Annotated in this window: 118 protein-coding genes, 2 tRNA genes, 1 other RNA gene and 2 pseudogenes (2 of these 123 running past the window's edge); 54 read left to right on the forward strand and 69 right to left on the reverse strand. The window is 33.3% G+C overall.

The window, feature by feature from the left end; all coding sequences use genetic code 11:
- The 4 genes in view from CIGN_RS06035 to CIGN_RS06050 are tightly spaced (each overlapping or abutting the next) and all read right to left on the reverse strand, a layout consistent with a single transcriptional unit that may run on beyond the window.
- Positions 1–1,596, reverse strand: partial view of a primosomal protein N' gene (locus CIGN_RS06035; RefSeq protein WP_086302781.1) — the 5' portion only. The gene continues 237 nt to the left of window position 1, outside the view; the window shows 1,596 of its 1,833 coding nt (coding positions 1–1,596); its start codon is at positions 1,594–1,596; its stop codon lies off the left edge, out of view.
- Entirely contained in the window at positions 1,593–1,952 is a 360-nt protein-coding gene (locus tag CIGN_RS06040) for a type II secretion system protein (RefSeq protein WP_086224012.1), read from the reverse strand. Before CIGN_RS06040 ends, CIGN_RS06035 begins: the two co-directional genes overlap by 4 nt.
- The gene (locus CIGN_RS06045; protein WP_086224011.1) at positions 1,936–2,175 is read right to left on the reverse strand and encodes a hypothetical protein; all 240 of its coding nucleotides are present in this window, start codon (positions 2,173–2,175) and stop codon (positions 1,936–1,938) included. Before CIGN_RS06045 ends, CIGN_RS06040 begins: the two co-directional genes overlap by 17 nt.
- On the reverse strand, positions 2,172–2,405 hold the full coding sequence (locus tag CIGN_RS06050; protein ID WP_086224010.1) for a hypothetical protein: 234 nt from the start codon (positions 2,403–2,405) through the stop codon (positions 2,172–2,174). Before CIGN_RS06050 ends, CIGN_RS06045 begins: the two co-directional genes overlap by 4 nt.
- A gap of 159 nt (positions 2,406–2,564) precedes the next feature.
- Here CIGN_RS06050 and uvrB point away from each other — a divergent pair, with 159 nt between their 5' ends.
- A complete protein-coding gene (uvrB, locus tag CIGN_RS06055; protein ID WP_086228794.1) occupies positions 2,565–4,541 on the forward strand; it encodes an excinuclease ABC subunit UvrB in 1,977 nt (658 codons plus the stop codon).
- Between the two features lie 108 nt (positions 4,542–4,649).
- Here uvrB and CIGN_RS06060 read toward each other — a convergent pair whose 3' ends face one another.
- From CIGN_RS06060 to panB, 8 genes are all read right to left on the reverse strand, one after another.
- Positions 4,650–6,224: a flagellin B gene (locus CIGN_RS06060; protein ID WP_086302783.1), complete on the reverse strand. Its 1,575-nt coding sequence runs from the start codon at positions 6,222–6,224 to the stop codon at positions 4,650–4,652.
- A 406-nt stretch (positions 6,225–6,630) separates the two neighbouring features.
- Positions 6,631–7,227: a hypothetical protein gene (locus tag CIGN_RS06065; RefSeq protein ID WP_086302785.1), complete on the reverse strand. Its 597-nt coding sequence runs from the start codon at positions 7,225–7,227 to the stop codon at positions 6,631–6,633.
- Positions 7,199–8,068 (reverse strand): MlaD family protein, encoded by an 870-nt coding sequence (locus tag CIGN_RS06070; protein ID WP_086302788.1) that lies wholly within the window; start codon positions 8,066–8,068, stop codon positions 7,199–7,201. Before CIGN_RS06070 ends, CIGN_RS06065 begins: the two co-directional genes overlap by 29 nt.
- 3 nt (positions 8,069–8,071) lie before the next feature.
- The gene (locus tag CIGN_RS06075; RefSeq protein WP_086226642.1) at positions 8,072–8,797 is read right to left on the reverse strand and encodes an ABC transporter ATP-binding protein; all 726 of its coding nucleotides are present in this window, start codon (positions 8,795–8,797) and stop codon (positions 8,072–8,074) included.
- On the reverse strand, positions 8,794–9,861 hold the full coding sequence (locus tag CIGN_RS06080) for an MlaE family ABC transporter permease (RefSeq protein WP_086302790.1): 1,068 nt from the start codon (positions 9,859–9,861) through the stop codon (positions 8,794–8,796). The genes CIGN_RS06075 and CIGN_RS06080 overlap by 4 nt, the downstream gene beginning before the upstream one ends.
- A 28-nt stretch (positions 9,862–9,889) precedes the next feature.
- On the reverse strand, positions 9,890–10,918 hold the full coding sequence (ruvB, locus tag CIGN_RS06085; protein ID WP_086225164.1) for a Holliday junction branch migration DNA helicase RuvB: 1,029 nt from the start codon (positions 10,916–10,918) through the stop codon (positions 9,890–9,892).
- A 9-nt stretch (positions 10,919–10,927) separates the two neighbouring features.
- Positions 10,928–11,239: a rhodanese-like domain-containing protein gene (locus CIGN_RS06090; protein WP_086244238.1), complete on the reverse strand. Its 312-nt coding sequence runs from the start codon at positions 11,237–11,239 to the stop codon at positions 10,928–10,930.
- Positions 11,223–12,017 (reverse strand): 3-methyl-2-oxobutanoate hydroxymethyltransferase, encoded by a 795-nt coding sequence (gene panB / locus CIGN_RS06095; RefSeq protein ID WP_086302792.1) that lies wholly within the window; start codon positions 12,015–12,017, stop codon positions 11,223–11,225. Before panB ends, CIGN_RS06090 begins: the two co-directional genes overlap by 17 nt.
- Before the next feature lie 80 nt (positions 12,018–12,097).
- Between panB and CIGN_RS06100 the strand changes: the two genes are divergently transcribed.
- The 3 genes from CIGN_RS06100 to CIGN_RS06110 all read left to right on the forward strand — a co-directional run bounded on the left by CIGN_RS06100 (position 12,098) and on the right by CIGN_RS06110 (position 13,348).
- Complete coding sequence (locus CIGN_RS06100) at positions 12,098–12,517, forward strand: phosphorelay protein (RefSeq protein WP_236844746.1); 420 nt, start codon at positions 12,098–12,100, stop codon at positions 12,515–12,517.
- Between the two features lie 39 nt (positions 12,518–12,556).
- Positions 12,557–12,916, forward strand: a transfer-messenger RNA (tmRNA) gene (gene ssrA, locus CIGN_RS06105).
- Positions 12,917–13,015: 99 nt separating this feature from the next.
- On the forward strand, positions 13,016–13,348 hold the full coding sequence (locus CIGN_RS06110) for a type I restriction-modification system subunit M N-terminal domain-containing protein (RefSeq protein WP_202819620.1): 333 nt from the start codon (positions 13,016–13,018) through the stop codon (positions 13,346–13,348).
- Between the two features lie 553 nt (positions 13,349–13,901).
- Here the strand turns inward: CIGN_RS06110 and CIGN_RS06115 are convergent.
- The 16 genes from CIGN_RS06115 to CIGN_RS06190 all read right to left on the reverse strand — a co-directional run bounded on the left by CIGN_RS06115 (position 13,902) and on the right by CIGN_RS06190 (position 27,163).
- Positions 13,902–13,992: transfer RNA gene (locus tag CIGN_RS06115), tRNA-Ser, on the reverse strand.
- A gap of 43 nt (positions 13,993–14,035) precedes the next feature.
- Positions 14,036–14,716: an orotidine-5'-phosphate decarboxylase gene (gene pyrF, locus CIGN_RS06120; protein WP_086302794.1), complete on the reverse strand. Its 681-nt coding sequence runs from the start codon at positions 14,714–14,716 to the stop codon at positions 14,036–14,038.
- Entirely contained in the window at positions 14,713–15,111 is a 399-nt protein-coding gene (gene nusB, locus CIGN_RS06125) for a transcription antitermination factor NusB (protein WP_086226711.1), read from the reverse strand. The genes pyrF and nusB overlap by 4 nt, the downstream gene beginning before the upstream one ends.
- Before the next feature lies 1 nt (position 15,112).
- Positions 15,113–15,583 (reverse strand): 6,7-dimethyl-8-ribityllumazine synthase, encoded by a 471-nt coding sequence (gene ribH, locus CIGN_RS06130; RefSeq protein WP_086226712.1) that lies wholly within the window; start codon positions 15,581–15,583, stop codon positions 15,113–15,115.
- A gap of 9 nt (positions 15,584–15,592) precedes the next feature.
- On the reverse strand, positions 15,593–15,916 hold the full coding sequence (locus tag CIGN_RS06135) for a DMT family transporter (protein WP_179186960.1): 324 nt from the start codon (positions 15,914–15,916) through the stop codon (positions 15,593–15,595).
- Complete coding sequence (locus CIGN_RS06140; protein ID WP_086302796.1) at positions 15,913–16,239, reverse strand: DMT family transporter; 327 nt, start codon at positions 16,237–16,239, stop codon at positions 15,913–15,915. Before CIGN_RS06140 ends, CIGN_RS06135 begins: the two co-directional genes overlap by 4 nt.
- Positions 16,232–17,032, reverse strand: coding sequence for a 3-deoxy-8-phosphooctulonate synthase (kdsA, locus tag CIGN_RS06145; protein ID WP_086302798.1), 801 nt, complete (start codon positions 17,030–17,032; stop codon positions 16,232–16,234). The genes CIGN_RS06140 and kdsA overlap by 8 nt, the downstream gene beginning before the upstream one ends.
- Positions 17,033–17,084: 52 nt before the next feature.
- Positions 17,085–17,978, reverse strand: coding sequence for a DMT family transporter (locus tag CIGN_RS06150; protein WP_086290382.1), 894 nt, complete (start codon positions 17,976–17,978; stop codon positions 17,085–17,087).
- A 101-nt stretch (positions 17,979–18,079) separates the two neighbouring features.
- Positions 18,080–18,661: a UDP-N-acetylbacillosamine N-acetyltransferase gene (pglD, locus tag CIGN_RS06155; RefSeq protein ID WP_101244929.1), complete on the reverse strand. Its 582-nt coding sequence runs from the start codon at positions 18,659–18,661 to the stop codon at positions 18,080–18,082.
- A complete protein-coding gene (gene pglC, locus CIGN_RS06160) occupies positions 18,648–19,253 on the reverse strand; it encodes an undecaprenyl phosphate N,N'-diacetylbacillosamine 1-phosphate transferase (protein WP_086226716.1) in 606 nt (201 codons plus the stop codon). The genes pglD and pglC overlap by 14 nt, the downstream gene beginning before the upstream one ends.
- On the reverse strand, positions 19,246–20,361 hold the full coding sequence (pglA, locus tag CIGN_RS06165) for a N,N'-diacetylbacillosaminyl-diphospho-undecaprenol alpha-1,3-N-acetylgalactosaminyltransferase (protein ID WP_101244939.1): 1,116 nt from the start codon (positions 20,359–20,361) through the stop codon (positions 19,246–19,248). Before pglA ends, pglC begins: the two co-directional genes overlap by 8 nt.
- Positions 20,362–20,364: 3 nt before the next feature.
- Positions 20,365–22,455, reverse strand: coding sequence for an STT3 domain-containing protein (locus CIGN_RS06170; RefSeq protein ID WP_086302800.1), 2,091 nt, complete (start codon positions 22,453–22,455; stop codon positions 20,365–20,367).
- Positions 22,439–23,560, reverse strand: coding sequence for an N-acetylgalactosamine-N,N'-diacetylbacillosaminyl-diphospho-undecaprenol 4-alpha-N-acetylgalactosaminyltransferase (gene pglJ, locus CIGN_RS06175; protein ID WP_086240321.1), 1,122 nt, complete (start codon positions 23,558–23,560; stop codon positions 22,439–22,441). Before pglJ ends, CIGN_RS06170 begins: the two co-directional genes overlap by 17 nt.
- Positions 23,560–24,624, reverse strand: coding sequence for a glycosyltransferase (locus tag CIGN_RS06180; RefSeq protein WP_086302802.1), 1,065 nt, complete (start codon positions 24,622–24,624; stop codon positions 23,560–23,562). The genes pglJ and CIGN_RS06180 overlap by 1 nt, the downstream gene beginning before the upstream one ends.
- Complete coding sequence (locus CIGN_RS06185) at positions 24,621–25,664, reverse strand: glycosyltransferase (RefSeq protein WP_086302804.1); 1,044 nt, start codon at positions 25,662–25,664, stop codon at positions 24,621–24,623. Before CIGN_RS06185 ends, CIGN_RS06180 begins: the two co-directional genes overlap by 4 nt.
- Positions 25,661–27,163 carry an MATE family efflux transporter gene (locus CIGN_RS06190; RefSeq protein WP_086302806.1) on the reverse strand — a complete coding sequence of 501 codons (1,503 nt, stop codon included), beginning with the start codon at positions 27,161–27,163 and terminating at the stop codon, positions 25,661–25,663. The genes CIGN_RS06185 and CIGN_RS06190 overlap by 4 nt, the downstream gene beginning before the upstream one ends.
- A gap of 271 nt (positions 27,164–27,434) precedes the next feature.
- Between CIGN_RS06190 and lysA the strand changes: the two genes are divergently transcribed.
- The 13 genes from lysA (at position 27,435) to serC (ending at position 41,258) form a co-directional block, all read left to right on the forward strand.
- Positions 27,435–28,631 carry a diaminopimelate decarboxylase gene (gene lysA, locus CIGN_RS06195; RefSeq protein WP_086302808.1) on the forward strand — a complete coding sequence of 399 codons (1,197 nt, stop codon included), beginning with the start codon at positions 27,435–27,437 and terminating at the stop codon, positions 28,629–28,631.
- Positions 28,631–29,401 carry an HAD-IIA family hydrolase gene (locus CIGN_RS06200; RefSeq protein WP_086302810.1) on the forward strand — a complete coding sequence of 257 codons (771 nt, stop codon included), beginning with the start codon at positions 28,631–28,633 and terminating at the stop codon, positions 29,399–29,401. Before lysA ends, CIGN_RS06200 begins: the two co-directional genes overlap by 1 nt.
- Positions 29,398–30,477 (forward strand): prephenate dehydratase, encoded by a 1,080-nt coding sequence (gene pheA, locus CIGN_RS06205; protein WP_086302812.1) that lies wholly within the window; start codon positions 29,398–29,400, stop codon positions 30,475–30,477. Before CIGN_RS06200 ends, pheA begins: the two co-directional genes overlap by 4 nt.
- Positions 30,474–31,571, forward strand: a complete 1,098-nt coding sequence (gene hisC / locus CIGN_RS06210; RefSeq protein ID WP_086302814.1) for a histidinol-phosphate transaminase — start codon at positions 30,474–30,476, stop codon at positions 31,569–31,571. Before pheA ends, hisC begins: the two co-directional genes overlap by 4 nt.
- A gap of 6 nt (positions 31,572–31,577) precedes the next feature.
- On the forward strand, positions 31,578–33,287 hold the full coding sequence (gene fliF, locus CIGN_RS06215; RefSeq protein ID WP_086240328.1) for a flagellar basal-body MS-ring/collar protein FliF: 1,710 nt from the start codon (positions 31,578–31,580) through the stop codon (positions 33,285–33,287).
- Entirely contained in the window at positions 33,287–34,312 is a 1,026-nt protein-coding gene (fliG, locus tag CIGN_RS06220) for a flagellar motor switch protein FliG (RefSeq protein WP_086225143.1), read from the forward strand. Before fliF ends, fliG begins: the two co-directional genes overlap by 1 nt.
- The gene (gene fliH / locus CIGN_RS06225; protein WP_086302816.1) at positions 34,309–35,124 is read left to right on the forward strand and encodes a flagellar assembly protein FliH; all 816 of its coding nucleotides are present in this window, start codon (positions 34,309–34,311) and stop codon (positions 35,122–35,124) included. Before fliG ends, fliH begins: the two co-directional genes overlap by 4 nt.
- A gap of 1 nt (position 35,125) precedes the next feature.
- The gene (dxs, locus tag CIGN_RS06230; protein ID WP_086302818.1) at positions 35,126–36,934 is read left to right on the forward strand and encodes a 1-deoxy-D-xylulose-5-phosphate synthase; all 1,809 of its coding nucleotides are present in this window, start codon (positions 35,126–35,128) and stop codon (positions 36,932–36,934) included.
- A 93-nt stretch (positions 36,935–37,027) separates the two neighbouring features.
- Positions 37,028–37,438, forward strand: a complete 411-nt coding sequence (locus tag CIGN_RS06235; RefSeq protein ID WP_086226728.1) for a Fur family transcriptional regulator — start codon at positions 37,028–37,030, stop codon at positions 37,436–37,438.
- 84 nt (positions 37,439–37,522) lie between these two features.
- Positions 37,523–38,302, forward strand: coding sequence for a hypothetical protein (locus CIGN_RS06240; protein ID WP_086302820.1), 780 nt, complete (start codon positions 37,523–37,525; stop codon positions 38,300–38,302).
- A complete protein-coding gene (gene ubiE / locus CIGN_RS06245) occupies positions 38,302–39,015 on the forward strand; it encodes a bifunctional demethylmenaquinone methyltransferase/2-methoxy-6-polyprenyl-1,4-benzoquinol methylase UbiE (protein WP_086302822.1) in 714 nt (237 codons plus the stop codon). Before CIGN_RS06240 ends, ubiE begins: the two co-directional genes overlap by 1 nt.
- On the forward strand, positions 39,012–40,172 hold the full coding sequence (gene xseA / locus CIGN_RS06250; protein WP_086302824.1) for an exodeoxyribonuclease VII large subunit: 1,161 nt from the start codon (positions 39,012–39,014) through the stop codon (positions 40,170–40,172). The genes ubiE and xseA overlap by 4 nt, the downstream gene beginning before the upstream one ends.
- A gap of 9 nt (positions 40,173–40,181) precedes the next feature.
- On the forward strand, positions 40,182–41,258 hold the full coding sequence (gene serC, locus CIGN_RS06255) for a 3-phosphoserine/phosphohydroxythreonine transaminase (RefSeq protein WP_086226732.1): 1,077 nt from the start codon (positions 40,182–40,184) through the stop codon (positions 41,256–41,258).
- Between the two features lie 143 nt (positions 41,259–41,401).
- Here the strand turns inward: serC and CIGN_RS06260 are convergent, their stop codons facing one another.
- Positions 41,402–41,998 (reverse strand): peroxiredoxin, encoded by a 597-nt coding sequence (locus tag CIGN_RS06260; protein WP_086225135.1) that lies wholly within the window; start codon positions 41,996–41,998, stop codon positions 41,402–41,404.
- Between the two features lie 167 nt (positions 41,999–42,165).
- On the opposite strand from CIGN_RS06260, the gene accD reads away from it, so the two are divergent.
- From accD to CIGN_RS08325, 13 genes and pseudogenes are all read left to right on the forward strand, one after another.
- Positions 42,166–43,038, forward strand: a complete 873-nt coding sequence (gene accD, locus CIGN_RS06265; RefSeq protein WP_086225134.1) for an acetyl-CoA carboxylase, carboxyltransferase subunit beta — start codon at positions 42,166–42,168, stop codon at positions 43,036–43,038.
- The gene (locus CIGN_RS06270) at positions 43,038–43,484 is read left to right on the forward strand and encodes a 23S rRNA (pseudouridine(1915)-N(3))-methyltransferase RlmH (RefSeq protein WP_086229759.1); all 447 of its coding nucleotides are present in this window, start codon (positions 43,038–43,040) and stop codon (positions 43,482–43,484) included. The genes accD and CIGN_RS06270 overlap by 1 nt, the downstream gene beginning before the upstream one ends.
- Before the next feature lie 11 nt (positions 43,485–43,495).
- A complete protein-coding gene (gene dksA / locus CIGN_RS06275) occupies positions 43,496–43,852 on the forward strand; it encodes an RNA polymerase-binding protein DksA (protein ID WP_086235997.1) in 357 nt (118 codons plus the stop codon).
- A 9-nt stretch (positions 43,853–43,861) separates the two neighbouring features.
- Positions 43,862–44,854: a hypothetical protein gene (locus CIGN_RS06280; RefSeq protein WP_086240335.1), complete on the forward strand. Its 993-nt coding sequence runs from the start codon at positions 43,862–43,864 to the stop codon at positions 44,852–44,854.
- Complete coding sequence (locus tag CIGN_RS06285; protein WP_086226736.1) at positions 44,854–45,792, forward strand: tRNA dihydrouridine synthase; 939 nt, start codon at positions 44,854–44,856, stop codon at positions 45,790–45,792. Before CIGN_RS06280 ends, CIGN_RS06285 begins: the two co-directional genes overlap by 1 nt.
- Positions 45,774–46,388, forward strand: a complete 615-nt coding sequence (gene recO, locus CIGN_RS06290) for a recombination protein RecO (protein ID WP_086226737.1) — start codon at positions 45,774–45,776, stop codon at positions 46,386–46,388. The genes CIGN_RS06285 and recO overlap by 19 nt, the downstream gene beginning before the upstream one ends.
- Before the next feature lie 229 nt (positions 46,389–46,617).
- A complete protein-coding gene (locus tag CIGN_RS06295) occupies positions 46,618–47,136 on the forward strand; it encodes a PAS domain-containing protein (protein ID WP_086228497.1) in 519 nt (172 codons plus the stop codon).
- 573 nt (positions 47,137–47,709) lie between these two features.
- Positions 47,710–48,378 (forward strand): annotated as a pseudogene (locus tag CIGN_RS08520) (methyl-accepting chemotaxis protein); the annotation flags it as partial.
- A 14-nt stretch (positions 48,379–48,392) separates the two neighbouring features.
- A complete protein-coding gene (gene dnaE, locus CIGN_RS06305) occupies positions 48,393–52,379 on the forward strand; it encodes a DNA polymerase III subunit alpha (RefSeq protein WP_086302826.1) in 3,987 nt (1,328 codons plus the stop codon).
- Positions 52,380–52,421: 42 nt separating this feature from the next.
- Positions 52,422–53,324 carry a DNA adenine methylase gene (locus CIGN_RS06310; RefSeq protein ID WP_086302828.1) on the forward strand — a complete coding sequence of 301 codons (903 nt, stop codon included), beginning with the start codon at positions 52,422–52,424 and terminating at the stop codon, positions 53,322–53,324.
- Between the two features lies 1 nt (position 53,325).
- Entirely contained in the window at positions 53,326–53,808 is a 483-nt protein-coding gene (locus CIGN_RS06315; RefSeq protein WP_086244258.1) for a DUF7004 family protein, read from the forward strand.
- 80 nt (positions 53,809–53,888) lie between these two features.
- Positions 53,889–54,077, forward strand: coding sequence for a DpnII family type II restriction endonuclease (locus CIGN_RS08480; protein ID WP_258864364.1), 189 nt, complete (start codon positions 53,889–53,891; stop codon positions 54,075–54,077).
- A gap of 61 nt (positions 54,078–54,138) precedes the next feature.
- Positions 54,139–54,315 carry a DpnII family type II restriction endonuclease gene (locus tag CIGN_RS08325; protein ID WP_257789261.1) on the forward strand — a complete coding sequence of 59 codons (177 nt, stop codon included), beginning with the start codon at positions 54,139–54,141 and terminating at the stop codon, positions 54,313–54,315.
- Positions 54,316–54,397: 82 nt separating this feature from the next.
- On the opposite strand, the gene mshL is transcribed toward CIGN_RS08325, so the two are convergent.
- The 22 genes and pseudogenes from mshL to mraY form a co-directional block, all read right to left on the reverse strand.
- Positions 54,398–55,876, reverse strand: a complete 1,479-nt coding sequence (mshL, locus tag CIGN_RS06325; RefSeq protein ID WP_086225122.1) for a pilus (MSHA type) biogenesis protein MshL — start codon at positions 55,874–55,876, stop codon at positions 54,398–54,400.
- Entirely contained in the window at positions 55,857–56,228 is a 372-nt protein-coding gene (locus tag CIGN_RS06330; protein ID WP_086268665.1) for a hypothetical protein, read from the reverse strand. Before CIGN_RS06330 ends, mshL begins: the two co-directional genes overlap by 20 nt.
- The gene (locus CIGN_RS06335; RefSeq protein ID WP_086302830.1) at positions 56,225–56,797 is read right to left on the reverse strand and encodes a type II secretion system protein M; all 573 of its coding nucleotides are present in this window, start codon (positions 56,795–56,797) and stop codon (positions 56,225–56,227) included. The genes CIGN_RS06330 and CIGN_RS06335 overlap by 4 nt, the downstream gene beginning before the upstream one ends.
- The gene (locus CIGN_RS06340; RefSeq protein ID WP_086290368.1) at positions 56,787–58,172 is read right to left on the reverse strand and encodes a hypothetical protein; all 1,386 of its coding nucleotides are present in this window, start codon (positions 58,170–58,172) and stop codon (positions 56,787–56,789) included. The genes CIGN_RS06335 and CIGN_RS06340 overlap by 11 nt, the downstream gene beginning before the upstream one ends.
- A gap of 165 nt (positions 58,173–58,337) precedes the next feature.
- Entirely contained in the window at positions 58,338–58,736 is a 399-nt protein-coding gene (locus CIGN_RS06345) for a hypothetical protein (protein ID WP_141031701.1), read from the reverse strand.
- On the reverse strand, positions 58,714–59,307 hold the full coding sequence (locus tag CIGN_RS06350) for a hypothetical protein (protein WP_086234225.1): 594 nt from the start codon (positions 59,305–59,307) through the stop codon (positions 58,714–58,716). The genes CIGN_RS06345 and CIGN_RS06350 overlap by 23 nt, the downstream gene beginning before the upstream one ends.
- Before the next feature lie 124 nt (positions 59,308–59,431).
- Positions 59,432–60,949 carry a 2-isopropylmalate synthase gene (locus CIGN_RS06355; protein ID WP_086226748.1) on the reverse strand — a complete coding sequence of 506 codons (1,518 nt, stop codon included), beginning with the start codon at positions 60,947–60,949 and terminating at the stop codon, positions 59,432–59,434.
- A 125-nt stretch (positions 60,950–61,074) separates the two neighbouring features.
- Positions 61,075–61,806, reverse strand: coding sequence for a CDP-diacylglycerol--serine O-phosphatidyltransferase (pssA, locus tag CIGN_RS06360; RefSeq protein WP_086225115.1), 732 nt, complete (start codon positions 61,804–61,806; stop codon positions 61,075–61,077).
- The gene (locus CIGN_RS06365; RefSeq protein WP_086226749.1) at positions 61,799–62,410 is read right to left on the reverse strand and encodes a phosphatidylserine decarboxylase; all 612 of its coding nucleotides are present in this window, start codon (positions 62,408–62,410) and stop codon (positions 61,799–61,801) included. The genes pssA and CIGN_RS06365 overlap by 8 nt, the downstream gene beginning before the upstream one ends.
- The gene (gene ftsH, locus CIGN_RS06370) at positions 62,403–64,325 is read right to left on the reverse strand and encodes an ATP-dependent zinc metalloprotease FtsH (RefSeq protein ID WP_086244263.1); all 1,923 of its coding nucleotides are present in this window, start codon (positions 64,323–64,325) and stop codon (positions 62,403–62,405) included. Before ftsH ends, CIGN_RS06365 begins: the two co-directional genes overlap by 8 nt.
- The gene (locus CIGN_RS06375) at positions 64,325–65,137 is read right to left on the reverse strand and encodes a 50S ribosomal protein L11 methyltransferase (protein ID WP_086225112.1); all 813 of its coding nucleotides are present in this window, start codon (positions 65,135–65,137) and stop codon (positions 64,325–64,327) included. The genes ftsH and CIGN_RS06375 overlap by 1 nt, the downstream gene beginning before the upstream one ends.
- On the reverse strand, positions 65,137–65,502 hold the full coding sequence (locus tag CIGN_RS06380) for a chemotaxis response regulator CheY (RefSeq protein WP_086225111.1): 366 nt from the start codon (positions 65,500–65,502) through the stop codon (positions 65,137–65,139). Before CIGN_RS06380 ends, CIGN_RS06375 begins: the two co-directional genes overlap by 1 nt.
- 64 nt (positions 65,503–65,566) lie before the next feature.
- A complete protein-coding gene (gene hisA, locus CIGN_RS06385; protein WP_086302832.1) occupies positions 65,567–66,277 on the reverse strand; it encodes a 1-(5-phosphoribosyl)-5-[(5-phosphoribosylamino)methylideneamino]imidazole-4-carboxamide isomerase in 711 nt (236 codons plus the stop codon).
- Entirely contained in the window at positions 66,278–66,889 is a 612-nt protein-coding gene (gene hisH, locus CIGN_RS06390; protein WP_086302834.1) for an imidazole glycerol phosphate synthase subunit HisH, read from the reverse strand.
- The gene (locus CIGN_RS06395; RefSeq protein WP_086244264.1) at positions 66,873–67,778 is read right to left on the reverse strand and encodes a PDC sensor domain-containing protein; all 906 of its coding nucleotides are present in this window, start codon (positions 67,776–67,778) and stop codon (positions 66,873–66,875) included. Before CIGN_RS06395 ends, hisH begins: the two co-directional genes overlap by 17 nt.
- 1 nt (position 67,779) lies before the next feature.
- Complete coding sequence (gene pglF, locus CIGN_RS06400; RefSeq protein WP_086232522.1) at positions 67,780–69,561, reverse strand: UDP-N-acetylglucosamine 4,6-dehydratase (configuration-retaining); 1,782 nt, start codon at positions 69,559–69,561, stop codon at positions 67,780–67,782.
- Positions 69,558–70,652 carry a UDP-N-acetylbacillosamine transaminase gene (gene pglE / locus CIGN_RS06405; protein WP_086288744.1) on the reverse strand — a complete coding sequence of 365 codons (1,095 nt, stop codon included), beginning with the start codon at positions 70,650–70,652 and terminating at the stop codon, positions 69,558–69,560. The genes pglF and pglE overlap by 4 nt, the downstream gene beginning before the upstream one ends.
- 83 nt (positions 70,653–70,735) lie before the next feature.
- Positions 70,736–71,789: pseudogene (locus tag CIGN_RS08335) on the reverse strand (restriction endonuclease subunit S).
- A gap of 59 nt (positions 71,790–71,848) precedes the next feature.
- Entirely contained in the window at positions 71,849–73,903 is a 2,055-nt protein-coding gene (locus CIGN_RS06415; RefSeq protein ID WP_086302836.1) for an HsdM family class I SAM-dependent methyltransferase, read from the reverse strand.
- 357 nt (positions 73,904–74,260) lie between these two features.
- Positions 74,261–74,336, reverse strand: a tRNA-Phe gene (locus CIGN_RS06420).
- A gap of 74 nt (positions 74,337–74,410) precedes the next feature.
- Positions 74,411–75,610 carry a UDP-N-acetylmuramoyl-L-alanine--D-glutamate ligase gene (gene murD / locus CIGN_RS06425; protein WP_086302838.1) on the reverse strand — a complete coding sequence of 400 codons (1,200 nt, stop codon included), beginning with the start codon at positions 75,608–75,610 and terminating at the stop codon, positions 74,411–74,413.
- Positions 75,611–75,614: 4 nt separating this feature from the next.
- Positions 75,615–76,679, reverse strand: coding sequence for a phospho-N-acetylmuramoyl-pentapeptide-transferase (gene mraY / locus CIGN_RS06430; protein WP_086302840.1), 1,065 nt, complete (start codon positions 76,677–76,679; stop codon positions 75,615–75,617).
- Between the two features lie 160 nt (positions 76,680–76,839).
- Here mraY and gpmI point away from each other — a divergent pair, with 160 nt between their 5' ends.
- The 7 genes from gpmI to CIGN_RS08425 all read left to right on the forward strand — a co-directional run bounded on the left by gpmI (position 76,840) and on the right by CIGN_RS08425 (position 82,341).
- Positions 76,840–78,303: a 2,3-bisphosphoglycerate-independent phosphoglycerate mutase gene (gpmI, locus tag CIGN_RS06435; protein WP_086302842.1), complete on the forward strand. Its 1,464-nt coding sequence runs from the start codon at positions 76,840–76,842 to the stop codon at positions 78,301–78,303.
- 10 nt (positions 78,304–78,313) lie between these two features.
- Positions 78,314–79,057 carry a 3-oxoacyl-ACP reductase FabG gene (gene fabG / locus CIGN_RS06440; RefSeq protein ID WP_086302845.1) on the forward strand — a complete coding sequence of 248 codons (744 nt, stop codon included), beginning with the start codon at positions 78,314–78,316 and terminating at the stop codon, positions 79,055–79,057.
- 57 nt (positions 79,058–79,114) lie between these two features.
- Entirely contained in the window at positions 79,115–79,348 is a 234-nt protein-coding gene (gene acpP, locus CIGN_RS06445; protein ID WP_086225098.1) for an acyl carrier protein, read from the forward strand.
- Between the two features lie 44 nt (positions 79,349–79,392).
- A complete protein-coding gene (locus CIGN_RS06450) occupies positions 79,393–80,604 on the forward strand; it encodes a beta-ketoacyl-ACP synthase II (RefSeq protein WP_086302847.1) in 1,212 nt (403 codons plus the stop codon).
- Positions 80,604–81,536 carry an acetyl-CoA carboxylase carboxyl transferase subunit alpha gene (accA, locus tag CIGN_RS06455; RefSeq protein WP_086225096.1) on the forward strand — a complete coding sequence of 311 codons (933 nt, stop codon included), beginning with the start codon at positions 80,604–80,606 and terminating at the stop codon, positions 81,534–81,536. The genes CIGN_RS06450 and accA overlap by 1 nt, the downstream gene beginning before the upstream one ends.
- Positions 81,537–81,779: 243 nt before the next feature.
- Entirely contained in the window at positions 81,780–82,001 is a 222-nt protein-coding gene (locus CIGN_RS06460; protein ID WP_086302849.1) for a hypothetical protein, read from the forward strand.
- A 217-nt stretch (positions 82,002–82,218) separates the two neighbouring features.
- On the forward strand, positions 82,219–82,341 hold the full coding sequence (locus CIGN_RS08425; protein ID WP_257789249.1) for a hypothetical protein: 123 nt from the start codon (positions 82,219–82,221) through the stop codon (positions 82,339–82,341).
- Positions 82,342–82,397: 56 nt separating this feature from the next.
- Here the strand turns inward: CIGN_RS08425 and CIGN_RS06465 are convergent, their stop codons facing one another.
- From CIGN_RS06465 to prfB, 3 genes are read right to left on the reverse strand one after another with little or no spacing between them, the layout of a single operon-like run.
- On the reverse strand, positions 82,398–82,823 hold the full coding sequence (locus CIGN_RS06465) for an SEL1-like repeat protein (protein WP_086302851.1): 426 nt from the start codon (positions 82,821–82,823) through the stop codon (positions 82,398–82,400).
- Complete coding sequence (locus CIGN_RS06470; RefSeq protein ID WP_086228472.1) at positions 82,820–83,146, reverse strand: type II secretion system protein; 327 nt, start codon at positions 83,144–83,146, stop codon at positions 82,820–82,822. The genes CIGN_RS06465 and CIGN_RS06470 overlap by 4 nt, the downstream gene beginning before the upstream one ends.
- A 9-nt stretch (positions 83,147–83,155) precedes the next feature.
- A complete protein-coding gene (gene prfB / locus CIGN_RS06475) occupies positions 83,156–84,256 on the reverse strand; it encodes a peptide chain release factor 2 (RefSeq protein ID WP_086241671.1) in 1,101 nt (366 codons plus the stop codon).
- Positions 84,257–84,381: 125 nt separating this feature from the next.
- Here prfB and panC point away from each other — a divergent pair, with 125 nt between their 5' ends.
- From panC to tilS, 3 genes are read left to right on the forward strand one after another with little or no spacing between them, the layout of a single operon-like run.
- Positions 84,382–85,203 carry a pantoate--beta-alanine ligase gene (panC, locus tag CIGN_RS06480; RefSeq protein ID WP_086226766.1) on the forward strand — a complete coding sequence of 274 codons (822 nt, stop codon included), beginning with the start codon at positions 84,382–84,384 and terminating at the stop codon, positions 85,201–85,203.
- Between the two features lies 1 nt (position 85,204).
- Positions 85,205–86,512, forward strand: a complete 1,308-nt coding sequence (rimO, locus tag CIGN_RS06485; protein WP_086302853.1) for a 30S ribosomal protein S12 methylthiotransferase RimO — start codon at positions 85,205–85,207, stop codon at positions 86,510–86,512.
- Positions 86,503–87,501 carry a tRNA lysidine(34) synthetase TilS gene (gene tilS / locus CIGN_RS06490; RefSeq protein ID WP_086302855.1) on the forward strand — a complete coding sequence of 333 codons (999 nt, stop codon included), beginning with the start codon at positions 86,503–86,505 and terminating at the stop codon, positions 87,499–87,501. Before rimO ends, tilS begins: the two co-directional genes overlap by 10 nt.
- On the opposite strand, the gene CIGN_RS06495 is transcribed toward tilS, so the two are convergent.
- From CIGN_RS06495 to CIGN_RS06520, 6 genes are read right to left on the reverse strand one after another with little or no spacing between them, the layout of a single operon-like run.
- Positions 87,467–87,994, reverse strand: coding sequence for a hypothetical protein (locus tag CIGN_RS06495; protein ID WP_086290352.1), 528 nt, complete (start codon positions 87,992–87,994; stop codon positions 87,467–87,469). The two genes, tilS and CIGN_RS06495, sit on opposite strands and share 35 nt — an antisense overlap.
- The gene (locus CIGN_RS06500) at positions 87,991–88,512 is read right to left on the reverse strand and encodes a hypothetical protein (RefSeq protein ID WP_086225087.1); all 522 of its coding nucleotides are present in this window, start codon (positions 88,510–88,512) and stop codon (positions 87,991–87,993) included. Before CIGN_RS06500 ends, CIGN_RS06495 begins: the two co-directional genes overlap by 4 nt.
- A complete protein-coding gene (locus CIGN_RS06505) occupies positions 88,502–89,524 on the reverse strand; it encodes a DUF8341 domain-containing protein (protein WP_086225086.1) in 1,023 nt (340 codons plus the stop codon). The genes CIGN_RS06500 and CIGN_RS06505 overlap by 11 nt, the downstream gene beginning before the upstream one ends.
- Positions 89,525–89,569: 45 nt before the next feature.
- The gene (locus tag CIGN_RS06510; protein WP_086225085.1) at positions 89,570–90,196 is read right to left on the reverse strand and encodes a lysophospholipid acyltransferase family protein; all 627 of its coding nucleotides are present in this window, start codon (positions 90,194–90,196) and stop codon (positions 89,570–89,572) included.
- Positions 90,180–91,490, reverse strand: a complete 1,311-nt coding sequence (miaB, locus tag CIGN_RS06515) for a tRNA (N6-isopentenyl adenosine(37)-C2)-methylthiotransferase MiaB (RefSeq protein ID WP_086302857.1) — start codon at positions 91,488–91,490, stop codon at positions 90,180–90,182. The genes CIGN_RS06510 and miaB overlap by 17 nt, the downstream gene beginning before the upstream one ends.
- Entirely contained in the window at positions 91,487–91,729 is a 243-nt protein-coding gene (locus CIGN_RS06520; protein WP_086225084.1) for an HP0268 family nuclease, read from the reverse strand. The genes miaB and CIGN_RS06520 overlap by 4 nt, the downstream gene beginning before the upstream one ends.
- Positions 91,730–91,916: 187 nt before the next feature.
- On the opposite strand from CIGN_RS06520, the gene nusA reads away from it, so the two are divergent.
- Entirely contained in the window at positions 91,917–93,020 is a 1,104-nt protein-coding gene (gene nusA, locus CIGN_RS06525; RefSeq protein ID WP_086229728.1) for a transcription termination factor NusA, read from the forward strand.
- Between the two features lie 52 nt (positions 93,021–93,072).
- Here nusA and uvrA read toward each other — a convergent pair whose 3' ends face one another.
- From uvrA to CIGN_RS06545, 4 genes are all read right to left on the reverse strand, one after another.
- Entirely contained in the window at positions 93,073–95,892 is a 2,820-nt protein-coding gene (gene uvrA, locus CIGN_RS06530) for an excinuclease ABC subunit UvrA (protein WP_086302859.1), read from the reverse strand.
- Between the two features lie 63 nt (positions 95,893–95,955).
- The gene (locus CIGN_RS06535; protein WP_086251541.1) at positions 95,956–96,864 is read right to left on the reverse strand and encodes an ABC transporter ATP-binding protein; all 909 of its coding nucleotides are present in this window, start codon (positions 96,862–96,864) and stop codon (positions 95,956–95,958) included.
- Complete coding sequence (locus tag CIGN_RS06540; protein WP_086302861.1) at positions 96,851–98,467, reverse strand: ABC transporter permease; 1,617 nt, start codon at positions 98,465–98,467, stop codon at positions 96,851–96,853. The genes CIGN_RS06535 and CIGN_RS06540 overlap by 14 nt, the downstream gene beginning before the upstream one ends.
- A complete protein-coding gene (locus CIGN_RS06545; protein ID WP_086238936.1) occupies positions 98,464–99,468 on the reverse strand; it encodes a Fe(3+) ABC transporter substrate-binding protein in 1,005 nt (334 codons plus the stop codon). Before CIGN_RS06545 ends, CIGN_RS06540 begins: the two co-directional genes overlap by 4 nt.
- A gap of 282 nt (positions 99,469–99,750) precedes the next feature.
- Between CIGN_RS06545 and CIGN_RS06555 the strand changes: the two genes are divergently transcribed.
- From CIGN_RS06555 to CIGN_RS06615, 13 genes are all read left to right on the forward strand, one after another.
- Positions 99,751–101,406 carry a DASS family sodium-coupled anion symporter gene (locus tag CIGN_RS06555; protein WP_086228462.1) on the forward strand — a complete coding sequence of 552 codons (1,656 nt, stop codon included), beginning with the start codon at positions 99,751–99,753 and terminating at the stop codon, positions 101,404–101,406.
- A gap of 240 nt (positions 101,407–101,646) precedes the next feature.
- Entirely contained in the window at positions 101,647–102,510 is an 864-nt protein-coding gene (locus CIGN_RS06560; protein WP_086302863.1) for a hypothetical protein, read from the forward strand.
- 30 nt (positions 102,511–102,540) lie between these two features.
- Positions 102,541–105,135, forward strand: coding sequence for a Sec-dependent nitrous-oxide reductase (gene nosZ / locus CIGN_RS06565; protein WP_115633454.1), 2,595 nt, complete (start codon positions 102,541–102,543; stop codon positions 105,133–105,135).
- Between the two features lie 92 nt (positions 105,136–105,227).
- Positions 105,228–105,989, forward strand: coding sequence for a cytochrome C (locus CIGN_RS06570; RefSeq protein ID WP_086225076.1), 762 nt, complete (start codon positions 105,228–105,230; stop codon positions 105,987–105,989).
- Entirely contained in the window at positions 105,986–107,200 is a 1,215-nt protein-coding gene (locus CIGN_RS06575; protein ID WP_086241679.1) for a nitrous oxide reductase family maturation protein NosD, read from the forward strand. Before CIGN_RS06570 ends, CIGN_RS06575 begins: the two co-directional genes overlap by 4 nt.
- Complete coding sequence (locus CIGN_RS06580) at positions 107,193–107,876, forward strand: 4Fe-4S dicluster domain-containing protein (protein WP_086225074.1); 684 nt, start codon at positions 107,193–107,195, stop codon at positions 107,874–107,876. The genes CIGN_RS06575 and CIGN_RS06580 overlap by 8 nt, the downstream gene beginning before the upstream one ends.
- A complete protein-coding gene (locus CIGN_RS06585) occupies positions 107,873–108,418 on the forward strand; it encodes a c-type cytochrome (RefSeq protein WP_086302865.1) in 546 nt (181 codons plus the stop codon). Before CIGN_RS06580 ends, CIGN_RS06585 begins: the two co-directional genes overlap by 4 nt.
- Positions 108,415–108,864, forward strand: coding sequence for a c-type cytochrome (locus CIGN_RS06590; RefSeq protein WP_236844748.1), 450 nt, complete (start codon positions 108,415–108,417; stop codon positions 108,862–108,864). Before CIGN_RS06585 ends, CIGN_RS06590 begins: the two co-directional genes overlap by 4 nt.
- A 5-nt stretch (positions 108,865–108,869) precedes the next feature.
- Complete coding sequence (locus tag CIGN_RS06595; RefSeq protein ID WP_086229718.1) at positions 108,870–109,766, forward strand: NapH/MauN family ferredoxin-type protein; 897 nt, start codon at positions 108,870–108,872, stop codon at positions 109,764–109,766.
- Between the two features lie 9 nt (positions 109,767–109,775).
- A complete protein-coding gene (locus CIGN_RS06600; RefSeq protein WP_086233785.1) occupies positions 109,776–110,414 on the forward strand; it encodes an ATP-binding cassette domain-containing protein in 639 nt (212 codons plus the stop codon).
- Between the two features lie 2 nt (positions 110,415–110,416).
- On the forward strand, positions 110,417–111,244 hold the full coding sequence (locus CIGN_RS06605) for an ABC transporter permease (protein ID WP_086229716.1): 828 nt from the start codon (positions 110,417–110,419) through the stop codon (positions 111,242–111,244).
- The gene (locus CIGN_RS06610; protein ID WP_086232543.1) at positions 111,241–111,696 is read left to right on the forward strand and encodes a nitrous oxide reductase accessory protein NosL; all 456 of its coding nucleotides are present in this window, start codon (positions 111,241–111,243) and stop codon (positions 111,694–111,696) included. The genes CIGN_RS06605 and CIGN_RS06610 overlap by 4 nt, the downstream gene beginning before the upstream one ends.
- An 8-nt stretch (positions 111,697–111,704) precedes the next feature.
- Complete coding sequence (locus CIGN_RS06615) at positions 111,705–112,145, forward strand: hypothetical protein (protein WP_086302867.1); 441 nt, start codon at positions 111,705–111,707, stop codon at positions 112,143–112,145.
- 40 nt (positions 112,146–112,185) lie between these two features.
- Here CIGN_RS06615 and CIGN_RS06620 read toward each other — a convergent pair whose 3' ends face one another.
- The 5 genes in view from CIGN_RS06620 to CIGN_RS06640 are tightly spaced (at most 15 nt apart) and all read right to left on the reverse strand, a layout consistent with a single transcriptional unit that may run on beyond the window.
- On the reverse strand, positions 112,186–112,929 hold the full coding sequence (locus CIGN_RS06620) for a tRNA 2-thiocytidine biosynthesis TtcA family protein (RefSeq protein WP_086246866.1): 744 nt from the start codon (positions 112,927–112,929) through the stop codon (positions 112,186–112,188).
- Positions 112,926–113,612, reverse strand: a complete 687-nt coding sequence (locus CIGN_RS06625; protein ID WP_086232546.1) for a 5'-methylthioadenosine/adenosylhomocysteine nucleosidase — start codon at positions 113,610–113,612, stop codon at positions 112,926–112,928. The genes CIGN_RS06620 and CIGN_RS06625 overlap by 4 nt, the downstream gene beginning before the upstream one ends.
- A complete protein-coding gene (gene fabD / locus CIGN_RS06630; RefSeq protein ID WP_086302869.1) occupies positions 113,609–114,520 on the reverse strand; it encodes an ACP S-malonyltransferase in 912 nt (303 codons plus the stop codon). Before fabD ends, CIGN_RS06625 begins: the two co-directional genes overlap by 4 nt.
- A gap of 9 nt (positions 114,521–114,529) precedes the next feature.
- Complete coding sequence (locus CIGN_RS06635; protein WP_086236028.1) at positions 114,530–115,156, reverse strand: FKBP-type peptidyl-prolyl cis-trans isomerase; 627 nt, start codon at positions 115,154–115,156, stop codon at positions 114,530–114,532.
- A gap of 15 nt (positions 115,157–115,171) precedes the next feature.
- Positions 115,172–115,343, reverse strand: the final stretch of a protein-coding gene (locus CIGN_RS06640) for a tol-pal system YbgF family protein (RefSeq protein ID WP_086302871.1). 746 nt of this gene lie beyond the right edge of the window; the window shows 172 of its 918 coding nt (coding positions 747–918); its start codon lies beyond the right edge, outside the window — the gene reads right to left on this strand; the stop codon is at positions 115,172–115,174.

A 115,343-nucleotide genomic window follows, 5' to 3' on the forward strand; every position in this document is an offset into this window, starting at 1 on the left:
AATTTTAATACGCAAAAGCCTCATAAATGGTGGATATAGTCCCTCTCGCACAGCCATCTCATCAGCAATAAAACGATCAAATTCATCCATATATTCAGCAAAAAACTCACACTTTAATCCCTGAATAATCACCCTGCCATAGTTAGCACGCCCCGCACGCCCCGCTACTTGCATAGCTAGAGCCAGACTCTTGCTTCTAGCTTGATAATCACTATAATCTAAATGCTCATCAAGCCCCATAATGATAGCAAGGCTAACATTATGATAATCATGCCCTTTGCTTAACATCTGAGTACCGACAATTATATCAATTTTATATTCATTAAAATTTTTAAGAAGAGTTGTTAGTTTTTTTTGTGTAGTAATCTCATCACGGTCAAATTTCGCTATAGATGCAAATGGAAAATACTCTTTAATCTGAGCGACTAACTCACTAGTTCCAATTTTACGAGACTCTAGCATATCACTATTACACTGAGCGCAAACACTAGGAATCATACAAGCAAATCCGCAGTAATGACATCTCATTGCCCTATTTTTTTTATGTAAGCTCAGAGCAATAGAACAGTATGGGCACTGCATACTTTGGCCACACTTTTGACAAATTAGAAATTTAAAATTCGCTCTAGTTGGTAAAAATATTATTACCTGTTTTTTAGCCTGCAAGGCTTGTGAAATCTCACCTAAAATTAACTCATTTAATCCTGTTGGACTATGATCATAGATATACTCTTTTTGTGATGCGTAAAATCTTCCTTTTAGCCTAAAATTCGGAAATTTAGCATAGCTATTTAGACTTGGTGTAGCACTTCCTAAAATGCATTTTATCCCCATTTTATTTGCAATATAAATAGCTAAATCTTTAGCATTATAGTATGGGTCGCTGTTGCTTTTATAACTCTCATCATGTTCTTCATCAACTACAATTAACCCCAAATCACTAAAAGGCAAAAATAGTGCTGAGCGTGCGCCTGCAATTAGACGAATTTTGCCTTGACTAAACTCACTTAGCAAATTTTGCTTTTTTTTAGGTGTGATTTTAGAGTGCCACACACCTACGCTATCTCCAAAATATGCTTCTAAGCGCTCTTGCATCTGCGGTGTAAGAGAAATTTCAGGCATTAAAAATAATGCTTGCTTACCTAGGTTTAAATACTCACGAATTAAGCTAATATATATCTCACTTTTACCGCTTCCTGTATCGCCAAAAAGCAAACTAATAGGATTTTTTTTAATAAATTTAGCAGCTTCAAGTTGTAGAGGGCTTAAATTTGGCGCTTTGATAAAACTACACTTTGATTTGCGATAATGGCTAAAAGGTTCAAATAATCCTAATGAAACACCAATTTCGCAGGTATAGTAATAACTAATAAATTTAGCCAGTGTAATTTGTAGCTGTGTAAAGGTTAAATTTAACCGCTCAATAACTGGCAATGTTTTAAAATCTGGCTTTGGTACTGCTTTTATTATACAACCATTTTGAGTTTTATTTCTTAGCTTTATAGTAACTATTTCAAATTCATTTAGCACGCACTGACTCTCATATGTAAGCGGAGCTAAATTTGCACCTATTATGGCAATCTCATAGTAGTTCATAGTTTTAGTTTATCACAAATTTCTTGTGGGCTTAGGCAATTTATAGTAGCATTGCTATCATAGCTAAATCTCACGCTATTATCAAAAACTAAATTTTGATTATCAATACTCCACTTGTGTAAATTTAACTCAGTTAAAATTTGCGAATTTAAAACTGGTTCTTGCACTTTAGCACTAAGTAAAAGAGCGGTTTTTTGGTGGAGAATATTTGCTTGAATTGTAGCTATATCGGTTTTGATTTTGAGTAAATTTGCATCATCTTTACTAAAAAATAGCCTTGGCACTGCTATTGCTAACAAAACACCAAGGATAATAATAACAAATGTTAATTCAATTAAGCTAAATGCTTTTATCATGAGTTAGGGCTTTGTCTATATTGCCAAGAATCGAGCTTAGCTCATTTTTTTGCTCATAATTTTCATAGCACTTTTGAATAAAGGCAGTAAGCAAAGCCTTGATAGTAAGGAGATTTTTATCATCCAAATAGTGTCGTAACTCCTCCTCAAAATAGTCAGCAAATTCATCATCAAGAGTAATATTAAAATCTTTACTAGCTATATTTAAAGAGATTTGTCTCATCGACCAAGCACAGCCTCAACTTGCTTTAATAAATCATCGCTAGCTAGGTCTTGATTTTTTAGCTCCTCTTCAAGCCTCATTATTTGATTTGATTTAGCTTCGTTTTGTGCTTTAACGCTAATTAATTCATTTCTTAAAGCCTCATTAGCTTCGCATACTTCTTCATATTTTAGCATCAGCTCAGTTACTTTTGAAGCTAGATTATTTAAAACCTTTCCGTTTTCTAACATTACAAATCCTTATTTTATGGTGATTAAAGTGGATAATTTTATCATATTTTTTGTAAATATGGGCTAAATTTTAGCTATTTTTTAGCAATTTTAGTGTAAGAAATTTAAAATTTTGGTTAAATAAAAAATGGTAAAATCACCAAAAATTAAGGCAATAATATGGACAAATTCGATTTAAATAGCAAATTTTCACCTAGCAAAGACCAGCAAAACGCCATTAACAATATTGTAAACGCATTTAAAAATGGTGCAAAGTATAGCGTATTACTAGGCGTAACAGGTAGTGGCAAGACATTTACCATGGCAAATGTAATAAAGCAGTTAAATATCCCAACACTAATTATGACACACAATAAATCCCTAGCCGCTCAGCTATATAGTGAATTTAAAGGCTTTTTCCCACACAATCATGTGGAGTATTTTATAAGTTACTATGACTACTATCAGCCTGAGGCATATATCCCAAGACAAGATTTATTTATAGAAAAAGATAGCGCTATAAACGATGAACTAGAGCGCCTAAGACTATCAGCTACAGCAAATTTACTCGAACACGATGATACTATCGTGATAGCTAGCGTATCAGCAAATTATGGTCTAGGTAATCCAGCCGAATACAAAGGTATGGTTATTACTTTAGAGCGTGGTATGCAAATTAGCCAAAAAGAACTACTTTTAAAGCTAGTTGATATGGGTTATAAAAGAAATGATAGCTACTTTGATAGGGCTGATTTTCGTGTAAATGGTGATGTAGTAGATATCTATCCGGCATATTTTTGCGATGAAGCTATTAGACTAGAGTTTTTTGGTGATGAAATTGAAGAGATTTATCACTTTAACGCATTAGAGAATAAAAAAACTAAAAATTTAAATAAATTTATTCTATACGCAACAAGTCAATTTGTAGTCGGAGAAAATCGCTTAAAAGAAGCGATTAAGGGGATTGAGGCTGAACTAGATGAAAGACTTAAATTTTATGAAAATCAGGGGCGAATGGTTGAATATCAACGACTTAAGCAACGGGTTGAATTTGATCTAGAAATGCTAGCTACCACTGGAAGCACAAAGGGCGTAGAAAACTATGCTAGATATCTTACCGGTCAAAAAGCAGGAGAGACACCATACTCGATGTTTGATTATTTTGAAATGAATGGACAAGATTATCTAATTATAGTTGATGAAAGCCATGTTAGCCTGCCACAATTTCGTGGAATGTACGCAGGCGATAGAAGTAGAAAAGAGATCTTAGTGGAGTATGGATTTAGACTGCCTAGCGCACTAGATAATAGACCGCTGAAATTTGATGAGTTTATAGTCAAAAAAGGGAAATTTCTCTTTGTCTCTGCTACGCCAAATGAGTATGAAATTCAGCTAGCAAACAATCATATATATGAGCAAATTTTACGCCCAACTGGCCTGCTAGATCCTGAAATTGAGGTAATTAGTAGTGATAATCAAGTTGAAGTTCTTTATGATAGAGCAAAAGCTGTAATAGAACGAGGCGAAAGAGTGCTAATAACTACTTTAACAAAAAAGATGGCCGAAGAGTTAACAAGATACTATCTAGAGCTTGGATTAAAAATCAAATATATGCACTCAGATATTGATGCTGTGGAGCGAAATGAGCTAATACGCGGCCTAAGGCGTGGGGATTATGATATTTTAGTTGGGATAAATTTACTTCGTGAGGGATTAGATCTTCCTGAGGTGAGTCTAGTAGCAGTAATGGATGCAGATAAGGAAGGATTCTTGCGTTCTAAAACTAGCTTAATCCAGACAATGGGGCGAGCTGCTAGAAATGTAAATGGCAAGGTGATTTTATTTGCTAATAAAATTACTAGTTCAATGCGTGAAGCTATTGATATTACCTCTGCACGCCGCAAATACCAAGATGAATATAATAAAGCAAATGGTATCACACCAAAAAGTGCAAGTCGCAATATCGAAGATAGTTTAAAAGAGGATGATACTATAGAGCTTTACACTAAGGCTAAAAAGCTTGAAAAGATGCCAGCTAATGAGCGTGCTAAGATGATCAAGGAGCTAAGAACTATGATGATGGAAGCTGCTAAAAATCTTGAGTTTGAAAAGGCAGCCGCACTGCGTGATGAGATTGCTAAGTTACGACAAATTTAATCATTATAATGTTTATTATTACTAGAAAATAAATAATTTTTAATAATAAACCCTCGCAATGGCTAAGCATTGCGAGTAAATTTAAGCTATTAAAGATTTAAATTTAAGCTACTGTAGTAGTCTTAATATATTTTGCTGTACAGCATTTGCCTGACTCATAGCGTAGCTTCCGCTTTGGGCTAGTATGTTAAATTTAGAGAAGTTTGCACTCTCACTAGCAAAGTCTACATCTCTTATTTGAGATTCAGCTGATTTTACATTTACTTGGGTAACTGTAATATTATTTATAGTAGCTACTAATTGATTTTGTACTGAACCTAGGTCAGCTCTTAGCTTGTCTAGAGTTTTTCTAGCTGCTTCAGCTACATCAACCATAGCTTGAGCACCACCATAAGTATTTACGCCACCGGCTTGGTCTACTTCTTGACCGGCATTAGATGCGTTACCATTAAAAAATCCCATTGCTTTAGCCATTGTAGCACTAATTGTACCAGAGTTCATATATTTAAGATTTACCGATGTTTGATTATATGCCTTGCTAGCGTTAGCCGCATTAGATATTGCAGCATTGCCACTAAATACATGAGAAGCGATTAATGACATATTTTGTAGGCCTATTTTGATATCTCTAGCATCTTGGCGAATGAAAGTTAATTGACCTAAATATGTAATACCTTTTTCTGAAAAATTACCTTTCACGCCTCCAGCTATTGTAAAACTATTAACAGAATGTGTGTCTACATTGATAGCTCTACCATCTTTAGCAGCTAAAACTAAGCGACCATTTTCTAGACTTGCTTCTACTCCAGTCTCATCTTTTTTAGCGTTAATTGCAGCGATTAGAGCATTGTCAGAATCATTAGCTTTTACAGTAATATTTCCGATTGTTACGCCATTAATTGTTAAATCTTGTATTGTACCAGCACCAACAGCTTCTGACATAATCTGAGTATTATTAACTTTAACTTTTACACCAGTTTTATCTGAAACGCCATTCATCATATCAGCTACAGCTTTATAGCCATCTTTTGCTAATACTGTACCAGCAATTGCTTGAAATTCATAACCGTTAGGATATCCATCAACACCACTAAGTTTTACTGTTAGGGTTTGAGCTGATAAAGTAGAGACAGTAGATACAACAGTATTAAAAACAGTCTCAAACCTAGTATGTCCAATTGTATTTGAGTTTGTAGCACCTATGCTTACTTTAGCTGTTTCATTACTATAAGCACCAATTTGGAAGTTTTTGTTTGAAAAATTTCCATTTAGTAGCTGTTGGCCATTAAAGCTTGTAGTAGTAGCTATCATATCTAGTTCTTCAAGAAGTCTGCTAATATCATTTTGAAGTGCTCTTCTAGAATCAGCATTTTGACCATCTTGTGCTGCTTGAACAGCTTTGGTTTTAATAGTATCAAGTATTTTAATCTGTTCATCCATAGCTTTATCTGCAGTTTGAACAATACCAATTGCATCATTACCATTAGATATAGCTTGACCTAATGAGCTAGCTTGGCTTTTTAGTGAATCAGCAATAACAAGACCTGATGCATCATCAGCTGCTGTTTGAATTCTAAGACCTGAGCTTAGGCGACCAAGTGAGCTAGTAAGCTCTCTATCTGTGATTTGTGAGTTTGCGTGAGCATTCATCGCTGCGATGTTAGTATTTATTCTAAAGCTCATAACTTTTCCTTTGTGTTAATATTTCCCTATAAAACTTAAATCCATTTAGGGTGTGTTTTTATTATATCGAACCAAATATTAAAAAGTTTATATATGGGGGGGATTTTGATAAATTTGAAGAAAATATTGCAAATTTTTTAATAAATTTGAGAAATTTATAAAATTTAGATTAGATATTGTAGATTTAGGCTAAGTGATTTTATAATTTTTAGAGTGGAATTTAGATTGGATTGGATGAAATATTAAATATTATGGGGGTGTAATTAAATTTGTGGGTTTTGGGGTGGTTAATAAGTTGGCTATGGGATAAGAGTGAATTTGATAGTTTTTGGTTTATAGATAATGTTAGGTTTTAGCATTGGATTCACCCTAGCAAGATTGGGTTGTGCTAGGGTGATCACAGCATTTATCTATACCTTAATGCTGCTTGATGAATTTGCCATAAAGCATTTTCTAGTGCCAAATTCATAGCAGTCATTGCAATATTTTCACTACTCGTAGCATTATTTAAACCATCAAAGCTTTTTTTAGCGCTAATTATCTCATTTGATATTACTTTTCCATTTTGGCTTAGTTCTAGTGCAATCTGAATAAATGCATATCTTGGTTGAATACTCATTTCAGTAATATTTAATCCCATTTGCAAACTTGCATCACTACTTAATTTTAAATGGCAATTGCTATTTAAATATAATACCAGTGCTTTTTTTAACATATCTTTGGGACTAGCGATATATTTTGCATTATTCATTTTTGATACATTTATACCATCTTTTGTAATAATATCACGACTATTGTAACCATCTTGTACTTTGATATAGGCTAAATTTAGCATCAAATCAGCTCTTCTATCGCAAATTTGAGTTGCATTGCTATCGTTATTATATCCCAACTCATAATAGCTTAATTTTGGAGCATCCTTGGCTAAACAACCAGACATCAATACGCCAAAAATCACTGCTAAAATAGTGCTTTTAATCTCTACTTTTAAAGAAAAATTCATAAGGGTTATCCTCCAAATTATTTAAATTATTTTTTATTTGTTCTGCTAAATCATTTAGTTCATCTATGCTTTGCTGAACGGACTTAATAGTTGGCGCTAGCATAGTTTTAAAATCGATCTGGCCACTATTTATACGCTCATCGATATTGTTCCATGCAGTATTTATATCGCTAATACTCTTATCTAAATTAGCTGCGAGTCTATCTAAATTAGCACTCTTTAAATCTTGAGAAACAATATATAAATTATCGATAATTCCATCGATTTTATCCAAATTCTTATCGCTTGCGATAACATTCATTAGCGAATTTATTTTATTGATTGAATTTAGCAATTTATCTAAATTTTCTTGCCTTAAGGCTTCATCGATTTTGCTAGCAATTTTATCTAAATTTACGGTTAAATTTGCCGTTCTTGAGCCTATTTTATCCAATAAACCCTCACCTAAGCTAATTTGAGCTCTTTCATTTTTATTAAAAATTCTAGCCGTATCGCTACCTTTAGTAATATTTATATAAGCAATTCCACTAATACCTGAGCGTTCTACAATAGCTTGACTATCAGTTTTAATAGGCAAATTATCATCTATACTAAGCCAAATCTCAATCGTTGCTGAGTGTGGATCGCTAAAATATATATCTCTTATATGCCCTACTGGTACACCTATAAATCGTACCTCGCCATCTTTTTTAATCCCATTTGGCAGCTCTTTTGTAACTATATAATAATCCCTTGTTTCCTTGCTATTATATCCTTGCATAAATAATAAAAATATTCCAATAAACCCTACAACTAAGCAAAAAAATAGTCCAGCTATAAAATATGAATTTTTATTTTCCATCTCCTACCTCATCAAAAATAGATCTTTTAGGGGATTATCTTTAAATGCTAAAGCCTGTTTTAAATCCCCTTCAAAAGCGATTTTTTTATTATCCACTATCAAAAACCTATCCAAAATATTAAATATACTATCCACATCGTGAGTCACCATCACCACAGTAATACCTAAGCTATCACGCAGCTCACATACTAGTCTATCCATTGCTCTAGCACTGATAGGATCTAGACCAGAATTTGGCTCATCTAAAAATAAAACTTTAGGACTAAGTGCTAAAGCACGAGCTAAAGCTACTCTTTTTTTCATTCCACCGCTTAACTCGCTAGGATATAGACTCATTGCATTTGGCTTAAGACCAACTTTTATTAACCACATTTTAGCAATCTCATCAATGTCGCTTGAGTCAAATTTGCTATACTCTTTTAACATAATTGCAATATTATCTAATACGCTCATATTGCTAAAAAGTGCACCAAACTGGAACATAACACCCATTTGCAGCTTAATATTTTGTTGTTCTTCTTGTGTAGCTCTCCAGATATCAACGCCGCCAATTTTTACACTACCACTAGCTGGTTTTTTTAAAAATATCATAGTTTTAAGTAGTGTAGTTTTACCACTTCCAGATCCACCTAAAAGGCCGTAAATTTCACCGCTTTTTATATGAAAATTTGCTCCTTCATGTATTACTTTGCCACCATATGTAGTTACTATATCTTTACAAACTATCATATTTTAAGCTCTGTATAAATCACTGAAAATAACGCATCTAAAGCAATAATCCAAAAGATAGCATTTACCACGCTTTTAGTGGTTAGCTCACCTACGCTACTAGTACTCCCACTAACTTCAAATCCTCTCATACACCCAATCAGCCCTATCATTGCACCAAAAAATGGCGTCTTAAGCATTCCAACAAAAAAATGCCGTAATTCTACACTCTCTTTAAATCTTTGTAAATATTCATAAAAGCTAAAATCTAAATAAATTTTACATACAATCATCTGAGCAAAAATACTAATAGCATTAGCCAAAAATACTACTAATGGTACTGCAATTATCAGCGCCATAATCCTAGGCATAACAATAAATTTAAATGGATCAAAGCCCATTGTATTCATCGCTTCAATCTCCTCAGTTATTTTCATAACTCCAATTTGCGCTGTATAGCTAGATGCAGAGCGTCCAGCAATCACAATCGCAGCAATAAGCGGCCCAACCTCACGCAGCGTCATAATACCCATAATATCAACTACATAAATACTAGCTCCAAACTGGCTAAGCATACTTGCCCCTTGATAGGCCAATACTACTCCAATTAAAAAACTTGTAAGCCCTACAATTCCTATAGCCCCAAAACCAGCGCTAACTATATGATTAGATAATTCAGCAAACCGAATTTTAGTAGGTTTTTTAATCCCATCTAAAAGTGAAAATAAAAACTTACCCAAAAATATACAAAAATTAATAATATTTAGCCGTATATCAATAAATATTTTGCCAATTTTCTCAAGTGAATTTATACTGCTTGGTTTATAAATTTTTAGCCCTAAAATATCATTATCACGTACTAAAGCAAAGATTTTATCAAATTTATCATTTGAATTAATCAGCTTAAAATCTCCAAAATTTTTTGAGATAAAAATTGCCATCGCATAATCAATATGCTCTAAATTTTCTAAATCTAGCTTATCTATTTTTAGTTTTTTTAACTCTTTTAGTTGGGATTTTGGTGCTTTATAATCCCAAATTCCAATAAGCTTAATAGTGGTTTTATCTAATTTAAATTTCCCCATTTTAATTGCTTTAAACTCTTAAATCAACCTACTGATCAAAAAGCCCTTTTTCAGACTCACTCATTATATGTACTGGTGGTTTTTTGCCAAACATTTTATAGGTTTGATCGCTTAGAATTCTGCCTTTAGCTGTCCTTTGGATATATCCATTACTTAGTAGATACGGCTCTATAACATCCTCTATAGTCCCCTCATCTTCGCTTAGTGCTGCAGCTATAGTAGAAAGCCCAAGCGCACGAGTAGAATAAGCTAAAATATTTAGATATTTTAGATCCATCTCATCAAATCCAAGCTCATTTACCCCTAAGCTATCAAGCGCTATTTTAGCTCTTTCGTGGCTAATTTTGCTCTCATCAGCAACTTCAGCAAAATCACGAATTCGCCTAAGCAACCTAAGAGCGATTCTAGGCGTCCCACGACTACGCCTTGCTATCTCTAAACTAGCCTCTTTGCTAGCCAATTTACCTAGTTTATTAGCCGCTAAAGAGATGATTTGAGCTAACTCATCAGCGTTATAAAATTGTAATCTAAATTGCATCCCAAAGCGATCACGAAGTGGAGCTGAGATCATCCCTGCTCTAGTCGTAGCGCCTATTAGCGTAAATTTAGGTATATCGATCTTAATAGTTTGAGCCGCTGGCCCACTACCTATGATAATATCCAAGCGAAAATCCTCCATAGCCGAGTAAAGTACCTCTTCAATAGCTGGGCTTAGGCGGTGAATTTCATCTATAAATAGCACATCACCCTCTTCTAAATTTGTCAAAATAGCTGCTAAATCTCCACTTTTTTCTATCATTGGGGCTGATGTTATCTTGATATTTGCGTTCATCTTAGAAGCAATTATATGAGCTAAAGTTGTCTTGCCAAGTCCTGGTGGCCCATAAAACAAGGCGTGATCTAGGCACTCACCACGCTTTTTAGCCGCTGCGATAAAAACCTCTAAATTCGCCTTAATCTTATCTTGACCGATATACTCATCAAAATTTGAAGGCCTTAAGCTCACTTCATATTCAGCATCAAAGCTAACTCTCTCAATCTCTACAATCCTATCCAAATCCTAGTCCTACAAATCAAATTTATCAAATTTCGCACCCATTTTTTCATAATAATACGCCCCGCCCCTAATCTCTTTAACTGCCTTAAATCCATGCTTTTGCAAGAGCTTTAAAGCCTCTTTAGAGCGAGTTGCCGTAGCACACATTAGATAGAATTCATCATCTTTTTTAAAAATATTCTCTACAGAGCTTACAAATAGCGGATTTACCTTGCCACTTAAATTCGCATAAGTTATCAAATGCGACCCTTCTAAAATCCCAAATTCCAGCCACTCGCTAGGCAGCCTGATATCTACTATTTTGCTATTTGGTATATTCATATTGACTACTTGGGAATTTAATATTTCTTACTTCATCAGCGTAATTTTTCATCGCTTCACGGATCAAATTCGCCCCATCCATATATCTTTTGACAAATTTAGGCCTAAACTCATCATAAAACCCAAACGCATCACTCCACACAAGCACCTGCCCATCACAGCTAGCACCAGCTCCAATCCCGATAGTAGGCACTTTAAGAGCTTTTGTTATCTCTTTGGCTAGATCACTTGGGACGCCTTCTATTAAGACCATTTTCGCCCCAGCAGACTCTAAAGCCAAAGCATCTTCAAGGATGGATTTTGCCTCTTTGTCATCTTTGCCAACGACTCTATATCCGCCCTCTTGGCGTGAGAGTTGAGGCTTTAAACCTATGTGAGCGATCACAGCAATTCCATTTTGATTTAGTAAATTTATTGTAGGCGCTATCTCTTTTGAGCCTTCTATTTTTACAGCATCACAAAGGGTATTTTTGTAAATTTTCACAGCATTTTTCAAACTAATTTCTGGCGTGATAGTAGAGCCAAAAGGCATATCCACAACCAAAAAAGCCCTTTTAGCACCCCTTTGAACGGCTCTTGCGTGATATATCATCTCATCAACACTTATCCCCAAGGTCTCATTAGCACCGCCAAAACTCATATTTAAGCTATCACCTACTAAAATCATATCTGCGTAATCATCAAAAAGCCGAGCAAACAAAGCATCATAGGCTGTTATCATAACGATTTTTTCTCTATTTTTCTTAGCGATTAAATCAGTGATTTTTATTTTTTTCACGCTTTTCCTTTAATTTTTTGAAATATTTTACTAAATTTAACCTAAATTTTGTTACAATTTGGCAAAAAATCAAAGAGTAAATGATGGGTTTATTAAAAGAGCTAGAAGCAGATTACGATCTAGACATTATCGAGGACTATTTAACACACTTTGGCGTGATGAATGGATTGCTCGATAAGCTCATTGTAAATTTGGGTAGGAATGATAAATTTGATGCTAGTAGCTATGAGCTTAATAGAATTTTTCACAATATCAAAACTGCAAGCCAATACTTAGAACTAACCCCAGTAGTCAAACTAACTACGCTGGCTGAAGATATCACAGCAAAACTAAAATCTAAGCGTGGAACAGGAGTTACTGCTTCAAATGAGCTTATTGACTGGCTACTTTTAGTAGCTGATCAGATGCAAGGCTATTTAGATGATATAGAAAACGATGAGATATATTTAAGAATTCTAAATCCCAAAATCATCGCTATCCCTAATGAGATATTTAATTAAATTTTAAGACAAATTTGAGTATTATAATCGCCTTTTTATGGGGGTGACTTGGCTTCGACAGGAGTAGTGAGGTCACGGTGGCATGCAGCTTTTGGCATAGCTTAAAAAGCCTAAATAAAATTAAACGCAAACAACGTTAAATTCGCTCCTGCTTACGCTAAAGCTGCGTAAGTTCAGTTGAGCCTTGCTATTTGGCGATACTATCTAGCTAAATCAGCGAGTAATCTTAGATAGTGTAGCTTTGCTATTTGACGAGTAGTAAGGTGAAATTTAGTCTTAGCTTGGCTAGTTGTTTTGGGAAGTGAGCACGGCTGGGTGAAATTTTCACTTCTGCTAAGCATGTAGAGGCTGTGGGTTTGTTATTTTTGGACTGCGGTTCGATCCCGCACACCTCCACCATTTTTATTTTTTTAAGTTTTAATCAATCTTTTTTTTAATTCGTTTCAATTCCCTTATATTATTTATTTATGATACAATAACACAGAAAAGGTGGTCAATATGAGCTTAAATACAATATCAAATATAGGTGTTAATATACAAGAGAAAGCAACTGTTATCTGGAATGTAGCAGATATGCTAAGAGGTCCTTTTAAACCCCATGAGTATGGTTTGGTTATTCTACCTATGACTGTAGTTAAAAGATTTAATGATTGCTTAATACCTACTCACAATGCAGTACAAGAAGCTTATCATAAATTTAAACACCTAGCTGTTACAGATGGCTTCTTAATAGATGCTTCTGGTTATCGATTCTATAATATAAGCAAATTCACATTTGATTCATTTCAGCTGACCCACAAAATATTGAAGCTAACTTTAAAGACTATTTGACTGGATTTTCGTCTAACATTTAAGATATCCTAGCTAAAACTGAACCTAAAATATTTAATGATATATTCCCTAATATATTTAATAATGTCACTCAAGAAAGCTATAAGCAATCACAAGAAGCATACACTTCATTATTCCAAGATGTAACAAAATATAATACTATTATGCAAGTATTAGCAGATTATGTATATACTCAGATGAGAAAATAGCTATATTATTTAGCTATGATAGTTTAGGTAGCGATCTAGATGCGGTATATTCTTAACATACTGCATCTATTTTAAATTTGCATTACCAAAAGATAGCTTTAAGCTTAGTCAAATATATTTTAGCATAAATTCAACACAAAAAGGACATAATATTCATAGAGATGATGATGGAATATCAATATAATCTCAAAAGAGTTTAGATATTCAAATAGACCTTCAAGCCAAAATAATATAGATAATTAAAGATGAGATAAATATTAATCAAATTTGAACAATATAATTTTTATTAAAAATACTGCTAAAAACTTAAAAAAGGATTTGGATAAAGGTAAAATTTCTGTAAGTGGCGGACAGAGAGGGATTTGAACCCTCGAAGCCCGATTAAGACTTGCACCCTTAGCAGGGGTGTGGTTTCAGCCGCTCACCCATCTGTCCTAAAAAGAGCTGAAATTATACAAGCTTTTTACTTAAAAACCGCTTAAATATGCTCTAAAATCCTTTGAGTAATCTCTTTTGGACTATTTGCTTTATATATAGGCCTGCCAACTACTATAAAATCAGCTTGATTTTGCACCGCAGTAGCTATATCAGCTACTCTTTTTTGATCTGCATTATCCTCACCAAACGGCCTAATACCTGGCGTTAAGGTTAAAAACTCTCTACTAGTAGCCTCTTTAATAGCTAAACTTTCATATACTGAACAGACCATTCCATCTAGGCCGCTTGCGTATGCCATCTGCGACATATTTACTACGCTTTTTTTAATACTAGAGTTATACACGGCTTTAAATTCACTCTCATCAAAGCTAGTAAGAGCTGACACTGCCAATACTAGTGGCCTACTAGGCAAAGCATTTAATCTATCCATTACTGTTTTCATGGCTACTGCTCCAGCACTAGCGTGAATATTTATCATATCAGCACCAACTCTAGATACTACCTCGCAAGCATCTGCCATAGTGTTTGGTATATCATAAATTTTAAGGTCTAAAAAGATCTTAAAATCACTAATGCTTTTTAACTCTTCTATAAATTTTGCTCCATCACGCAAATAAGATCTAAGTCCAACCTTTAGCCATAAATCAAGCCCTTTAAGCTCTCTAGCTAGTGCTAGACACTCATCTTTTTGCGCCATATCTAATGCGATACAAAGCTTCACTTTTTATCCTTTGCGATAGCGTCTAAAACACCATTTATAAGCTTGATAGAAGATTCACTGGCTAATTCATTAGCTAGTATCACAGCCTCATTAATCGCAATAGCTGAGTCTATATCACTATATCTCATCTCGTAGGCTCCAAGTCGTAGAATTTGTCTTTCTACGCTACCTATCTCGCCTATTTTCCACTTGCCAAGATAGTTATCTAGCTGTTCATCAATGCTAGATAAATTTTCTAAAATACCATTATATAAGCTAATTGTAAAGCTCTTTTGGTCGTTTCTTATCTTTTTTTCTTCTAAGAACTCATCGCTAAAATGCTCCATCTCGCTACCCATCTCCTTAGCATATAGCAAACTAACGACGCACTGTCTTACTTGATGTCTAGTAGCCATTTTATCCCTTTAAATTTTCATACAAACTAAGCAACTCAATAACTCCAACCATTGCTTCAAAGCCTTTATTTCCAGCTTTTGAGCCGGCTCTTTCTATGGCTTGTTCTAGATTATCAACTGTTAATACGCCAAAGGTTACTGGCTTAGCGTATTTTAGCGTTATATTTGCTACGCCTTTAGTAGTTTCTGCGCTTACATAATCAAAATGCGGAGTAGAACCACGAATTACAGCTCCTACGCATACTACAGCGTCGAATTTGCCACTTTCTAGAGCTTTTTGGAGTGCCATTGGTATCTCAAATGCACCAGGAACTAAGATTAAAGATAGATTTTCTTCTTTACCGCCATGACGTAAAAACGCATCTTTTGCACCTTCTACAAGCCTATCAGTTATAATATGATTGAATCTAGCGTTGATTATAGCTATTTTTTCACTGCCTTTTAGGGCTAAATTGCCTTCTATTATATTCATTTTAACTCCTTATATTAATTTTAACATTATTACACTAAAAACTATCAAAAATAGATAAACTGCCTTTTTGATACCTATCTTTTCTTTATTAAATATTACTCCAACTCCAACAGCTCCAACAGCTCCAATCCCAGTCCAAACTGAGTAGGCTACTGACATTGGCAATATATTCATCGCAAAGCCAAGCAGACTTAAAGATATTCCAAAAGTTACTACTACAAGCATAAAAAGTGCAATCTTTTTGATATTTTGACTTTTTGCCATTTGATTTAAAAATACGACGCCTAAAACCTCACAAACTCCAGCACCAAAGAGCGCAGCTGTATATATCACGTTTCACTCCTTTTAAGCCCTAAAACGCCGATAATAATAAGCAAAATAAATAAAATTCTAAGGAAACTAATGCTTTGATTATTAAAATAGTTTGTAATTATCTCAGCGCCTACGATGAAAATTGTCCCAAATCCAATAAACATTGCATAAGCTATACTTGCACTAAGATATTTAAAGCTCATCATAAATGCCCAAAAACTACAACAAGCAAGCAAAGCAGTAATCATCCATTCAAATGGTGTATTAGCATACTTTAAGCCATAAGCCCAGCCAGCCTCAACACTAGCTCCGCTAATGACCCAAAAAAATCCTTTATTATTCACCTAAGGCGTCCTTAATTTTTTTGATCTGTTCTAAATTTGCTTTAAGGGCTTCAAGATTTAGCATATTTGGCCCATCGCACATAGCCTCACATGGATTAATATGCGTTTCATAGAAAAATCCATCCACACCCACAGCCGCTGCTGCTCTAGCTAGATATGGCACAAATCTGCTATCTCCGCCACTTGTAGAGCCATTAGCGCTTGGCATTTGAACGCTATGAGTAGCATCGAAAACAACAGGCGCAAACTCTCTCATAATAGGCAAACTTCTCATATCCACTACTAAATTTCCATAACCAAATGTAGAGCCTCTCTCGCATAAAAATACCCCATTATCCCTAGCAACGTCATAGCCAAATTCACTTACGCCACGAGTCTCTAAGACCTTTTTAACGCTATGTTTCATCGCATCAGGGCTTAAGAATTGACCCTTTTTGATATTTACCATAGCTTTGGTTTTGGCTGCTGCTACTAGCAAATCTGTCTGGCGGCATAAAAATGCTGGTATCTGCAGGGCATCTGCTACTTGCGCTACGGGGCTGGCTTGATAACTTTCGTGGATATCGGTTAAGATTTTAAAGCCAAATTCCCTTTTAACCTCATCTAAAATTTTTAAACCCTCATCAAGTCCTGGCCCTCTAAAGCTACTAATACTTGTGCGATTAGCTTTATCAAAACTAGATTTAAAATAAAAATCTATCCAATCTAAATTTGCAAACTCTCTAAGCTTACTAGCAACCTTAAATACCAAATCTCTACTTTCTATTACGCAAGGTCCTGCTATTAATATCATTTTTACACCTTAAATTTCATTTTAGCTATGATTATACCCAAATATTGCTAAATTACCGCTCACGAGCAACTAAAATTCCAGCACCAATAATCATTACAATACCTAAAAATGCCCAAGCATCAGGCAGGGCATCACCCAAAATTAACCCAAAAATCATACTAAAGATTACATCGCTATAGCCTACAGCTGCTACAACTCCTGCTTTTTTACTTGCTGCATAAGCTTTGGTTAGATAAATTTGAAATCCAGTAGCTAATAATCCCATTAATATCACCATTACCCAGCTAGTTAAACTAGGCATAATAAATGGACTGATTAAGAAGTCTAAATCTGGCCTATAATAAAAACTTCCTATAATCATAGATAATAAAGGCATAGCACTCCCACATAGCATAAATGATAATACAATAGCACGAGTATCATAGTGCTTTCTAAGTCCTCTAATACTAGTATAAGCAAGTGCCGCACCAATTCCACTAAGTAGGCCTATATATTCATCTTTGCTTACGCCAAGAGTTGGCTCAATAACAAATAAAATTCCAATAAATCCGATAAAAATCGCAAACCAGCCTAGATAGCTAAGTCTCTCTTTGAAAATAAAAGCAGCCAAAAGTGCTGTAAAAATTGGACTAGTCTTAGAAAATGTAAAGGCTGTTGCAAGGTCTATATGAGCAATATTGTAAAAAAATGCATACAGCCCAATTGTCCCAATAATTCCACGAAAAGCAAGTAGCCAAAACTTGCCACCAGCTTGATGAAGTGGCCTTTTATAAATCATCCAAATTATTAGCCCAAGTCCTATGATATTGCGAAAAAATACAATCTCAATAGAACTTAGCTCGCTGCTTAAAATTTTAGATAATGCTCCAGTCCCAGCAAAAAGCAAAGAGGCAATAAGCATATAATAAATACCCAAATGGCGAATTAAAAATCTGTTATATCTCATTTTTATTTTATATCCGGTTTTAATTTAAATTTTTAAAATAAAATATTAGTTAAATTTCATTGAATTTAAGATAAATATCACAATCAATCATTAAGCCCAATTTACTTTCGTACCTTACATGGATTACCATAAGCTATACTACCACTATCTATATCAGATACTACCACGCTACCAGCTCCAATAGTTATATCTGATTTGATTTTAATCCCTTGAATAATACTCGAACCAATCCCTATCCAAGTACGCTCACCAATATTTACACCGCCTGCTAAAGCCACACCAGGGCAAATATGCGCAAAATTGCCGATTATGCAATCGTGTTCTACTATAGCACCACTATTTATGATAACACCATCTCCAATTATACTATTAGCATTGATAATAGCCCTAGGCATTACCACGCTTCCGGTGCCAATTTTTACACTAGTGCTAATAATCGCACTTGGGTGGATGAGTGTAGCTAACTCAAATCCACTTTCAACTACAAGCCTTTGAAGTCGCTCCCTAGCTATAGTATTGCCAATAGCTATGATTATAGGATATTTTGGCAATTTAGGGCTAAATTTCACTCCGTTTACATCATCTAAAAATATTAAATCATTATAACCATTTATACGAGCTATATCAGCTACAACTTTAGCGTGACCACCATTTCCATAGATATACAAACTAGTTATTGCCACTAAATTTCTCCGTAGTTACCATACCATCTTTATTTATTCCATCTTTTTTTATCACCTTTTTAATAGTTAAAAAAGCAATTTTAATATCTAAATTTAGACTTAGATTATCAGCATAATATGTATCAAATTCAAATTTTTGCTTCCAGCTAATAGCATTTCTACCATTTACCTGCGCAAGGCCTGTAATTCCTGGACGGACATTATGGCGACGACTCTGTTCTTTAGAATATAGTGGCAAATACTCAACTAACAATGGTCGTGGTCCAATAAAACTCATATCGCCTTTTAAAACATTAAAAAGCTGCGGAAGCTCATCTATACTAAGCGCTCTAATCCTCTTTCCAAATTCTCCAAGTCGAACCTCATCGCTAAGCAAATTACCATTTTCATCACGAGCATCACTCATAGAGCGAAATTTATAAATTTTAAAAATTTTAGCATTTTTACCGGGTCGTGCTTGGGTAAATATTACAGGTGTCCCAAGATGTTTTTTAATCGCAAAATATGCCCACGCCATCACTGGTGCAGTTAAGATTATTAAAATTAACGCCCCTAAAATATCAAAAATCCGCTTAAAAAAATATCTATACACTCGCAATTTCCTTATAAAACTCAATATATTTTGCCGTAATTATCGGCTGGTTATAGTGTTTTAGTACAGTATTTCTAGCATTTTGCCCCATCTTTGTAGCTTCTTTTTCATCATCGAGCAACTTAGATATTTTTATAGCTAAATCATTAGCATCTCTAGCTTTACAAATCAAACCATGCAAACCATCAGTTATTGCTTCCTTACAGCCATCGCAGTCGCTTACAACTGATGGTTTTGCCATACTCATTGCCTCTAATACTGTTCGTGGAAAACCCTCTTTATAACTTGGTAAAGTAAAAAGATAGCACGATGAAAGCATATTGGCTACCTTATCACTCCAGCCTATATGACGCACATATGGTGAGCGTAAAAACTCCTCATCTAGACTAGATGTATTACCTAAATCACTTGAACCTACAAATACAAACTCACAATCTTTACGCCCGCTTAAGATCTTAGCTGCTTCATAAAATTCCATCACCCCTTTATCTTTTAACGCTCTAGCTATCATTAAAACGATTTTCTTATCACTTTTAAAATCATATGGAGTTACTTTTTGTGGGTCAAATTCACTTGCATCTACTCCTACACTTTTAATTCGTTTTATCTTGTTTTTTTGGATTAAGTGGCGGCTTAACATATAATTAGGATCTGAATCATTGACAAAAATCGTAGCCCTTGATAGTCTAAATGTGATAAAATATAGCCCTTCAATAGCTACTCTTATAAGCCTACTTTTTAGAGTATTGGATATATAAAAGCTACCTAAGCCCTCTACTAAATTTATCACGCATTTTACGCCTGCTTGCTTAGCTGCAAGTGTCCCAAATACATTTGATTTATGTGCTGATGTTTGGAGCATATCTAAATTTAATCCACCTAAAAGTCTAGCTAAATTTGCTGTATCTTTAAAAACTTTAAGAGGATTTAAACTAGCCTTATCAATATCATAATGCACTAGTCTAAACTCAGCACCAATAAGACTACTATACTCTCCCTTTGGCGCAATAGCAATCACTTCATGCCCAAGCGCCTTTAATGCTCTCATTATTGGCAAACGAAAGTGATAAATACTCATATCTGAGTGAGATAAAAACCCTATTACCACGCTCTACCTTTTAAGTTTATATACTTTAGCTGCTGGTTCTAAAATAACAGGCTCAAATGGTGTATCAGCGTAATTTTCTAGCACAAAAAGCTGAACATAGCTACTATTAAACATCTCCCTATCCATTATAACAAATCGCCCATAATCAACCATATAAATTAGATATATATCAGCTAAATTATCTATATTATGAATAGTTTTATTTAGCTTCATATTTTCATCATATTTAGTTTCAATATAACTATTTACCCTAAATTTCTGCCCACCTAGCTCAATATGCGTAGCATCATTTGAGATAATTATACCATTATCTAAAGCAATTCCATTTTGAGTTTGAGCAAAATTGGTCGCAATAACAAAAAATGGTTCAGCCCACTCTTTGCCATTTAGTAGATCAAGACGACTAAATTTAGCTACAACCGGGAAAATCCCCATCATTCTATCAGGTAAGAAATAATATATATCACGACTCTTTAGAGGCGGACTAAAAGTTTCTTTTTTAATATCACTTAAAAATTCTCCAAGCTCGATATAGTTATAATCTTTTAAAATTTGCTCTAAATTCTTACCGCCAAAGTTTTGCGTATAGCCTTTTTCAGTATATTCAACCTCTAATCGTGCCATATTAGCAGAATTTAATGGTGGCATAGTCAAAGCATAACTAACTGCATAGTTTTCTCTACCTAAATGTTTACCCCCATCAATTAATGTTTTTGTATCGCTATAATATCTAATCGCATAACCATAATCCCACCATGCCAAGGTATAATCATCTCTTTTTGCAATCTTGCCAAGCTTATCTAAAACATTCACTTCAGTTTTAAATAGTACGCTTGATGGTTTGTAATAATATATATGAACAATAGATGGAATCAATGCTACTACTGTAATAATAAAAGCTATTAAATTTATCTTTGCTATTTTGGCTCTTTTGAGTAAATAATATAATAAATATCCAAATCCCATCGCCACAATCGGTACAGCATAAATTGTAAATCTTAGCCCACCTTTAAGCGCTAAAAAACCAAGACCAATCATTGGAATAGCTACTAAAAATATTCTAAATTTAAAACATAGCAAAACATAGCCAATTACACCAGCAATAAACACACTCCAATGTCCGCTAATACGCTGAGTAAATAGATCTAAATCAATTCGCCCAGATTCCATAATTGTTTGATTAACATTATAAAAATAAAATGATACTGAACTACTATCACCAAGACTTCTAAATAGATAAAATTTAGCCTGAAACCATATCGGATTTAATCCACCAAATATAACAAATAGCGCCAAAACAGATACAAAAAGCCCAATCATAACCCTAACGCTAAGTAAATTTGCCCTAAAATAAATCAAGCCAAAAAGCGCTATAATTAGCCCCAATCTAACTGCATAAGGCGCAGCAGTAATAGCTAAAATCATAAATAAAATCGCTTGATAATTCTTTAAATTTCTACGTTCTAAAACTACAGTATAAATAGCATAAAATAGCGTTATAGCCACGCATAAAGTATAGCTAGATGGATACCACCAATTATATGCCAACATTGAAAGCGAAATAATTAAAAAAGATATCAAATCGCCTTTAAAATGTAGTCTAATTATTCCCCAAATAGCAAAAAGTGGTAAAACAATTACCAACATATCAGTATCATAATATCCAGCCATTGTGCGATTGTAGTAGCTATTTGCGATTGATGCAAGGAGACTAGCAACGAAAAATTCTTTAACATGGCCAAATTCTTTGCCTATTAAAATTATTGGCACAACAATAAGCGAGGCTAAAAATATGCTTAAATAGATCATAATAGTCTCTAAGCTAAATGGCAAAACCTTACAAAGCAAAAATGTCAATGTAGAAAGCGGAGTACCATAGTAGCTAAGATCGTTTGGCTGGTGAAATCCAGCTATCATATCTCTAGCGCCTTCAGCATAAGCATATCCATCATTTGTGCTAATCATCAGCTGATTATTCCAAATAAAATCGCTATAACCTCCAGCCCACAATACCCACTCCATACGGCATAACAAAGCAAAAAGGTAGGCAATAATTATAAATATTGAAATTTGATATCTATTTAGAAGCTGCATATATCTCCTCTAATTCATTTATAAGATTTTTAGCTATTATTTTTTTGTCAAATTCTTTAGCTCTTATGATAGCGTTTTTTTCATAATATTTTACAAAGTTTGGCTCATCAATAGCTCTTTGCATAGCTTTTTGTGTAGCATCTTGATCGCCTACAGGAACTAAATAACCCCACTCATTCTCCCCTATTAGCTCTTTTGCTCCACTTTTATGCTCACTTGTAATTACTAGCTTACCGCACGCCAAAGCCTCAATTAAAGCATTTGAAAATCCCTCAAAAAGACTCACAAATACAAATGCATAACATTTTGATATATATTTATATGGATTATTATCAAAGCCAGGTAAAAAAACTCTATCTTCTAAATTTAGCTCTTTTATTAGATTTTCAAGTCTAGAGCGCAAAATTCCATCACCTAAGATTATTAAAGATTTATCACAATTTTTAAGTCTAGCATAGGCTCTAATTAAAAGTTCATGATTTTTACCACTATCAAGCCGCCCAACACTTAAGAAAAATTCACCCTTAAATTCTATAGGTTCACTAGATTTACGAGCAATATCATCAAGATCAAGTGCGTTATATAGCACTCTCATTTTACGCTCATCAATGCCAAAATTATCCCGCAAATCGGCCAAATTACCAAGACTATTTGGATAGATAAAATCACCTTTTGGATATAGCCATTTAAGTAAAAATTTACTAATCCTAGACTTTAGCGTACCATTAGCATACAGCACCGATGGTGTTGAACACTCATTTAACACTAATGGGCGTTTATCTCCTAAAATCCTAGCTAAAGCTGCAACATAACAAGGGCGATTCATCCATACAAAATGCAAATCCACATCAAGTGCTAGGCAAAGTCGCTTATATTTTAATGCCAAAAATGGTAATTTTGCAAATTTAATCAGTCCATTTTCAAAAGGCTTAGAATTCTCCAAATAATATATTTTAACATCATGTGGGATTGGGTAGGCGATGCGATCATTCATTAAAATTAGATAAATCTCATAACGCCCTACTAGCTCACTAAGCAGATTTGACACCACACGCTCAGCTCCACCGCCAGCCATTGAATATATAAATACTGCTAATTTTTTCATTATTTTCCTTTTAATTTACCGATTAATTCACTCCATTGGGAAATAATATTTTGTGGAGTAAATTTAGTTAAATTTATATTTTTTACCAAATTTTCTTTTAAATTCGGATCGCTTAGAACTTCACTTATACATTCACTTAGCGCCTTAGGGCTAAAATCTTTAGCAATTAAAGCATCCTTTCTATGAGATAAAATCTCCATAGCTCCAGCTGTGGGTGTAGATATTCTAGCAACTTTATAAGCTGCAGCTTCATTTAACACATTACCAAAAGCTTCACTAAGGCTAGGCAAAACCAAAATCTCAGCCCTTTGATAGAGAGTCTCAACGCTCTTAATATGACCTAAAAATTCAATATTTAAATTTAAATTTTTAGCTAAATTTTCTAAATTTTGTCTTTGAGACCCCTCGCCTGCAATAGCGATTTTATAATCTTTTAACAAATTTTTATCTACAAGAGCTAAAGCGTTTAGATATAGCTCATAGCCTTTTACTGCTTCAAGCCTACCAACACTTAAAATAAGTTTATCTTTTTTAGCTAAATTAACACCTAAATTTGATGAAATTTTAGCTAAGTTTTCAACCATAAATAGCGGATTATATATTATTTCACAATGCTTAACAAAACTGTAATAATCTTTATCTCTTTTACTTAAAACCACTAATGCATCGCAAAATCTATAACTAAAATTTCTAATTTTTCGCCAAATTTGCGAACTTAGTAAATCATAGCTCACATGTTCAGTAGCTATAATTTTTTTTCCCATAAATGCTGTGGCAATTAGCACATTTATATTAGTTTGATCCATAAAAGTGATTATAATATCAGGTTTTGCACTCTTTATATAGGATCTAATTTTTAAAAATTTACTAAATTTGCTTAACCAGCCTTTTTGATTATAAATATCTAAATGAGTAAGCTTACCACTAATTTTATAGTGGTTTTGATTCTCTTCAAAGTAGATGGTCTCAATCTCATAATTTTTACTTAACTCATGGCTTAAAAGCTCTACTACACGCTCAGCTCCACCATTTCTAAGTGCAGAAATTACTAACATAATTTTCATTTTAATACTCTATTTATAAGATTTAACCACTCTTGAGTGATATTTTGAGGCATAAAACTAGCTCTATTTTTATAGCCATTTTGAGCAATTTTAGCTCTTAAATTCTCATCTTGTATAGCCAAGTTTAGCTTTTTAGCTAGACTTTGTGGGGTAAAATCGCTACTTATTAGCCCATTTTTACCATCTTCTATTAATTCGCATGCGCCAACTGTAGGGGTAGCAATTCTAGCAACCTTATAAAAGCACGCCTCAATTAATACATTTCCTAACCCTTCGCTTCTTGAGCTTGAAACTATAATTTTAGCTCGCTTATAATAGCTTGATATATCGCTTACGCTTCCTTTGAATTTAACTCTATCGCTTTTAAACTCGCTTTTAAATTTTTCAAACTCACTTCCATCTCCACAAATCTCCACACTAAAATCCCCAATATTGCAAAATTTAAGTGAATTTAAAAATATATCGCACCCTTTTACACTCTCAAGTCTACCAACAAAAATTATTAAATTTTCTTTTTTACTTTCATCAAAATCAGCACCAACCTCTCCAAAAAATGGATTATAAATCACCGCACGATTTTTGACATATTTATAATATTCATAATCGTTTTTGCTTAAAAGTGATAAAGCATCACAAAATGGATATAGTAATCTTTTAGCCACTCTCCACTTTAAAGATAAAAAGCTATGTTCGCTATGTTCTGATATTATTAGCCTCTGTTTTAAGCCTAAATTTGCTATTAAACATAATAAATTTGTACTATCCATAAAGCTAATGATAAGATCAAACTCACCACTTTTAAAAATCTTACGCAATACAAAAATCTTGCTAATTACTCTTTTGAGATTACCTAAAATACCGCTATTTTGTAAGCTTAAGCTTACTACACGCACTTGCTCATCAATCTCATAAAATGGCGCCTTGCTATCAAATTTAAAAATAGTTATTTCATGCTTAGAACTTAAATTATTTGCTAAAATACTTAGCACCCGTTCTGCTCCGCCAAATCCAAGCGTAGAAATCACAAATCCAATCTTCAAAAACGCCCCCTAATTTTAGCTATAAATATCGCCCTTTGTGCCAAATTAAATATCATAACAAACCCTACTAAATAACCAAGCCCGCTCATCAAAGTACAACAGAGTAAAAACTCCAGCCAATTAGTTACACTTAACATATTTGAAATAGGATAAATTATTCCAGTAATTAAAGCAAAAACAGCAAGACATTTTATATAGATTGGATAAAATGTACTTAGTTTTAACCCCAAATTTGCCCCAGCATTTGCAATATCAAACAGACTAATCTTAAGCGTAATTCCAATGGTTATTACAATTGCTATCTCTTTGAGTCCAAACTCAAAAAAACTAAGCCCAATAAGCTGTATACAAAATACGCAAACAGCCATAAATAGCGTTACAAGTGCTGGTTTTTTAAGTTTATCAGTGATCAAATTTATACTAATTAATGGACGTGAACTAGCAAAAATAATAGATGGTACAAGCGAAATTAAAACTAACTCATAAATAAATTCAATCTCCTCTTTGCTCTTAAATGGCAGCCAAAGTGTATAAAACTCATCAGCTAAAATCCCAAAAGTCGCAATCAATGGAAGCGAGACAAAGCTTACACTCTTAATAGCTAAAATAACCTCATCTTTAAGAGGCTTAGCGCCTGCATGCAAGGCAACCAGCCGTGGATTCCACGCTACTGCAGTAGTAACTACAAAACTCTCAATAATCATAGTAACTGAGCGAGAAAGCGCTAGTATCCCCATACTAAATGCACTAATAAAAATATTAACCAAAAGCAAGCTAGCACCACTAATAAGCACTTGACTAAGCATATTTAAGCTATTAAAAAGCCCACTTCTAGCTAAAACATAGACAAATTTTGTTCTAAAAAGCTTGGAATTAAAGTGTAAATTTAGCCCAAATTTATGATTTAAAAATAGAGCACTAAAAAATACAAAAATTGAGGATATTAAAGCTGCAATTGCTGTGTAGTAAATCATAGCCTCAAACGCCCAAAATAACCCTAACACGCACCCAGCATAAATAGCAGTGGATATAGCATTGCGAATAGAGATTAAATACATCTGGTTTTTAATAAATGCATGCACGCTAAAAAGTGCATTAAATAGCCCAATACTAAAGTTGATAAAATATATTGCCATTGTAGCTCTTACATCGCTTAAAAGAGCCTGTGATATATTTATTATTGATTGAATTTTAACCAAAAACACAAACGAAACTAGCGCAACGATAAGACTAAAAATCAGATTAGCTACAATCACTGAACTATAAAATTTGCTAGCCCTAGCAAAATTGCCTTTATGATAGCTAGAGGCAATAAATCTACTAGCTACAGAGTTAATCACAAGTGTTAAGATAAATCCATAATTTACCAGCGAATTAGCAAGTGCTAAAAATCCATAAGCTTCATCGCCTAAAACACGCAAAATATATGGAGTAAGAAAAAAATTAATAGCTGTTTGTAGAGCAAAAACAATAATAGTTGTAAGCAAATTTAGATACATAACGGGCTATTTTTCCTTGAATATTTGGATAGATTTAGGTTGAATTCTAACTAAATTTAAATAATTCTTTGCTTTAATCAAAAATTATTAAAGTTAATAAATCTAAATTTAATATAAAAAATGTTAAATTTAGCACAAAAAATTTAAAAAACAAGCCCATATTTTGCCTAACTTTAAAAATAAATTTTGCAAATTTTTACTAAAATTTAGTCTTAAATTTAAGCCAAATTTGGGTAGCATTACGAATTCTAAAATTATCAAGGACAGTCTTATGGATTATTTGGAACTAGCTCATAAGTATCAAACACCGCTTTATGTGTATGATTTTGATCATATTACTACTCAATATGAGAGATTAAAAAAGGAATTTAATGCTAGAAAGTCACTTATTTGCTACGCTGTAAAAGCCAATTCAAATTTAAGCCTTTTAAAGCATATTGCCGCTCTTGGCAGTGGATTTGATTGTGTGAGTATAGGCGAAGTAAAAAGAGCCCTACTAGCAGGCGCTAGTAACTATAAGATAATTTATAGCGGAGTTGGAAAGAGCGATGAAGAGATTAAAGAGGCTTTAAATTTAGATATTTTAATGATAAATTTAGAGAGCTTTGCTGAGATGCAAAGAGTTGAATTAATAGCCAAAGAGTTAGGTAAAAAGGCTAGAATCTCAGTTAGAGTTAATCCAAATGTAGATCCAAAAACTCATCCATATATCTCTACAGGATTACATGAAAATAAATTTGGTGTTAGTATAAATGAAGCTAGGAAAATTTATCTACATGCTCATAGAAGTGATAATCTAGATCCAGTTGGTATTCACTGCCATATTGGAAGTCAGCTAAGCGATATTAGCCCAGTTATTGAAGCAGCAAATATTACTAGCGATCTATTAAGAGAGTTAAGAGCAGCTGATATAAATATTAAATTCTTTGATATAGGTGGCGGTATTGGCATTAGATATAGTGATGAAAATGAGCCAAATTTATATGAATATGCTCAAGGAATTTTAGCAGCACTAAAGGGTCAAGATGTAACCATCGTATGCGAACCAGGTAGATTTATAGTAGGAAATAGCGGAGAATTACTCACTCAAGTATTATATGAAAAAACTAATGGTGATAAGCGTTTTGTAATTGTCGATGCGGCTATGAATGATCTTCTTCGACCAAGTTTATATGAGGCTTATCATGAGATAATAGCGTTAAAAGATGGAGATAAAACTAATTGTGATGTAGTAGGCCCAATTTGTGAAAGCGGTGATTTTTTAGGTAAAAATATAGAGTTGCCAAAGCTAGAACATGGTGATATGTTAATAATTAAATCAGCTGGGGCATATGGATATTCAATGTCTAGTAACTACAATACAAGAGGCAGAGCTGCACAAGTTGCTATTGAAGGCGGCAAAGATCGCTTAATAGGCAAAAGGGAGAGCTTTGAAGATATGATACAAAATGAGAGAGAGTTTATATAATGTATTTTATCGATGTTCAAGGAACCTTAATAAGCGATAGCGATAAAAGTCCAATTAATGGCGCTTGTGAACTACTTAAGAAATTAAATCAAAAACAAATTCCATATGTAGTTATAACAAATAATACAAAAATTAAAAGTGATGAGTTTTTACAAACGCTAAGAGATAAAGGATTGGCAATAAAAGATGGTGCTTATTTAGATCCATTTTGTGTATTAAATAAAACTATTTCACCTTGCCCTGTGGCGCTTTTTGGAGCTAATGAGTTTATTTCTACTATGCAAAATATAGGCTACACACAAGATTTTAGCAATCCAAAAGCAGTTTTAATAGCTAGCTGGGATAAATTTAGCTTTGATGACTTTGCTACTATCAACGAACTTGCCCTAAAAGGGATAAAAATTATAGCTATGCATGAGACTAGTATCTACAAAAAAAATGGTAGATTATATCCAGGAGTTGGCGCTATTGCTAATATGATTAGTTACGCTACTGGAGTGAAATTTAGCAGTATTGGCAAGCCAAGCTTAGGATTTTATACAGCTGCGCTTGAGCTTTTAAAATTGCAAAATCCTAAGGCTGAATTTAAAGATATAACAATAATTAGTGATGACGCAACTGGCGATCTTTATGGAGCTAAAGAGTTGAATATGAGTACGGCTTTGGTTTTAAGTGGTAAAATAGATAAAAGTAGTACCGCAAATTTAAATAGAGATAAAATTGATAATATATATGATGATGTGAGTAAAATTTGGGAGATTTTAAAATGAGCATTGATGAGTTAAGAGTTGGCATCGATAAGATTGATAATGAGATTTTAGGCCTACTTAATCAGCGTATGGAATTTGTCAAAAAAATTGGTGAATTAAAAGTTGGTTCAAATGCTCCAATTTACCGCCCAGAACGTGAAAGAGCAATACTAGAAAGATTAAAATCATTACCTAATAACACTCTAAGCAGCAAAGCTATCGAGGCGATATATTTAGAGATTTTTGCTGTTAGTCGTAATCTAGAACTACCACAAAAAGTAGCATTTTTAGGCCCAGTTGGGACCTATACACATCAAGCAGCTAAGAGTAGATTTGGGGCAACGAGCAGCTATACGCCAATCAGTTCTATAGAGGGTGTTTTTAGAGAACTTAACAATGGTGAGGCTAAATATGGAGTTGTACCAATTGAAAATAATACAGAAGGTGCTGTTGGGATTACCCTTGATTGCTTAAGAAAATATGAAAATGTAAAAATCGTAGCTGAAATTTATATGGATATTCACCATAGTTTTGTTAGTTTAAATGAGAATTTAAGCGATATAAAAAAGATATATTCTCATCCGCAAGGCTATAATCAGTGTCATAAATTTCTAGATGATCATAATTTAAATTCAATAGAGTTTATACCAACTAAATCAACTGCTCAAGCTGCCTATTTAGCCTCACAAGATCCTAGTTCAGCAGCAATCTGCTCTAAAATAGCCGCACATATAAACAAAGTGCCAATAATGTTTGAAAAAATCGAAGATAATATGGCAAATAGAACAAGATTTTTTGTATTAAGTGATTTTAAAAATATCAAAAGTAGCTGCAATAAAACCAGCATCCTAGCACTCACTGCTCACCGTCCAGGCGGCCTTGTAGAGCTGCTTAATATGTTTAAAGAGGGTGGAATAAATTTAACCAAGCTTGAGAGTAGACCAATCAAACAAAAAGATTTTAAAACGGTATTTTATATAGATTTTGAGGGGCACATCGATGATGAAAATGTCGAAGCAGTGCTAAAAAATGCTAGCCAAAACGGACATGAGATCACCTGGCTGGGTAGCTACTTAAACCAAGAAGGACAAGAATGAAATTTAATTCACAAATATCAAATTTACCAATATATGAAGCTGGCAAGCCAATCGAGCTTGTTATTAGAGAGTTTGGCATTGAGCCACAAAATGTAGTAAAACTAGCTAGTAATGAAAATCCACTAGGCTGTTCACCGCTTGCACTTGAAGCTATGAAAGAGTCAATCAAATGTGCAAATTTATATCCAGATGATAGCTATTATGAACTTAAAGAGTCTTTGGCAAATTTATATCATGTAAGTAGTAAAAATATTGTAATTGGTAGTGGTAGCGACCAAGTAATAGAGTTTATCATGCACGCAAAGCTTAATCCAAATACAGCAATGTTAAGTGCAGGTGTAACTTTTGCAATGTATGAAATTTATGCTAAACATATTGGGGCTAAAATTTATAAAACCTCAAGTGCTACACACAACCTAAATCAACTAAAAGAGCAATATCTAGCACACAAAGATGAGATAAAGGTTATATTTTTATGTCTACCAAATAACCCACTTGGTGAATGTTTAGATGCTAATGATGTATATGAGTTTATATCTAGTGTTGATAGTGATACTATTGTAGTAATTGATGGAGCATATATGGAGTTTGCTAAATTTAAAGATAGCAAAAAAGCTATAAATCCAAGTGATATAGTAAAACTAAATAACTCTATATATCTTGGTACATTTTCTAAAGCTTATGGATTAGGCGGAATGAGAGTTGGCTATGGTATTGCAAATGATCAAATAATTACTGCCATTAGCAAGCTTAGAGCGCCATTTAATATTACAACTCCTAGTCTAGCAGCAGCTATTGCAGCTATTAAAGATCAAGCCTTTATAACGCAAACTTTAGAAAATAACTTTAAAGAAATGAAAATTTTTGAAAAATTTGCTACTGAGAATGGGATTGAATTTATTCCAAGTTATACAAATTTTATTACTTTTAAATTTGATACTAGTAGAGACTCAACTCAAATTTGTGATAATCTACTAAGACAAGGTATAATTTTGCGTAATCTAAAAAGCTATGGATTAAATGCAATACGCATAACAATAGGTACCAGTAAACAAAATATAAAAGTTTTAGAAACTCTTAAAAAGGAAATTTAATAGATTATGGATTTTAAAGCTCTTTTTCAACAAATTAGTCAAGTCGTTCAAAATCTAACCAAAAAGCAAAAAATTGTAGTTATTAGCTCTGTTGTTTTGGTTATTGGATTTTTGGTGTTTTTGACTCTATTTAGCAGTAGTAATAAAAACCCAGAAGCTGAGTATGAAGGCTATAGCGTATTATTTCGCAATGTTGATCCTGCTATATCTTCTCAAATTATCAATGAATTAGAGGCTCAAGGCGTAAAATATAAACTAGCTGATGAAGGTACGATTTTAGTCCCTACAAGTGATGTTTATCGCCAAAGAATCGCAGTAGCTAGCCTTGGCATAATGGGTGATAATAAAAAGGGTTTTGAAATTTACGATACACAAGATTTTGGAGCAACCGAAAACGAACAAAGAGTTAAATTCCAACGTGCAATTCAAGGCGAGCTATCTAAAACCATCGAAAGTCTAGAGCCAATTGATAAGGCTAGTGTGTATATAGCTTTTCCTAAAGATAGCGTATTTACCGAGCGTCAAGTCCCACCAACAGCTTCAGTTGTAGTAAAAATTAAAGATGGCGCTAAGTTAAATCGTAGACAGATTGATGGAATTAAAAGAATCGTAGCTGGTTCAGTTCCAAATTTAAAACTAGAAGATGTAAAAATAGTAACACAAGATGGCGTAGCACTTGGCGATGATGAGATTGCATTAGAGAATGAATTAGTAGCTGCACAAATTAAATATAGAAGCCAATTTGAAGATTCATATGAGAGAAAAATCATTGATATGATTGGCAAATTTATTGGCGGAAAAGATAAAGTAACAGCTAAAGTTAGCATTGAATTTGATTTTTCAACCAAAGATAGTATAAATGAAATTTATGACCCAAATTCAGTTATTAGAAGTGAGCAAAATATAGAAGAAAAAAGGGAAGGAAAAGAGCCAAAAGATGTAGGCGGTGTGCCGGGTGCAGTTAGTAATATCGGCCCAGTCCAAGGTTTAGAAGATAATAAACCAACCGAGCTATACTCCAAAAATGTCGCCAATACCAACTATGAAATTTCAAAACAAACAATAAAAGTAAAAGATCAATACGCCACGATAAAAAGAGTAACCGCAGCCGTAGTCGTAGATGGAAAGTATGAATTCCAAACCCTTGAAGATGGCTCACAAGCTCAGACTCCAACCTATATTCCATTAAATCAAGATGAATTAAACTCAATAAAAAGTCTAGTCCAGCAAGCAATCGGATATAATGCTGATAGGGGCGATGAAGTTACAGTAAGTAATTTTGAATTTAGACAAACTGGCAAAATTACACAGGTAACAGGCTTCCAAAAAGTTGTAGATACATATTTTAAACCAATTGTACCGATATTAAAATATCTAATAGTTTTAATAATTTTATATGTATTTTATAAACAAGTTATTACTCCATTTCTTAATAAAATGCTTGAAGAGTCTAAAGACGAAGGTCTTGAGCCGCTCTCACATGAATCTACTATCCAAGAAGAAGCCGAGGATACATTGGAGAAATTCAAAGCTGCTAGAAAACGGGTTGAAGATGAACTTGGAATTGGTGAGAATTTTGATGAAAATGAGCTTAAATACGAAGTTATGCTAGAAAAACTCAAACTCATTGCCACTGAAAGAAGCGATGAGATCGCTACATTGTTGCAAAATATGCTTAAAAATGATACTGGATTTAACTCCAATAAGGAATTCTAATGAAGCTAAACGAAGAACAAAAGGCAGTATATGAAGATTTGAGCATGGCTGAAAAAATAGCCATCTTGCTCATTCAGCTAGGTGAAGATGTTACTACGATGCTTTTTGCGCATATGGATATAGATATTATCACTGAAATCTCAAAATATATTGCCACTGCCAAAACTATCGATAAATCAATAGCAGCTGCAGTGCTAGAAGAATTTTATGTAGTTAGTCAGTCTAACCAATATTTACAAAGTGGCGGTATCGAATATGCTAAAGAGATTTTATTTAGAACATTTGGTCCAGAAATCGCTCAAAAAATTATGGATAAACTCCAAAAATCACTCGAAACCACCAAATCTTTTGGCTATCTTGGCCAGGTGCGACCTCAGCAGTTAGCTGACTTTATCGTCAAAGAACACCCACAAACCATCGCTCTAATCGTAGCCCATATGGATTCATCAAGTGCTGCTGAAACCCTAGTTTATCTACCAGATGATATTAGAAGCGAAGTTGTAATGCGTATGGCAAACCTAGGCGATATTAGCCCATCTGTTGTCAAACGTGTTTCAACCGTACTTGAATCCAAGCTTGATAGCCTTACAAGCTATAAAGTTGAAGTTGGTGGACCAAGAGCTGTTGCAGAAGTTCTTAACCGTCTTGGTCAAAAAGCAAGCAAATCTACAATTGAAATTATTGAGAAAAATGATCCGGCTCTTGCTACAATCATTAAAGATCTTATGTTTACATTTGATGATATTAGCTCTCTTGATAACAATGCTATTAGAGAAATTCTCAAAGTTGTGGATAAAAAGGTACTTATGGTTGGTTTAAAAGGCAGCGGCGAAGAGTTAAAACGCAAATTCCTAGCCAATATGAGTCAAAGGGCAAGTGAAGCATTTATCGAAGAGATGCAATTTATTGGTGCTGTACGTGTAAAAGAGGTTGAAGAGGCGCAAAGAAAAGTTGTAGAACTAGTTCAAAAACTAGCTGAAGATGGAGTATTCCAAGTCGGCGTAAGCGAAGAGATGATAGAATGATAGCAAGTAGTGTAATACATAAAAACAACGAAGAGCATATAGTCGAACCATATAGATTTAAGGTTTTAGCGCTCCAATCAAATGAATCACCAAAAGAGCAACCAGTCAAGGAGCAAATCCAAGATACAAATAGCGATGCAAGAGATGATTTTGAGTCAAATACACAAAATGCTGAATCAAGCTCAACTCCAGCTCAAGAGTCGTCAAATTTAATAGAATCAACATTTATTGAAGAGCTTTTAAAGCGAACTGATGATCTAAGCGGTAATATTGTTAAGCTTCAAATGCAGATTGAACATCAAGAGAATGAATTTAAAATTCGCCTAGAAAATGAGACTCAAAGAGCCAAAGAAGAAGGGTTAAGAGAAGGACACGAACAGGCTAAAGCTGAGTATGATGCAGCTTTAAATGAAATTAGCAAAAAGTATTCAAGTTCCATTGATAAGCTCGATGAGCAAACTGCTAAACTTGAAGCTTTACTAGCAACTAGCCAAAGTGAAATCGCAGCAACTGCTATTGAGATTGCTAAAGAAGTAGTCTTAAAAGAGATAAAAGACAGCTCAGCTCAGATTGCCTTAAATATCGCTAAAAGCTTAATTGATGAACTAAACCAAGCTACAGCAATTGAGATAAAAGCCAACCCAAAAGATTATGAGTTTATAAAATCAAATTTAGCTCTAAAATCTAATATAAAACTTAGCAGTGATGAGGCTGTATCAGCTGGTGGTGTAATCGTTCTAAGCGATATAGGCAATATCGATGGCAGCGTAATGGCTAGATTTGAGAAAATTAAAAAAATATTAAGCGAATAAAATGAATATAAAATCTCTAAAGCTAGGCGAACTAGAATCTCTAGCCGGTGATATCAGGGAACGAATTTTAAGTGTAGTTAGCACCAATGGCGGACATTTAAGCTCAAATTTAGGAGTTGTAGAGCTTAGCATTGCGATGCACTATGTATTTAATCCCCCAAATGATCCATTTATATTTGATGTTAGCCACCAAAGCTACACTCATAAGCTCTTAAGCGGGCGTTGGAATGAGTTTGATAGTTTGCGTAAATTTGGTGGAATTAGTGGATATACTAAACCTAGCGAGAGTGAATATGATTATTTTATAGCTGGACATAGTTCTACATCTATTAGTCTTGCAGTAGGCGCTGCTAAGGCTATAAGACTTAAAAACGAAGATAGATTACCCGTAGCTCTAATTGGCGATGGGGCATTAAGCGCTGGGATGGCGTATGAAGCTTTAAATGAGCTAGGCGATCTTAAATATCCATGTGTTATTATCTTAAATGATAATGAGATGAGTATCTCAAAACCGATTGGCGCTATGAGTAAATACCTATCACAGATGATGGCGGGGCCATTTTATCAAAAATTTAAAAGCAAAATTAATCAACTTTTAGAGCTTATGCCAGACTCAGCGGCTTATATGGCTAAAAGATTAGAAGAAGGCATTAGACTCATTACTCCTGGGATGTTTTTTGAAGAGCTTGGGCTTGAGTATATAGGTCCAGTAGATGGGCATAATATCAAGGATTTAATCTCAGCTCTTAGCGTAGCAAAAAATATGAAAAAACCAGTTATAATTCATGCCCAAACGATAAAAGGCAAAGGTTATGAAATTGCCGAAGGCCCAAAAGAGAAGTGGCATGGCGTTAGTCCATTTAATCCACAAAATGGTATAGCACTACAAAAATCTAGTCAAAAAAATGCTACTGAAATTTTTAGCAGTTTACTTTTAGAACTTGCTAGTAAATATGATAATATAGTAGGCGTAACAGCTGCTATGCCTAGTGGAACTGGAATTGGGGCTTTGATTGAGAAATTTCCAGATAGATTTTGGGATACTGCAATTGCAGAACAGCATGCAGTTACATCTATGGCAGCAATGGCAAAAGAAGGCTTTAAACCATATATTGCAATATATTCAACATTTATGCAAAGAGCCTATGATCAAGTCATTCATGATTGTGCTATTTTAAATTTACCTGTAGTCTTGTGCATGGATAGAGCTGGCATAGTAGGAGAAGATGGTGAGACGCATCAAGGAGCTTTTGATATTAGCTTTTTAAACGCTATACCAAATTTTACTCTTGCAGCACCTAGAGATGAATTAATGTTTAAAGAGATTATGGAATTTTCTTATAGTTTTAATTCGCCACTTGCTATTAGATATCCTAGGGGAAATTTTGGGCTTAGTGATGAGTTTAAACCAGTTAAAGTAGAGCTTGGAAAATCCCAAATTTTATCGCAAAATAATGAAAATGTCGCATTTATTGGATACGGTAATGCGGTAGCTAAAGCATACAAGGTAGCTAAATTTTTAGATATTAATCCTACAATTATAGATCTTATCTTTATAAAACCACTTGATAAAGAGCTGCTTTTAAACCTTGCTAAAGAGTATAAAAAATGGTATATTTTTAGCGATAGTGCTAAGCGTGGTGGGGTTGGCGAGATTTTATCTGGATTTTTACAAGAGAATAATATTAAAGATGTAAGTATTACAAGCTTTGAGTATGAAGATAAGTTTATAACGCATGGATCTATAAATTTAGTAGAAAATAGCTTAAACATCAGTATTGAAGAGATTGCTAAAAAAATCATACTTTAAACAAGATAGGCTAATAGATAAAAAATATTAATTAAAGTTGAATTTAAATATTTTTTGGATAAAATATGCCCATTTAATTAAGAGGAAAAAAGTATGGATTACATGGAGCTTTTAAAACAAGCCAAACTTAAAGCCACTCCACAAAGACTGTGTGTGTTAAAAATACTAAGCAATCACACGCATCCAACTATAGATGAGCTTTATGAACAAATTAAAAGCGAATACCCATCTATATCACTTGCAACAGTATATAAAAATCTAAGCACCCTTATAAATGAAAATTTAGTAATTGAGGTTAATAGCCCAAACCAAAAAGCAAAATATGATATTTACGAGCAACCACACATTCATTTAGTATGTAGCAATTGTGGCAACATTACAGATATTAGCGCCAACGATGCGCAGATGATCTCATATCAAACCCATCTAGAACAAAAGATAGGTAACTTAATAAATAGATTAAATATCGTTGCAAATGTCTCAAATTGTTCAAAGTGTTGCTAAATTTAAAGCCCTAAATACGGGGTTTTAAAGCTATATTTTAGTAGTTTTAGTGTAAAATTCTTCACTTTTATTCAAGGAAAAATTTTGCAAAATATCAACTATTTAGAAATCACATCCAAACTCCCAAAAATAGGCAACAAAATGCTATATTTTGGTATCGATATTAGTGCTTATGATGGGGTTAGATTGCTAATTTTGCAAAAGCTCTTTTTAATTGATGGGCTTAGAAAACTCTACCAAAAAGATAAAAATAGTGCGATTTTAGCTATAATTGGAAAGCATTTAATAGAAATAAACTGCCTAATTAATAGCTTTGATTTTATATTTGATAAGCTTGTTGTTGTTAAATTTAGCAAACTTCTAGATCAAGTTTTACCGCTATTTGAGCATTTAGGCCAAATTTTAAAAGGACAAAATAATTCTGAATTAAAAGATATTTTAGCTCAAATTCAGATATATTTTGAGAATGGGTTTCAATCATTATGCTTTGAATTGGAGATTTTTTTATACGATACACACTCATTTTACTGCATTAAAGAGTGGAAAATTTCTTCATCATCAGCATATGCAATCCGCAAAAGTATAGTAAATTTACGCCAAGAAATTAAAGCCAAAACCGCCTTAAATTCAAACACTCTAAGCGAACTTTTTGTGCTTGTTAATGCATTTTATCAAATTTTTGGATTAACTAAATTTGAGCAAAAACTCTCAAAAATCACAAATTTAGTCTATAAATTCAAAAAATCCAACCAAAAAGATAGCAAATCAATAAATAAAGAGTTAAATAAAAAGCTAAAAAAATTCGATAAAAAGCTAGCTAAAATCTCAAAAAAACTAAAACCATACTATCAAAAGGAAATCTAGTGCAAAACCAAGAAAAAATCATAGATATGTTTAATAAAATTGCGCCCACTTATGATAAAGCTAATAAAATATTAAGCTTTGGAATCGACGCTTCTTGGAGAAGCTCAGCCTGTGATCAAGTTTTAAAAAATTTTAACTCCTCGCTAAATATTGCAGATGTCGCTTGCGGCACTGGAGATATGATTCAAGCATGGATTAATAGCGCCAAAAAAGCAAATTTAAAAATTGACAAAATTACCGGAATTGACCCAAGTAAGCAGATGTTAAAAGTAGCCAAAGAAAAGCTCCCAAATTGTGAATTCAAAGAGGCAAAAGCTGATAATACAGGATTAAACCCAAATACCCAAGATATAGTTAGTATAAGTTATGGTATTAGAAATGTTGTAGCTAGAACTCAGGCTTTACATGAGTTTAATAGGGTTTTAAAAATTGGCGGATATTTAGTTGTTTTAGAATTTACTAAAAGAGATAAAAGTGGCCCAATAGCAAAGATTAGGGATTTTTATCTACACAATATTTTGCCTGCAATCGGTGGATTTATAAGTAAAAATAAAGAGGCTTATGAGTATCTACCTAGAAGCATTGAAGGTTTTTTAGACTCAAATGAGTTTTGTCGTGAACTTGAAAGAAGTGGTTTTGAGATGGTGATAGTTAAAGGGTTTAGTATGAATATTAGCACTATGTTTATTGCTAAAAAGGTTAAAAATATATGACAGTAAGCGATCTAAATGAGTCGGCTAAGGCGTTATTAGAGTCGCACTTCAACTCCATTGAGGTTGAAGGCGAGATTAGTCGCCTTACTAAGCATAATAGCGGACATTGGTACTTTACGCTCAAAGATGAGAAATCTGCTATCAGCGTAGCTATGTATAAATTTACTAATCAAAATATAAAATTTGAAATAAAAGATGGAATGAAAGTTACGCTAATTGGTAAGCTTTCAATCTATAGCCCAAATGGTAGCTATCAGTTCATCGCTAGTCGCATTATTCCAATTGGTGTAGGTGAGCTTGAGCTTGCATTTAATCAGCTCAAAGAGCGTCTAGCTCTTGCTGGTTTATTTAATAGAGCAGATAAAAAACCACTACAAAAATATCCAAGCAAAGTAGGAATCATTACAAGTGCTAGCTCTGCAGCATTTGCTGATATGTGTAAGGTTATTAGTGATAGGTATGTTTTGCCTAAGTTTTATCTATTTAATTCCTTAGTTCAAGGAAATAGCGCTCCAGCAAATTTAATTAAGATGTTAAATCTTGCTGATTCTATGGAGTTAGATGTAATTGTCATTGCTAGAGGCGGCGGGTCTAAAGAGGATTTGTGGTGTTTTAATGATGAAGGCTTGGCTTATGCAATTTATGAAGCAAAAACGCCTATTATCTCAGCTATAGGGCATGAGATTGATTATAGTATTAGTGATTTTGTAGCTGATCACAGATCACTTACACCCACTGCTGCGATGGTTGATCTCTTGCCTGATAGTAATGAACTTCATCAAAAACTTGATATTTTTCAAAATACTCTTGAAGCGATTATATCATCTAAATTCAACAAATGTGAAAGCTATTTAAATTTAGCCAAAGCACAGATAAAATCTAAAGCAATAGAACAAAAAATCAACTTAGCTACTCTTACTTTAGATAGTTTTAAGTCAAATTTAGATAACTTTTTACATAAAAAATTTAATTTAGCTCAATCAAAAATTGATAAATTTGAGTTAGTTTTTAAAAGACAAGAGTATTTTTACAAGGTAACAAAAAATATGGCACATATTATAAAAGATTCGCAAATCATCTCATTATCTGAGCTAAAAAGCGGCGATGAGATTACTATTAGTTCACAAAATTTATGCAAACAAGCAATAATAAAATAAGGGGATAAAATGAGTAGAGTTTTAAATTTTAGTGCTGGTCCAAGTGCGATTCCATTAGCAGTTTTAGAGCGTGCACAGGCTGAATTTACTAATTATCATGGTCTTGGCTTTAGTATTATGGAGGTTAGCCATAGGGGGAAAGTTTTTGAAGAGTTACACAATAACGCCATTGCTAAACTAAAAAGTTTTTATAATATCGGCGATGATTATGCGGTGCTATTTTTACAAGGTGGTGCGACTTTGCAATTTGCTCAAATTCCGATGAATATTTACACTGGTGGCGTGGCCGAATATGTAAATACCGGTGTTTGGACGCAAAAAGCAATCAAAGAAGCCAAAATCCAAAATATCAATTACAAGGTAATAGCAAGTAGCGAAGATACTAAATTTGATCACATTCCAAATTTTAATTTTAGCGATGATGCTGATTATGGTTATATCTGCTCAAATAACACGATTTATGGCACACAATACGCCACACTTCCAAGCCCAAAATGCCCACTAGTAGTAGATAGCAGTTCTGATCTTTTAAGCCGTGAAATTGATTTTAAGGCACATAATATCGGTCTGTTTTATGGTGGAGCACAAAAAAATGCTGGCCCAGCTGGTATAACTATTGTTATAGTTAAAAAAGATTTAGCCGCAAGAGTTAAAGATAGCGTTCCTACTCCGCTTCGTTATACAACGCAAATAGAGGCTAATTCACTAGCTAATACACCTCCAACATTTGGAATTTATATGTTTGATTTGGTTCTTGATTGGATCAAAGATCAAGGTGGTTTAAATGCTATAAATGCTGTAAATGAGCAAAAAGCAGCTGCTTTATATGAACTTATAGATAATTCAGATTTTTACAAAGCATTTGCAAAACCAGGTTCAAGAAGTTTAATGAATGTTAGTTTTGCTACTCCAAGTGCTGAACTTGATGGAGCTTTTGTTAAATTAGCTGAACAAAATGGAATGATAGGATTAAAAGGTCATAGAATCTTAGGTGGTTTAAGAGCTTCTATATATAATGCCGTAACACAACAAAGCGTACAAACTCTATGTGAATTTATGAAGGAATTCCAAAGAACACATGGATAATTTTTAAGCCTTTTAGGTAGTTAAACTCTATTTAAAGGGCTTTTAAATTTTATATTAAATACAAAATATCTGATTGTAAAAATTAGACATAAAAAAAGGCTACGACCCTTGCGAGTCGCAGCCAAATTAATTAAAAGGTAGAATTATAGTTTGTCGCCATCAGTTGATAGGTAGCTTGCTACACCTTCAGTTGTAGGTTTCATACCTTTATCACCTTTGTTCCAGCCAGCTGGACAAACTTCACCATGCTCATTTGTAAATAGCATTGTATCAACCATTCTTACCATTTCATCGATATTTCTACCAAGTGGTAAATCGTTTATTACTGCGTGGCGAACTGTACCATCTTTATCTAGTAGGAAGCTACCTCTTAGAGCTACTGCTTCATCAAATAGTACATCAAATCCTCTTGCCCACTCTTTTTTAAGGTCAGCTACTAGAGGGAATTGTACTCTACCGATACCGCCTTGTTTAATATCTGTTTCTCTCCATGCAAAGTGGCAGTATTCATTATCTGTGCTAACGCCGATAACTTCAATACCTCTATCTTTAAATTCTTTATATCTTTTGTCAAAAGCGATGATTTCGCTTGGGCAAACAAATGTAAAATCTTTTGGATAGAAAAATACTACTGCACCTTTTGGTCCAATGTTTTTATATAGATCAAAATTTTCTTCAATTTGACCATTACCTAGAACTGCTACGCCACTTAGTTGTGGTGCTTTATTAGTAACTATCATACTAAATCTCCTTAATAATTTTTATGAATTGCGAAATTGTATCTATGTAAATTTAACTATAATTAAACGCAGATAAAACAATCTATAAAATCAATTTAAAAGTAATAAAAATATGAATTTAAAGAAAAATTTGCTATAATCGCCCAATTTTTTATTAAAGGAAAAAAATGCTAGGTGATTTTTTTTCAAAAATACGCAAAAAACAATCTCACCCAAGTGAAGCTCCAAGTCACTGGGTAAAGTGCAGCAGTTGTAGCTCTTTAATGTATTTTAAAGAAGTTGAAGCATGCTATAATGTTTGTCCAAAATGTGGATATCATATGAGACTTAGCGCTCAAAAAAGAATAGAATTAATTAGCGATGTTGGAAGTTTTGTTGAATTTGATGCAAATTTAAGACCAATAGATCCATTAAATTTCGTAGATAAAAAATCATATAAAAAGAGAATTGAAGAAGGTCAAAGTAAAAATGGCAAAACAAGCTCAGTAATCTCAGGAGAAGCTACAATTGATGGCCAACCAGTTCAGCTTGTGGTTTTTGATTTTAGCTTTATGGGTGGTAGCCTAAGCTCAGTTGAAGGTGAAAAAATCACTCGTGCAGTTCGCAGAGCGATAGAAAAAAGAAATCCACTTATTATAGTAAGTGCAAGCGGTGGTGCAAGAATGCAAGAGAGTACATTTAGTCTTATGCAAATGAGCAAAACTAGTGCTGCACTCAAACTTTTAAGCGATAATAGATTGCCATATATCTCAGTTCTTACTGACCCTACTATGGGTGGAGTTTCAGCCTCATTTGCTTGGCTAGGTGATTTAATCATTGCTGAGCCAAAAGCTTTAATAGGTTTTGCAGGCCAAAGAGTTATTGAACAAACTATTAAAGCAAGCCTACCTGAAGGTTTTCAAAGAGCTGAGTTCTTACTAGAGCATGGATTAATAGATGCTATAGTCCCAAGAGATGAGCATAAAAAATATCTTAGTGATATGATAAGATTTTTTATGAAAAATGATAATTTTTATAGCCCAATTAATGAGGCTATTTAGTGCAAATTCTAGTCCATTGTCTTCAAAAGCTTGATGATGATAAAGATATAAAAGATTATATCAAGATGAGTAGCAAATGGGCTAATATTAAAGAGATTAATAAATTTAGCCCACAAATTGCTAAAGCTCAAATTCAAGGCCAAGCCGCATCGCATAGAGCATATGAAGAAGCATATAAGCCTTGTTTAAATGGTTTTTGCATCGGACTTGATGAGCGTGGTGAAATGCTTGATAGCTTTGAGTTTGCAAAGCTTCTTAAAGATAGAAATCAAATTTCATTTTTTATTGGCGGGGCTTATGGTTTAGGTGATAATTTACGGGGAGAGATGCATAAGTTAGTGAGTTTATCACGGCTAACATTTGCGCATAAAATAGCTAAACTCGTACTATATGAGCAGATTTTTCGCGCTCTTTGCATTAATGCAAACCACCCCTATCATAAATAAAAAGGAGTTATATGACAACAAGCCAACTAGAGTATTTTAAAGAGTTGCTTTTAGAGAGAAAAGAGCAAATTCAAAGAAATATCAATGATGCAGCTAGCGAGATTGATGGACTTAGACAAAGTGGTGCTACTGATGAGCTTGACTTTGCTAGTATTAGTGCTGATGAAGAACTAGAACACTCAATCTCAGCTAAACAACAACAAGAGCTTAATGAAATTGATCAATCATTAAAAAAAATTGAATCTGGAATTTATGGTATTTGCGATATGTGCGAAGATGATATTGATATAGAACGCCTAAAAGTAAAACCACACGCACGCTACTGCATTACGTGTCGTGAAATTGCTGAAAAAACAATAATAAAATAAGGGTAAAAGATGAAAACTAGACGATTTTTCTTATATTCTGTTATCTATATTGGGCTTGTTTGGCTGGTCACTTTTTCGTTTGCTGACCAAAATTATGCTATAAATATTCTTAGCTATACACTTGAATTACCAGTAGCTACATGGCTTGTGGTGCCACTTTGTATCTTTGCGATTTTAGCACTTTTGCATATGAGCTACTATGGGTTTAAAATCTACCTAGAAGGTAGAGCAATGAAAAGCGATGCTCAAATTTATAATGTTTTAGCTAAGGAAATTTACCTTGGACTAGAGTCAAATAAAGATTTTAAAACCGATCTTTTTGCAGCTTCAAGTGAGGTTACAAAATCTCTTTCTCCATGGCTAAATTTAGGCAAACCAGTTCTTCATAACGATGATTTAAGAGCCGCCTATGAGCTTTACAATGATGTAAAAACTGGAAAAGTATGTGAGTTAAAAAGATTTAAGCTTTTAAAAACTAATCCACTCTATATCCAAAATGAAAAAAACAAAATTCAAGCTGACTATAAATACGCTATTACCATCTTATCTAGCAATGATGCAAACGAAGAATTAAGAACTTTTGCTTCAAATGCACTCGTAGAAAATGGTTCGTTTTTAGAACTATCTAAATTCAATCCAATCTACACAAATAACGATGTATTAACACTGGTAAATAGATACTCTAAAGACAAATTTGAAATTAGTACAAATGATATGTTTGGAATTATTAATAAAGTTAAATTTACCTCAGATGAATATATTAAAATTGCTAAAATTCTTAAAACAAAAGTTGAGCCAGATCTGCTTATATCTATGTTTGAGCATCTTAGAAATGATGAAGGGGCTGCATTTGAAGCATATTTATATCTACTTTATGACTTCCAAATGATAGAAAAGCTTAGAGAAGCGATAATGAGCGGTAATGCTAAATTTGAGCGTATTGAGACCTTACTCTTTTTAAGAGATCATGGTAAAATCGCTAGAGCGGATCTATTTTATTAATGATTGATTTTAGCTCAAAACCGTTATTTTTAGCCCCTTTAGCGGGCTTTTCTGATCTACCACTTCGCAGCCTAGCTAAGCGTTTTGGCTGCGATTGTACAGTTAGTGAAATGATTAGCTCAAATGCTCTTGTATATGAACATGATAAGACCTTAGCAATGCTAGAAAAATCTCCACTAGAAACGCCATATATAGTTCAGCTAGCAGGTAGCGACACAGACGTAATCGCTAGAGCAGTAGAGATTTTAAATGAATTTGATGGGATTGATGGAATTGATTTAAACTGTGGTTGTCCAGTGCCAAAAGTAATAAAACAAAATGCCGGTTCAGCCTTATTAAATGAACCAAAATTGCTATGTAATATCATTGAAACGATTAAAACTAAATCAAATAAACGCTATACTTCGGTTAAAATTCGTCTAGGATTTAACACCAAAATGGCACACCTAATAGCTCAAGATTTAGCTAACGCTGGGGCTGATTTTATCTGTGTGCATGGACGAACTAGAGCTGGTGGATATAGCGCACCAGTTGATTATGAAGCCATCGCTAAAATAAAATCAAATACAACAATTCCAGTTATTGCCAATGGCGACATTAATCTAGATAACTATCAAAATGTATTAAAAACTACTGGTTGTGATGGACTGATGATTGGCAGAGCTAGTATTGGTTCTCCATGGATATTTAAAGAGATTAAAGAAAATCAAAGTATAAATCCAGATGAAAAAAGACAAGTAATTAAAGAACATTTTGAACTAATGCTTAATACTTATGGTAATCATGCTATAGGGATTTTTCGCAAACATTTACACGAATACTCCAAAGGTCTTAATGGGGCTAGCGAATTTAGATCTAGCGTTAATCAAATACACTCTCCAGAGCAGATGAGAGAGCAGATTGAACAATTTTTTGACCCATGCAGGGCTATATCTTAAAGGTTCAAAAAGTAAGAGATGAAGACTGTATTGTCACAATTCTCTCTCCGCACAAACAGATCAAATGTTATAGGTTTTATGGCGCTCGTCACCCTATTATCACTCAAGGATTTAAACTTGATTTTGAATTAGTTGAAAGTAAAAGCTTTTTGCCGCATCTTCGCTCGACTATGCATCTAGGATTTAGCTGGTTAATTGAGCGTGAACGACTTTTAGTTTGGCAAAATTTTATGCGGCTAATGGCTGATCATTTACGTGATGTACAAGAGAGTGATGAGTTTTATTTTGAAATACTTGAAATGTGTGCTAAGAAATTTCACCGCCAAAACCCTATTAGAGTCGTACTTGAATCCTATGCAATGATTTTAAAATTTGAGGGGCGATTGCATATTGATACTAGTTGTTTTATCTGCGATGGCAAGCTTAATGAACAAGTCGGACTTGGTAGAGCATTTTTACTTGCCCATCCTGAATGCATAGGCAAAAATCCATTAAACTATGATAGCGTGATCAAATTTCTTTCTACTGCTTCAACTGCTCACTTAAACGATACACAAATCAAAGAGTTATATTTTATCCTTTTAGAGGGGTTTTAATTTTTTGTTTATATGGATTGCTTTATCTTCTAAAACATATCAAGAAAATAATAATAAAATAAATCAAAAGTATTAAAGTAAATATTTTGATAAGTATTTATTTTGCAAGTTATTATTACGGCAATATAATATAATCTAAAACTAAAAAGCACTATTTTACACTAAATATATTAGAATTTAATATATTTTTTTATAAAATTTGTAGTTTAGAAAATTGCGGGAGAGCAAAATGAGTACTAATCTACTAAATAATCAGCAAAAAGAGATTGGCGATGAAGCTTTCATTACTACAAAGACAGATTTAAAAGGCTACATTACTTATGCTAATAGCTATTTTTTAAATATCGTAAATGCCAAAAATTCAGATCTCATAGGCAAAAATCACAATATAGTTCGCCATCCTGATATGCCAAAGTATGTATTTAAGCTACTTTGGGATAGGATAAAAAACAAACAAGAGATATTTGCTTTTGTTAAAAATATAACCTTTGATGGTGGGTATTACTGGGTATTTGCCAATGTTACAAGCTCTCTTGATGAAAGTGGCAATATCATAGGCTACTACTCAGTGCGACGCAAAGCCAATCCACAAGCCGTGGAGAAAATCATCCCAATATACCAAAAAATGTTAGAATTAGAAAAATTCAGCGGAATCGAAGCTAGCCAAAAATATATAGCCGATTTATTAGCTACGCACAACACTACATACGACCGCTTTGTCAATGAACTACAAAGAACAAAAGGATAATAAATGGGTATATTTAGCAAAAAAAGTAAATTTGATGATATTGTTTATAATGAGATAGTAGCAGTAGTATGTGGCGCATCAAAAGGCAAATTAGAAGCTAGGATTACAAATATTGATAATGATTCTAGATTAGTAACGATAGCTAAGTATATCAATGACCTTTTAGATCAAGTAGAAGCCCTACAAAGAGAGACCCAAAGTAGCATTTTAGCAGCCAGAAGTGGCAAAGACTATCGAAATATCTATGTTGAGGGATTTAAAGGGATTTTTAGAAATAACGCAGAATCTCTAAGCGAAGGCGTAACCGGTGTTTTAGAGGGGCAAAAAGGAAAAATCAGAGGAATTTTAAGCCAAAAATTTACCGAACTTGGCAATGGCACAAATGGAATGGATAGCGTTCAAAGAGATCTAATCGCAAGTGTAAGTGATTTAGCTAAGGTAGTAAATTCTAGTCAGCAAACTGCTGCTATTGCCGCCCAGAGCATAAGCAAAGTCGAAGAGCTAAGTTCAAATTTTCATATAATAACATCAAATACTAACCAAACTACTCAAAATATATATCAAAGAGCAACCGATATTAGTAGTGTAGTAAATTTAATTAAAGATATAGCTGACCAAACTAATCTTCTTGCTCTAAATGCCGCCATTGAAGCTGCTCGTGCCGGTGAGCATGGTAGAGGATTTGCAGTTGTTGCTGATGAAGTTAGAAAATTAGCAGAAAATACAACTAGAGCTACTGCTGATATTGAAAGTACCGTAACAATGCTAAGTCAAGACGCCGATGAATTAAACCGCTCAACTGATATGATAAATCAAGTGGCCCAAACAGCTTTAAATAACACAGATAAATTAAAAGAGGCTCTAGAAAATTTTAGTACTGACGCAGCTACTACAGCTAAAGTCTCAGAATTAACGCAAAATAAAACTATTGGAATTTTAACCAAAATTGATCTTATTTTAGCCAAAACCACAGCTTATAATAACGCATTAAATGAGCTAAAATTTACTCCAGAGCAAAAAGCGCATATAGATGAGTTATTGCATGATTGTGAGAGTAATTTTGCTAAATTCAGCCCAGAACAAACTGCTAAAATCAAAGAGGCTTTAGAGTTGATAATTAAAGTTTTAAGAGATGAAAATAGACAAGATATAGATAAACTTGTTGATAAATTTAATACCATAGAACAAAATAGTAGTTTTATCTTTAAAAGTATAGATAGCGTAGTATCAAATAAAAATTAATTTAGGATTTATATATGAGTTTGGATTTTACCCATCTGCATTTACATACTGAGTATTCGCTTTTAGATGGAGCTAATAAGATTAAAACTTTAGCTAAAAGACTAAAAGAGATGAATATAAAATCTTGTGCTATTACTGATCATGGAAATATGTTTGGAGCAATTGAGTTTTATAAAGGGATGAGGGCTGAGGGGATAAAGCCAATTATTGGTCTTGAAGCCTATATCCATAATAACGATGATATAAGCTCTAAAGAGAGTAGATATAGATTTCATCTATGCTTATTTGCTAAAAATGAGATAGGATATCAAAATTTAATGTATCTTAGCTCAATGAGCTATATCAAGGGTTATTACTACTATCCAAGAATCAATAAAAAGCTATTAAGAGAGCATAGTGAGGGGCTAGTTTGTAGCTCGGCTTGTTTGGCTGGTGAGGTGAATTTTCATCTAAATTTAAGTGAGAGAAATATCAAAAGGGGCGCAGGCGGATATGAAGCAGCCAAAGCCGCAGCGCTAGAGTATAAAGATATATTTGGTGATGATTTTTATCTTGAGATTATGCGTCATGGGATATTTGACCAGCAGCGAATCGATAGCGATATTATCAGATTATCTAAAGAGACTGGTATTAAATTAATCGCCACAAACGACGCTCACTACACCACCAAAGATAGCGCCATAGCACAAAAAATCTTTGTCTATATCTCAGCCAATAAAAATTTCGATGAGAGTGTCAAAGAGCAGGTTTTAAGCGAATTTTATGCTAAATCCCCAGAGCAGATGAGCGAGATTTTTGCTGATATCCCAGAAGTGGTATCTAATACCCAAGAGATAGTAAATAAGTGTAATTTAGAGATTAAATTAGGCAACGCCACTCCGCCAAATTTTAAATTCACTCAAGAATATGCCAAAGCAAGGGATCTAGCCTTGCCAAATCCAAATTTAGAGTATGATTTGGATAATGATAGCCTTTTGTTTGAATATGAGTGTAAAGAGGGGCTTAAAAAGCGTTTAGAGTTTATCGATCCTAGCAAACATCAAATTTACAAAGATAGGCTAGACTTAGAGATAAACACCATTAAAAATATGAAATTCCCAGGCTACATGCTTATCGTGGCTGACTTTATCAACGAAGCCAAAAAGCGCGGTATCCCAGTAGGCCCAGGGCGTGGCTCGGCTGCTGGAAGCTTGGTAGCTTACGCCCTTCGTATAACTGACCTTGATCCGATCCCATATAACTTGCTATTTGAGAGATTTTTAAATCCTGAGCGTATCAGTATGCCTGATATTGATGTGGATTTTTGTCAAAACCGCAGAAGCGAAGTTATTGATTATGTGATTGAAAAATATGGCCAGTATAATGTCGCTCAAGTAGCTACATTTGGTAAGCTCTTAGCCAAAGGTGTTATAAGAGATGTCGCTAGGGTTATGGGTATGCCATACGCTGATGCTGATGCGATGGCAAAGCTAATTCCTGATGAGCTTGGAATTAGCTTAAAAGGCTACACAAATAAAAAGGGTGAATTTGAGCCTGGAGCCTTTGAAAAAGAGCCAAAAATCGCTGAATTGATAGAGAATAATGAGCTAGCTAGAAGCGTGTGGCAATATGCTTGCGAGCTTGAAGGCTTAAATAGAAATCCCGGTATGCACGCTGCTGGTATAGTAATTAGCAATGAAGAACTATGGAAAAAGGCACCACTATGGCGACAAAGCAACGCCGAAGATGGCCACTATGTTACGCAATATACTAAGGATTATTTAGAAGATGTAGATCTAATCAAATTTGACTTTTTAGGGCTTAAAACTCTAACTGTGATTGATGATGCGATTAAGCTTATTAAAGCTAGATTCAATCAAGATATTTTATGGGAAAAGATCGATTTTAACGACCCTAAAACCTACCAAACTATACAAAGTGGCAACACTCTTGGAATTTTTCAGATAGAATCTAGCGGAATGCAAAAATTGGCCGCCAAATTAAAGCCCGATTGCTTCGAAGATATAATCGCTATGATCGCACTCTATCGCCCAGGGCCGCTAAATTCAGGTATGGTGGATGACTTTATAGATATCAAACATGGCAAAAAGAGCGTAGAATACGCTTTTGATGCCTTGCGACCGATATTGGAGCCAACTTATGGAGTTATAGTCTATCAAGAGCAAGTCATGCAAGTAGTCCAAACCGTGGGTGGATTTAGCCTTGGTGGAGCGGATTTAGTCCGCAGGGCAATGAGTAAGAAAAAAGAAGATGAGATGTTAAGGCTCAAAACCCAGTATCTAGATGGTGCTTCTCAAAATGGCTTTGATAGGGATAAGGCTGATGCGCTCTTTGAGTTGATTATGAAATTTGCCGAATATGGATTTAACAAATCCCACTCCGCAGCTTATGCTCTTATCACCTTTCAAACAGCATATTTAAAGACCTATTATCCGGCTGAATTTATGGCTGCTCTTTTAAGTAGTGAAGAGAATAACGCCGATAAAATCACCAAATATATAGAAGAGATCCGCCGCCTAGATATAGAGCTACTCCCGCCTAGCGTTAGTAAAAGTAGTAGTGAATTTAGCGTTATTAGCAATGAAGGTAAGGATGCCATCATCTATGGTTTAGGCGCTATTAAAGGCGTTGGGGGATCAGCGATTGAAGATATCACAAATATCAGAAAAGATGGCCTAAATAGCTTAGAAGATCTAGTGTCTAAAAGCGATTGTACCGCAGTAAATAAGCGAGTTTATGAATCACTCATAAAATCAGGCGCCTTGGATGAATTTGGCTACACTAGAAAAACTTTGATGCAAAATCTTGAGTATATCACAGACCAATCCAAAAAAAGCTCCGATATCAAAAGAGAGGCGCAATTCTCACTATTTGGCGATGATGAGAGTATGAGTAAAATGGTGCTTAATCTAAGCTTAGCCCCAGATGAATTCACCCAAAGAGAGCTTTTAAGCTTCGAACAAGAGTATCTAGGCGTATATATCAGCGGACATCCATTAGATGAGTTTAAAAGTAGCATTGAAGCCATTTCGCATACGAATTCAACGCAGTTTGACACTATCGAAGATGGCAATGAGATTATCGTAATAGGCAAGATAGAAGATATTTCAATCAAGCTGACAAAATCTGGCAATAAAATGGGTATCATAACCATCCTTGATATGTATGGAAGTATGGAAGCTACGGTATTTTCTCATATACAAAAGATAGAATCAATGCCAAAAGATGAGCTAAATAAACCACTTGTATTTAAGATGCTTTTTAATAGAGACGACCAACAAGTCAAGTTAAAAGTAAATGAAATTTACACTCTTGAAGAGGCCGGAAATACCAAAATCACACTAAAATCCAACAAAATCACCGCCGAAGAGATAGAAGAGAATAAAGAGTATTTTGACGCCATCAAGCACTCTACAATCCTAGATATCTTAAAAAGTGCTAAAAACGGCGAACATCTCATCATTGCTAAGCTAAATGATATCAGCATCAAAGATACAAAATCAGGCAATAAAATGGCGATATTAAGCGTAACTGACAAAAGCTCAAATGCCGATATGTTTGCCTTTGATGTGGCTTGTACTCAAGCTAGTGAGATAATCAACACAGATAGATTATACGCACTCAAAGTCACACCACCAAGAGACACAAACTCAAAAATGATAGTCAATCAAATCATCGATATAGATGAGGCAAAAAATGGCGATATAACCCTTAGAAACGCACCTAAAAAAAGAGCCATAAATACAGAAACTACTATCGAACAACCTAGCTCAAATATCGTTGGCAAATTAGAAATTGAGCTAAAATTAAGCGCTTTAAACAAAAATAAAATCAATCAAATTTACCAACTCGCACACAGACACAACGCTATAATCGGAGCCAAAAAGAGCTTGATCTTAAGAGTTTTAGATGAGAACAAAACGCAAATTATGCAGTTTGTAACTGAATTTAGCGTAACTGATGATTTCGAAAGTGAGCTAAATACGCTTTTAGTTGGATAAATATATTAAATTACTAAGTTATAATTTTGAAAGAATATTGAAATGAACAAAAAATTATCTAAACCATTTTTAAAATGGGCTGGTGGAAAAGGGCAGCTTTTAAATAAATTTAAAGAGCTATATCCACAAGAATTAATAAATGGAGAAGTTAAAATATATATTGAGCCATTTGTCGGTGGTGGTGCTGTTCTTTTTGATATTTTACAAAACTATCAAATTGAGAAAGCATATATAAATGATATTAATAAAGAGCTTATTAACTGCTATCGTTGTATTAAGGCAGATCTTAAAGAAGTAATAAAACAATTAGATATATTAGAAAAAGAATATTTATCAAGCGAAGATAGAGCTAGTTATTTTTATAAAGTTAGAGATAGATACAATGAAATTCATTTAAACGAACACTATGACTTTGAAAAATGTGCTGATTTTATATTTTTAAACAAAACTTGTTTTAATGGACTTTATAGGGTTAATAAAGATGGAAAGTTTAATGTACCACACGGCAAATATAAAAATCCACTAATTTGCGATAAAGAAAATTTAAGGTTGTGTTCTCATCTATTACAAAAAGTTGAAATAAGTTTTGGTAGTTATGAACAAGTCTTAGAAAAAGCAGATAATAACACATTTGTATATTTTGACCCACCATATAGACCACTTATGGAAAAGAATTCATTTGTGAGTTATGATAAATCTGGATTTGATGATAATGATCAAATAAAACTTACAGAGAATTATAAATTTTTAGATAATAAAAAATCTCTGTTGATGCTTTCAAATTCTGACCCTAAAAATACAAACGAAGAAGACAATTTCTTTGATGATATATATAAAGGTTTTGAAATTGAGAGGGTTTTTGCAAAAAGAATGATAAACTCTTCAGCAAGTAAGCGTGGCGATATAACTGAAATTGTTATAATGAACTACAAAAGGAGAAGATAGAATGAATATTTTAAAAAGATTTATTGATAATTCTATAGTATATTATGATCGTGGTAAATTTGACGACTATTGTGTGTATCTAAAAGAAAAAAATTTATCTGCAAAAGCTCCCAGAGATATTGAATATTTTCAATATTTCATTGATTTAGCTAAAATTTATGGTGATAGTAAAATATATAATGATTTTTGTTTGATATATGATAAAACAACTGATGTTGTTAATAATGCAATACTTAACCTAATAACTGAAATAAGTGTTTCGTATGGAGAAAATTCCTTGTGGGTTGATAAATGGTTTACCGTGATATATCTAGGAATGGTGGCTGAAGAAAGAAAAGCTAATGCAATACTAAAGAAAAAAATTAAACGATTAGGGTTTCATCAAATTATGATGGAAAATCTATCGGCCTATGAAGCTGCAAATTTTAGCAGAGGAAAACGTGCTGTAATATTGTTACAAGAATGTCAAAAAAGAGGTTTTTAATATGAAAAGAAATTTTAATGAATGGTTTGCAAATTTTACTGATAGTATAGCAACTTACGAATATTACACAGACTTTTAGCATTGTTTATAAAAATATTGATAAAATCAAAGTTGAGTTGAATATTATGAGCTCTTTAATAGGTTCAAAAAATATGGAATATGACTTTGATTTATTATTTAATAAATACCCTGAAATAAGAAAATGTTTACCTCTACTTATTGCTGTAAGAGAAAAAGAAATCAAAGTAATAGATAATGGAAAAAATTAAAATATAACTTTACTAATATTGACGATATTGAATTGTTAGAAAAACTGGTTTATCTGACCTAATTTCAAATCTAGGTAAAGTTGCTAAAAGATTTGATTATGTAGTTAAAACCAATAATTGCATTTATGCTTTTGAAACAAACTTTTATTCAAGCAATGGCTCTAAACTAAATGAAACTGCTAGAAGTTATAAAATGTTAGCTGAAGTTTCTAAAAGTTTTCTTGAATCTTTGGTTTGAATATACGATAAAAACACTAAATTATTCTTAAGCTTATTAACTTTTTTGCATTTATAAAATCACTAAAATATTAAACAAAACACTATTTATTAAATATTTCTACTCCATCAAATCCAAGTTCATTTGGTAAAATCGGGCCGTTAATTATAGTTGGAGTGATAATAAAGATTAATTCACTGGTTTTGCTAGTTTGTCGGTCGCTTTTAAATAGATACCCAAGCAAAGGAATATCACCCAAAATTGGAACTTTATTAATCTCGTTACCTAGACTTTTAGCGATTAAACCACCTAAAATTATACTATCACCACTAGAAATTTCTACCACAGTAGATAACTTTTTTTGCATAGTATCTGGAGCGATTACACGAGGTTGTGTCTGCTTAGCATCATCAGCTGAATATTTAAAGCTGCTTAAGCTAGGATTTATACGTAGCATTATGCGATTCTCATCGCTAATTTCAGGTAGAAGGTTTAGTAAAATTCCTATAAATACAGAGTGCTGTTTATAAGTAGTTTTAGTAATCTCACTAGTATCATTATTAGTAATATCTTCAGCAATTCTATAATTGATATTATCACCTACTGAGATTAGGGCTTGTTGGTTGTTCATTGCCATTATTTTAGGACTTGAGATTATTTGACTTTTCCCATTAGTATTTAAAAAATTTAATACACCATCAAGGCTAAGACGTAAATCTCCGCCAATGATAAATCCGCCAGAGATATTCTTTAGGCTATGGGCTGGATTTTGAGTAGTGCCTTTATTAAAAATTAGGCGTGATGAAGTACCATCGCTTAAATAACTTTTAAAACCAAGCTCAAATTTACTCCAATCAACACCTTTTGTATAGCTATTATCTAGCTCAACAGAGATTATTTTTACATCGATTAAAACCTGCTTTTTAAGTCGGTTTGAGAGCAAATTTAGATAGTTTTGTACTCTTTGTAGTTGATTTGCAGTACCAGTGATATGAATTAGCCCAGCTGCTGGATTAATGATTGGAGCTGGAGCAATAAATGAATCATTATGGCTATTTAATACTAATTTTAGCTCATTAGCAAGATCTTGCCAAAAATCAAATTTTTCTGTAGTTTTTATTATATTATCTTGATTATTTTCATCATTTTGACTACTATTTTGATAATCCTCGCCAATCTCTATCGGAGCTGAATCTACAGAAGCTTTAGTAATTGCTTGACCTTGTCTAGCTGAGATAATATAATCCATTTTAAAGGTTTTAGTTTGTATATATGACAAACTTAACATTTTATCATTAAACTCATAACTAAGATCATTTGACTCAGCTACTAAGCGTATAATTTCATCAAGACTAAGGCGTGAAATATTTATTAAATTTGTTGGGGTTTTTAATGCATTAGTGGCGTTTGAATCGCTTAAAGCAATGCTAAATTTACAAATATTTGCAAGCTGAGCTAAAATTTCATATGATGTTATATTTGGGCTTAGACTCATATCTAATTTCTTATTTTTACACTCATTTGCATTTAGATTTATAGTTAATGCAGCTAGACTTAATATTTTAAAAAACTTTAATATCATTATTTACCTTTGAGATTGAAAGCCTAATTTTATTATTATTATGCAGTATTATTACAGTTTGGTTTTCTATCTCTAAAATGCAAATCTCTTGACAACTTTGACCTAGTTCATACCAATTAGAGTTGATTTTGGCTCTATTTTCTATTATAGCCTCTAATTTTAAAGTGCTAGAATTAAAGTCTGTTTGAACATTTTGAGTGATGTAAAATGGCGATTTTACTTGGTTTATATCACTTAAATTTGCCCTTAATGGGCTTTTATTGTATAAATCTAAGATATATTTGTATTTAGTACTTAAATCTTGAGAAAATAGCAAAGTAGTCATGGTTAAAAATAAACAAAGCAATCTCATTTTACGCTCTGCAAACTTAGTCTAATTTGACTACTATATGGCTCAAATCTAGCCTCTTTAATATCTATAAAGCCCCCTTTAATCTCATCTATAAAAGCTAGTGTTTGAGTAAAAGTCGAGCTAAAAGATAGATTATAATCATATAAAATAGCACTATTTTCTTTTATATTATTTGGCAAAATTTGAGAAATCTTTATATTATGTTCTTTTGCCTTATCCCCAATAAAGCTTAAAATCTCACTACTAGAACTAAATTTATCCAAGATTGCGACTAGATTTTTAGTGTGAGATTGGATAAAGCTATTCTCAGCTTTTAAATTTTCTAGTTCAATTTTACTATCTTGTAATCTTTTTGTTGCTAGCTCTAAGCGATTTTGAATTTGCTGCGGAGAATTCATACTGATATAGTTATTTAACTGTAATTCATAATTAGCTAAAGCGCTTTGATAGAGTCTATCAAAATAGTCCCAGCTAAGATAAAGTAGATAAAACATAATCAAAAATCCACCCATAAATATCATATGTTGTTCTCTTTGGCTGCGTGATTCTAACAAGGATTTAAAATCCATTTTCTTGTTCTATCGTAAGGTTTGATTCAAAAATATTTTGATTACTGATGAGTTGACCAATGTGAGTTTTAGCGCTAAAAGAGTTTATAAAATTATTAATATTTTGAGTATCTTGTGAGATGATTGCAATGTTTATTTGATTATTTTTTAATTCTATATTCCTTGCTTGAAGCGAATATTTATCCATCAAATTTGCGATATTTGCTAAAATTATAGCTAGATTTTGGTTATTAAATTTACTTGCAATAATATCGATTGTAGCTAAGTTTTTATTTATATTATTTTTTATATTTTGAATTTGTATGGTTATACTTTTAATCTCATTATTTAGTGCTATTAGACTACTATTTAAACTACTCACGCTTGAGTTTTGCAAAGTCAAATTTGCTCCAAGTTTTGTAGATTTAGCCTCTATATTAAAAGTTAATATTAGCATATAAATCGGATAAATCAATCCCAAAATCGCTCCAGCAGCAATACTAATAAATAGCCTACCATCAGCTCTTTTATATAGCGGTTTAGGCTTGTTAAATAGTGTAAAATTTAGCAGCTGCCCTTTATGTATTAGCTCCTTAGCGTATATTGCCATCATTAAATTAAGCGGTGCTGGACTTTTAAAATTATCTAAAAACTCAAACCCTCTAACCTCTTGCCCAAGCTTATTAGATAAAGCAGTATTAAGACCTATAATATCTCCTATAAATGAACTAAGATATATCCTATCTGGTATGATTTTATCGATATTTGCAATACTTTGGATAGTTTGAATAGTTATATTTAATAACTCAGTAAATTTATTGCTATTTTGATCTATAATCTTAGCCGTGCATTCAATTTTGCAATTCCTAGCTATCTTAGGCAAAGTATCACATATAATTCCATGATGCATAACATATCGCCCATTACGATAAAAGCATAAATAACTTTCATCATTATCATAAAATATAAAACAATCTATGCTAGATTTATCAAGTAAATTAGAGCTATAAAATCCACCCATTAACAAAGGAGATGGAATAATTATATTAATATTTTTTAAGATATTAATTGCTTGAGTATCTAATTCCTTCAAAGCTAATTCAATATCGATGATATAAAGCATATAACCACCATCACTATCATCAAAATAGCTAATCTTATACTCTTTTTGCGGATTTAAAAGCAGCTCATCGTATGCAAATTTGATAATCTTTATACCTAGATTCTCTTTCTCATCAGTATAATATTTTAGAGTTGTTAAAGCTTTAGCTGGTATAAAACAAATACTAAATTCATTATTTTTTACTTTATATTTTACTTTAGGATTAAAGTGATTTGAGTAGTCATAAATTACATTTTTATATAAATCAACGCAGACCAAGCTACTCTTTTTCAACTTTTTACCTTAAAATATATAAAATATGTTAAATTCGGTATTTTTTAAATATTATAAAAATAAAATTATGAATTTATACTTTGATTATATCTATTTTTGCTTTAAATAAATTTAAATTGAGATAATTTTTATTAGAATATTTAATCACTAAATAATATAAATTTATTAAAATTCAATACTCTCTACTACTGGAATACTATCTACTGTGAGATTTTGCTTGGTTCTGTGATGTTTTTTGATAATGGCCGGTTCTTGCACTCGCTCAAATCCGGTAACCAAAACAGCAAAATAGTCAAATTTAGCTCCATTTAATCTAGCATATACCAAATCACCGACATTGCAAGGCTTAGAGCTAAATCCCTGAGCTGATGTGAGCTTACCATTGCTAGTATCAGTAGATTCAATAGTATAAACATAACCGCTATTAACTTTACTAATTGAAGTTATAACGCCTTTTATATAGCTGTTTTTAGCAATTTCCATGTGATTCTTAGCAGCTGTACATCCAGCTACTAAGAATAGTAATATAAATAAGGATAGACTACGCAGTAATATTAATAGCATTACCGCTAAGCTCCATAATGGCTTGATTAATCCTATCTAGAGTTTTATTCATTGTTTGCTCAGAGATATCAGGTAAAGCCTGACCCCACATAGCTTCAGCTTGAGCGAAGCCATTTTTGACCCCTTCTAAGCCGCTTTTCATCTTTTCTACATCATCTCCAGCCCCATTAATAACAAAATCAGCTATACGATTTGCGGTATTATCAATACCAAAATATCCATTATCGCTTATTAGGTTGCTTGCCTCTTGTGGGCTTAGGTCGCCAATTGGCTTACCGCTATAACCAGTAATATCTATATTTTGATTTAGTAAATCTTTTAATTCTTGAGTAAAATTATTTGCACTATTATCTTGATTATTAAACCCAAAGCTAAGACTCATAAAGCCAACTTGCATATTAAAATTACCATTTGATAATTCAAAGCTTTGTTGCATAAACTGCATATGATAGCCTCTTGTTAGCTCACTTGCGTCAATCTTGCTTGCAGCTTCTTTAATTCTTTCAATGCTATCTTTCGAATTTGGATTAATGCTTAAAAAATCTAAGCTATTTGTGCCATTTATTTGCATATTTTCTCCTTTTAGAAGTTTATTATAGATATCGGATTTTTTAGTTAAATATGTTGTATTTTAGTAAGCAAATTTAATTTTTAAGTGAATTTGGCTAAAAGAGTAGCCAAATTCAAATTTAAACCTATTTTTTCATACTTAAATAACTATTTAAAGCACTTACATAGGCTTTAGCACTTGCCATCATAGTATCTATATCTAAACCATGACCTATAAATGGAGGCTCACTAGAACCAAAGGCCACTTTTACAGTAACCTTAGCAAGAGCATCTTTGCCTTGAGATACGGCTGAAACTTTATAATCTTTTAGCTCTCCAGCAACCTTGCTTATTCTATCAATTACCTTAAATATCGCATCAGCCGTACCGTTGCCTAGAGCTGCATCACTAATAATCTCACCATTAAATTTGATACTAATAGCTGCACTTGAATGGCCTGAGTTACATGAGCTAGTACTTAAAGTTTCAATTGTATAAATCTCAGGGATTTTGATAATCTCATCACTTACAAGTGCTCTAATATCATCATCAAAAATCTCTTTTTTCTTATCACAAAGTAATTTAAATTTGCTAAACGCTTCATTTACCTCTTCATCATTTAGATCAAAACCTAAATTTACTAGCTTATCTTTAAAGGCATGACGACCGCTATGCTTACCTAAAACTAGAGCATTTTTCTCTGCTCCTATATCTTCAGCTTTGATTATTTCATATGTTTGAGCGCATTTTAACACACCATCTTGATGAATACCACTCTCGTGAGCAAAGGCATTTTTGCCTACAATTGCTTTATTTGGTTGTGGTTCTATACCTGTAATACTAGCTACTAAACGACTTGTAGCATATATCTCTTTAGTAACGATATCAGTATATAATCCACTAAATTCATCGCTTCTTGTTTTGATCGCCATAACGATCTCTTCTAAAGCTGCATTACCAGCTCTTTCACCCAAACCATTAATAGTACATTCTACCTGTCTTGCTCCAGCCTTAATACTTGCTAGAGTATTTGCTACTGCAAGTCCAAGGTCATTGTGATTATGAACTGATATAATAGCTCTATCTCCGATGTATTCACTCATAATTCTAACCATATCAGCTATCTCATATGGCAATCTAAAACCTACAGTATCAGGCAAATTTAAAGTCTTAGCACCAGCATTTACCACTGCATCACATATCTCTTTTAAAAATGATATATCGCTTCTACCAGCATCTTCACAGCTAAACTCAACATCATCTACAAAACTTTTAGCATATTGTACCGCTTCAACTGCTCTTTTGATAACCTCATCAGGCTTCATCTTAAGCTTGTGTTCCATATGAATTGGACTAGTAGCGATGAAGGTGTGAATTCTTCTATTTTTTGCTGGAGCGATTGCATCGGCTGCTGCTTTTATATCACGCTCAAGAGCTCTTGAAAGACTAGCAACTTTAATGGATTCTACTTGTTTGGCTATTTGATTAATCGCATCAAAATCTCCAGGACTAGCAGCAGCAAATCCAGCCTCCATAACATCAACGCCAAGGCGTTCTAATTGAAGAGCAATTTGAATTTTCTCTTCAGTATTCATAGAAGCACCAGGGCTTTGCTCACCATCTCTTAATGTTGTATCAAAAATTATAATTTTATTTTTATCCATTTTATTATCCTTAAATTTAATATATTTTATAGTATGCTATGCATAGAGTTATTAAAAGGAGCTACAGAGCAGATTAAGGAGAGAAAGTTTATAGATAAATATATAAATTTTTTTACTATTTGCTATCATTTTTGTTCCTTTATCTTGATATTTTTGGCAAAAAATCTCGCCCAAACAGCACGAATTATACCATATGTAGTATAAATAGAAATCAAAGCAGTAGCTGATTCTAAAGGATATAAATATAAAAGTGAAAATAGTATTACAAGCATTACGAGAGCTTTAATATAATTAGCACGACTAAAATCAACCTTTTTAAAGCTTGGATAGCGTACATTTGAGACCATAAGTATCGAAAGTGCCGCCATTAAAATGATAAATACCCATTCAAAACCAATTAAAATTTCATATTTATTATAAATTCCAATCCAAAATCCAGCGACTATAGCAGCTGTAGGAATCGGCAATCCAATAAACATATTTGGTTCATTTTCATTAGTTGTAACATTAAATCTAGCTAGTCTAATAGCCCCAAAAACTACAAACATAGCCGTAATAAGTGAACCAAATCTACCAAATTCGCTTCCGATACTAAAATAAAATAACATAGCTGGAGCTACACCAAAAGCAACTAAATCAGCCAAACTATCAAATTCAACACCAAATTTAGATGTGGTTTTGGTTAATCTTGCTACTCTACCATCTAGCCCATCAAGCACAAGAGAGATTACAAGATAAAAAATAGCCTTTCCAAATTCGCCATTAGCACTAGCTAAAATACTGATAATACCAGTAAATGCACTACCTGCTGTAAATAAATTTGGAAGTATATATATTAATTTATTATTACTATTCATCTATATAACCTATAATATTACAAGCTTTTACTTTATCACCTTTAGTAAGAGATATTCTCGTATTTAAAGGCATCAAAAGAGAGATTTTGCCATCTTTAATAAAGCCTATTCTACGACCAGATTTAACATAATTTATACTTTCTAAATAAATCTTAGAAGTAAGTGCTGAAGTGCTAATACGAAGTATAATATCTTGATTTTTAGATATTATGGTAGCTCGGTTATTTAATAAATTTGAGTTTGAATCGCTGCTATGTAAATTTAGACCATTACGCCTTTTAATATCAGATATCTCCATATCACAAGTAGCACGCAAAACACCGCAGTCAATAATTCTTGAGCGAATTAAAATTTCACTATAACCACGGCCATTATAATTGCATTTTTTAATATCTTCTACAACTCCATCAATAGGAGATAATATAGCTTTAGAATCTTCACTTTGCGGTAGTCTTTCAGGGTTTCTATAAACCCACAAAGTAGCTAAAAGTAAGATAGTAAAAAAACTAAACCAAAAATCAAAAATCCAAGATAGTATTAAAAGCACCACTGAAATAGTGATGCATTTATATCCATATCTGCTTATGATTCCTAGATTATTCATCTACTTGATTCTCTTTTGCTTTTTTAATGTCTGAATTCTCATCTTCAACATCTATTAAGCGTGTAGGCAAACCATTTGCTTCTTCAAATTCTTTAATAATCGCCCTAACTTTATCGCCCTCTATAGTCTCTTCTTCATATAAAGATTCTACCATTTTTTCTATCGCACCACGATAAAGCTCAAGCGTAGCAAGAACTGCTTCATATCTCTCATTTAAAAAGCTCTTTACAAACTCATCAAGTTTTTGTGCCATATCATCACTATAATCTTTTAGAGTTTGGCCTCCATTTAAAAATACATTGCGTTGTTTTTCTAATACCATAAGGCCAGCTACATCAGTCATTCCATACATTGATACCATTGCTTTTATAATATCAGTAGCGCGTTCAAGATCGTTACTTGCACCTGTGCTAATCTCTTTGATAAAGACCTGTTCAGCAGCTCTACCGCCTAGCAATACATCAACCTTAGCAATCAACTCATGTTTTTGCATTAAAAATTTATTCTCTTCTGGGGCGTTAAGCGTATAACCTAAAGCTGCAATACCACGTGGTATTACCGATACTTTTGTAACCTTATCAGCCCCTTTTGTAGTTTCAGCTATTAAAGCGTGTCCGCACTCATGATATGTAACTATCTTTTTCTCTTTTGGATTTATACGGCGAGATTTTTTCTCTAAACCTGCAATTGCTCTCTCAACTGCTTCAACTAGATCTTGTTGATCAATTTTAGTTTTATTAGAACGGCCAGCCAAAAGAGCAGCTTCATTAATGATATTAGCCAAATCTGCTCCAGCCAAACCAGCAGTTAAGCGACCTATCTCATCCATATTTACATCATTTGAAAGCTTGACTTCTTTGCTATGTACTTTTAATATATCAACACGACCTTTAAAATCAGGTTTATCAACTAAAACTTGGCGGTCAAATCTACCTGGTCTTAAAAGTGCCGCATCTAAAACCTCTGGGCGGTTGGTTGCTGCTAGAACTATTACAGGACTTTTATCGCTATCAAATCCATCCATTTCAGCTAAAAGCTGATTTAGAGTCTGCTCTCTTTCATCATTACCACCCATCATAGAACCAGCCGCCCTACTCTTACCAATAGCATCAATTTCATCTATAAATACGATAGCAGGTGCTTCTTTCTTAGCATTTTCAAATAGATCTCTAACACGACTTGCGCCCACACCTACAAACATCTCTATAAAACTTGATCCAGAAACTGAGAAAAATGGAACCTCGGCCTCACCAGCAACAGCCTTGGCAAGTAATGTTTTACCAGTGCCTGGAGGGCCTACTAATAGCACACCTTTTGGAATTTTAGCACCTAAGCGAATATAGCGTTCAGGATTTTTAAGGAAATCTACGATCTCTTTTACCTCCTCTTTAGCCTCTTCTACGCCAGCTACATCATCAAATTTAACTTTTGGCTTTTCGCTATTAATTAACTTTTTACTACTTCCCATACCAAGGATTCCGCTACCCATATTTTTTTGCATTCTACTGGCTAAAAACATCCAAATTGCAAAGAAAATAAATACAGGAATAACCCATGAAAATAGCATATCGCTTAGCCAATTACTCTCACTATATGCTCCATAGCTGATGTTATTCTCTTCTAAAAGTGGAACTAAAGTTTGATCATTAGCAACTTTTTTTACTACATATGCTTGACCATTTCCACTAGCTTTTATCGTAGTTTGTCCGATTACAACCTCATTTATCTGCTTTGATTTAATTAGGGATTTTAGCTCTGAGTAGCTGATATTTTTTGAATTCGTACCAGATATTCCCATCTCATCAGGGCTCATACTACGAAAAATCAGCACCATTACCACAGCAAAAATCGCAAACATTAAAATAGGATTTTTATTAAAAAAACTATTATTATTTGGTTGATTTTTATTTTCCATTATTTTCCTTGATTTTTAAATACAAAACTCTCCCACTCATTTTGAGTTAAATTCTCTATCAACTCAAATTCGCTAAAAGCATTTATAATTCTATTTTTATATTTTGTAAGAATTCCAGATAAAATTATTATGCCACCTACTTTTATCTTAGATTTTAGGTCATTTGCAAGAAATAGTATAACATCAGCAATGATATTTGCTACTACAATATCATAAGACTCATTACTATTAGTTATAGAACCAGTCCAAATTTTATCTATAGCTATATTGTTTTTTTGCGCATTTTCAAGACTGCTTTGAACGGCTAGTTCATCAGTATCACAAGCGCTTACATTTAGCCCTAACTTTGCCATAGCAATACTTAAAATACCACTACCGCAACCAACATCTAGAGCATTTTTATATCCTTTAGAATATTTTGAAATTAGCTTTAGACATGAATTTGTACTCTCGTGATGACCAGAGCCAAAAGCTAATGCTGGATCGATAATAATATCTATTAGCCCATCTTTTGGAGTTTCCCAACTTGGCCTAATATAAAACTCACCAGCTTCAACCGGAGCTATGCCTTTTTTATATTCATTAATCCAGTCTATATTATCTTTGATTTGTAAATCAGTAGTTATTTTGCAGCCCAAGCGACTAGCAAACTCTTCAAGTCCCCACTTGGTATCTTCCAAGCTCTGCTCATCCCTAATGATAAAGCCACTATCGATCTCTTCTATACAGGTAAATCCAAATTCAAAAACAAGATCTTTTAATGGCTCAATTTGCTGGGATGTAACTTTTAATTCGTAATATTTATCTTTCATTATCCAAGAACGTCTTCAAGTTTCTCTTTAAGAACCTGCGGCGTAAAAGGCTTAACAATATAGTTATTCACTCCAGCTTTTAATGCTGTAATAACCTCAGCCTTACCACCCTCTGTGGTTACCATTATAATAGGCATATTTTCATACTTAGACTCAGCCCTAACCTTTTTAACTAGCTCTAAACCATTCATTTCAGGCATATTCCAGTCAGTAATTAACACGCCTACATCTGGATTTTGGCAAAGTATATCCCAAGCCTCTACACCATGCTCAGCCTGCAACACTTCGTTATGTCCAAGCCTTTCTAATGTATTTTTTATAATTCTTCTCATAGTAGAGCTATCATCAACAACCAATAACTTCACTAACTATCCTTTCTCAACTTTAGACGATATTTTATCTAAAATTACTTTTAAAATACTTTAACAGTTAAAAATTGTTATTAAAAATATCATTAAGTGCTATTTTTCCTTCATAATAAGCTTTGCCAATTATAACCCCAGATATTCCATTAGTTTTGCTTGCAGTATCTAAATCGGCTAAACTTGCCACACCACCACTTGCAATCGTATCAATACCACTAGCTTGTGCAATGCTTGATGTAAATTCTAAATTTAACCCACACAGCATACCATCTTTACTAATATCTGTGGCAATTATCGCTTCAACTCCAGCATCTGCATATAGCTTAGCAAGATCAGTAGCTCTTATCTGACTTACCTCAGCCCATCCTTCTACTGCTACAAACCCATCTTTGGCATCTATTCCTACAACTATTCTGTATTTTTTAGCCATCTCTTTTACAAACTCAGGATTTTTAAGTGCAACAGAACCCAAAATCAACCTACTAACTCCTGAGTTTAAATAGCTTTTTATACGCTCTTCATTGCGTACTCCGCCGCCAATTTGTATATTTAAATTTGTAGCATTTACAATTTTTTCTATAGTTTTTAAATTTACAGCATCTCCTGCAAATGCTCCATCTAAATCTACAATATGTAACCATTTGGCTCCGGCATCGCTAAATCTCTTAGCTAGCTCCCACGGCTCATTTGAGTAAATTTTAGCACTATCCATAAGACCTTTAGATAGCCTAACTGCCTTGCCATCTTTTAAGTCTATTGCCATATATTTTTCCATCTATATCTCCATAAAATTTTTAATTATTCTTAGTCCGCTCTCATGTGATTTTTCAGGATGAGGCTGAAATCCATAGACATTTTCATACTCTACAGCACTGACAAAATCATACCCATACTCAGTATAAGCTAAAGCAAATTTACTATCACAAACAGCATGATATGAATGAACAAAATACAAATAAGCACTCTTGCCAAGGCCATCTACAATCTTGCTTTGTTTAGTAAATTTAGCCATATTCCAGCCCATATGCGGCACTTTAAGAGGCTTATTAAATTTAGATTCATCAAATTTAATAATACTCCCATCAATCACTCCAAGACCACTATGCTCACCAAATTCATAGCTCTTTTTAAACAAAAGTTGCATCCCAAGACAGATCCCAAGAAACGGCTTACCACTAGCTATAAACTCTAAAATTGCATTATCTAAATTTGTATCTCTTAATCTTTGTATCGCCTTACCAAAAGCACCTACACCAGGCAAAAGCAACTTATCATAGCTTTTTAATCTATCTGCGTCGCTTACTAATTCACTCTTAGCACCGACAAACTCAAGAGCGTTTTGAACGCTTCTTATATTTCCAGCACCATAATCAATAATCCCTATCAACACTACTCCTTATTAAGATAAACAGATAGCAACTAAGTGCAATCATCAAAAAACCAACTCCGCCAATAAGATATATCGCATATAATATCTGACTTGGATCAGTAATTGCAAATTTAAATACCAACATAAGAGATTCAATAGCTAAAGCTATAATAATACTCCCTATAAATCTTACCATTGTTCTACTGCCGCCATTTTGATGGTGATTTGGCCGACCTAAAACCTCAGCTTCAAATATCGCCTTAACAAGATCAAATATTGCAAGTGCTAAAGTAAGCACAATAGTGGATTCAAAAACCTCACTAATATTAATCTCATTAAAGCTTTTTAATACAAAGCTCTTTATACCATAAACAAATAAAACCAATGAGATCGCAAAAAGAGCAATAGAAAAAACAGAATATATAAGCTTTGTAAATTTGCCAAATATTCCATCTACAGAACTAGGACTAATCATAGCCAAAAGCTCTTTTAACCCAATATCCACACATGCTATATAAAGCAACTCTTTTTTATCATTACATATAGGCATTGAAGCTGTAACACAAAGGCGATTAGTAAGGCTTGATGGATATGGATCAGTTAGTACGCATCGCTTCTCACGAACACATCTATAATAATACGCCTTATTACTTCTATTTATTCCTTTTCCAGATATATTTTTAGAATCTAGACTTATGGTATTATCTAGTTGAATTCCATTTTTATCCAATATATAAAACGCATCAAAGCTATCAACCTCATGTGCGATCTTATCAAAACCATCATTAATGCTTTGAACATTTACACCAGGGAGATTATTTGGTATATTTCTATCTAAAAGATGGCATAAATAGGCTCTAGCCTTATAGCGTATCTCGCTAAATTCTTCAATCTCTTTAAAAATCACATTAATTCCTATTTTTATTATGATTAAACTCAGGCACGATAAGTTTTAATCTTTGTTCAACTTCTGCGTCGTTTTGACTTTGTAATAGATCAGAAATTTGACTATTTAATAGATCGATATCATATGGTTGGCTTTTGGTTACAAAGATACTTTCAAATTTAGTTGCTACATCATTTGGATCAATCAAAAGCTCTTCATACAGCTTCTCACCCGGACGCAAACCTACAAATTTGATTCCAAGATGCTCTTTATTGCTTAATCTTAGCATTCTTTTAGCCATATCAGCGATACGAACTGGCTCACCCATATTAAGCACAAAAAGCTCACCGCCACTTGCAATGCTAGCTGCTTGAAGCACTAATTGACACGCCTCGCTAACAAGCATAAAATATCTAGTGATATCAGGATGAGTTACGCTTAGTGGCTCATTGGCTGCTATTTGGGCTTTAAATTTAGGTATAACGCTACCGCTACTTCCTAGCACATTACCAAATCTAACTGCAACAATCTCAGTAGAGCTGGTATTTGAATTTAACGCATATAATTCACAAACCCTTTTAGTAGCTCCCATGATATTTGTCGGCCTTACAGCTTTATCAGTTGAGATTAGCACTACCTTTTTAGTTTCATATTTTTTGGCTAAATCTATAACATTTTTAGTTCCCATTATATTATTTTGCACAGCAATTAATGGATTAAACTCACATAATGGAACATGCTTATATGCAGCTGCATGAATCACTATATCTGGTCGAAATTTAGAAAATACAAAATCAAATTCATTAATATGAGTGATATTTAACATAACTAAGCGATTACGCTCATCAGCATTGGTGGCTTCATTAATCTGATATAGATTATACTCGCTATGTTCTACCATTATTAACTCTTTAGCACCAAATTTCAAGCACTGCTTACATATCTCGCTACCTATTGTTCCGCCAGCGCCAGTAACCATCACTACCTTACCACCTATAAATGACTCAACAGCTGCACTATCTAGGTCTTTTGGTTTTCTAGCTAGTAAATCTTCTATGCTAATATCTGTAATTCCCTCATTTTTTTGCCCAATTAAAGAAAATATTTTAATATCTTTAAATCCTAAAGTATCTAGCTCATCATATAGTTCTTTAAGCTCATTTGGCATAAGTTTTAGAGCTATTATAGCGCTTTTTACGCCATCTTCTATATAGCTTTTTAGCTCATCTTTATGACCTACTTGATAGCCATCGCAGTATGTGCCTACTAGATCTTTTCTACCATCTACTATACCTACGGCGTAATAGTTTGCATATCCGCTTTTGAGTCCTTTTAGGATTTGTAGAGTTTTAGAAGTAGAACCTATAATAACGCAAGGTTTGCCATTTTTAGCCTTTTTAAAGTCCATTAAAGCTCGTTTTGAAATTCTTAAGCTACCTACCATAATAGCCGAAATAAGCGCATCTATAATAATAACACTTCTTGGAAAAGGAGCAAAGATCTCCTCATAAGATAAAAATATTCCAAAAAATATTCCCGCACAAAGCAGACAAGCTAGTGAAATTTTTCTAGATTCATTTAATCCAAAAAATCTCCACGGCACTCTATAAATTTGAAAAGCCCATAGCATAGCAATCTTGATAACAATCAAAATTACTCCACTATATATCATACCAGGAATAAATATCTCAGGTATATCCCCACTAAATCTAAGTAAAAAAGCAAAATATATACTAAATGCAAATATCAAAGTATCGCATAGTAAAAAAAATGCTATTCTACGCCTCTTAGTCGCCCTAATCACAGCGCACTCCTAACGATATTAGCAACTTTTTCTACTAATTCATCACTCATATCAGCACCACTTGGAAGGCACATTCCTCTACTAAAATAATCCTCACTCGTGCCATCTACAACGCATTTAGCACCTTTAAATACTGGTTGAAGATGCATTGGCTTCCATAGTGGTCTGCTTTCTATATCGTGTTTATTTAGTGCTTCTATAACTTTTAAATGCTTATTTTTCTCTTTAAATAAAAGCGTAGTAAGCCATCTATTACCACGTGAATTTGGAATTTCAGGCATAAACTCAGCCACATCTTTGAGTAAATTTGAGTAGATATCAAATATCTGCCTTTTTCTCTCTACTCTGCTTTGCAAGACCTCCATCTGCCCTACTCCAATAGCGCCTAAAACATTACTAAGCCTATAATTATACCCATAATCTAAATGCTCATAATGAAGCAATGGCTCTCTTGCTTGTGTGCTATAATATCTAGCTTTATTAGCTATGTTTTCATCATGGCTAACTAACATACCGCCACCACCTGTGGTTATGATCTTATTTCCATTAAAACTATAAACTCCAATATCACCAATGCTTCCAAGTGCTTTGCCTTTATAAAATCCACCCAAAGCCTCAGCTGCATCTTCTATAATAGCTATATTATTTTCAGTACAAATTTCTACTATCTCATCCATCTTTGCTGCTTGGCCATATAAGTGGGTTATAATTAGTGCTTTTGGCTTTTTATCGCTTTTATTTATTGCATCTTTTAAGAGTTTTGGGCTAAGATTCCAACTCTCATCACAATCGATAAATATAGGCTCACACCTTTCATACATTATAGGATTTACACTAGCAGCAAATGTAAAAGATGAAGCCAAAACAGCATCGCCATCGCTGATTTTTAAAACTCTAAGCGCTAAATGCAATCCAGCAGTTGCTGAGCTAAGAGCTACTGCATTTGGTGATTTAGTATAATCTTTTATACTATTTTCAAACCTATCTACAAACTCTCCAAGTGGTGCTATATAATTACTTTTAAATGCTTCATTGACATACTTTAACTCATTACCGCCCATATATGGTGCGCTTAAAAAAACTCTAGCCATTATATTCCTCTATTAATTAATGGCCATATTTTATCAAAGTTAGAATAAACTTAGAATTAATAACGCTAAAAAGTTAAATTTATTCATTGATTTGAGCTTACTATGCTTTTTGTAGCTTTGATTTTGTTATCAGTGTATAAAACTACATCTTTTATTACTAACTTCTTAATCGCTTTGATAAAATTATTCATAAATTCAAAATCTATTTCATCATTAGCGGTTACTGGTAGTTTAATTTTTAAATTTTTAAAAGTCTTATCCACATCTCTAACTAAAACTGAAAGTAATATATTCTTTTGAGAATTTAAAAGTGTAGTAAAAAAATAAAATAGAATTTTGTGTTAGTTTTATTTTTGGGATAATTTTTCTAACAAATTGACCAGCATACCACTGCCTTTGTCTATAAAAGAAATCCATTTGTAAAAGCCCTAAGCTCCAAATACCAGCTTCATTTAAGTTTCTTGCATTTACAAAGCCTGTTGATTGTAAAATTCCTTGATTATTAGAAGTTCTTGTGACATAGTCATACTCATTGCCATCAGTTAGTTTTTCTTTATTAAAGCTAAAAGTATTTTTCATCTCAAACAAATCACCAATTCTAAATTCGCCCCAATTATAATTTTCAAATTTAGAAAGAGCGGATAATTCATCGGCGGTTAATTTGTAATCTTTTAGTGACGCGGCGGCAAGATACGCCTCTAGCTCTGCTACTCGCTCCGCCTCTAGCTCTGCTACGAAGCTCTCCATAAATTCAAAATCAATATCACCATCTTTATTTATTGGGAGTTGAATTTTATCATCTTTAATTTTAGCCCACGAACACATATTATCATAACCAAATTTAGTTTTTAAATGTTTAAATAAACTTGCCAAAAATAGCCCTTGTTTGTGTGTTGTTTTAAATTTGGGTTTTAAAGAAAATACTCTTGCATGTGTAACCATTTTATATTCAAATTGTCTAAAAAACACAAATCCAAACATATCAATCGTTATTGTATTAGCTTCGAAAATTCTAGCTTCTACATCGCTTTTGCCTAAAATTCCATTATTAGTTTCTCCGGCAGTTACGACAAAATAACCTTTATCATTTATATGGGATTTTTGAATATCAAAATTTCCATTTGAGCTGTCAAACAAATCACCAAGCCTAAATTCACCCCACTCAATGCTACTTATTTTTTGATTAAGTGGGGAGATTACTTTCCCAGATTATCTTTTTGATTTTTAATTATTTGACTTACTTCCCATGCTAGATAGTCGCTTACAGTCTTTTTAAAATCCTCTAAAGTTGGCGTTGTATCAATAGGCGCTGATTGATTCCAGTCTGAGCCACTACTAGGGTCTATCACGCCTTCGAAATAGTCATTTGAACTAAGCAAATTTAGATAATTTTTGCCATAATGCACTAGATCGACAACCTCAGCATACCTGGCCTTAGCATTACCAATATCTCGTAGATTTAGGCTAGATTTGGCCTTTTTGCGGTTTGCTCTTGCGTAGCCATCATCGCTAAAATCTATAAATTTAACCACATGTTTAGCATTATGAGCCACACCTACTTGAAAGACATAAATATTAGTTTGAACACTAGATTTACCGATAAATAGGTCAATTGGCATTTTAATACTAGCTATTAAAGTGTTAGATTTTAGAATTTCTTTATTGATAGCTTGGGCTTTGCCATTTCCGGCTGAACTTTGGATAATTATAGCTGCATAGCCGCTATCCATCATTGATAGGGCTTTTTGGACAAATATCATTCCATTACCCTCAGCTGAATATGGAGGATTTAGAATAAATGCATTAGCTTTGAATTTGCCCTGCTTTGTGCCATAGGCATAATCTCCATCAAAATCTCTAAGGCTATCTTTATTTAAAATATTTGAGCTACCATCGCCCATTAAGATCATATTTAACACAGCAAGCATATAAATATTTGGCAAAATTTCCAAGCCCATTAGCTGTTGAGCTTTTATTTCGGCGATTTTTTTCTTTTGAGAGTCTGGGGATTGAATTTGATTTTTAGCATCTTCTATCATTTCATTCATCGCAGCAATCAAAAGTCCAGCCGAACCAGTAGCAAAGTCCCAAACAAAGCTATCTTTATTTACTCTAGCGAGTTTAACTAAGAGTGTTGCGACATATGGCGGAGTCAAAACAACATCATTTAACTGATCTTGAGTAAAGCCTAGCCAAGCATACATTTCATTGAATAATTTACCGGTAAAATCAATATTTAACTCACTTTTATAATACTCACCTAAATCATCTACGATTTTGCAAAATACACGCTTGAGTTGGCTCTCACCGTTTATTGGCTTATTTAAATTTTCGGCTGTTAGAGTGTTAGCTAGCGTGCGAATTATTAGCCCTTGTTTATCTTCTGGGATTGATTTTTCTTTGAGAAAATTTTTGACTTTGCTTAAAATTTTATCGCCATCTCTTTCTCCGTTTTCTTCAGATGATATTAGCTTATCTTTTGTAAGTGGTGCAACCTTACCGCCCTCAACACCTAAAGTAGCGATAATCGTTGCTACAACAAGATAGACTCTATCATTTTCACTTAAGCCTTTTTCATCTCTATAAATATCATTATTTAACTTAGTTAAAACTATAGAAATTTCTTCATCTTTTTTGGTTTTTATCGCTTCTAGCTCTTGAGGGGTTAGATTTAACTCTTTTAGCTTTTGAGTAAATTTGATAAAATTCTCATCTTTTAAAAATGATAAATCGCTATATTCACCTACTTTTATAGCTTTAGCTAAGTTGGCTTTGCTTACATAATATACGCCAATTTGTATCTCAAGTTTGTCGCTTAATGTATCTTTAAAGCCAGTAACGCCAATAGCAATAATCTCATCATAGTCAGTATGGTGTAAAATAGCATTAGCATAATGCACAGCACCATTAACCGCATATTCGTTAATATTCTTGAAATTTGGCTCATTTTTAGCATTTTTGTTATCGATTTGACCATCTTTATCAAGCTTAATTAGCTTATCTTTATAGCCTTTGTATTCAATTAAAACTGGATAATATTTTAGACTTTTTGGGTCTTGCTTTAGCAGCTTAGCATCTGGGCGATTACCACCTGCACCGCCATTTTTAGAATAGTATAAATTTAATGCGTTATCAATTTGACTATTTAAAGATTCTTGTTCGAGTTTATAATCTAATTTATAGCTTTTTAACTGGGAATTAATGTAATCTGCAACATTTGGTTCTACTGATTGAACTTTGGATTTAGCCATTTTAGTTCCTGAAATTATGATAATTTAAAAGCTGTAATTATATATTAAATTTACTAAAATAACAACATTTATCTTTAATCATTAAAAATTCAATCAACTCATTATTCTTTTTTAATTTTTTATTGAATTTTTTATATTTATTCTTAGCTTTTTTTAAATATTTTGATAGCTATTTTCTATTCATATTTTCATATTTTGCATAATTTATTATATCCATATGATATCATTTAATAATCCTTGATTTGAGCGATATTTGTAGAATTTTCTTTAACGAGCATAATTTTCTTAATTAATCACTTAGCGGCTTTAGAAGAGATAAAAATTAAATATGATATAAAAATGTAAATTGAATAAAAATGGTGGTTAGAGGCAGAATCGAACTGCCGACACGCAGATTTTCAGTCTGCTGCTCTACCGACTGAGCTATCCAACCACCTTAAAAATGAGTTGTAATTATACCTTTTTAAAACTTAAATATAGATAAAATTCTACTCAAATTTAAAGAATTTATATAATTTTTGCTATAAATTCTTTAAATTTATCTCCACGATGTGCATATGAACTAAACTGATCTAAACTAGCACACGCTGGACTAAGCAAAGCAACATCATCTTTTTCCATCATTTTATCTATCAAATTTACAGCATTATAAAGCTCTTTAGCATTAAATACTTTAGCGCCAAATTTATAGCTCATCTTTTCTATATCATCGCAATTTGAGCCAATAGCATAGATTGTAGCGCCTTGCTTAGCAGCTGTAGCGACTACTTTTTCTATACTCACACCCTTATCATCGCCACCTAATATAATATGAATCTTAGACCCCTCATATCTGGCTAAGGCTTGAAGAGTTGCGTCTATATTTGTAGCTTTAGTATCATTGACCCATAATCTACCTTTGGCGTCCTTTAACTCTTCAAGCTTGTGAGGCTCAATGATAAATTTATTAAGCAAATCAATGCTACAACGACTAAATATTATGCTCTCAATACAAAGCGCCATAATCGCATCCATCAAAAATGGCACTCGAAAATCAATCCTACCAATATCAATATTAAATTTATTAGCTAGATCAATCTCATCTTCATACCCTATAATCTTAGCGTGAGATTTGATCTTTTCATAGCATTTTGGCACTATAGCCACGCTACCTTCTCTCATCATTGATAGCGGTTTTAGCTTGGCATTTTCATACTCTTTAGCACTACCATGCCAACTTATATGATCATCGCTAATAGGCAAAAGCGCATAGATATCAGGAGAGGTAAATTTGGTATAATGGATAGTAAAAGAGCTAGTCTCTAAAATCCAAATTTTAGCCTTCTTGCCCACTAAATCACCAAGCGCAATTCCTACATTACCACCCATAATTGCCCCACGATCTCTTAATAGATGCTCAGTCATTTTAGTCGTTGTAGTCTTGCCATTTGTGCCACTAATCCAGATACTTTTTGGGGTGGAATTTCTAAAATAATCATACTCGCTTATGAGATTTTTAGCCGATTTTATCAGCTTATGAGATGGCGGAAATCCAGGACTTGGAATCTCTAGTTCACTAAGATTTGGATCAAATTTATCCACAGGCAATAGAGCATTTCCATACTCATCACTGCTTGCTATTTTAAATTTATCATCATAGATATTCCAGCCGCCGCTTTTGGCGATAGATTTTGTTGTATTAGCATATCCAAATAGAGATTTTATCATTATTTTACCTTAATTTTAAAGCTATCAAAGCAATTAAATTTGCCACCAAAGCTATCATCCAAAACCGCACAATAATCTTATTTTCGCTCCACCCCTTCATCTCGAAATGGTGGTGTAAAGGTGCCATTAAAAATATACGCTTTTTTCTAATCTTAAAGCTACCAACTTGCAAAATTACAGAGAGCGTCTCAACCACAAATACAAACCCGATTATTATAAGCAAAAGCTCATTTTTTGTAACAATCCCCATATATCCGATAAACGCACCGATACTAAGGCTACCACTATCACCCATAAAAACCTCAGCCGGATAGCAATTAAACCATAAAAACCCAAAAAGCGCCCCAATAACAGCAGTAACTAAGATCACAATTTCGCCTAAATTTACCACCTTAGGTAGCAATAAATAAGAGCTATAAACAGCATTTCCCATCAAATAAGCAAATATTCCAAGACTAACTAATCCAAAAATAGAAGGCACACTAGCAAGTCCATCTAATCCATCTGTTAAATTTACTGCATTAGATGCTGAAGTAAATACCAAAACCCAAAATAACATTGCAAAAATAGATATATCTAAAATCGCATGCTTATAAAATGGAAAATAAAATAAAGAATCAAGTCCGCTAAAAAAATATAAAAGCACAGCAGCTATCATACCAAGCACAATTTGAAAAACAAATTTAACCCTAGCGTGCAAACCAGCGTGATTTTGGCGACCAACTATCTTGCTATAATCATCATAAAAACCAAGCAGACAAAATCCACCCAAAACAAAAAGCCCAATAAGCACAAAAGCATTGCTTAAATTTGCACTCAAAAGCGTGGCCACTACAGCACAAATAACAAAAACAACACCGCCCATTGTCGGAGTTTTACCTTTTTGCTGATGAGATTGCGGAGCTAGCTCATATATAGGCTGATTAGCATTTTTAATCCTTGCCCAAGCTATAAATTTAGGCATAAAAAATAGAGTCAAAACAAAAGCTAAAAAAAAGCTAATCCCAGCACGAACGCTAATATAACTAAAAAAATTAAATTCAAAAATTTCATAAATATAATAAAACACCAAAAATCCTAAGACGATAACTAAAAAATTTAAGATAAAATTATATAAATTTTTTGATAATATTTGGATAAATCTAGTTAAAAATTTAAAAAAATTATAATTATTTATAAATCAATGTTAAAATTGTGCCTAAAATATGCTTAAATAAGGACATAACCAAATGAGCAAAAAAGCTATATTAGTAATCACTGATGGAATTGGATATAATCCAAGCAATGAATTTAATGCATTTAATGCTGCTAAAAAGCCAACATATGAGTGGTTAGAAGCAAATGCTGCTAAAAATTTATTAAAAACTAGCGGTCTAGCTGTGGGCTTGCCTGATGGGCAAATGGGCAATAGCGAAGTTGGCCATATGACTATTGGCAGTGGAAGAATCCTATATCAAAATTTAGTTAAGATTGACAAAGCAATAGAATCAGACAAATTAAAAGATAATCCAGAATTAAAAGAGCTACTAAATAAAGTAAATAGAGTTCATGTTATTGGTCTTTATAGCGATGGTGGCGTACACTCACATATAAATCATTTTGATGCTATATGTCAAATTTGTATCGCAAATAAAAAAGAGGTTTATGCTCACCCTATAACTGATGGCCGTGATGTCAATCCAAAAACTGGAATAAATTTCATAAAATCTCTTCAAGACAAATTTACAGTTGCCTCAATCAGCGGTAGATTTTATGCTATGGATAGGGATAAAAGATGGGATAGAGTAGAAACTGCTTATAAAATCATAGCTCAAAATGAAAATTTACAAACAATAACTCCAGTCCAATATATGGAAAATTCATATCAAAAAGAGATATTTGATGAGTTTATAGAACCAGCTAGTTTTATAGATTTTGGTGGAATTAAAAAAGATGATGGAATAATCTTTATCAACTTTAGAAATGATAGAGCAAGGGAGATTTGTGCTGCTTTGGCTGTTAGTGAATTTAATGAATTTAAGCGTGAAAATATCTGCGAAAATTTAATTACAATGACAAACTATGATGATAAATTTAGCTTTCCTATAATGTTTAAAAATGATGATATTAAAGATACATTAGCTGATGTTATAGCAAAAAATGGATTAAGACAACTCCACACTGCAGAGACTGAAAAATATGCTCATGTGACATTCTTTTTTAATGGTGGCAAAGAGGATCTTGTAGAGAATGAAACAAGAGTATTAATACCAAGTCCAAAAGTTAAAACATATGATGAACAGCCAGCTATGAGTGCATATGAAGTAACCGATGCGGTGATAAAAGGCATAGAAAATGGGATTGAATTTATAGTAGTAAATTATGCAAATGGTGATATGGTCGGTCACACTGGAAACTATGACGCAGCTATAAAAGCAGTTGAAGCAGTAGATGAATGCTTAGGTAAAGTGATTGCAAAAGCTAAAGAGTATGGCTACTCATATATGCAAATTAGCGATCATGGAAACTGCGAAGCAATGCAAAGTAACGATGGCGAATTACTAACTAATCATACAACATTTGATGTATTTAACTATGTAGTAGCTGATGGTATAAACTCAATAGAATACGGCGGGCTAAGCAATGTAGCTCCAACAATACTAAAATTAATGGATTTAGAAATTCCAGAAGTTATGGATAAACCACTATTTTAAAGGATAATAAATGAAATTTAGCGGGAAAAATGTTTTAGTTACTGGTGCAAGCCGTGGAATTGGTGCTGAAATTTGTAAAGTTTTAGCTAGTTTTGGACTTAAAGTTTGGATAAATTATAGATCAAATCCTAAGCTTGCAGATGATTTAAAAGCTCAAATAGAAGCTGGTGGCGGTAGTGCTGCTGTTGTTAAATTTGATGCAACAAATGAAGAAGATTTTATAGCAGCTATAAATCTAATTATTCAAAGCGATGGAGAGTTAAGCTATCTAGTAAATAATGCGGGAATTACAAATGATAAACTAGCTTTAAGAATGAGTGTAGATGACTTTAATAGCGTTATTGATGCAAATTTAAAAAGCGCATTTATTGGTTGTAAAGAGGCACTTAAAGTAATGAGCAAAAAACGCTTTGGTTCAGTTGTAAATGTAGCTTCAATAGTTGGTGAAATGGGTAATGCAGGCCAAACCAACTACTCAGCTAGCAAAGGCGGCATGATAGCAATGAGTAAAAGTTTTGCCAAAGAAGGTGCTAGTAGAAATATCAGATTTAATAGCGTAACTCCAGGATTTATAGCTACAGATATGACCGATGCTCTAAGTGATGAAATTAAAGCACACTACTCAGCAAATATTCCATTAAAAAGATTTGGAGAAGCTAAAGAAGTAGCCACAGCAATAGCGTTCTTGCTAAGCGATTATGCAAGCTACATCACAGGCGATACCCTTAAAATCAATGGTGGCCTATATATGTAGAAAACTTTAAGCCAAATTATAGTAAGATTACACTCATTTTTATTTTAGGAGAAAATTATGGCAATATTTGACGAAGTTAGAGATGTTGTTGTAGAACAACTAAGTGTTGCAGCTGACGCAGTAAAAATGGAGTCAAAAATCATAGAAGATCTAGGTGCTGATTCACTAGATGTTGTTGAGCTTGTTATGGCTTTAGAAGAAAAATTTGATGTAGAAATCCCAGATAGCGAAGCCGAAAAATTAATTAGCATCGCAGATGTTGTAAATTATGTTGAAGGTCTAAAAAAATAATTAAAATATTAAGTGATTAAATTTAAATTTTAGGAGAAGTAGCATTGAAAAGAGTGGTAGTAACTGGTTTAGGCATGATAACTGCGCTAGGTCTTGATAAAGATGTATCTTTTAAAAATATTTGCGATGGCAAAACAGGTGTAAAAAAGATAACCCTATTTGATGCTACTGATTTTCCAGTACAAATAGCTGCTCAAATAGATGATTTTGATCCAGCTACTATAATGGAAGCAAAAGAGATAAAAAAGGTAGATAGATTTATCCAATTAGGATTAAAAGCCGCTAAAGACGCTATGGATGATGCGAATTTTAAAGATTTTGATCCAAGTGAATTTGGCGTTAGCTCAGCTGCTGGCATCGGTGGCCTACCTAATATAGAAAAGAATTCTAATATATGCTTAGAAAAAGGGCCTAGAAAAATATCTCCGTTTTTTATCCCTTCTGCTTTGGTAAATATGCTTGGTGGATTAGTTAGCATAGCTCACAATTTAAAAGGCCCAAACTTATCAAGCGTAACAGCGTGTGCTGCATCTACTCACGCTATATGCGAAGCAGCTAAAAGCATAATGATAGGCGAGACAAAAGCTATGCTAGTAATTGGTGCTGAATCTGCTATCTGCCCTGTAGGTATCGGCGGATTTGCTGCAATGAAAGCACTATCTACAAGAAACGACGATCCAGCAGCTGCATCAAGACCATTTGATGCAAATAGAGATGGCTTTGTAATGGGAGAAGGTGCTGGTGCATTAGTGCTAGAAGAGTATGAAAGCGCAATAGCTAGAGGTGCAAAAATCTATGCTGAAGTAGCAGGATTTGGAGAAAGCGGTGATGCTCATCATATCACAAGCCCAAGTCAAGATGGCCCACAAAGAGCTATGAGTAAAGCCCTATCAATGGCTGGAGATATCAAAATTGACTACATCAACGCTCATGGCACATCAACATCAGCAAACGATGCCAATGAAACTGCTGCTATCAAAGCTGTATTTGGCGATAATATCCCAGCTATTAGCTCTACTAAGGGTCAGACAGGTCACTGCTTAGGTGCTGCTGGTGCTATAGAAGCGGTAATTTCTATCATGGCTATGAATCAAGGCATAATACCACCAACAATTAATCAAACAGACAGAGCGCCTGAGTGCGACTTGGATTATACCCCAAATTCAGCTAGAAAATCTGAACTAAATGCTGTTATGAGTAACTCATTTGGCTTTGGTGGAACTAATGGCTCAGTCATATTTAAAAGGCTAAAATAATGGCTAGCTATCTTGATTTTGAAAAAGGTATTCAACAGATTGATGAAGATATCGCCAACGCTAAAATTAAAGGCGATGAGCATGCTATTGAGATCCTAAGCAAAAATTTAGAAAAAGAGATAGCAAAAACATATAAAAATTTAAATGAATTTCAAAGGTTAAATTTAGCTAGACATCCAGATCGCCCTTATGCACTTGATTATATCAGAGCTCTTCTAACTGATAGCTATGAAATTCACGGTGATAGAACTTACGCTGATGATCCATCAATTGTCTGTTATAGCGGTTACATAGGCAATAAAAAGGTAATTGTCATAGCCGAACAAAAAGGCCGTGGAACAAAATATAAAATTATGAGAAACTTTGGAATGCCTCATCCTGAAGGGTATAGAAAAGCCCTTCGTGTAGCTAGACTAGCTGAGAAATTTGAAATTCCAGTTATATTTTTCATAGATACTCCGGGTGCTTATCCTGGTGTTGGTGCTGAAGAGCGTGGTCAAAGCGAGGCAATTGCTAGAAACCTATTTGAACTTAGTGAGCTTAGAACTCGCACTATTGCTATAGTTATTGGCGAAGGTGGTAGTGGAGGCGCTTTAGCTATTGGTGTGGCCGATAGGCTTGCGATGATGAGAAACTCAGTATTTTCTGTTATTTCACCAGAAGGTTGTGCAGCAATTTTATGGAATGATCCTAGCAAAAGCGAAGCCGCTACAAAAGCTATGAAAATAACAGCTGATGATTTAAAAGAGCTAAATTTAATCGATGATGTGATAGATGAACCTATAATGGGAGCTCACAGAGATAAAGATGGCGCTATAGCTGCTGTTGGTGAGTATATCAGAACTAAGCTAGAAGAGCTTGAGAAGTTATCAATTGATGAAGTAGTAAGCGCTAGAATGGAAAAAATACTCTCTGTTGGAGCTTATGAATAATTGACTATTTAGCCAGGTTTTAGTATAACTTGGCTAAATTTTAATCGATTTTACTCATTAGGCTTAAAATATCTTTAATACTTTTAATCCAAATTTAACTTAATTAGATAATTGCGAAACCTTGCGCTCTTTTCTAACTTTTGCTACATTCTGCCCAATTACTTTATAAGCTTCTAAAATTTGTTCTTCATTAAGCATAAAAATACCTTATTATAATAAGGTAAATTAGTAAAAAGGATTACTATGGTAAACATGGCTAAATTTGGTTTTAAAACTTTGGTTGCTACTGCACTTTTAAGCTCGGTAGCTCAAGCTAATTTTTTAGATAATACTTATATAGGTGTCAAAGGAGCGATTTTATCAACTAATATTAATCCATCAGATGTAATTGGAGAATTAAGCCTTAAATTTGGTAAAGATTTTGACATCTATAGAGTTTGGACTGGATACAGCTATAAAATGTAGTCTAGAGATAAATCTGACGTAAATGATTCAAACTATAGCAATAATGAAATAAAATTCAAATCACATAACATCATCTTAGGAGCAAGATACACTCCATCGATTAATGATAGTTTTAAAGCTTTACTTGGGTAGTTATAACAAAAGGAGAAAGTATTGAAACAACCAATAATGGCTAAACAGAAAAAGTAGGTGATACTAAAACAGGCGGTATTTTGGATTGAAGCTTGGTGGTATTTATGCGATAAATGATAGCAATGAGATTGAATTTAGTCTAAAAAGCGATTACACATCTACAGGTTTAGAAGGTTATAAAATAGAATGGATTATGGTGCTTATTTAGGTTATAACTATAAATTTTAATTAAATAGCCAAAGAGATCTTCTCTTTGGCTAAAGATTATCGATTTTGATTTTGCACTCCTAAATTTCTAGCTAAATCACAAGAGTTATTATCACCGTTATTACAAGCGATTTGATAGATTGTTGCAGCAGTGTCAATATCTCTTGGCATACCATCGCCATGAGCAAACATATCTGCAAGCTGCTTACAAGCTGGAATATATTGAAAACCATAGCAAACCATATCATAAGCGATTGCTGCACTTCTAAAATCTCCACTTTTATAAATATCATCAGCTGCTCTTTTGCATTTAAAGGCATCTTTTAGCTTTGAGCATTCGCTATAAAAGTTATCAATCTTAGCCTTAACCTCTTGTTCGCTAATGTTGATTGGCTCAGGTTTAAAAGTAATTGGCCCAGGGAATTTTTGCACACAACCAGCCAGAATAAGCCCAGCTAAAACTGCTACTATAACCTGTCTCAATCCTCCCTCCTTAATATATAATAGGTCTGCTTACCAGCTAGTTTTTCTATGATAATTTTATACTTACTAGCCCATGACTGCACAATCTCATTAAATTCATCAATAATCTCTGGAATAGTACTTTCACATTTGATTTTAAATTTATCTTCACTATTAGATAGAGCGACAAATCCATCACTATGTTTTATTTTTTCATGTAAATTTATAATATGCTCAATCTCTTTTTCATCAAAATCAGATGCTGATAAAACTCTTTTTACCTGCTCTACAAGCGCATCATTTACATTATATCCAAGTCCAGTTAGCACTAGTTCTACACTCATTATCTCCCTTTAATTACTTGATTTTTGACTAATTAATACAGCTTCTATTATCTTTTTGATATCACCATCTAAAACTGCATCAGCTTGCGAGTAGGCGATATTGCTTCTATTATCTTTTACTTGTTTATATGGAAATAAAACATATGAGCGAATTTGATGACCCCAGCCCATTTCGCTTTTTTCTACTGATTGGCTAGCTACTCTTTGCTTTTCTAACTCTAGCTCATATAGCCTTGATTTTAGCATTTTTAGAGCTGTAGCTTTGTTTTTATGCTGACTTCTATCATTTTGACATTGAACTACGATTCCGGTTGGATGGTGAGTTATGCGTACGGCTGATTCAGTTTTATTTACATGTTGGCCACCTGCTCCACTGGCTCTATAATAATCATATCTTATATCTTTTTCATCAATATCAATCTCGATATCATCATCAATCTCAGGACTTACCATTACACTTGAAAAGCTCGTATGACGCCTACCAGCACTATCAAATGGGCTGGTTCTTACTAGACGATGAATTCCATTTTCAGCCTTTAAATAGCCATAAGCATTTTCACCTTTTACAATAAAGCTAACATCTTTTAATCCAGCCTCATCGCCCTCTTGAAAATCTAAAGTCTCAACCTTAAAGCCTTCTCTTTCGCAAAATCTTAAATACATCCTATATAGCATACTAGCCCAGTCATTACTCTCAGTTCCGCCAGCTCCTGGATGAATACTTACAATAGCATTTTTGCTATCATCTTCGCTGCTTAGCATCATGGCAACTTCTAAATTTATAATAGTCTCTTCTAACTTAACAGAGTCCTCAAATAGCGAATTTATAGTATCTAAATCATTTTCTGAATTTGCTAAATCAAATAATTCTATAGCATCATTTAATGAGTTTTTAGCATTTTGAAATTTAGCTAGCATAGAGTTTAATTTGGTCTTTTCTTTGCCTATTTGTCCAGCCATTTGGACATCACTCCAAAAGCTAGGGTCTTGTTCTAAAGCTTCAATCTCTTTAAGTCTTGATTGTATTAAAGAGGGATTTACAACTTTAGCAATATTATCAACCTTGATCTTTAAACCCTTTAAAAGTTCGTTATACTCATAGTTATCCAAAGTTTTACCTTTTAAATTTTTGGCGAAATTTTATCTAAAATATGGTTAAAATTTAATTATTTAAAGGAAAAATTTTTAAAAATTTATGCTAAAATTATAGATTAAAAATTTCAAAAGAGAGTCTTATGCAGATATTAAAAACAGTACAAGAAGTGCGTCAATTCCGTGCTACTTGCAGTGGAAATGTAGGCTTTGTGCCGACAATGGGTGCTTTGCACGCCGGTCATGCTCAGCTATTAAAAAGCTCTGTATCACAAAATGATCATACTATAGTAAGCATTTTTGTCAATCCAACACAATTTTTAGCCGGTGAGGATTTAGATAGATATCCTAGAACACCTGAGGCTGATATTAAAATATGTGAATTATGTGGAGTAGATGCAATATTTATGCCTGATGCTAATGAAATTTATAGCCAAATAGAGCCAAAAATCTTAGCACCAAAAGAGCTATCTAGCACACTCGAAGGCGCTACAAGACCTGGACATTTTGATGGTGTTTGTACAGTATTAACTAAATTTTTTAATATCATAAATCCTACAAACGCATACTTTGGCAAAAAGGACGCTCAACAGCTTTTAATAGTACAGCATATGGTAAAATCGCTATTTATGCCAATTAATATAGTTCCTGTTGATATAGTTCGCTCTAGCGATGGCTTAGCACTTTCGAGTCGTAACTCATACTTAAATGATGATGAATTAGCTCAAGCATTAAAACTCTCAAGGTCTTTGATGAAAGCTAGCAATTTAATTAAAGCAAATAAATTAAACTCTCTTGAGATAAAAGATGCAATGAGTAGCTGTCTAGAGCCTTTAAAAGTTGATTATATAGCAATTGTAGATAAGAGTTTAAAACCAATTGATAGCATTGAGCTTGGCAATACTATTATTTTAATTGCTGTATATGTAAGCAATACACGCTTAATTGATAATTTGTGGGTCTAATATGGCAAATTTATATTTAGTTTCACTTGGATGTAATAAAAATCTAGTTGATAGCGAGATCATGCTTGGAAGACTAAGTGCGTATGATTTAGTAGATGATCCTAGCTTAGCTGATGTAATAATAATAAATACCTGTGGCTTTATAGAAGATGCTAAAAGCGAAAGCATAAGTACAATTTTAGAGCTAGCAAGTTATAAAAAACCAAATTCGGTTTTAGTAGTTACTGGCTGCTTAATGCAAAGATATAAAGATGAGCTTATGCGTGAATTACCAGAGGTAGATATATTTACTGGCGTTGGAGATTATGCTAAAATAGATGAGATAATCCTTAAAAAACAAAATCTATTCAGTCCAGAAACATACTTGCAAGCAACCAATACCAAAAGAGTAATTACTGGTTCAAGCTATCACGCATATATCAAAATCTCTGAAGGTTGTAATCAAAAATGTAGCTTTTGTGCAATTCCCAGCTTTAAAGGGAAGCTAAAAAGTAGAGAAATTTCAAGTATCGTTGATGAGATAAAAGAGCTAATTAGTAGAGGATATAATGATTTTAGCTTTATCGCTCAAGATAGCAGCTCATTCTTGCGTGATCATGGAGAAAATGAAGGGCTTATAGCTCTTATAGATGAGGTTGAAAAGATAGAAGGGATAAATGCAGCTAGAATTTTATATCTATATCCTACAACTACCAACACAAAACTAATTCAAAAAATTATTGATTCCAAAGTATTTGTCAATTATTTTGATATGCCTATACAGCATATAAATGATGAGATGCTAAAGATAATGCGTCGTGGTGCTAATAAAGATAAGATAATTGAGCTTTTAACAATGATGAGAGAAGCACCTAATAGCTTTTTGCGTACTGGAATCATAATAGGCCATCCAGGAGAAATAGATAGTTATTTTGATGAGCTTTGTGAGTTTTTAAGCAAATTTAAATTTGATAGAATCAGTGCATTTGCTTACTCCAAAGAAGAAGATACTCTAGCTTATGAAATGGAACAAGTAGAGCCAAAGATTATCACGCAAAGATTAAATAAGATCGAAAAGATTATAAAATCTAGCATTGATGAGAGCTTTAAAAGCTTAGTTGGGCATACCATCAAGGTACAAATCAATGGTGCAAGTAGTGAGGGCGATATGTTTTATGGCGCTAAGGCTATAATTTGGGATAGAGATATTGATGGTGAGATTCTTATCAATGATAGCGAGATTAAAAATCCAAAAGTAGGACAAATTTATGATTGTCAGATCACTGAATTTGTTAATGATAAGCTAATTGGACAGATTGTTTGCAGTTAAATTTAGAACCATTAAAAGACAAAAAGGCCCTGCTAGCTTTTTCACACGGAGTAGATAGTACAGCTCTTTTTTATCTTTTAGTTAAAGCCGGAGTAAGCTTTGATTGTGCAATGGTAAACTATCAAACTCGCCCTAGTAGCAATACTGAAGAACAAAGTGCTATAAAACTTTGCAAACAATTTAATAAAAAAATATTTATTCATAAAGCTAGTTTAAATTTAACCAGCTCCAATTTTGAGATGACAGCTCGTAAAATTAGATATGAGTTTTTTGACTCTATAATATGTGAGTTTGGTTATGAAATTTTGATTTTAGCACACCAGCTAAATGATGCAACTGAATGGCTATTAATGCAACTAGCTAAAGGTAGTGGCGCTGTAGGATTGGCTGGAATGAGCGAATTTAGTACAAGGTACCTAAAATCTCAAAATAGAGAAATAGGAGTATTTCGTCCGCTTTTAAGTGTTAGCCGTAGTGAAATTTTAGAATTTCTACACTCTCAAAATATAAAATATTTCATAGATAACTCCAATCAAAATCTAAAATTTACCCGTAATAAAATTAGGGCTGAATTTAGTGATTCTTTTGTAGGGCAATTTAGAAATGGAATTAAAAAAAGCTTAGAGCTTTTAAGGGATGATGCAAAGCTACTTTTAGGTGAGTTTGAATATAATGATGGAGAGCTCTTTATAGTGGCTAAATCACAAAATTCAATCTATCTAATAGATCAAGCCTGCAAAAGGCTAGGCGTACTAATGAGCCAAAAGACTCGTCAAATTTGTACTCAAAATGATTGCGTAATATCGCATAAAATCACAATCACATCAAATAAAAAATATTACTTTATCGCTCCATTTATAAAAACCATAATGGATAAGAAATTAAAAGATAAATTTAGAATCCTAAAAGTTCCGGCCTTGCTTCGTCCATATCTAGCAAATAATTTAGAACGTCTTAAGGTTCTTGATAAATTTTTATCACAAAGCTAGTTTGTATATATCCATCTCTTGACTCCATCTCAACTGGAAAATCAACTCTGATAAGATTATCATGTGTATTCATATCAGCGATAAAATCATATAAATTTTGTGGATTTTTCATTGTAGCACTTACATTAGCTTCGCTAATTATATATTTAGAATTGCTTGTTATAGTTTTTGGCTTAGTAAAGTAGATATTATCAAAATACTTCCCAGCAACACCGATAAATTTCATCTGATTAAAGCTATTTTTAAGCGACTCTAACGCTTTTGTATTTTGCTGTTTTAACTTTTCATAGGTTGCTAAATGATCATTATAAAGCTGGTTAATTTTAGCTAAATTTACCTCTTTTTCACTGCGAATCTGCGCAGCTTGTTTGTATTTATCAATTGAAGGCATAGCCACAGCAAAAACCATTACTAGCACAAAAATCACAAAAATCAAACTATAAATTGCTAGCTTAGTAAGGTCGATATTTTCTAGACTTCTATCTACTCTCATTTGCCAACTTCTCCATTAGGGCTATTTTTATTAATACTTACAAAATTATACCAACCATTTGGAAGCTGATAAAATGTGGTATTTGATACAGCAAATATTGACTTTAATGGTGCTTCAAATAGTAACTTAAAACGATCTTTTGTTGGTGTTAATCCTTTTACTTTTAGCATATACTCTTCCATATGAACGCTTTTAAGAGTTACTCCATCAGGAACTAGATTAAATAAATTCATCAAACTTTTATTTAAAATTGCATTTTTATGATAGATATCAAGAGTCATATCACGCTTTATAGAAGTGATTTTAGTCTGATTTTTCAACTCATTAATAGCTTTAAATTTAGCATCGTATTGAGCTTGTAACTCATCAGATTGTAAATTTATATTAAAAATTTGCATTCCAATAAAAATTGCTCCAGATATAAAAGCTGCTCCTATTAAAAACATTGTCCAAAGCCAAATTCTAGTAAAAAGAGAAAATAACGGCTTAACTCGTGGCTTGATAAAACTATAACTCATTGCAAATCTCTCTAATCATCATATTATTTATTAGCTTATCAATATCTTGCTTAATTAACTTAATATCTAGCATTAGCTCATTTTCTGCCATAATCAAAAACTCATTATCAAGACTTAGTCCATCAAATATTACAACACTCTCGATAAAATCACCCAAGTAATTTTTATTTTGATAATACTCAGTAATGGCAAGCTTGATATTACTAATTAGTGTAACTTCTTTACCAATATCTCGTACACTATCTTCTAATTTTTTATTAGCATTAGCAATCTCTTCATGCTGTATATCCTCAAAATCATCTTTATCTACATTATCAAAATCGCTAAATCCACCTCCAATATCACCTAGGCCTCCAAGTTTGCTTAGTCTATCTTGCTCTTCTTCGATAACATTATCTAAATCTGCGCTCTCCTCTTTACTAAAGACCTTATCATAATAATCAAAACCATCATTTTCTTTTCTAGTATCAAAATATGCGCCAAATTTCATATCTTCGCCATCAAAAATCATGATAGTATTATTATCATTCATATGTAGCATATATAAAATTTTACCTTTTTTTGGGGACTCTTTAATAAGTGAGTGCAAAATACCAAACGGAGAATAAATAAGATCAGGCTTTAGTCCATTTAGCGTCTCTTCAAAACTAGTTAGCTCACTATCGGGCACAACAATACTCCAGCCTTTCATTTTAATCTTAGCAACTAGATTGTATGAGATATTAAATTTTTCAAATCCTCTAGCATCTACAGCTGGAAGCGCCCACTGCTTAGGGCTATTAAGCATAGCAGCTAGATATACTGAGTGATACTGCTTGGTACGCTTTTTAAGATAATCAACAAGTTTATAATCAACTACACCATTATGAACATCAAATACAGCCTCATTACTACCTATAATCTTATCGCCTTTTACAGCACGTGAGTACAGATAGCACTGATTATCTTTAATAATAACACTAACATATAAAGTAGTCAAAAATCCACGAACCCAAGAGATTAAACCAGACATATTAAACCTTAAATTTTAAAAATTTTAGCCAATTTAGCTTTAAATTTAGATTATATTATCTACCTCATTAAATTTTTTAGCTATTAATGCTTTAGCTTCTTGCATATCTAAACCTTCTAAGCCAAATTCGTTCCCAATGCAATAGGTAAGCTTGCAAAAAGGCTTTGGCAAAATCATTTTATCCCAACTATTAAACTGCCAAAACCTGCTAGCTGTGTAACTTAAAACTATCAAATTTACTCCAGTTTTTTGTGCAACTGCCACTGAACCATCGCTAATGCTATGTCTTGGACCTCGTGGACCATCTGGGGTAATCACTACATCAATTCCATTATGGATTGATTTTATTGCTGATAGAAAAACTTTCAAGGCTCCTTTTGATGAACTTCCTCTAATCGAACCAATACCAAAATGACTAATAATATCGCTAATTACTTGACCATCTTTATGATCTGAGATCATTACATTCGCATTTCTGCCTTGCCAACAACTACTAAAAATAAATGGCATAAATGCTAACTTCTCATGCCAAAAAAGAGCTACTACTGGCTTGCTCTTTGGCGCTTCTCCAATAAACTCCTTTTTGCAAGTTAGATATATAAGCTTAATTATAAAAACTAGTAAATTTTCTACTATTTTATTAACAAATTTAGCCCTAAATAATCTGCCCATTTAATACCATTCTTCTTGGTTGAGTGATTTGAACCTTAGCAAATTTACCTAGCAACTCCTCGCTGCCTTTGGCCTGAACCAAAAAGTTATTATCTGTACGACCAGCTATCATTCCATCAGCCCTAAGCTCTTCAAAATAGACATCATAAATTTGTCCTATTTTACTAGCTACAATCTCATCTAAAATTTCATTATGTCTAGACTGTAAGCGTGTGAGCCTAGCCCCAGCTATGCTATCATCTATCTGATTTGGCATAGTGGCTGCTGGAGTTAGTGGGCGAGTTGAGTATTTAAACGAAAACACCTGCTCAAATCTTACCTTTTCAAGCACATCCATCGTATCTTCAAAATCAGCTTCACTCTCACCAGGAAATCCTACTATAATATCAGTTGATATGCTAACATCAGGACAAAGCGCTCTAAGTTTACTTGCTCTATCTAAAAACCACTCCTTAGTATATCCACGCTTCATAGCTTTTAGTATTGCCGTACTTCCGCTTTGTAGTGGCATATGCATAGATTTACAGATTTTAGGATTTAAGCTAAACTCGCGTAAAAATTTATCATCCATATGCAAAGGATGCGGACTAGTAAAGCGAATTCTCTCTACGCCATCAATTTGACTAATTAAATTCAAAAGATCGCTAAAATCTATTTTTTGGCCATTAGAACTACTAAATCTTTTGCCATAGTTATTGACATTTTGACCAAGCAAAAATATCTCTTTAGCTCCGTTATTAGTAGCTTTTTTAATCTCATTTAAAATTATATCTTTTGGAATGCTTAGCTCATCGCCCCTAGTGTGCGGGACTATACAATAGGTGCATTTCTTATCGCATCCTATCATGATATTTACATAACTTTTATATGGACTAGTGCGAAACTCACCAAAGGCATACTCGCTCTCATCATGATTTATATCTACGCTCACGAATTTAGGCGTTTTGACTGCGGTTTTGATCTTTGATACATTTCTAGCACCAAGGACAAAATCAACATACGGCGCACGCTTAAATACATCAGAGCCAAGATGGCTAGCCGTACAACCACAAACACCTATTTTCGCTCCTGGTTTTTTGACTTTTTCAAATCCGCCAACCTCACTAAAGAGCTTATGCACTGGTCTTTCACGCACAGAACAAGTATTTATAAGGATTAGATCAGCCTCGCCAATCTGATTAGTAGTCTCATACTCATCATCTAATTCAGCTATGATATGCTCGCTATCACGAACATTCATAGCACATCCCAAAGTCTCTATAAATAGCTTTTTTTTACTAAATTCAGCGCTCAAAGTATATGCACCTCATACATATAATCATTCTCATCTAGGCCATATTTTACCGTGCGGTGATATACGCTTAACCCTTTGTTCTCAAAATGCTCAACTAAGGCAATAAGCTGCTTATGTGAGTTATCACGATCAAAATAGAATATCTTTCCACCATCTTTTAGCGCAGCACTCTCGATCTTTTCTAGACTAATTGTTTTTGGTTTTGCATCTAACTCAGCTCTAGCTAATTTTAACTCCATTTTTTATCCCTTTTTGAGTGATTTTAACTCATTAGTATATCAAATTTGCTATAAAATTTCGTTTAAATTATATAGTATAAATATATTTAAAGATTATAAAAGCTAATATAAGATAAAATAACGGGCTTGCAAATTTTAAATCTCAATAATTTATTATTTTGACAAATTAATCACAAAAGGCAACTTTATGGAGAGAATATTAGATATAATCGAGTCAATAGCTAATGAAAAAAATTTAAACATTGATGATGTAAAAGCCAGAATCTTAAAGGCCTTTGAATCAGCTGCTAAAAAACTATATGGTTCAGAGTGCGAATATGAAGCACTAATTAATCCAACAACTAAAAATATCACTCTATATCAAAAAATTCTAGTTGTTAATAATGATGATGAACGCCTAGATAATGAGCATTTTATCAGCCTTGATAAAGCTCATGAATTTGATAAAAGCCTTGAAATAGGCGATAGTCTAAACTATGAAATAAATATAGAAGATCTAGGTCGCACAGCTGCTGGAACGCTTAGCCGTGAGATAGAGTATCATATCCAACGCCTAATAGAAGAGAAAATTTTTGAAAAGTATAATGCAAAGGTTGGCTCACTTGTCTTTGGTTCAGTTACACGAGTTGATTCTGAAGAAAATACATTTATTGAAATTGATGAGATCAGAGCTGTAATGAGCATGAAAAATCGTATTAAAGATGAAAAATTTAAAATTGGTGATGTTGTAAAATGTGTTATTAAAAGCGTAAGGCTAGATAAAAAAGATGGTATAAAAGTTGAACTCTCTCGTACATCACCCAAATTTCTTGAAGCACTTTTAAAAGCTGAAGTTCCTGAGATTAAAGATGGTGGTGTAATCATTCAAAATAGCGCTAGAATACCAGGTAAAAAAGCCAAAATTGCTTTATATTCTACTACCCCAAATATCGATGCAGTTGGTGCAACAGTAGGTATAAAAGGCGTAAGAATCAATGCTGTAAGTAATGAGTTAAATGGTGAAAATATAGACGCTATTGAGTATAGTAATGAACCAGCTATTTTTGTAGCACGCGCTTTAGCTCCTGCTATAGTAAGCTCTGTAAAAATAGATGGACAAAAGGCTATAGTATCACTAGTACCTGAACAAAAATCAAAAGCAATTGGAGCAAGCGGTATAAATATTAGACTAGCAAGTATGTTAACTAAATATGAGATTGAACTAGAAGAATTGACAAATGCCACACCAGTGGGTCAAATCAACAACGAAGAGGGTCTAAAAAATCTAAAAGCACTCTTTGGTGATCTTTAAAATAAAGAATTCGGTCTAGCCGAATTCTTTTACTATGAATTAAAAATTAATTTTATTCTATCTTAAGCTCTAAAGCTAAAAATTTACCAGTATGAGAACCACTCTTTTTATATCCTTTAGCTAACTCTATTGGACTACCCTTAGCAATTACCTTGCCACCACCTGCTCCACCTTCAGGCCCCATATCTATAATATAATCACAATTTTTAATCACATCTAAATTATGCTCTATTACTATAACTGAATTTCCCAATTCAACCAAATGGTGTAAAACTCCAGTAAGTCTATCAACATCAGCAAAATGCAATCCAGTTGTAGGCTCATCTAAGATATAAAGAGTAGAGCCAGTATCGGTACGACTAAGTTCTTTTGCTAGTTTAATCCGTTGAGCTTCACCACCACTTAAAGTAGTAGCTGACTGACCCAAAGTAAGATAGCCAAGACCGACTGAGCAAATAGTGCTAAGCTTAGCATAAATTTTAGGAACCTTAGCAAAAAACTCCAACGCTTCATCAGCGCTCATAGCCAATACTTCAGATATGTTTTTGCCTTTATATCTTATCTCTAAAGTTTGAGCATTATAGCGAGTACCTTTACATACATCACATATTACATTAATATCAGGTAAAAAGTGCATCTCAACCTTTATCTCGCCCTCACCGCTACATTTTTCGCATCTACCGCCTTTGACATTAAAGCTAAAGCGTCCGATTTTATACCCTCTAATCTGAGCCTCTTTAGTCGCTGCAAATAACGCTCTTATCTCATCCATCACGCCTGTATATGTAGCTGGATTGGAGCGTGGAGTTCTGCCTATTGGACTTTGGTCTAAATAGATAACCTTATCTAGCTGATCTAAGCCTTCTATTTTAACACCTTTTAAAGCTTGAAATTTTTTAGCACGATTTAGTTCTATCTCAGCTGCTGGCAAAAGAGCTTTAAGCACTAGCGAACTCTTGCCGCTACCACTTACTCCAGTTACACCTACAAGGTTACTAAGTGGAAATTTAACGCTTAAATTTGATATATTGTTTATAGTTACTCCACTTAAGCTTAGCCACTGTTTTTGTTTTCTGCCTTGATAGTAATTAATATCTTTTTGACCATTTAAATATTTTGCTGTTTGAGTTTGACTTGCTAATAACTCTTTATATGTACCATTAAAAACTACATTACCACCATAAATTCCAGCTCCAGGGCCAATATCTACTATATAATCAGCAGCTTCAATAGTCTTTTTATCATGCTCTACTACAATTACTGTATTGCCTTTTTCTTGCAAATTTCGCAAGGTTTTAATCAGCTTTAGAGTATCTCTTTCATGCAATCCAATACTAGGCTCATCTAATACATACATAACCCCGCTTAATCCACTGCCTATTTGGCTAGCAATCCTAATACGCTGCGCCTCGCCACCACTAATAGTTCTAGCATCCCTACCAAGGCTAATATATCCAAGCCCTACATCATATAAGAAAAATAGCCTTTCATTTATCTCTTTTAAAATTGGAGTAGCTATTAGAGTTTGTTGAGGATTTAGGTGAGCAAATCTATCATTATTACTAAAAAATTTAGTAGCGTTTTCTATGCTCATGTTAATAATATCACCTATTGATTTAGACGCTACTTTAACAGCCAAACTATCGCTACATAGCCTATTACCTTTACAGCTTTCACAAACTTTTTCAGTCATATACTCGCTAAAATCTTTATCATCTTTTAATATCTCATATGCAACTTTTAGCACTCCTTCAAAGTGCTTTTTAATTCTATGGCTTTTCCATAAAAAATCAATACTTTTTGCATTGCCATATAGTATTAACCTTTTAGCATCTTCATCGAGTTGATAATATGGTGTTTTGACACTAATATCATTTTGTTCGCAAAATGCCATTATAAATTTATAATAATAGCTCTTATTAAATCCATACATTACCTTAATAGCACCATCTTCAATGCTTAAACTATCATCTATTATCTTATTTAAATCCAAGCTAAATCGAATCCCTAGCCCATCACAGCTAGGACATGCCCCCTTAGGCGAGTTAAAACTAAAACTAAGTGGCTCAAGTGTATTAAAGCTAATTTTGCAATTAAAACAAGCATTGTGTTCGCTAAAGTGAATATGAGAACTCTCTAGCCCTATCTCATCAGCATTTAAAATTTCAATTTCTAACTCACCAAAACTTTCATAAAGCCCTTTTTGAACATCATCTGCAATTCTTGCACTATTTTCTTCATTTACTACAACTCTATCTATAACGGCTTTTATAGTATGCTTTTTGGTCTTTGACAGTTCTATCTCTTCATCTAATCGCACCATCACGCCATCTATCATCGCTCTTATAAAGCCCTTATTTGCAAGACTCTCTAATGTATCAGCAAAGCTACCTTTTTTCTCTCTTACAATAGGTGAAAGAATTGTGATTTTAGTACCATTTGGGAGTTTAAGAATTTGATCTATAATATCGCTTGCACTCATTTGAGATACTACTTGATCGCATTTGGGGCAGTGCTGAATACCTATTCTAGCATATAAAAGTCTTAGATAATCATAAATTTCAGTAATCGTTCCAACTGTAGAGCGAGGGTTTTTACTAGTGCTTTTTTGATCAATTGCTATAGCTGGGGTTAATCCTTCGATATGATCGACATCTGGCTTGCCAACTCTATCAAGAAATTGTCTAGCATAGCTTGAGAGAGATTCTATATATCGTCTTTGACCCTCAGCATATAAAGTATCAAATGCAAGCGTACTCTTACCACTTCCACTAAGACCAGTAAATACCACTAATTTATTTTTTGGAATATCTAGGTTAATATTTTTTAGATTATGCTCTTTAGCACCTCTAATCTTAATCATTTCATTCATCTTTAATCCATATTTTAAATAAAATCTTGGATTATATCTAAAATTTAATAATAAGATATTTGTCTAATTATAAAATCCAAATTTAACACTATTTGAAATTTCTAAACAAGATGGCCAAAGTGTGTAAAATCTAATACCTTTATACTCTAATTCAATCTTATAAAATAGTCCGATAAAACTCTTGCTTATTACATTTGCTTCAAACTCTCCACCCATATAAATTTCTGAATAAGCAAATATATTATTGCGAGATTTAATCCAATCAAAAAACTTATCTTGAGATGTTAAATCGCTGTGTATATAGTTCAATCCACCTAGCATTTGAGCGCTTTTTTCATCTTTTACACTATAAAAAAGCTTATTAGGAGTACCGATATCTAAAATTTTACCACCATCAATTAAGGCTATTTTATCGCTTAAATAATAAGCATCATCAATATCATGAGTAACAACAATAGCAGATAAGCCCTCTTTTTGAATCATATCTTTTAATTCTACTCTTAAAGCTTGCTTTAATCCTTGATCTAAATTTGAAAACGGCTCATCTAAAAGTAGTAATTTAGCACCAGCAGCAATCGCTCTAGCAAATGCAACTCTTTGAGCTTGTCCTCCTGAGATTTGATCTGGCTTTTTATCCTTTAGTCCTTGTATGCCAAATTTAGCCAAAAGCTCATTTATTTTATCATCTGCTTCTTTTTTGCTTAGTTTATTTAAAGCAAAAGCGATATTATCATATACGCTAAGATGAGGAAAAAGAGCATAATTTTGAAACATAAATCCAACATTTGATCCACATCTTAACTCATCGTATTGACTATTTTCTAATTTAGCAATACATCTTAAAAGCGTACTTTTTCCACTTCCACTACTACCTAAAATAGATAAAATTTCATTACTTTTAAGACTTAAATCAATCCCTTTTAAAACCTCATTTTGACCAAATTTTTTATGCAAATTTCTAATTTCTAGCACGTTTTGCCTTTATAAATATATGGGTAAAAATCAATACAAATAACGATAACACCACTATCATTAAAGATGGTAATGCACTATCATAAATTCTCTCATCCGTAGCGTACCAAAACGCCTTAACGCTCAATGTCTCAAAACTAAATGGCGATAACATACGAGTAAGTGGTAACTCCTTAATAGTGTCTATAAATACAACTAAAAACGAGAGTAAGAAAAACTGCTTTAATAGCGGCATATATAGCTTTATCATTAATATAAAATAGCTTGGGCGTAGCATATATCCAGCCTCATCAATAGATGTATGAATTTTAGCAAAACCACCATCAATAGAGTATATAGCAGTAGCTAAAAATCTAACTACATAGGCAAAAATTAAAACGCTAAATGATATTCCTAAAATTGCCACATTAAAAATCTCGCCTATAAATGCAGCTGCTATCATAAGACTTACACCAATAGCAGCCCCTGGAATAGCATATCCTACTGAACTAGCCTTAAGTATCCAAAAGCCAAATTTTCCACCTTTGCTAATTCTAGCTACAAAGCACAAAATAAATGCCAAAATAGTAGTAACAAGCCCAGTAATTCCAGCTAAAATAAGCGAATTTAAACTCAAAATATAAAAATCAATTTCAAAAAGCTTATAATCTTTAAGCCCCCAATATCCAAGCCATATAAATGGTAATATAAATCCTATAAATAATATCATAAAACAATATAGAGTTGCTATTATGGATTTAAATTTGCTAAGATCTCTTTTTTGAATAAACTCACTAATATCTTGATTAAAGCTAAATTTGCTCTTTTGACGCTCTTTATACTCTACATACATAAGAGCAAAAACACAAAGCATTAAAATTGCTGAAAGCGCACTTGATGAGTATGGATCTCCAAGATCATACCAAGTTTTAAAAATCCCTGCACTAAATGTATCTACCCCAAGATACGCACTAGCTCCATAATCGCTCAAAACCTCCATAAGCACAAGCATAAGCCCAGCTATAATGCTTGGCATAGCTATCTTAATGCTAACTTTATAAAATATCTTAAATTCGCTATACCCATGGATTTTTCCCACTTCATAAATAGCCATTGATTCGCTCTTAAAAGCTGACTTGGCAAATAAATATACATATGGATATAAAGATACACTAAGCACAAAAATAACACCATAAATATTAAAAATATCAATTCTAAAACCAAATATACTTTCAAACTCGGCCCCATAATCCATAATTCCAACATAAACAAAAGCCAAAATATAAGCCGGAATAGCAAGTGGCAATATAAGTAAATTTTCTAAAATTTTAGATAGATAGAAGTTATAATTGCTTATCAAATAAGCCGTAGAAACACCCAAAATATAACAAATTATTAGCACAAAAAAGGCCACTATAAATGTATCTTTAACAAATCTAAAAAATAAAAACTCAAAAAAGTGGCTTAAATTTCCACTAATTTGAGCTAGTCTTGACTCATCACTACTAGCAAAAGCCTCAAATAGATATGAGCCAAATTCAATAAAAATACTAATAACAGGAACAACAACTAAAAAAGCTATAAAAAGCCCAAGGGCCTTTATAGCTTTTGTTTTATCTCTCATCTAAATCCTACTTCATCATAGATAAGCACTGCATCTTTTACATTATCTGCGATTTTTGATACTTCTATGCTATCTTCTTTAAATTTACCAAATGATTTAACTACATCTGAAGGTTCTACATCACTTCTTGCTGGATACTCATAGTTGATATTTGTTAGCATTGATTGAACCTCTTTGCTTAGCATAAATTCCATAAATTTCTTAGCTGCTTCTTGGTTTTTACTTGATGCTGTCATAGCAATTCCGCTTACATTAATATGCGCACCACGGCCATCTTGATTTGGGAATATTATACCAATTGAGTTACCAACTTCTACATCTTTTGGATTTTTAGATGTTCTTAGAAGTCCTATATAATAAGTATTCATAACAGCATATGGAGCTACGCCAGATACCATCTGTCTAGCTTGGTCTCTATCGCCACCTTTTGGAGGCATTGCTAAATTATCCAATACTCCTTTAGCCCATTTTTTAGCCTCTTCTTTGCCATCATTTGCAATAATTGAAGCAAGTAAAGTTTTAGAGTATGGAGCTGTAGCGCTTCTTACTAAGATTTTACCTTTTAGTTCAGGTTTTGCTAAATCTTCATAATTTTTTACTAAATTTGGATCGATTTTAGCATTTTTATCATATGCGATAATTCTTGCTCTTTTAGTAATAGCAAACCACATATCATCTTTATCTCTTAAATTTGGAGCTATTGTATCTTTTAGAAATTTAGAATCTACTGGGGATAATACATTTGCATTTTTAGCCTCAGTCAAATTTGAAACATCGGCAGTTATAAATATATCTGCTGGAGAATTCTTGCCTTCTAATTGCAATCTTTTAATTAGCTCAGGCGCTCTTGCAGTTGTGTGATTTATCTTAATGCCAGTTTGAGCCTCAAATTTTTTATATATCTCAAAGTCAGCATCATAGTGTCTAGCTGAATATATATTGAGTTCAGCTGATACCAAAGTCGTAGCACTAAGTAGTGCAGCTATGATAATCTTTCTCATCATTTTCTCCTGAAATTTAATTTTAATAGCGAAATATTAGCTCTAAGAAGTAAATATTCTGTAAATGATAATAGTTATTAATTTCTATTGAATTAAATTTGGGCCAATAATTATTAAATTTAAATATAGCTTGAAATAAAATTTTAAATCAAAATTATAATAAAGTGTTACTAAATTACACATTTTTATAAATTTTTTACTGAATTTAGGCTTAAATTTATTAAATTTGAGATATTGCTGATATAATGCAATTTTAAATAATTTCATAATAAAGGTTAACAGATGTCTAATCCAAACATCCCTGTTGACAAGCAGACAAATGCTGTACAAATCATCGGCTTAATCGGTGGTGTTATAGCTGCTATGCTTGTTTACTACATAATGCCTAGCAATGCTGGCGAGATAGCCTTAGCAGCCGCAAATGGCAAAACACTCAATGTAAATGCTCTTCCCATAGTTGCCGCTGTGGCTGTTTTAATGGGTATATGGTGGATGACTGAGGCTATCGCACTTCCTGCTACGGCTCTTCTTCCAATGGTTTTATTCCCTATTCTTGGTGTTGATACATTTAAAAACGCCGCCGCTCCATACGCAAGTGATACTATATATCTATTCATGGGTGGTTTCGTTTTAGCCCTTGCTATGCAAAAATGGAATCTCCATACTCGTATTGCTCTTGGCATTGTACTTTTAGTAGGTACTAGCCCTAAACGCCTTGTGGCTGGATTTATGATAGCTACTGGCTTTATGTCTATGTGGGTTAGCAATACTGCAACTGCTGTTATGATGCTTCCAGTTGGTCTTTCTGTTCTTCATTTAGTAAGTAAATTAACCGGTAAAGAAGATGGCACAGTAGAAGGCGATTTAAAACACCTTGATGAAGTAAGCCGCAAAGGCACTCAAGGCGGATTTGCAAGTGCTGTTATCCATAAAGGAAAAGATGTAGTAAGTGAAATAAAAGACAAAACCGCAGCCTATACTTCAAATTTCGGTATTGCTTTAATGCTTGGTATAGCTTATGCTGCATCTGTTGGCTCTCTTGGCACTATTATCGGCACTCCGCCAAATGCGCTTTTAGTAGCTCATATGAAAAATGAATTTGGTATCGAAATTGGCTTTGGCGAGTGGATGTTGATGGGTGTTCCTCTATCTATTATTATGCTGATTGCTTGTTGGGCGCTTTTGGTTTATGTATTATTTAAACCTGAAATTAATGAGATTCCAGGCGGTAGAGAGGTTATTCATGCAGAATACAAAAAACTAGGTTCAATGAGTAGAGCTGAGTGGCTAGTAGGTGGCGTATTTGTCTTGGCTGCGCTTTGTTGGATATTCCTTGGATTTATATTTAAACACTATGGAATTAAAGTCGCTAGTTTGGATTCTGTTATTGCTATGAGTGTTGCTGTGTTGCTCTTTATAATTCCAGCAAATTCAAATCATGAGAGATTGATAGATTGGAATACGGCTAAAAAATTACCGTGGGATATCTTAATCTTATTTGGTGGTGGTCTAGCGCTTTCAGCTCAATTTAGTAAAACTGGTCTTAGCTTATGGATTGGAAATCAAGTATCAGCCCTTGGATTTATGCCAATTATATTAATTATATTAATTGTTACAGCTCTTGTTATATTCTTAACAGAGATCACATCAAACACAGCTACAGCTGCTGCATTCTTACCAGTAATTGCTGGTGTGGCGATCGGTCTAGGATACGAAGGACAAAATATAATGCTATTTACAGTTCCAGTTGCTCTTGCTGCTACTTGTGCATTTATGTTACCAGTAGCTACTCCACCAAATGCTATTGCCTATGGTTCTGGCTATGTCAAAATCAGCAATATGATCAAAGCTGGTTTATGGTTAAATATAATAGGTGTATTCCTAATCACACTAACAGTTGTATTCCTTGCAACTACAGTATTTGGACTAAGCTTATAATCCTTTTAGCTAGGCGAATTCGCCTAGCTACCTCATCTAAATTTAATACACTTTTTAAATCCAAAATTATTATCAACATAATTTTAATATTTATAAATTACATATTGTAATAAATATACAAATTTAATTAATAAAATTTGATAATTTCAATAATCATTTAGAAAAAAATATGATATAATTATGAATTACATAATTTATATTAACATTATAAAAAATTAATAAGCATGGAAAGATTAAGATATGAAAATTTTACTTTGTATCTTTGTATTTGTTATAATAGGCTTTGCAAAGTGCCAACTAGTGCAAAAACCTAGTAATGATATAAATAGCGTAGATGTTAGCCAAACACAAATAGCATATAGTAATCTAAAAAATTTATATATAGCAGATCTTAAAACCTACAAAATCCTATCTCAAATAGATATAAAATCTGATAAAATCAATGTAATTAAATTTAATAATCTAAATCTTATAATTGGCCTAGATAGTGGTTATGCTATACAAATTAACCCAAAAGGGGTTAAATCAATTCTAATTGACCCGACAAAAACCAATATAATAGATGGCATTACATCTATAAATTTTATCAAAGATAAGATTATATTTACTCTTGGCAATGCAACTTTAATAATCTATGATACAATTAATAATATATATAAAAAATCAAATTTAAACCTAAACTCAAAGATAACTGCTACACATATAATTGACAACGCTCTTTATATCGCTAGTTTTGATAGAAATATATATAAAGTTGAATTAGATACGATAACAATCAACAAAATTATGCAAACATCAAATTTACCAACTGCAATGATAGATTTAAATCAAGAACTAATCATAGGACTAATAGATGGCAATATAATCTATAAAAATAAAATTTATAAAATCTCAAACAACCAAATAAGCACAATAAAAATTTATAAAGATAATATTTATATTGGCGATTGGGATTCAAATTTATATATTTATGATTTTAATTTAAATTTAAAAAATAGTACAAAAATCGGCTATGATTCAATTCTGGATATATTTATTAGTAAAAATAGCCAAGTTGCACTATGGAATAGTGCTATTTTTTCTTGTAATTTTGGTATTGAGTAATTGATACAAATTTTATAAAAGGAGAGCTTTATGTATAGTTTTATCAAAAAGCCATTAGTGCTTGGCGCTGGCTTATGCTTAGGCTTATCTAGCCTTTTTGGTGCTAGTGAGCTTGAAACTATCATGAAAGAGCGAAACTTGAGTGAAAAAGATGTCTTAGCAGCAGCTAAAACATATCAACCAAGTGGTCGCAAAGATGAGTATATCGTCTTTAGTTCTGGCGGTCAAAGTGGCCAAGTAATCGTATATGGCGTCCCATCTATGAGAATTTACAAATATATAGGTGTATTTACTCCAGAGCCATGGCAAGGTTATGGCTATGATAGCGAGAGTAAGGCTGTATTAAAAGGCGGTGCTATTAGAGGCAAGGAAATCACATGGGGTGATACTCACCACCCAAATTTCACTGAAAAAAATGGCGAATATGTGGGCGATTATCTATTTATCAACGATAAAGCAAACCCAAGAACAGCTGTAATCAATCTTCATGATTTTGAAACCACTCAAATCGTGGTAAATCCAATCATGAAAAGCGAACACGGTGGAAGTTTTGTTACTCCAAATACAGAGTATGTAATCGAAGCTAGCCAATACGCAGCTCCATTAGATAATAATTATCATCCAATCGAAGAGTACGAGTCTGTATATAGAGGTGCGATTACATTTTGGAAATTTGATTATCCAAAAGGTAAAATTGATGAAAAAGCTTCATTTTCACTTGAGCTTCCTCCATATATGCAAGACTTAAGTGACGCTGGTAAGGGCGAATCAATGGGTTGGGCATTTACAAATAGCTTTAACTCAGAGATGTATACAGGTGGTATAGAAAAAGGCTTACCACCATTTGAAGCTGGTATGAGTAGAAATGATACTGACTACATGCATATGTATAACTGGCAAATTCTAGAAAAACTAGCAAAAGATCCTAAAAATTACAAAGTAATTAATAACCACAGAGTTATTCCTATTAGTGTAGCTGTAGCTAATAATGCACTATTTTTAGTTCCAGAACCAAAATCTCCACATGGTGTAGATGTAAGCCCTGATGGTAGATATATCCTAGTAGGCGGTAAGTTAGATACTCACGCTAGCGTATATGACTTTAGAAAGATAAAAGCTTTAATAGATAAAAAAGAATTTGCAGGTAAAGATCCTTTTGGAATTCCAATCTTAGATATGCAAAAATCTTTGCATGGTCAAGTAGAACTAGGCCTTGGACCACTTCACAACTCTTTTGATTCTAAAGATGGCGTTGTTTATACCTCACTATATGTAGATAGTCAAATCGTAAAATGGGATTATAAAAAGTTAAAAACTCTAGATAGAGTAAATGTCCATTACAATATCGGCCACCTTGATACTATGGAAGGTAAATCTGCTAAACCTGTTGGCAAATACGCTTTAGCTCTTGATAAATTATCAATCGATAGATTTAATCCAGTAGGCCCACTTCATCCACAAAATCACCAATTAATCGATATAACTGGTGCAAAAATGGAGCTAATCTATGATATGCCAATTCCTCTTGGTGAACCTCATGATGTTATCTCAATTGCAGCTAGTAAATTAAAACCTGCAATGACATACAAAATGGGTACAAACTCAAGAACAGGTGAGCAATCAGTCGGTATGACTCTAGCCGGTCAAGAGAGAGTCGAGAGAAATGGCAAAAATGTAACTGTATATGCTACTCTTGTTAGAAGCCATATAAATCCTGAGCATATAGAAGTAAATAAAGATGATAATGTTACTATCTATCTAACTAACTTAGAAAGAGCTCAAGATGAGACTCACGGCTTTGCAATTGATTTATATAATGTTCATGCATCTATAGAGCCTGGTAAAACTGCAAGCGTGAATTTCAAAGCTGATATGGAAGGCGTATTCCCTTACTACTGCACTGAGTTTTGTTCTGCTTTGCATCTAGAGATGATGGGATATCTATATGTAAAAGATCCTAAGAAAAAATATGAATCAGTCAAAAAAGCAAAACTAAAAGAGTTAAGCCCAGCTCAATTAGAAGCTGAATACAAAAAAGTAATCGCTACAAATAAAGCAACTGATGATGTTATCCAAAGCGTTGTTAAATTCTTAAAAGAGAAACACTTTGAGAAATATCCAAAAGTCAAACAACTTGTTGAAGATGCACTAGATCAATATGGCAAAATTCCTGAAGTAAAAGCAAAAGCTGATGAAGCCTATAAAAAAGGCGATGTCAATGGTGCTATTCTTTGGGAGTATCAAGTATGGCAATATATGGTTAAAACTGCTGATGTTGGTCTAAGAGCTAAAAACAACCTAACAAAAGCCCTTGCTACACCTATGACAGCTGTGCAATCTCGTGGTGAAGAAGCTTATTTAAAAGGTGGATGTAATGGTTGCCATGTTATCGGTCAAGTAAGCTCAGGTCCAGATTTAACCGGTGTTCTTCTAAGACATGAAAATGCCGAACAATGGGTGTTTGATTTTATCAAAGATCCAGCTAGCAAATATGAAGAAGATTATGTTAAAGCTATGATTAACTTCTTTAATCTAAGAATGCCAAATCAACATATGACTGACCAAGAGATCAAAGATATAATTGAGTATCTAAAATGGATCGATGAAAATGCTGGATTGTATTAAAATTTAGCAAATGGGGCGGAGATTCCGCCTCATTAATTAAATTTACTATCCGCCCAGATGGACTGATAGTAAATTTAATTAAAGGAGTAAAAATGAAAAGGTATCAACTCTATACCATACTAGCTCTAATTTTAATGACTGTGGGATTTACTATTCCTGTAATTGCATATCATGGTGTAGCCAATAAGATTAAAAATGGTGCTGAGATTCCAAGCTATGTATATCCAATATATAATCTCTACACTAAAATTCAATATAAAAATCATCTAATGGCACCAGAAGTTAGAAATGATTTAGCAAAAATGATAGAAACAAGATCTGAAATTGGAGTGCCAAGCCTTCCTATATGGTATGTATCTTTAGAGGCTCCTAATTATCCTAAAGAGGCCTTTCCAGATGGAATTCCAGTATATTTTCATGTAGATGGTTATAGTGGTGATGTGCATGAAATGAATACTATAAATCACTATATAGGTATGTATCCTATGGAGCATGGTGGCAATGTAGAAAGAGCAATCGCACCATACTATTTGCTTATTGCAACTATCTTTATGTTGCTATATCTATACTATAACGGTAAAGGAAATTCGCTATTACTAATCCCTACAATTATCGCTCCAGTACTATTTATGAGTGCATTTGCTGGTTGGCTATACTGGTATGGTCATAATATGCAAGAATGGGGTGCATTTAAAATTAAACCATTTATGCCAACAGCGCTAGGTGATGGTAAAGTGGCACAATTTACCACCCATTCATATCCTACTATAGGATTTTGGGTTATGATTACTATGAGCGTTTTATCAATTTTAGCAATATTTTCTAAAAATAAATATCTTAAGGAAAATGCGTGAAAAAACTCTGCTTAATAGCTCTGCTATATAGCTTTACTTTTGGAAATGACTTACAAAATGCTATAGATAGTGCAAGTAGTGGAGATATAATAGAGCTTAGCAGTGGAGTTTATAGTGGTAATATCATTATAAATAAGCCAATTACTATAGATGGAAAAGATAGAAGCGCTATCATTAAAGGCGATGGAAAAGGCGATGTGATAAAAATCAATAGCTCAAATGTAAAGCTATTAAATTTAACCATTGAAAATAGCGGTAATTCTCACACTACTATTGATTCAGCTATAAGTTGTGATAGCGCTAGTGGAGTTGAGATTATCAACAATGCTATCAAAAATTCGCTTTTTGGAGTAAATTTCAAGCAGTGTAATGAATCTAAAATAGTTGATAATTTTATCACTTCAAAGCCTGTTGATTTAGGACTTAGAGGTGATGGAATTCGCCTATGGTATAGCCATGACAATATAGTACAAAACAACCATCTAAGCAAGAGCAGAGATATGGTAGTATGGTATTCTAGCAATAACCAAATTCGCAAAAATTATGGCGAGTATGGCAGATATTCACTACACTTTATGTATGCTGGAAAGAATTTAGTTGAAGAAAATATATTTAAATACAACTCTGTTGGTATATTTTTTATGTTCTCTTCAGGAACAACTGCTAGAAAAAATCAAGTTTTAAACTCTACTGGTGCCTTTGGAGTTGGTATTGGTATGAAAGATACTAGTGATTTTATAATACAAGATAATATATTAGCCTATAATGCTAGAGGATTATATCTAGACCAATCTCCGTTTCAACCAGGCACTACAAATGTTTATGAAGATAATCAGATACTATACAACACAGTTGGAGTTCAATTCCATGCTACTCAGCATAAAAGCATATTTAATCGTAATGATTTTATAGGTAATATGGAGATTGCTATCAACGATACACCTGGTTCTAAAATTGATATAAATGAGTGGAGTAATAATTACTTTGATGATTATGCTGGATTTGATAGAGATAAAGATGGAATTGGCGATATAGAGTATAAGAATTTTACCTATCTTGATTCACTTTGGCAATACTATCCAAATTTAAGGCTATTTTATGGAAGTGCAATTATGAGTATTTTAAACTTCATCTCTAAACTCGCCCCATTTTCTGAACCAGAGCTATTAATCACAGATACAAGTCCGCATATGGAGCCATATCATGAATAGAAGAGAGTTTAGCATTTTTAGCATTGCTGCGATTGGATGCGCTGCTGGTAGTGGAGTTTTAATAAATAAATTCTATGAACCAAAACTACACCTTAGACCACCAGGAAGTGTTCAGAATTTTGAATCTTTATGCATCAAATGTGGCCAGTGCGTTCAAGTCTGTCCATATCATAGCATTGAACTTTTGGGTCTTGATGATGGGATAAATTTAGCCTCAGCATATATCAATCCAAGCAAAAGAGGTTGCTATCTATGTGATTTATTTCCTTGTGTATTAGCCTGTCCTAGTGGCGCACTAGACCATAGTATAAACTCTATAAAAGATGTTAAAATGGGAGTTGCTGTAGTAAGAGATATACAAAAATGCTATGCAACGCTAAATAAAAATGTAAGTCAAGATGATATTAGTATCCTACTAAATCGCCAAACCTATAACCAAAGAGAGAGCGATGCTAAAAAGATTATAGAAGATAATATTGATAAAAGCTGCTCATTATGTGTAAATTCTTGTCCAGTTGATGAGGCTATAAGTTTTATACAACTAAATGAAAAAAAGGTTGTAAAAATAGAGTCAAATTGCGTAGGATGTGGAGTTTGTCAAGAGGTATGCTTTGCTGGAGTGATTGAAATCTTACCACAAAAAAGCTATAACGAAATTTATGAGGAATCAAAATGAAAAAGTCAATTACGATTATACTAAGTGCAATAATATTTCTAGGATGTTCAAATCAAACAAATTCTAAAAATGATCCACAAGAGTCAAACAAAACAGCTACTGCAAACTCAATTACAATCAAAAAAGGCAGCAGTGCTAATCAAACAAAATCTGATGAATGGGTAGTATATGATATAGATGGAAAGAAAAATATTAAATTTGGCATTGGCGAATCAAACGAAACTACAAAATCTATCGGCGCTATTGCCTTTACTAGGCCACCACTTCAAAGTATAAATAAAGCCTTGCTAAAAGGCCAATTAAGTAAAAATTTCATTACTAAATGTTCAGCCTGCCATGATGATTATGCCAATGGAATCATTGGTCCATCGCTATTAGATAAGACAAGCGAGCAGATATATGATATGATAATTGCATATCGCACTAAAACAAAAGCCAATATATTAATGGCAGATCTTGTAAAATCAATGGATGATAAAGAGGTGGCAGATATTGCCAATGAAATTAGCCAATTCAATGAACAATTTAGGAGTAAAAAATGAATATAGGCAAAGTAATAGCTCTATCTTTGGGCGGTTTGATTGTTGTTTTAATGCTTTTTATGTTGTTTAGCTCTGATAGCTCAACTCAAGCAACACAAGAACCAGTAAAAAATGAACCAAAGCCAGTTACGCAAACTACTAGCAATTCAAGTGAGTTTCAAACAAGCGATGAGTTAAATAAAATTAAAGAGTTAAAACAAAGCGTATCTCTAAGCAGCGATGGAGTAAGCAAGATATATTTACAAAGTTGCGCACCATGCCATGCTAAAGATGGCTCTGGAATCTTAGCTCCATCAATTATTGGAAAAAGCAAAGAAGCTATTCTAGCTAGATTAAATGAGTATAAAGCTGGTAAAATACCAAATAGTTTAATGGAAGGACTTTTAGATAATGTCAGCGATGAGAATTTAACAATTCTAGCTGAAGAGATATCTAAATTTAAATAAATATCATGAATAAATATCAAGGTCGCCAAACAGTAGCAAATGCTAGTTTTTTCTCTACTTTTATAACCACAACAAAAGATGGCAAAAAGCGTCCTAGCATAAGGTTTTACCGATATTTTACGATGATTTTGATTCATCTTTTGTTTGTGCTTTCATTTGTAGCAGATATTCAAGTCATTGAAGGTGATATTACTGGGTCTAGAATGCTAGGCTTTCACTTAGCTGATCCATTTATAACCACACAAATTATCCTTAGTAGAGCAGAGTTACCTGTAAATCTACTCATTGGGGCTTTTACTATTTTGGCTTTTTATATGCTTTTTGCTGGGCGTGCCTTTTGTTCGTGGGTCTGTCCATATAATTTTTTTGGCGAATTTGCTGAGAGATTAAATGCTAAATTAGTTAGCAAAAAAATAATCAAAAAAAGAGAATTTGATACAAAAATCAGATATATATTTTTGATAATTTTTTGGATTTTAAGCTTAGTGAGTGGATATTTAATATTTGAGATTTTTAATGTTGTAGGTATAGTATCAAGATTCATCATATATGGATATAGTGCTGCAATTTGGTGGGCTGTTTTGGTATTTTTAGCTGAAGTATTCTTTAGTAGAAGATTTTGGTGTAGATATGTTTGTCCTATTGGAACATTATATTCATTATTATCTAAATTTAGAGCTATAAAAGTTAGCTGGAATAAAGAAAAATGCGATCACTGCGCTGTATGTATGGATGTTTGCATTGTCCCAAAAGTTCTAGAAATTACAAAGTCTAAAAATAAAGATGTTCCAGGAGAGAAATTTAGTATAATAAGCGGGGATTGTACTATGTGTGGTAGATGTATCGATGTGTGCCATCAAGATGCTTTAAATTACGAAAATAGGCTTAAAAAGCTTTTATAAGGATTGATATTGATAAAAATAGAAAACTTAACTAAAAAATTTGGCTCACAAATTATTTTAAATAACTTAAATTTAAATATTCAAGATGGTCAAAAAGTTCTAATAATGGGACAAAATGGAGCTGGAAAATCTACTTTAATGAAGGCAATATTAGGTGAGCTAATCTGCGATAGTGGCTCTATATTAATAGATAATATCAATCCAATCATAGATAGAAAAAATGCTTTAAGATATCTAAGTTTCGTTCCGCAAACTCCTCCGCCCCTTAAACTTAGTGTTGCTCAACTATGTGAATACTCTATAAGCTCAACCCAAACAGATTTAAATAATATAATTAACTATTTAAAAGAGCTAGATTTAAGCTATGAAAAAGAGCATAAAAAGCCATTTTATAAGCTCTCAGGCGGTATGAAGCAAAAGGTTTTAATCGCTCTAGCTCTTGCAAGAGATTCAAAGACTATACTCTTTGATGAACCTACTGCCAATCTCGATCCTCAAGCTAGAGAGAAGTTTATAAATATATTAAAATCTAAATTCCAATCTCACACCCTTATATTTATCTCTCACAGAGTAAGTGAGGTTCAAGGCATAGTAAATCGTGTTATTGAGATGGATTTAGGCAATATCATTAAAGATAGCGAGGTATAATAGTGAAAAATTTAATCCTAATAGCAAAAATTGATATAAAAGAGACATTTGCTTCAAAATGGTTTTTCTTTTATTTAGTTACCTTTGCTGGGTTAATTGCGATATTTTTTGTAACAGGAGTTGTTGATAGCAGAGTTGCTGGATTTAGTGGACTTACTAGAATGCTTTTGCTATTTATTCAAATTTGTATAATAATCTTGCCAATCTTTATTCTCATCACAACTGTGCGAAGTATAAACTCAGATAGAGAAACTGGGGCTTTAGAGTATCTTCTTAGTTTTCCAATATCGCTTAAAGAGTACTATTTTGGCAAAGCTTTAGGGCGTGCATTTACAGTCTTTTTACCTATATTTATAGCTCTTATCTTATCGCTTATTATAGCTATTTTTAAAAATGTAGATATTCCTTGGGGAGTATTTTTTTATTACACCTTATTGCTTTTAGTGCTATCTTTTGCCTTTTTATCGTTTGGATTTTTAATCTCAAGCCTTATTAAAAGTAGCGAACTTGGGCTTGGATTTTCATTTTTATTTTGGCTATTTTTGTTAGCATTTTTAGATCTTGCATTAATAGGCCTAATGATGCAAAGCTCAATAAATGAAAATATCATCTACTCCATCTCGTTAGCAAACCCTATGCAAGTTTTTAGAATCGCAGCAATTAGTCTATTTGATCCGAATTTAGCTGTAATTGGTCCAGCAGCTTACTTTATTTTAGATGGATTTGGCAAGATTAATTTTTTAATATATTCAGCACTATATCCAACTTTACTTGGTATAATTTGCATGATATTTGGATATATTTCGTTTTCTAAGAAGGATTTAGTATGAAAAAACTTATACTTTTAGCTCTTTTTACCGGAATAGTTTTTGGGGCAAATTTAAAAGATAATGAGTTTTTTAAGGATACAAACTCTACTTGTCCTATTAAATTCATAGATGTTTTTAAATATCCTGATTGGATTGCAGTTTTAGAATATAAAAATGGTAAAAAAGTACTATTTAGCTCAGCCAAACAGATGTTTTACTACTTTTATACAAGCAAACCAAAAGAGGTTGTGCCGCTTAAAAAGATGTATGTTACAGATTATAAAACAAAAGAGCTTATCGAAGCTACAGAGGCATTTTATGTTTTTGGCAGCAATGTAGTAAGTTTTAGTGGTGATGATTTAATACCATTTGCTAGCTATGAAGATGCGAAAAAATTTGCCGATGATAACTCAGCTAGTAGGATTTTTGAATTTAGTAAAATTAATAAAAAATTGATTGATTATTTAGATTAGGATTGATAATGAAAAATATTTTATATGTTTTAAGTGCTATTATCATTGGTGCATTATTTGCTTTTATAATAAATTCTTATGATAAACAAACCCAAAAGATCTCTGCTGATTCAAACATAACTTGCGATTTAAATACTAAAAACTGCAATATATCCTATAAAGGAAAAGAGATTGGATTTTCTTTTTACCCAAGACCACTTGAAGCTATGGTGCCGCTTACGCTTAAAGTAGAAGGGCTAAATGGTCAATATAAAAATCTCAATGCTAGAATTTATGGTTTAAATATGGATATGGGAACTATAAAAGCAAATTTAGAAAATAAAGGCAATCTATATATAGGTACAGTTGTGCTAAGCTCTTGCGTAGTAGAGGTGATGAATTATCGTTTAGAGCTTTATGATGGAGATAAACAACTTGGAATTTATATAGATTTTAATCTTAAAAGCTAATTGTAAATAAAGCCAAATAGCTATAAAAGCTATTTGGCTATTAATTAACCTTAAAAAATGTATCTAAATGTATATTTTCAAAAGCAGCTTGCAAACTTACAAATAGTTTTGGATTTTGCTTTTCTAAAGTAGCTAAAAGCTCCTTAGTTTCAGCTCTTGCATGCGGCATTTTTACATCAAACCTCATAGCAGGACACGCCTCATCTCCAATCACTCTAAGCTCATTTCTAGTAGCATTATCACGCAATTGACGCTCACGCACATTAATAAGCGGTCTAATCACTATCACGCCATTTTTAGCAGTATATTTTGGTGCTAGAGTTCTCATAGCTCCATTGTATGTAAAATTCATAAAAAAACTCTCTACAGCATCATCTAAATGATGTCCAATAGCAAGCTTATTAAACCCATTAGCTAGTGCATATGTATAGAGATATCCTCGTCTCATACGACTAAAAAAGCTGCAAAAACTTGAGTTTTTACGAATTTTATCTTTACTAATCTCAAATATAGAGCTATCAATTACGCTGTGTTTGATTCCATGAGCATTGCAATGCTGGGTTAAATATTCATAATTTTCACCCATTCCATAGCTTAGCGTTACTGCTTCAAATTCAAATTTATCAGGGGTTACATTTTGAAAATGCTTAAGAATATGTGCTAAACTAAGACTATCTTTACCACCGCTTAAACCCAGTAAAATCTTATCGCCTTTTTCAAACATCTTATACTTAGCGTTAGTTTGGCCAACTTGTCTGATTAATTTTTTGCTTAGTTCTATCATATATTTTTTACCATTTCTAGAACAAATTTAGCCGATTTATCTGCTGCTTGAGTTAAAAATGTATCAAAATCAACCTCTGCTTTACCACCAGCTTCATCGCTAATAGCTCTAAGCATACAAAATCCAACACCAAGAGCAGCACAAACTTGAGCAACGCTTGCCCCTTCCATCTCCACTGCATCAGCTTTAAAAGTAGATTTTAACCACTCTTTTTTTTCTTCATTGCAGATAAATTGATCGCCAGTAGCAACTACTCCACCAATTAAACCAATACCTAAAGAATCAGCCACCTTTTTAGCTACGCTATTTAACTTCTCGTCGCTATTTTCAAAAATATTAATTCCAGGCACATAACCATGTGGATGTCCAAAAGCTGTAATATCTAAATCATGTTGAGCTGTAGTAGTGGCATATAGCATATCACCGATCTTTAAATTTTCATTTAAAGCACCAGCAACGCCAGTAAATATCAGCTTTTCGCAACCAAATTTTTCAACTAAAATTATTGCAGTTAAAGCTGCATTGACTTTTCCAATCTTTGAATAGGCTATTACTAATTCATGATTGCCACACTGTGCTTTATAAAATGAATTTCTAGCATGATCAATCTTTTGATAATCACCAACTGCTTTTAGCAAAAACTCAATCTCTTCACTCATAGCCCCAAGGATAGCAATTCTCATCTTAACGCCTCTAAAGTTTCATTGAGTGAGCTTAAATTTGTGATACTATATGTTGGTTTATCGCAGATTTTTTTATTCATTCCTTTTAATACGCTTGCACCAAATTCAATAAAACAATCAACCTTATCAACATAATTTTTTACACTATTTTGATATAAAACTGGGCTAGTTAGTTGAAGTTTTAATAATTCTAAAGCCTCTTTTTTAGTAGTATAAGTCTTGGCTGTAACATTTGAAACTACTGGCGCAAACTCTTCACTTAGTAAATTTTTAAGCTCATTGGCAAGCTTTATACTAGCATTTTGAAGCAAAGGACAGTGACTTGCTACGCTCATATCAAGCAGCATTGCTCTTTTGGCTCCAGCAGATTTAAACTCATCTACAGTTGCTTGAAGATCACTTTTGATACCAGCTACTACTATTTGACCATCACAGTTATAATTTGCTGCCCAAATTTGCTTATTACTATTTTTACAGATCTCTTCAACTTTTTCATTGCTAAGACCTAAAATCACCATCATTCCAGCGCCAATTTCTGCACAATCTTGAGCCATAAATTTACCACGCAAATTTACAACCTTAATAGCATCTAAAGGTTTAATTGCTCCACTTACACTAAGAGCGCTAAACTCACCTAAAGAGTGTCCAAAGCTAAGCTCTGGTTTTAAATTTAATTGACTTTTAAACGCTTCAAAACACATTAAAGAGTTTAACACAATTGCTGGTTGAGTAAATTCAGACTCACCAAGCTTATCATTTGGCTCAAAAAGCAAGGATTTAAAATCAATTCCGCAATGCTGACTAGCACTATCTAATAGCTCCTTAGCACTGCTAAATTCATTATATATTTCCTGCCCCATACCAATACTTTGTGAGCCTTGACCAGGGAAAATAAAAGCTACTCTCATATCAAACTCTTAGTGGTGTTTACCGCAGCATCCGCCACCGTTTTCATCATGGTGTGCACCATTGCAACACTCATCTTCATCATCATGATGATGACCATGACCACCGCAACCACCATGACCACCACAGCCGCCATGTCCATGATGATGTTCATGACTATGACCACCACAACCACATACATGTGGCATAGCTACAACGCCTGTTAGCTCCTCATCAGCATCAGCATCTCTATTTTCTGTAATCTGTACATTAAATTCCAAATCTTTACCAGCGTATGGGTGATTAAAATCTACAGTTACATCATTTTCACCGATAGCTTTTACAGTTACACGAACTGTGCTACCATCTTCTCCTTCGCCAAAAAGCTCCATTCCGATATTTAAATCAATTCCTGCAAACTGCTCTTTAGGAAGTACTTGCAAAGCGTTTTCATCATATTCGCCTACGCCTTGGTTAGCTGGAATTTTAATTGTAGCTTTTTGACCAACTTCTAAATTTAAAACACCACTCTCAAGTGCTTCTAAAACTTGATTTTTACCACTTACAAATGCAATCTCTTGACCGCCTATATTTGATTCTAAAAGTTCGCCACTATTAGCATCTTTTAGCTCATAAAACATTTTAATAACTTTTGACATATCTCTCTCCTAAAATTATTTTCTATCAGGCGCAGCTTTTGCCTCTGCGCTATCTGGGTAGGCCTGTTTTAATGCTTTATAAAATTTATTAGCACTTTTTATATCGCCTATTTTATCAAAACTAATTGCTGTATGATACAATAGCTTTGGCATATAATTACCCTTTTGGCTAATTGCTACACTTTTT

The organism is Campylobacter devanensis, assembly GCF_002139915.1.
Classification (GTDB): Bacteria; Campylobacterota; Campylobacteria; order Campylobacterales; family Campylobacteraceae; genus Campylobacter; species Campylobacter devanensis.

Coding starts and splice junctions, on each gene's coding strand:
- CIGN_RS06260 (WP_086225135.1), bottom strand. CDS start 41,998: ATGATAGTTACTAATAAAGCACCACAACTAAGTGGCGTAGCAGTTCTA.
- CIGN_RS06045 (WP_086224011.1), bottom strand. CDS start 2,175: ATGAGACAAATCTCTTTAAATATAGCTAGTAAAGATTTTAATATTACT.
- pheA (WP_086302812.1), top strand. CDS start 29,398: ATGAGCATTGATGAGTTAAGAGTTGGCATCGATAAGATTGATAATGAG.
- CIGN_RS06295 (WP_086228497.1), top strand. CDS start 46,618: ATGAGTACTAATCTACTAAATAATCAGCAAAAAGAGATTGGCGATGAA.
- CIGN_RS06190 (WP_086302806.1), bottom strand. CDS start 27,163: ATGTATCTAAATTTGCTTACAACTATTATTGTTTTTGCTCTACAAACA.
- CIGN_RS06310 (WP_086302828.1), top strand. CDS start 52,422: ATGAACAAAAAATTATCTAAACCATTTTTAAAATGGGCTGGTGGAAAA.
- panC (WP_086226766.1), top strand. CDS start 84,382: ATGCAGATATTAAAAACAGTACAAGAAGTGCGTCAATTCCGTGCTACT.
- CIGN_RS06580 (WP_086225074.1), top strand. CDS start 107,193: ATGAATAGAAGAGAGTTTAGCATTTTTAGCATTGCTGCGATTGGATGC.
- CIGN_RS06200 (WP_086302810.1), top strand. CDS start 28,631: ATGTATTTTATCGATGTTCAAGGAACCTTAATAAGCGATAGCGATAAA.
- ribH (WP_086226712.1), bottom strand. CDS start 15,583: ATGAATATAATAGAAGGCAATTTAGCCCTAAAAGGCAGTGAAAAAATA.
- nusA (WP_086229728.1), top strand. CDS start 91,917: ATGGAGAGAATATTAGATATAATCGAGTCAATAGCTAATGAAAAAAAT.
- CIGN_RS06050 (WP_086224010.1), bottom strand. CDS start 2,405: ATGTTAGAAAACGGAAAGGTTTTAAATAATCTAGCTTCAAAAGTAACT.
- uvrB (WP_086228794.1), top strand. CDS start 2,565: ATGGACAAATTCGATTTAAATAGCAAATTTTCACCTAGCAAAGACCAG.
- xseA (WP_086302824.1), top strand. CDS start 39,012: ATGACAGTAAGCGATCTAAATGAGTCGGCTAAGGCGTTATTAGAGTCG.
- fabD (WP_086302869.1), bottom strand. CDS start 114,520: ATGAGAGTAGCTTTTATTTTCCCTGGTCAAGGCTCACAAAGTATTGGT.
- CIGN_RS06625 (WP_086232546.1), bottom strand. CDS start 113,612: ATGAGAATTGCTATCCTTGGGGCTATGAGTGAAGAGATTGAGTTTTTG.
- acpP (WP_086225098.1), top strand. CDS start 79,115: ATGGCAATATTTGACGAAGTTAGAGATGTTGTTGTAGAACAACTAAGT.
- CIGN_RS06280 (WP_086240335.1), top strand. CDS start 43,862: ATGAAAACTAGACGATTTTTCTTATATTCTGTTATCTATATTGGGCTT.
- dnaE (WP_086302826.1), top strand. CDS start 48,393: ATGAGTTTGGATTTTACCCATCTGCATTTACATACTGAGTATTCGCTT.
- CIGN_RS06460 (WP_086302849.1), top strand. CDS start 81,780: ATGGTAAACATGGCTAAATTTGGTTTTAAAACTTTGGTTGCTACTGCA.
- CIGN_RS06090 (WP_086244238.1), bottom strand. CDS start 11,239: ATGAATATACCAAATAGCAAAATAGTAGATATCAGGCTGCCTAGCGAG.
- CIGN_RS06065 (WP_086302785.1), bottom strand. CDS start 7,227: ATGAATTTTTCTTTAAAAGTAGAGATTAAAAGCACTATTTTAGCAGTG.
- nosZ (WP_115633454.1), top strand. CDS start 102,541: ATGTATAGTTTTATCAAAAAGCCATTAGTGCTTGGCGCTGGCTTATGC.
- CIGN_RS06510 (WP_086225085.1), bottom strand. CDS start 90,196: ATGGGCAGATTATTTAGGGCTAAATTTGTTAATAAAATAGTAGAAAAT.
- CIGN_RS06470 (WP_086228472.1), bottom strand. CDS start 83,146: ATGAGTGTAGAACTAGTGCTAACTGGACTTGGATATAATGTAAATGAT.
- CIGN_RS06080 (WP_086302790.1), bottom strand. CDS start 9,861: ATGGGGAAATTTAAATTAGATAAAACCACTATTAAGCTTATTGGAATT.
- ftsH (WP_086244263.1), bottom strand. CDS start 64,325: ATGGAAAATAAAAATCAACCAAATAATAATAGTTTTTTTAATAAAAAT.
- pglJ (WP_086240321.1), bottom strand. CDS start 23,560: ATGAAAAAATTAGCAGTATTTATATATTCAATGGCTGGCGGTGGAGCT.
- CIGN_RS06365 (WP_086226749.1), bottom strand. CDS start 62,410: ATGAATAATCTAGGAATCATAAGCAGATATGGATATAAATGCATCACT.
- CIGN_RS06335 (WP_086302830.1), bottom strand. CDS start 56,797: ATGGATTTTAAATCCTTGTTAGAATCACGCAGCCAAAGAGAACAACAT.
- hisA (WP_086302832.1), bottom strand. CDS start 66,277: ATGGAAAAATATATGGCAATAGACTTAAAAGATGGCAAGGCAGTTAGG.
- CIGN_RS06540 (WP_086302861.1), bottom strand. CDS start 98,467: ATGAGAGATAAAACAAAAGCTATAAAGGCCCTTGGGCTTTTTATAGCT.
- lysA (WP_086302808.1), top strand. CDS start 27,435: ATGGATTATTTGGAACTAGCTCATAAGTATCAAACACCGCTTTATGTG.
- kdsA (WP_086302798.1), bottom strand. CDS start 17,032: ATGATATTAATAGCAGGACCTTGCGTAATAGAAAGTAGAGATTTGGTA.
- CIGN_RS06555 (WP_086228462.1), top strand. CDS start 99,751: ATGTCTAATCCAAACATCCCTGTTGACAAGCAGACAAATGCTGTACAA.
- CIGN_RS06285 (WP_086226736.1), top strand. CDS start 44,854: ATGATTGATTTTAGCTCAAAACCGTTATTTTTAGCCCCTTTAGCGGGC.
- CIGN_RS06235 (WP_086226728.1), top strand. CDS start 37,028: ATGGATTACATGGAGCTTTTAAAACAAGCCAAACTTAAAGCCACTCCA.
- CIGN_RS06110 (WP_202819620.1), top strand. CDS start 13,016: ATGAGCTTAAATACAATATCAAATATAGGTGTTAATATACAAGAGAAA.
- hisC (WP_086302814.1), top strand. CDS start 30,474: ATGAAATTTAATTCACAAATATCAAATTTACCAATATATGAAGCTGGC.
- CIGN_RS06615 (WP_086302867.1), top strand. CDS start 111,705: ATGAAAAATATTTTATATGTTTTAAGTGCTATTATCATTGGTGCATTA.
- CIGN_RS06585 (WP_086302865.1), top strand. CDS start 107,873: ATGAAAAAGTCAATTACGATTATACTAAGTGCAATAATATTTCTAGGA.
- CIGN_RS06610 (WP_086232543.1), top strand. CDS start 111,241: ATGAAAAAACTTATACTTTTAGCTCTTTTTACCGGAATAGTTTTTGGG.
- murD (WP_086302838.1), bottom strand. CDS start 75,610: ATGATAAAATCTCTATTTGGATATGCTAATACAACAAAATCTATCGCC.
- CIGN_RS06150 (WP_086290382.1), bottom strand. CDS start 17,978: ATGAGATATAACAGATTTTTAATTCGCCATTTGGGTATTTATTATATG.
- CIGN_RS06350 (WP_086234225.1), bottom strand. CDS start 59,307: ATGCAAATAAATGGCACAAATAGCTTAGATTTTTTAAGCATTAATCCA.
- CIGN_RS06620 (WP_086246866.1), bottom strand. CDS start 112,929: ATGATAGAACTAAGCAAAAAATTAATCAGACAAGTTGGCCAAACTAAC.
- CIGN_RS06180 (WP_086302802.1), bottom strand. CDS start 24,624: ATGAAAATTATGTTAGTAATTTCTGCACTTAGAAATGGTGGAGCTGAG.
- CIGN_RS06345 (WP_141031701.1), bottom strand. CDS start 58,736: ATGCTATTAATATTACTGCGTAGTCTATCCTTATTTATATTACTATTC.
- CIGN_RS06635 (WP_086236028.1), bottom strand. CDS start 115,156: ATGTCAAAAGTTATTAAAATGTTTTATGAGCTAAAAGATGCTAATAGT.
- CIGN_RS06415 (WP_086302836.1), bottom strand. CDS start 73,903: ATGGCTAAATCCAAAGTTCAATCAGTAGAACCAAATGTTGCAGATTAC.
- fabG (WP_086302845.1), top strand. CDS start 78,314: ATGAAATTTAGCGGGAAAAATGTTTTAGTTACTGGTGCAAGCCGTGGA.
- rimO (WP_086302853.1), top strand. CDS start 85,205: ATGGCAAATTTATATTTAGTTTCACTTGGATGTAATAAAAATCTAGTT.
- CIGN_RS06315 (WP_086244258.1), top strand. CDS start 53,326: ATGAATATTTTAAAAAGATTTATTGATAATTCTATAGTATATTATGAT.
- fliH (WP_086302816.1), top strand. CDS start 34,309: ATGATAGCAAGTAGTGTAATACATAAAAACAACGAAGAGCATATAGTC.
- CIGN_RS06100 (WP_236844746.1), top strand. CDS start 12,098: ATGATGGGTTTATTAAAAGAGCTAGAAGCAGATTACGATCTAGACATT.
- CIGN_RS06330 (WP_086268665.1), bottom strand. CDS start 56,228: ATGAGATTGCTTTGTTTATTTTTAACCATGACTACTTTGCTATTTTCT.
- CIGN_RS06500 (WP_086225087.1), bottom strand. CDS start 88,512: ATGAGTTATAGTTTTATCAAGCCACGAGTTAAGCCGTTATTTTCTCTT.
- mshL (WP_086225122.1), bottom strand. CDS start 55,876: ATGATATTAAAGTTTTTTAAAATATTAAGTCTAGCTGCATTAACTATA.
- CIGN_RS06075 (WP_086226642.1), bottom strand. CDS start 8,797: ATGATAGTTTGTAAAGATATAGTAACTACATATGGTGGCAAAGTAATA.
- CIGN_RS06170 (WP_086302800.1), bottom strand. CDS start 22,455: ATGCAGCTTCTAAATAGATATCAAATTTCAATATTTATAATTATTGCC.
- CIGN_RS06595 (WP_086229718.1), top strand. CDS start 108,870: ATGAATAAATATCAAGGTCGCCAAACAGTAGCAAATGCTAGTTTTTTC.
- dxs (WP_086302818.1), top strand. CDS start 35,126: ATGAATATAAAATCTCTAAAGCTAGGCGAACTAGAATCTCTAGCCGGT.
- gpmI (WP_086302842.1), top strand. CDS start 76,840: ATGAGCAAAAAAGCTATATTAGTAATCACTGATGGAATTGGATATAAT.
- pssA (WP_086225115.1), bottom strand. CDS start 61,806: ATGAATAGTAATAATAAATTAATATATATACTTCCAAATTTATTTACA.
- nusB (WP_086226711.1), bottom strand. CDS start 15,111: ATGGCTACTAGACATCAAGTAAGACAGTGCGTCGTTAGTTTGCTATAT.
- CIGN_RS06545 (WP_086238936.1), bottom strand. CDS start 99,468: ATGAGAAAGATTATCATAGCTGCACTACTTAGTGCTACGACTTTGGTA.
- CIGN_RS06505 (WP_086225086.1), bottom strand. CDS start 89,524: ATGTCTGGTTTAATCTCTTGGGTTCGTGGATTTTTGACTACTTTATAT.
- CIGN_RS06070 (WP_086302788.1), bottom strand. CDS start 8,068: ATGGAAAATAAAAATTCATATTTTATAGCTGGACTATTTTTTTGCTTA.
- recO (WP_086226737.1), top strand. CDS start 45,774: ATGCAGGGCTATATCTTAAAGGTTCAAAAAGTAAGAGATGAAGACTGT.
- CIGN_RS06375 (WP_086225112.1), bottom strand. CDS start 65,137: ATGAAAGATAAATATTACGAATTAAAAGTTACATCCCAGCAAATTGAG.
- CIGN_RS06495 (WP_086290352.1), bottom strand. CDS start 87,994: ATGAGAGTAGATAGAAGTCTAGAAAATATCGACCTTACTAAGCTAGCA.
- uvrA (WP_086302859.1), bottom strand. CDS start 95,892: ATGAATGAAATGATTAAGATTAGAGGTGCTAAAGAGCATAATCTAAAA.
- CIGN_RS06520 (WP_086225084.1), bottom strand. CDS start 91,729: ATGGAGTTAAAATTAGCTAGAGCTGAGTTAGATGCAAAACCAAAAACA.
- CIGN_RS06060 (WP_086302783.1), bottom strand. CDS start 6,224: ATGAGCTTTAGAATAAATACTAACATCGCAGCGATGAATGCTCACGCA.
- serC (WP_086226732.1), top strand. CDS start 40,182: ATGAGTAGAGTTTTAAATTTTAGTGCTGGTCCAAGTGCGATTCCATTA.
- pglE (WP_086288744.1), bottom strand. CDS start 70,652: ATGGCTAGAGTTTTTTTAAGCGCACCATATATGGGCGGTAATGAGTTA.
- fliF (WP_086240328.1), top strand. CDS start 31,578: ATGGATTTTAAAGCTCTTTTTCAACAAATTAGTCAAGTCGTTCAAAAT.
- accA (WP_086225096.1), top strand. CDS start 80,604: ATGGCTAGCTATCTTGATTTTGAAAAAGGTATTCAACAGATTGATGAA.
- CIGN_RS06570 (WP_086225076.1), top strand. CDS start 105,228: ATGAAAAGGTATCAACTCTATACCATACTAGCTCTAATTTTAATGACT.
- CIGN_RS06560 (WP_086302863.1), top strand. CDS start 101,647: ATGAAAATTTTACTTTGTATCTTTGTATTTGTTATAATAGGCTTTGCA.
- dksA (WP_086235997.1), top strand. CDS start 43,496: ATGACAACAAGCCAACTAGAGTATTTTAAAGAGTTGCTTTTAGAGAGA.
- CIGN_RS06590 (WP_236844748.1), top strand. CDS start 108,415: ATGAATATAGGCAAAGTAATAGCTCTATCTTTGGGCGGTTTGATTGTT.
- accD (WP_086225134.1), top strand. CDS start 42,166: ATGCTAGGTGATTTTTTTTCAAAAATACGCAAAAAACAATCTCACCCA.
- CIGN_RS06040 (WP_086224012.1), bottom strand. CDS start 1,952: ATGATAAAAGCATTTAGCTTAATTGAATTAACATTTGTTATTATTATC.
- fliG (WP_086225143.1), top strand. CDS start 33,287: ATGAAGCTAAACGAAGAACAAAAGGCAGTATATGAAGATTTGAGCATG.
- CIGN_RS06355 (WP_086226748.1), bottom strand. CDS start 60,949: ATGGATAAAAATAAAATTATAATTTTTGATACAACATTAAGAGATGGT.